The sequence below is a fragment of the Leptospira mtsangambouensis genome (assembly GCF_004770475.1).
In the GTDB taxonomy this organism is placed as follows: Bacteria; Spirochaetota; Leptospiria; order Leptospirales; family Leptospiraceae; genus Leptospira_A; species Leptospira_A mtsangambouensis.
Genome location: NZ_RQHK01000002.1, coordinates 580,686 through 696,028, shown reverse-complemented (window position 1 = coordinate 696,028; position 115,343 = coordinate 580,686). Strand labels below are relative to the sequence as shown.

The 115,343-nt window shown below is 38.8% G+C and carries 108 protein-coding genes and 4 tRNA genes (2 of these 112 cut by a window edge); 63 read left to right on the top strand and 49 right to left on the bottom strand.

The genetic code is table 11. The annotated features are described in order from the left end of the window. The 3 genes in view from infB to rimP are tightly spaced (at most 15 nt apart) and all read right to left on the bottom strand, a layout consistent with a single transcriptional unit that may run on beyond the window. Nucleotides 1-1,290, bottom strand: partial view of a translation initiation factor IF-2 gene (gene infB, locus EHR01_RS03095; RefSeq protein ID WP_135693132.1) — the 5' portion only. 1,455 nt of this gene lie to the left of the window's left edge; the window shows 1,290 of its 2,745 coding nt (coding positions 1-1,290); its start codon is at nucleotides 1,288-1,290; its stop codon lies off the left edge, out of view. A 15-nt stretch (nucleotides 1,291-1,305) separates the two neighbouring features. Then, nucleotides 1,306-2,703 carry a transcription termination factor NusA gene (nusA, locus tag EHR01_RS03090; RefSeq protein ID WP_135693131.1) on the bottom strand — a complete coding sequence of 466 codons (1,398 nt, stop codon included), beginning with the start codon at nucleotides 2,701-2,703 and terminating at the stop codon, nucleotides 1,306-1,308. A 4-nt stretch (nucleotides 2,704-2,707) separates the two neighbouring features. After that, the gene (gene rimP / locus EHR01_RS03085; protein WP_135693130.1) at nucleotides 2,708-3,196 is read right to left on the bottom strand and encodes a ribosome maturation factor RimP; all 489 of its coding nucleotides are present in this window, start codon (nucleotides 3,194-3,196) and stop codon (nucleotides 2,708-2,710) included. A gap of 132 nt (nucleotides 3,197-3,328) precedes the next feature. On the opposite strand from rimP, the gene EHR01_RS03080 reads away from it, so the two are divergent. From EHR01_RS03080 to EHR01_RS03070, 3 genes are read left to right on the top strand one after another with little or no spacing between them, the layout of a single operon-like run. After that, nucleotides 3,329-4,435, top strand: a complete 1,107-nt coding sequence (locus EHR01_RS03080; RefSeq protein WP_135693129.1) for an LIC_12708 family protein — start codon at nucleotides 3,329-3,331, stop codon at nucleotides 4,433-4,435. Next, nucleotides 4,436-5,926, top strand: a complete 1,491-nt coding sequence (locus EHR01_RS03075; protein ID WP_135693128.1) for an NAD(P)H-hydrate epimerase — start codon at nucleotides 4,436-4,438, stop codon at nucleotides 5,924-5,926. Continuing rightward, on the top strand, nucleotides 5,927-6,538 hold the full coding sequence (locus tag EHR01_RS03070; protein ID WP_135693127.1) for a hypothetical protein: 612 nt from the start codon (nucleotides 5,927-5,929) through the stop codon (nucleotides 6,536-6,538). A 97-nt stretch (nucleotides 6,539-6,635) separates the two neighbouring features. On the opposite strand, the gene EHR01_RS03065 is transcribed toward EHR01_RS03070, so the two are convergent. From EHR01_RS03065 to EHR01_RS03045, 5 genes are all read right to left on the bottom strand, one after another. Then, complete coding sequence (locus EHR01_RS03065) at nucleotides 6,636-7,055, bottom strand: DUF1398 domain-containing protein (RefSeq protein WP_135693126.1); 420 nt, start codon at nucleotides 7,053-7,055, stop codon at nucleotides 6,636-6,638. A 10-nt stretch (nucleotides 7,056-7,065) separates the two neighbouring features. Beyond that, nucleotides 7,066-7,536 (bottom strand): MarR family winged helix-turn-helix transcriptional regulator, encoded by a 471-nt coding sequence (locus EHR01_RS03060; protein WP_135693125.1) that lies wholly within the window; start codon nucleotides 7,534-7,536, stop codon nucleotides 7,066-7,068. Between the two features lie 305 nt (nucleotides 7,537-7,841). Beyond that, on the bottom strand, nucleotides 7,842-8,582 hold the full coding sequence (locus tag EHR01_RS03055; protein WP_135693124.1) for a UDP-galactose-lipid carrier transferase: 741 nt from the start codon (nucleotides 8,580-8,582) through the stop codon (nucleotides 7,842-7,844). Beyond that, the gene (locus EHR01_RS03050) at nucleotides 8,579-9,340 is read right to left on the bottom strand and encodes a polyphosphate kinase 2 family protein (RefSeq protein WP_135693123.1); all 762 of its coding nucleotides are present in this window, start codon (nucleotides 9,338-9,340) and stop codon (nucleotides 8,579-8,581) included. Before EHR01_RS03050 ends, EHR01_RS03055 begins: the two co-directional genes overlap by 4 nt. Before the next feature lie 49 nt (nucleotides 9,341-9,389). After that, a complete protein-coding gene (locus tag EHR01_RS03045) occupies nucleotides 9,390-9,746 on the bottom strand; it encodes an HIT family protein (protein ID WP_135693122.1) in 357 nt (118 codons plus the stop codon). Between the two features lie 32 nt (nucleotides 9,747-9,778). Between EHR01_RS03045 and EHR01_RS03040 the strand changes: the two genes are divergently transcribed. Further along, on the top strand, nucleotides 9,779-10,621 hold the full coding sequence (locus EHR01_RS03040; RefSeq protein ID WP_135693121.1) for a hypothetical protein: 843 nt from the start codon (nucleotides 9,779-9,781) through the stop codon (nucleotides 10,619-10,621). Between the two features lie 19 nt (nucleotides 10,622-10,640). Then, nucleotides 10,641-10,715: transfer RNA gene (locus EHR01_RS03035), tRNA-Arg, on the top strand. 398 nt (nucleotides 10,716-11,113) lie between these two features. On the opposite strand, the gene EHR01_RS03030 is transcribed toward EHR01_RS03035, so the two are convergent. Then, nucleotides 11,114-11,701, bottom strand: a complete 588-nt coding sequence (locus tag EHR01_RS03030) for an LIC13411 family adhesin (RefSeq protein WP_135693120.1) — start codon at nucleotides 11,699-11,701, stop codon at nucleotides 11,114-11,116. Between the two features lie 1,036 nt (nucleotides 11,702-12,737). Further along, nucleotides 12,738-13,910, bottom strand: coding sequence for a Kelch repeat-containing protein (locus tag EHR01_RS03025; RefSeq protein WP_135693119.1), 1,173 nt, complete (start codon nucleotides 13,908-13,910; stop codon nucleotides 12,738-12,740). A 327-nt stretch (nucleotides 13,911-14,237) separates the two neighbouring features. On the opposite strand from EHR01_RS03025, the gene EHR01_RS03020 reads away from it, so the two are divergent. Next, the gene (locus EHR01_RS03020) at nucleotides 14,238-15,227 is read left to right on the top strand and encodes a PAS domain S-box protein (RefSeq protein ID WP_135693118.1); all 990 of its coding nucleotides are present in this window, start codon (nucleotides 14,238-14,240) and stop codon (nucleotides 15,225-15,227) included. A gap of 100 nt (nucleotides 15,228-15,327) precedes the next feature. Continuing rightward, a complete protein-coding gene (locus EHR01_RS03015; RefSeq protein WP_135693117.1) occupies nucleotides 15,328-16,143 on the top strand; it encodes a PhzF family phenazine biosynthesis protein in 816 nt (271 codons plus the stop codon). 96 nt (nucleotides 16,144-16,239) lie between these two features. On the opposite strand, the gene EHR01_RS03010 is transcribed toward EHR01_RS03015, so the two are convergent. From EHR01_RS03010 to EHR01_RS03000, 3 genes are all read right to left on the bottom strand, one after another. Beyond that, nucleotides 16,240-18,042, bottom strand: coding sequence for a methyl-accepting chemotaxis protein (locus EHR01_RS03010; RefSeq protein ID WP_135693116.1), 1,803 nt, complete (start codon nucleotides 18,040-18,042; stop codon nucleotides 16,240-16,242). A 75-nt stretch (nucleotides 18,043-18,117) separates the two neighbouring features. Beyond that, nucleotides 18,118-20,286, bottom strand: coding sequence for a CHASE2 domain-containing protein (locus EHR01_RS03005; RefSeq protein WP_135693115.1), 2,169 nt, complete (start codon nucleotides 20,284-20,286; stop codon nucleotides 18,118-18,120). After that, complete coding sequence (locus EHR01_RS03000; RefSeq protein ID WP_135693114.1) at nucleotides 20,283-21,509, bottom strand: M48 family metalloprotease; 1,227 nt, start codon at nucleotides 21,507-21,509, stop codon at nucleotides 20,283-20,285. The genes EHR01_RS03005 and EHR01_RS03000 overlap by 4 nt, the downstream gene beginning before the upstream one ends. A gap of 100 nt (nucleotides 21,510-21,609) precedes the next feature. On the opposite strand from EHR01_RS03000, the gene EHR01_RS02995 reads away from it, so the two are divergent. From EHR01_RS02995 to EHR01_RS02985, 3 genes are read left to right on the top strand one after another with little or no spacing between them, the layout of a single operon-like run. Next, nucleotides 21,610-23,148, top strand: coding sequence for a hypothetical protein (locus EHR01_RS02995; RefSeq protein ID WP_135693113.1), 1,539 nt, complete (start codon nucleotides 21,610-21,612; stop codon nucleotides 23,146-23,148). Nucleotides 23,149-23,167: 19 nt separating this feature from the next. After that, on the top strand, nucleotides 23,168-24,634 hold the full coding sequence (locus EHR01_RS02990) for an OmpP1/FadL family transporter (protein ID WP_135693112.1): 1,467 nt from the start codon (nucleotides 23,168-23,170) through the stop codon (nucleotides 24,632-24,634). A 47-nt stretch (nucleotides 24,635-24,681) separates the two neighbouring features. Continuing rightward, the gene (locus tag EHR01_RS02985; RefSeq protein WP_135693111.1) at nucleotides 24,682-27,291 is read left to right on the top strand and encodes a PAS domain-containing sensor histidine kinase; all 2,610 of its coding nucleotides are present in this window, start codon (nucleotides 24,682-24,684) and stop codon (nucleotides 27,289-27,291) included. Between the two features lies 1 nt (nucleotide 27,292). Here the strand turns inward: EHR01_RS02985 and EHR01_RS02980 are convergent, their stop codons facing one another. The 3 genes from EHR01_RS02980 to EHR01_RS02970 are packed head-to-tail and all read right to left on the bottom strand — an operon-like array spanning nucleotide 27,293 to nucleotide 31,331. Then, the gene (locus EHR01_RS02980) at nucleotides 27,293-28,180 is read right to left on the bottom strand and encodes a patatin-like phospholipase family protein (protein ID WP_135693110.1); all 888 of its coding nucleotides are present in this window, start codon (nucleotides 28,178-28,180) and stop codon (nucleotides 27,293-27,295) included. Between the two features lies 1 nt (nucleotide 28,181). After that, a complete protein-coding gene (locus EHR01_RS02975; protein WP_135693109.1) occupies nucleotides 28,182-29,432 on the bottom strand; it encodes a C40 family peptidase in 1,251 nt (416 codons plus the stop codon). A 15-nt stretch (nucleotides 29,433-29,447) separates the two neighbouring features. Continuing rightward, nucleotides 29,448-31,331 carry a patatin-like phospholipase family protein gene (locus tag EHR01_RS02970; RefSeq protein ID WP_341866992.1) on the bottom strand — a complete coding sequence of 628 codons (1,884 nt, stop codon included), beginning with the start codon at nucleotides 31,329-31,331 and terminating at the stop codon, nucleotides 29,448-29,450. 166 nt (nucleotides 31,332-31,497) lie between these two features. Here EHR01_RS02970 and ruvA point away from each other — a divergent pair, with 166 nt between their 5' ends. Further along, nucleotides 31,498-32,097, top strand: a complete 600-nt coding sequence (gene ruvA / locus EHR01_RS02965; protein WP_135693108.1) for a Holliday junction branch migration protein RuvA — start codon at nucleotides 31,498-31,500, stop codon at nucleotides 32,095-32,097. 1 nt (nucleotide 32,098) lies between these two features. On the opposite strand, the gene EHR01_RS02960 is transcribed toward ruvA, so the two are convergent. Next, entirely contained in the window at nucleotides 32,099-32,731 is a 633-nt protein-coding gene (locus tag EHR01_RS02960) for a hypothetical protein (RefSeq protein WP_135693107.1), read from the bottom strand. After that, nucleotides 32,731-34,275, bottom strand: a complete 1,545-nt coding sequence (locus tag EHR01_RS02955) for a restriction endonuclease (RefSeq protein WP_135693106.1) — start codon at nucleotides 34,273-34,275, stop codon at nucleotides 32,731-32,733. Before EHR01_RS02955 ends, EHR01_RS02960 begins: the two co-directional genes overlap by 1 nt. Here EHR01_RS02955 and EHR01_RS02950 point away from each other — a divergent pair. From EHR01_RS02950 to EHR01_RS02930, 5 genes are read left to right on the top strand one after another with little or no spacing between them, the layout of a single operon-like run. Next, nucleotides 34,269-34,877 carry an ABC transporter permease gene (locus EHR01_RS02950; RefSeq protein ID WP_135693105.1) on the top strand — a complete coding sequence of 203 codons (609 nt, stop codon included), beginning with the start codon at nucleotides 34,269-34,271 and terminating at the stop codon, nucleotides 34,875-34,877. The genes EHR01_RS02955 and EHR01_RS02950 overlap by 7 nt on opposite strands. Next, the gene (locus EHR01_RS02945; protein WP_004789028.1) at nucleotides 34,877-35,548 is read left to right on the top strand and encodes an ABC transporter ATP-binding protein; all 672 of its coding nucleotides are present in this window, start codon (nucleotides 34,877-34,879) and stop codon (nucleotides 35,546-35,548) included. The genes EHR01_RS02950 and EHR01_RS02945 overlap by 1 nt, the downstream gene beginning before the upstream one ends. Before the next feature lie 2 nt (nucleotides 35,549-35,550). After that, nucleotides 35,551-36,447 (top strand): ROK family protein, encoded by an 897-nt coding sequence (locus EHR01_RS02940; protein ID WP_135693883.1) that lies wholly within the window; start codon nucleotides 35,551-35,553, stop codon nucleotides 36,445-36,447. Between the two features lies 1 nt (nucleotide 36,448). Continuing rightward, on the top strand, nucleotides 36,449-36,793 hold the full coding sequence (locus EHR01_RS02935; protein ID WP_135693104.1) for a histidine triad nucleotide-binding protein: 345 nt from the start codon (nucleotides 36,449-36,451) through the stop codon (nucleotides 36,791-36,793). Between the two features lie 10 nt (nucleotides 36,794-36,803). Then, a complete protein-coding gene (locus EHR01_RS02930) occupies nucleotides 36,804-37,757 on the top strand; it encodes a lysylphosphatidylglycerol synthase transmembrane domain-containing protein (RefSeq protein WP_135693103.1) in 954 nt (317 codons plus the stop codon). Nucleotides 37,758-37,825: 68 nt separating this feature from the next. Here EHR01_RS02930 and EHR01_RS02925 read toward each other — a convergent pair whose 3' ends face one another. Further along, nucleotides 37,826-38,287, bottom strand: coding sequence for a VOC family protein (locus tag EHR01_RS02925; protein ID WP_004788496.1), 462 nt, complete (start codon nucleotides 38,285-38,287; stop codon nucleotides 37,826-37,828). A gap of 172 nt (nucleotides 38,288-38,459) precedes the next feature. Next, the gene (locus EHR01_RS02920) at nucleotides 38,460-38,945 is read right to left on the bottom strand and encodes a YbjN domain-containing protein (RefSeq protein ID WP_135693102.1); all 486 of its coding nucleotides are present in this window, start codon (nucleotides 38,943-38,945) and stop codon (nucleotides 38,460-38,462) included. A 208-nt stretch (nucleotides 38,946-39,153) separates the two neighbouring features. On the opposite strand from EHR01_RS02920, the gene EHR01_RS02915 reads away from it, so the two are divergent. Genes EHR01_RS02915 through EHR01_RS02900 form a run of 4 tightly spaced genes read left to right on the top strand, consistent with a single transcriptional unit; the run spans nucleotide 39,154 to nucleotide 42,838 of the window. Further along, nucleotides 39,154-40,647, top strand: a complete 1,494-nt coding sequence (locus tag EHR01_RS02915; RefSeq protein WP_167482919.1) for a S41 family peptidase — start codon at nucleotides 39,154-39,156, stop codon at nucleotides 40,645-40,647. Between the two features lie 4 nt (nucleotides 40,648-40,651). Next, on the top strand, nucleotides 40,652-41,389 hold the full coding sequence (locus EHR01_RS02910) for an ankyrin repeat domain-containing protein (RefSeq protein ID WP_135693100.1): 738 nt from the start codon (nucleotides 40,652-40,654) through the stop codon (nucleotides 41,387-41,389). Continuing rightward, nucleotides 41,386-42,510, top strand: coding sequence for an ankyrin repeat domain-containing protein (locus EHR01_RS02905; RefSeq protein WP_135693099.1), 1,125 nt, complete (start codon nucleotides 41,386-41,388; stop codon nucleotides 42,508-42,510). The genes EHR01_RS02910 and EHR01_RS02905 overlap by 4 nt, the downstream gene beginning before the upstream one ends. A gap of 7 nt (nucleotides 42,511-42,517) precedes the next feature. Then, nucleotides 42,518-42,838, top strand: coding sequence for a YkvA family protein (locus EHR01_RS02900; protein ID WP_135693098.1), 321 nt, complete (start codon nucleotides 42,518-42,520; stop codon nucleotides 42,836-42,838). A 21-nt stretch (nucleotides 42,839-42,859) separates the two neighbouring features. Here the strand turns inward: EHR01_RS02900 and EHR01_RS02895 are convergent, their stop codons facing one another. The 4 genes from EHR01_RS02895 to EHR01_RS02880 all read right to left on the bottom strand — a co-directional run bounded on the left by EHR01_RS02895 (nucleotide 42,860) and on the right by EHR01_RS02880 (nucleotide 51,180). Then, a complete protein-coding gene (locus EHR01_RS02895) occupies nucleotides 42,860-46,021 on the bottom strand; it encodes an efflux RND transporter permease subunit (protein WP_135693097.1) in 3,162 nt (1,053 codons plus the stop codon). Between the two features lie 233 nt (nucleotides 46,022-46,254). Continuing rightward, nucleotides 46,255-48,972 carry a PAS domain S-box protein gene (locus tag EHR01_RS02890; protein WP_135693096.1) on the bottom strand — a complete coding sequence of 906 codons (2,718 nt, stop codon included), beginning with the start codon at nucleotides 48,970-48,972 and terminating at the stop codon, nucleotides 46,255-46,257. Between the two features lie 21 nt (nucleotides 48,973-48,993). Then, nucleotides 48,994-49,563 (bottom strand): Tll0287-like domain-containing protein, encoded by a 570-nt coding sequence (locus EHR01_RS02885; RefSeq protein WP_135693095.1) that lies wholly within the window; start codon nucleotides 49,561-49,563, stop codon nucleotides 48,994-48,996. 27 nt (nucleotides 49,564-49,590) lie between these two features. Next, nucleotides 49,591-51,180, bottom strand: coding sequence for a sensor histidine kinase (locus tag EHR01_RS02880; RefSeq protein ID WP_135693882.1), 1,590 nt, complete (start codon nucleotides 51,178-51,180; stop codon nucleotides 49,591-49,593). 109 nt (nucleotides 51,181-51,289) lie between these two features. On the opposite strand from EHR01_RS02880, the gene argC reads away from it, so the two are divergent. Further along, complete coding sequence (gene argC / locus EHR01_RS02875) at nucleotides 51,290-52,312, top strand: N-acetyl-gamma-glutamyl-phosphate reductase (RefSeq protein ID WP_135693094.1); 1,023 nt, start codon at nucleotides 51,290-51,292, stop codon at nucleotides 52,310-52,312. Next, complete coding sequence (locus EHR01_RS02870) at nucleotides 52,299-52,895, top strand: nucleoside phosphorylase-I family protein (RefSeq protein WP_135693093.1); 597 nt, start codon at nucleotides 52,299-52,301, stop codon at nucleotides 52,893-52,895. The genes argC and EHR01_RS02870 overlap by 14 nt, the downstream gene beginning before the upstream one ends. Here EHR01_RS02870 and EHR01_RS02865 read toward each other — a convergent pair. Then, nucleotides 52,881-53,492 (bottom strand): glutathione S-transferase family protein, encoded by a 612-nt coding sequence (locus EHR01_RS02865; protein WP_135693092.1) that lies wholly within the window; start codon nucleotides 53,490-53,492, stop codon nucleotides 52,881-52,883. The two genes, EHR01_RS02870 and EHR01_RS02865, sit on opposite strands and share 15 nt — an antisense overlap. A 53-nt stretch (nucleotides 53,493-53,545) precedes the next feature. Then, a complete protein-coding gene (locus tag EHR01_RS02860) occupies nucleotides 53,546-54,706 on the bottom strand; it encodes a deoxyguanosinetriphosphate triphosphohydrolase (RefSeq protein ID WP_135693091.1) in 1,161 nt (386 codons plus the stop codon). Nucleotides 54,707-54,755: 49 nt separating this feature from the next. Here EHR01_RS02860 and EHR01_RS02855 point away from each other — a divergent pair, with 49 nt between their 5' ends. The 6 genes from EHR01_RS02855 (at nucleotide 54,756) to EHR01_RS02830 (ending at nucleotide 59,979) form a co-directional block, all read left to right on the top strand. Then, a complete protein-coding gene (locus EHR01_RS02855; RefSeq protein WP_135693090.1) occupies nucleotides 54,756-55,376 on the top strand; it encodes a DedA family protein in 621 nt (206 codons plus the stop codon). Continuing rightward, on the top strand, nucleotides 55,377-55,859 hold the full coding sequence (locus tag EHR01_RS02850) for an LIC11661 family lipoprotein (RefSeq protein ID WP_135693089.1): 483 nt from the start codon (nucleotides 55,377-55,379) through the stop codon (nucleotides 55,857-55,859). 169 nt (nucleotides 55,860-56,028) lie between these two features. Beyond that, nucleotides 56,029-56,931 (top strand): TRAP transporter TatT component family protein, encoded by a 903-nt coding sequence (locus EHR01_RS02845; protein WP_135693088.1) that lies wholly within the window; start codon nucleotides 56,029-56,031, stop codon nucleotides 56,929-56,931. Between the two features lie 22 nt (nucleotides 56,932-56,953). Further along, nucleotides 56,954-57,961 (top strand): TRAP transporter substrate-binding protein DctP, encoded by a 1,008-nt coding sequence (gene dctP / locus EHR01_RS02840; protein ID WP_135693087.1) that lies wholly within the window; start codon nucleotides 56,954-56,956, stop codon nucleotides 57,959-57,961. Nucleotides 57,962-57,982: 21 nt separating this feature from the next. Next, the gene (locus EHR01_RS02835; protein WP_135693086.1) at nucleotides 57,983-58,678 is read left to right on the top strand and encodes a TRAP transporter small permease; all 696 of its coding nucleotides are present in this window, start codon (nucleotides 57,983-57,985) and stop codon (nucleotides 58,676-58,678) included. After that, a complete protein-coding gene (locus EHR01_RS02830; RefSeq protein WP_135693085.1) occupies nucleotides 58,678-59,979 on the top strand; it encodes a TRAP transporter large permease in 1,302 nt (433 codons plus the stop codon). The genes EHR01_RS02835 and EHR01_RS02830 overlap by 1 nt, the downstream gene beginning before the upstream one ends. Nucleotides 59,980-60,045: 66 nt before the next feature. Here the strand turns inward: EHR01_RS02830 and EHR01_RS02825 are convergent, their stop codons facing one another. Genes EHR01_RS02825 through fliS form a run of 3 tightly spaced genes read right to left on the bottom strand, consistent with a single transcriptional unit; the run spans nucleotide 60,046 to nucleotide 61,423 of the window. After that, entirely contained in the window at nucleotides 60,046-60,573 is a 528-nt protein-coding gene (locus EHR01_RS02825; RefSeq protein ID WP_135693084.1) for a J domain-containing protein, read from the bottom strand. Further along, nucleotides 60,552-60,965 (bottom strand): flagellar protein FlgN, encoded by a 414-nt coding sequence (locus EHR01_RS02820; protein ID WP_135693083.1) that lies wholly within the window; start codon nucleotides 60,963-60,965, stop codon nucleotides 60,552-60,554. Before EHR01_RS02820 ends, EHR01_RS02825 begins: the two co-directional genes overlap by 22 nt. An 11-nt stretch (nucleotides 60,966-60,976) precedes the next feature. Continuing rightward, on the bottom strand, nucleotides 60,977-61,423 hold the full coding sequence (gene fliS / locus EHR01_RS02815; RefSeq protein WP_135693082.1) for a flagellar export chaperone FliS: 447 nt from the start codon (nucleotides 61,421-61,423) through the stop codon (nucleotides 60,977-60,979). 77 nt (nucleotides 61,424-61,500) lie between these two features. On the opposite strand from fliS, the gene purN reads away from it, so the two are divergent. Genes purN through fsa form a run of 5 tightly spaced genes read left to right on the top strand, consistent with a single transcriptional unit; the run spans nucleotide 61,501 to nucleotide 65,783 of the window. Next, the gene (gene purN, locus EHR01_RS02810; RefSeq protein ID WP_135693081.1) at nucleotides 61,501-62,115 is read left to right on the top strand and encodes a phosphoribosylglycinamide formyltransferase; all 615 of its coding nucleotides are present in this window, start codon (nucleotides 61,501-61,503) and stop codon (nucleotides 62,113-62,115) included. Next, nucleotides 62,112-63,653 carry a bifunctional phosphoribosylaminoimidazolecarboxamide formyltransferase/IMP cyclohydrolase gene (gene purH / locus EHR01_RS02805; RefSeq protein ID WP_135693080.1) on the top strand — a complete coding sequence of 514 codons (1,542 nt, stop codon included), beginning with the start codon at nucleotides 62,112-62,114 and terminating at the stop codon, nucleotides 63,651-63,653. The genes purN and purH overlap by 4 nt, the downstream gene beginning before the upstream one ends. Next, on the top strand, nucleotides 63,653-64,372 hold the full coding sequence (locus tag EHR01_RS02800; RefSeq protein WP_135693079.1) for a hypothetical protein: 720 nt from the start codon (nucleotides 63,653-63,655) through the stop codon (nucleotides 64,370-64,372). Before purH ends, EHR01_RS02800 begins: the two co-directional genes overlap by 1 nt. Before the next feature lie 43 nt (nucleotides 64,373-64,415). Then, nucleotides 64,416-65,087, top strand: coding sequence for a hypothetical protein (locus EHR01_RS02795; protein WP_208721727.1), 672 nt, complete (start codon nucleotides 64,416-64,418; stop codon nucleotides 65,085-65,087). Between the two features lie 51 nt (nucleotides 65,088-65,138). Beyond that, complete coding sequence (fsa, locus tag EHR01_RS02790; RefSeq protein ID WP_100742700.1) at nucleotides 65,139-65,783, top strand: fructose-6-phosphate aldolase; 645 nt, start codon at nucleotides 65,139-65,141, stop codon at nucleotides 65,781-65,783. 4 nt (nucleotides 65,784-65,787) lie between these two features. Here the strand turns inward: fsa and EHR01_RS02785 are convergent, their stop codons facing one another. Genes EHR01_RS02785 through EHR01_RS02775 form a run of 3 tightly spaced genes read right to left on the bottom strand, consistent with a single transcriptional unit; the run spans nucleotide 65,788 to nucleotide 68,127 of the window. Then, a complete protein-coding gene (locus EHR01_RS02785) occupies nucleotides 65,788-66,261 on the bottom strand; it encodes an HPP family protein (RefSeq protein ID WP_425269970.1) in 474 nt (157 codons plus the stop codon). A 40-nt stretch (nucleotides 66,262-66,301) separates the two neighbouring features. After that, entirely contained in the window at nucleotides 66,302-67,327 is a 1,026-nt protein-coding gene (locus EHR01_RS02780) for a DUF1574 domain-containing protein (protein ID WP_135693076.1), read from the bottom strand. Nucleotides 67,328-67,383: 56 nt separating this feature from the next. Then, on the bottom strand, nucleotides 67,384-68,127 hold the full coding sequence (locus EHR01_RS02775) for a pseudouridine synthase (protein WP_135693075.1): 744 nt from the start codon (nucleotides 68,125-68,127) through the stop codon (nucleotides 67,384-67,386). A gap of 49 nt (nucleotides 68,128-68,176) precedes the next feature. On the opposite strand from EHR01_RS02775, the gene lipA reads away from it, so the two are divergent. Together lipA and EHR01_RS02765 are read left to right on the top strand one after the other, a co-directional pair. Next, nucleotides 68,177-69,082, top strand: coding sequence for a lipoyl synthase (gene lipA, locus EHR01_RS02770; RefSeq protein ID WP_208721726.1), 906 nt, complete (start codon nucleotides 68,177-68,179; stop codon nucleotides 69,080-69,082). A gap of 19 nt (nucleotides 69,083-69,101) precedes the next feature. Continuing rightward, the gene (locus EHR01_RS02765) at nucleotides 69,102-69,398 is read left to right on the top strand and encodes a hypothetical protein (protein ID WP_135693073.1); all 297 of its coding nucleotides are present in this window, start codon (nucleotides 69,102-69,104) and stop codon (nucleotides 69,396-69,398) included. 90 nt (nucleotides 69,399-69,488) lie between these two features. Here the strand turns inward: EHR01_RS02765 and EHR01_RS02760 are convergent, their stop codons facing one another. Next, complete coding sequence (locus tag EHR01_RS02760; protein WP_135693072.1) at nucleotides 69,489-70,670, bottom strand: lipoprotein LipL45; 1,182 nt, start codon at nucleotides 70,668-70,670, stop codon at nucleotides 69,489-69,491. A 257-nt stretch (nucleotides 70,671-70,927) separates the two neighbouring features. On the opposite strand from EHR01_RS02760, the gene EHR01_RS02755 reads away from it, so the two are divergent. Both EHR01_RS02755 and EHR01_RS02750 read left to right on the top strand, forming a co-directional pair. Next, entirely contained in the window at nucleotides 70,928-72,250 is a 1,323-nt protein-coding gene (locus EHR01_RS02755) for a radical SAM protein (RefSeq protein WP_135693071.1), read from the top strand. A gap of 36 nt (nucleotides 72,251-72,286) precedes the next feature. Beyond that, entirely contained in the window at nucleotides 72,287-74,362 is a 2,076-nt protein-coding gene (locus tag EHR01_RS02750) for a PP2C family protein-serine/threonine phosphatase (RefSeq protein WP_135693070.1), read from the top strand. A gap of 20 nt (nucleotides 74,363-74,382) precedes the next feature. On the opposite strand, the gene EHR01_RS02745 is transcribed toward EHR01_RS02750, so the two are convergent. Genes EHR01_RS02745 through EHR01_RS02740 form a run of 3 tightly spaced genes read right to left on the bottom strand, consistent with a single transcriptional unit; the run spans nucleotide 74,383 to nucleotide 76,262 of the window. Further along, nucleotides 74,383-74,808 carry a hypothetical protein gene (locus EHR01_RS02745; protein ID WP_135693069.1) on the bottom strand — a complete coding sequence of 142 codons (426 nt, stop codon included), beginning with the start codon at nucleotides 74,806-74,808 and terminating at the stop codon, nucleotides 74,383-74,385. 49 nt (nucleotides 74,809-74,857) lie between these two features. Continuing rightward, complete coding sequence (locus EHR01_RS19185) at nucleotides 74,858-75,013, bottom strand: hypothetical protein (RefSeq protein ID WP_020777551.1); 156 nt, start codon at nucleotides 75,011-75,013, stop codon at nucleotides 74,858-74,860. 55 nt (nucleotides 75,014-75,068) lie between these two features. Beyond that, complete coding sequence (locus EHR01_RS02740; protein ID WP_135693068.1) at nucleotides 75,069-76,262, bottom strand: aminotransferase-like domain-containing protein; 1,194 nt, start codon at nucleotides 76,260-76,262, stop codon at nucleotides 75,069-75,071. A 70-nt stretch (nucleotides 76,263-76,332) separates the two neighbouring features. On the opposite strand from EHR01_RS02740, the gene EHR01_RS02735 reads away from it, so the two are divergent. Together EHR01_RS02735 and EHR01_RS02730 are read left to right on the top strand one after the other, a co-directional pair. Next, nucleotides 76,333-77,739, top strand: a complete 1,407-nt coding sequence (locus tag EHR01_RS02735) for an aminotransferase-like domain-containing protein (RefSeq protein WP_135693067.1) — start codon at nucleotides 76,333-76,335, stop codon at nucleotides 77,737-77,739. 51 nt (nucleotides 77,740-77,790) lie between these two features. After that, nucleotides 77,791-78,048: a hypothetical protein gene (locus EHR01_RS02730; protein WP_004788896.1), complete on the top strand. Its 258-nt coding sequence runs from the start codon at nucleotides 77,791-77,793 to the stop codon at nucleotides 78,046-78,048. A 7-nt stretch (nucleotides 78,049-78,055) separates the two neighbouring features. On the opposite strand, the gene EHR01_RS02725 is transcribed toward EHR01_RS02730, so the two are convergent. Continuing rightward, nucleotides 78,056-78,128, bottom strand: a tRNA-Phe gene (locus tag EHR01_RS02725). 70 nt (nucleotides 78,129-78,198) lie between these two features. Between EHR01_RS02725 and EHR01_RS02720 the strand changes: the two genes are divergently transcribed. The 6 genes from EHR01_RS02720 to EHR01_RS02695 all read left to right on the top strand — a co-directional run bounded on the left by EHR01_RS02720 (nucleotide 78,199) and on the right by EHR01_RS02695 (nucleotide 83,336). Beyond that, nucleotides 78,199-79,137 (top strand): alpha/beta fold hydrolase, encoded by a 939-nt coding sequence (locus EHR01_RS02720; RefSeq protein WP_135693066.1) that lies wholly within the window; start codon nucleotides 78,199-78,201, stop codon nucleotides 79,135-79,137. 82 nt (nucleotides 79,138-79,219) lie between these two features. After that, on the top strand, nucleotides 79,220-79,840 hold the full coding sequence (gene coaE, locus EHR01_RS02715; RefSeq protein ID WP_135693065.1) for a dephospho-CoA kinase: 621 nt from the start codon (nucleotides 79,220-79,222) through the stop codon (nucleotides 79,838-79,840). Then, nucleotides 79,837-80,619: an SPOR domain-containing protein gene (locus EHR01_RS02710; protein WP_135693064.1), complete on the top strand. Its 783-nt coding sequence runs from the start codon at nucleotides 79,837-79,839 to the stop codon at nucleotides 80,617-80,619. Before coaE ends, EHR01_RS02710 begins: the two co-directional genes overlap by 4 nt. Before the next feature lie 133 nt (nucleotides 80,620-80,752). Continuing rightward, nucleotides 80,753-81,163: a DUF2452 domain-containing protein gene (locus EHR01_RS02705; RefSeq protein ID WP_135693063.1), complete on the top strand. Its 411-nt coding sequence runs from the start codon at nucleotides 80,753-80,755 to the stop codon at nucleotides 81,161-81,163. Between the two features lie 9 nt (nucleotides 81,164-81,172). Beyond that, entirely contained in the window at nucleotides 81,173-81,883 is a 711-nt protein-coding gene (locus EHR01_RS02700; RefSeq protein ID WP_135693062.1) for a VanW family protein, read from the top strand. Next, nucleotides 81,840-83,336, top strand: a complete 1,497-nt coding sequence (locus tag EHR01_RS02695; RefSeq protein ID WP_135693061.1) for a hypothetical protein — start codon at nucleotides 81,840-81,842, stop codon at nucleotides 83,334-83,336. Before EHR01_RS02700 ends, EHR01_RS02695 begins: the two co-directional genes overlap by 44 nt. Here EHR01_RS02695 and EHR01_RS02690 read toward each other — a convergent pair. Together EHR01_RS02690 and EHR01_RS02685 are read right to left on the bottom strand one after the other, a co-directional pair. Next, nucleotides 83,308-84,066 (bottom strand): SH3 domain-containing protein, encoded by a 759-nt coding sequence (locus EHR01_RS02690; RefSeq protein WP_135693060.1) that lies wholly within the window; start codon nucleotides 84,064-84,066, stop codon nucleotides 83,308-83,310. The two genes, EHR01_RS02695 and EHR01_RS02690, sit on opposite strands and share 29 nt — an antisense overlap. A 107-nt stretch (nucleotides 84,067-84,173) precedes the next feature. Beyond that, on the bottom strand, nucleotides 84,174-84,575 hold the full coding sequence (locus EHR01_RS02685) for a YidB family protein (RefSeq protein ID WP_135693059.1): 402 nt from the start codon (nucleotides 84,573-84,575) through the stop codon (nucleotides 84,174-84,176). Between the two features lie 163 nt (nucleotides 84,576-84,738). Between EHR01_RS02685 and EHR01_RS02680 the strand changes: the two genes are divergently transcribed. Then, complete coding sequence (locus EHR01_RS02680; protein WP_135693058.1) at nucleotides 84,739-86,628, top strand: FG-GAP-like repeat-containing protein; 1,890 nt, start codon at nucleotides 84,739-84,741, stop codon at nucleotides 86,626-86,628. A 339-nt stretch (nucleotides 86,629-86,967) separates the two neighbouring features. On the opposite strand, the gene EHR01_RS02675 is transcribed toward EHR01_RS02680, so the two are convergent. Then, nucleotides 86,968-87,192 (bottom strand): hypothetical protein, encoded by a 225-nt coding sequence (locus EHR01_RS02675; RefSeq protein WP_135693057.1) that lies wholly within the window; start codon nucleotides 87,190-87,192, stop codon nucleotides 86,968-86,970. A gap of 200 nt (nucleotides 87,193-87,392) precedes the next feature. Here EHR01_RS02675 and EHR01_RS02670 point away from each other — a divergent pair, with 200 nt between their 5' ends. Continuing rightward, a complete protein-coding gene (locus EHR01_RS02670; protein WP_244309955.1) occupies nucleotides 87,393-87,827 on the top strand; it encodes a hypothetical protein in 435 nt (144 codons plus the stop codon). Further along, nucleotides 87,827-88,774, top strand: coding sequence for a hypothetical protein (locus EHR01_RS02665; RefSeq protein WP_135693056.1), 948 nt, complete (start codon nucleotides 87,827-87,829; stop codon nucleotides 88,772-88,774). The genes EHR01_RS02670 and EHR01_RS02665 overlap by 1 nt, the downstream gene beginning before the upstream one ends. 569 nt (nucleotides 88,775-89,343) lie before the next feature. Here the strand turns inward: EHR01_RS02665 and EHR01_RS02660 are convergent. After that, nucleotides 89,344-89,425: transfer RNA gene (locus EHR01_RS02660), tRNA-Leu, on the bottom strand. Between the two features lie 118 nt (nucleotides 89,426-89,543). On the opposite strand from EHR01_RS02660, the gene EHR01_RS02655 reads away from it, so the two are divergent. The 3 genes from EHR01_RS02655 to EHR01_RS02645 all read left to right on the top strand — a co-directional run bounded on the left by EHR01_RS02655 (nucleotide 89,544) and on the right by EHR01_RS02645 (nucleotide 91,650). Then, nucleotides 89,544-89,966: a cyclic nucleotide-binding domain-containing protein gene (locus tag EHR01_RS02655; protein WP_135693880.1), complete on the top strand. Its 423-nt coding sequence runs from the start codon at nucleotides 89,544-89,546 to the stop codon at nucleotides 89,964-89,966. Next, a complete protein-coding gene (locus tag EHR01_RS02650; protein ID WP_135693055.1) occupies nucleotides 89,963-90,466 on the top strand; it encodes a Crp/Fnr family transcriptional regulator in 504 nt (167 codons plus the stop codon). The genes EHR01_RS02655 and EHR01_RS02650 overlap by 4 nt, the downstream gene beginning before the upstream one ends. A gap of 89 nt (nucleotides 90,467-90,555) precedes the next feature. Next, nucleotides 90,556-91,650 carry a PilZ domain-containing protein gene (locus tag EHR01_RS02645; protein ID WP_135693054.1) on the top strand — a complete coding sequence of 365 codons (1,095 nt, stop codon included), beginning with the start codon at nucleotides 90,556-90,558 and terminating at the stop codon, nucleotides 91,648-91,650. Here the strand turns inward: EHR01_RS02645 and EHR01_RS02640 are convergent. Both EHR01_RS02640 and EHR01_RS02635 read right to left on the bottom strand, forming a co-directional pair. Beyond that, nucleotides 91,633-92,337, bottom strand: a complete 705-nt coding sequence (locus tag EHR01_RS02640) for an IspD/TarI family cytidylyltransferase (RefSeq protein WP_135693053.1) — start codon at nucleotides 92,335-92,337, stop codon at nucleotides 91,633-91,635. The two genes, EHR01_RS02645 and EHR01_RS02640, sit on opposite strands and share 18 nt — an antisense overlap. Then, nucleotides 92,334-93,602 (bottom strand): diaminopimelate decarboxylase, encoded by a 1,269-nt coding sequence (locus EHR01_RS02635; protein ID WP_135693052.1) that lies wholly within the window; start codon nucleotides 93,600-93,602, stop codon nucleotides 92,334-92,336. The genes EHR01_RS02640 and EHR01_RS02635 overlap by 4 nt, the downstream gene beginning before the upstream one ends. A 57-nt stretch (nucleotides 93,603-93,659) precedes the next feature. Here EHR01_RS02635 and EHR01_RS02630 point away from each other — a divergent pair, with 57 nt between their 5' ends. From EHR01_RS02630 to EHR01_RS02610, 5 genes are read left to right on the top strand one after another with little or no spacing between them, the layout of a single operon-like run. Then, on the top strand, nucleotides 93,660-94,730 hold the full coding sequence (locus EHR01_RS02630) for a zinc dependent phospholipase C family protein (RefSeq protein ID WP_135693051.1): 1,071 nt from the start codon (nucleotides 93,660-93,662) through the stop codon (nucleotides 94,728-94,730). A gap of 26 nt (nucleotides 94,731-94,756) precedes the next feature. Next, nucleotides 94,757-97,309, top strand: coding sequence for a penicillin-binding protein 1A (locus tag EHR01_RS02625; RefSeq protein WP_135693050.1), 2,553 nt, complete (start codon nucleotides 94,757-94,759; stop codon nucleotides 97,307-97,309). A 59-nt stretch (nucleotides 97,310-97,368) separates the two neighbouring features. After that, the gene (locus EHR01_RS02620; RefSeq protein WP_002974102.1) at nucleotides 97,369-97,773 is read left to right on the top strand and encodes a bactofilin family protein; all 405 of its coding nucleotides are present in this window, start codon (nucleotides 97,369-97,371) and stop codon (nucleotides 97,771-97,773) included. A gap of 17 nt (nucleotides 97,774-97,790) precedes the next feature. Next, the gene (locus EHR01_RS02615; RefSeq protein ID WP_167482918.1) at nucleotides 97,791-98,915 is read left to right on the top strand and encodes a M23 family metallopeptidase; all 1,125 of its coding nucleotides are present in this window, start codon (nucleotides 97,791-97,793) and stop codon (nucleotides 98,913-98,915) included. A gap of 15 nt (nucleotides 98,916-98,930) precedes the next feature. Then, the gene (locus tag EHR01_RS02610; RefSeq protein ID WP_135693048.1) at nucleotides 98,931-100,040 is read left to right on the top strand and encodes an alpha/beta hydrolase; all 1,110 of its coding nucleotides are present in this window, start codon (nucleotides 98,931-98,933) and stop codon (nucleotides 100,038-100,040) included. A gap of 1 nt (nucleotide 100,041) precedes the next feature. On the opposite strand, the gene EHR01_RS02605 is transcribed toward EHR01_RS02610, so the two are convergent. Continuing rightward, on the bottom strand, nucleotides 100,042-101,796 hold the full coding sequence (locus EHR01_RS02605) for a transglutaminase-like domain-containing protein (protein ID WP_135693047.1): 1,755 nt from the start codon (nucleotides 101,794-101,796) through the stop codon (nucleotides 100,042-100,044). A 49-nt stretch (nucleotides 101,797-101,845) separates the two neighbouring features. On the opposite strand from EHR01_RS02605, the gene EHR01_RS02600 reads away from it, so the two are divergent. Then, on the top strand, nucleotides 101,846-102,619 hold the full coding sequence (locus EHR01_RS02600) for a helix-turn-helix transcriptional regulator (protein WP_135693046.1): 774 nt from the start codon (nucleotides 101,846-101,848) through the stop codon (nucleotides 102,617-102,619). A gap of 79 nt (nucleotides 102,620-102,698) precedes the next feature. Here EHR01_RS02600 and EHR01_RS02595 read toward each other — a convergent pair whose 3' ends face one another. From EHR01_RS02595 to EHR01_RS02585, 3 genes are all read right to left on the bottom strand, one after another. Beyond that, a complete protein-coding gene (locus tag EHR01_RS02595; protein WP_135693045.1) occupies nucleotides 102,699-103,238 on the bottom strand; it encodes an Mpo1 family 2-hydroxy fatty acid dioxygenase in 540 nt (179 codons plus the stop codon). An 80-nt stretch (nucleotides 103,239-103,318) separates the two neighbouring features. Continuing rightward, entirely contained in the window at nucleotides 103,319-105,043 is a 1,725-nt protein-coding gene (locus tag EHR01_RS02590) for a 4-alpha-glucanotransferase (RefSeq protein WP_135693044.1), read from the bottom strand. Nucleotides 105,044-105,047: 4 nt separating this feature from the next. Next, nucleotides 105,048-106,112, bottom strand: a complete 1,065-nt coding sequence (locus tag EHR01_RS02585) for a class I fructose-bisphosphate aldolase (protein WP_135693043.1) — start codon at nucleotides 106,110-106,112, stop codon at nucleotides 105,048-105,050. A 128-nt stretch (nucleotides 106,113-106,240) separates the two neighbouring features. Here EHR01_RS02585 and EHR01_RS02580 point away from each other — a divergent pair, with 128 nt between their 5' ends. The 3 genes from EHR01_RS02580 to EHR01_RS02570 all read left to right on the top strand — a co-directional run bounded on the left by EHR01_RS02580 (nucleotide 106,241) and on the right by EHR01_RS02570 (nucleotide 108,559). Then, nucleotides 106,241-107,104, top strand: a complete 864-nt coding sequence (locus EHR01_RS02580; RefSeq protein ID WP_135693042.1) for a sensor histidine kinase — start codon at nucleotides 106,241-106,243, stop codon at nucleotides 107,102-107,104. After that, nucleotides 107,101-107,784: a response regulator transcription factor gene (locus tag EHR01_RS02575; protein ID WP_135693041.1), complete on the top strand. Its 684-nt coding sequence runs from the start codon at nucleotides 107,101-107,103 to the stop codon at nucleotides 107,782-107,784. The genes EHR01_RS02580 and EHR01_RS02575 overlap by 4 nt, the downstream gene beginning before the upstream one ends. 61 nt (nucleotides 107,785-107,845) lie before the next feature. Next, nucleotides 107,846-108,559: a hypothetical protein gene (locus tag EHR01_RS02570; RefSeq protein WP_244309994.1), complete on the top strand. Its 714-nt coding sequence runs from the start codon at nucleotides 107,846-107,848 to the stop codon at nucleotides 108,557-108,559. On the opposite strand, the gene EHR01_RS02565 is transcribed toward EHR01_RS02570, so the two are convergent. Next, entirely contained in the window at nucleotides 108,556-110,295 is a 1,740-nt protein-coding gene (locus EHR01_RS02565; RefSeq protein WP_135693039.1) for a PP2C family protein-serine/threonine phosphatase, read from the bottom strand. The genes EHR01_RS02570 and EHR01_RS02565 overlap by 4 nt on opposite strands. A 361-nt stretch (nucleotides 110,296-110,656) precedes the next feature. On the opposite strand from EHR01_RS02565, the gene glnA reads away from it, so the two are divergent. The 3 genes from glnA to EHR01_RS02550 all read left to right on the top strand — a co-directional run bounded on the left by glnA (nucleotide 110,657) and on the right by EHR01_RS02550 (nucleotide 112,617). Beyond that, nucleotides 110,657-112,117, top strand: a complete 1,461-nt coding sequence (glnA, locus tag EHR01_RS02560) for a type I glutamate--ammonia ligase (RefSeq protein ID WP_100742635.1) — start codon at nucleotides 110,657-110,659, stop codon at nucleotides 112,115-112,117. Nucleotides 112,118-112,230: 113 nt separating this feature from the next. Further along, nucleotides 112,231-112,307: transfer RNA gene (locus EHR01_RS02555), tRNA-Met, on the top strand. A 19-nt stretch (nucleotides 112,308-112,326) separates the two neighbouring features. Beyond that, the gene (locus EHR01_RS02550; RefSeq protein ID WP_135693038.1) at nucleotides 112,327-112,617 is read left to right on the top strand and encodes a Cys-rich protein; all 291 of its coding nucleotides are present in this window, start codon (nucleotides 112,327-112,329) and stop codon (nucleotides 112,615-112,617) included. Nucleotides 112,618-112,703: 86 nt separating this feature from the next. On the opposite strand, the gene EHR01_RS02545 is transcribed toward EHR01_RS02550, so the two are convergent. Beyond that, nucleotides 112,704-115,343, bottom strand: partial view of a chromosome segregation SMC family protein gene (locus tag EHR01_RS02545; protein WP_135693037.1) — the 3' portion only. 144 nt of this gene lie beyond the right edge of the window; the window shows 2,640 of its 2,784 coding nt (coding positions 145-2,784); its start codon lies beyond the right edge, outside the window; its stop codon occupies nucleotides 112,704-112,706.

Genomic DNA, 115,343 nt, shown 5'->3' with positions numbered 1-115,343 from the left:
AAGAAGTTTTGTTTTACCATGGTCAACGTGACCCATGATAGTCACCACTGGAGGACGTGTGATGTAGTCTTCCGGAGCATCCTTCTCTTCTTCGATGACAGTTTCATCATAAAGGGAAACAATTTTCACCTTACAACCATAATCATCTGCGAGGATGGATGCCGTTTCGGCATCGATCACATTGTTGATGGTCACCATCATCCCCATTTTCATGAGTTTACTGATGACTTCACCTGGTTTTAAATTCAGTTTTTTGGCAATTTCACCCACTTGGATGTTTTCCAAAATGGAGATTTCTTTAGGAACTGCTGCTAAAGCGGCAGCCTGTGCCTTTTGTTTGCGGAAAGATTGTTTGAAAAACTTAGTGTTTTCGTTTTCTTCTCTACCGCCCTTTTCTTTATCGAATACTTTCTTTTTAGCGCCACTGGCACCGCCAGCGCCAGCACCTGGAATTCCGCCCGGTGCACCGAACGGAGTATCGCCAGGAGGTCTACCCGCACCAGGTCCACCTTGGCCAATTGGTCTTGCTCCACGATTTCCTTGGTAACCACCACCTGGTCCACCTTGTCCGGGGCCACGATTCCCTTGGTAACCACCACCCTGTCCAGGGCCACGATTCCCTTGGTAACCACCGCCACCTTGTCCAGGTCCGCGATTCCCTTGGTAACCGCCACCTTGTCCAGGCCCACGATTCCCTTGGTAACCACCGCCACCTTGTCCAGGTCCACGATTCCCTTGGTAACCGCCACCACCTTGTCCAGGTCCGCGATTTCCTTGGTAACCACCGCCACCGCCGCCTTGTCCATCTTGCCTTTGCGGGCGAGGAGTAGTCGGTCTTGAAACAATAGGGTTTCGATCTTCTTTTCTAAAATAACCTTGGTTTCCTCCTCCCTGGCCTTGGCCACCACCGGAACGGTAGTTAGGAGAAGAAGTATCACCAGAAAGGATGGACTCGGGTTTACGATCCATCGGAGGTCTTTCTCGTTCTGGTTGTGGTTCCGGTTTTCTTTCTGGCCGGGACACAATGGGTGATGCTTGGGAAGGAGCTTGTGGACCGGATCCGAGTCCCTGTCTTTTGGCTTCCTCACGAATGAGTTCATTCAAATCCTTTTTTTTGTCCGAAGCGGATGCAGAAGGTTTTACTTCAGGTGCTGCGCTTTGAGGACTCGCACTGGATTCTTTTTTCTCATCTGCAGGTGCCGCTTTTTTCTTGATGACAAGTTTCTTCTTGGTTTTGTCACCACTGGCTCCCTGCTGGAGGGTTTCTTTTATCGATTTTTGCTCTTCCATAGTATGCCTTAAAACTTAACCCTCTTCTACCCATTCGATAGATTCACGGAGCAGACGTAAAATTTGTTCTGCTGTCGTTTTCCCGATTCCGGAAATTTTCGAAAGTTCCTCTTGGCTGAACTCGAGAAGGGTTTCCACGTTTTTGATCCCGCCGGCTTCGAGAAGGCCAACGATCCTTGGAGTGAGACCAGGAACTTCGGAAAGCGGAGTGTATCCGGAATCCTCTTCTTCCTCGTCTGCACCTTCGTTATATTGGTCTTCCGATTCTTCCATTGCTTCTTGTTGGGCATTGAAGAGTCGATCCAGTTTTTCACGAGCTTCCGGCGAAGCCAGTTCCTGATTGTATTGGGATACAGTTTTGATGTCGATTTTGAAACCGGAAAGTTGAGATACCAATTTTACATTGGACCCATTGATTCCGATGGCAAGAGAAAGAGATTCATCGGGTACGATGACAAGAGCATCTCCTCTTTTTCTATCCACATGCACTTCTACTGGTTTTGCAGGAGAAATGGCATTGGCGATAAATACACTTGGTTCATCTGAGTGAAGGACAATGTCGATCCTTTCGTTTCCAAGTTCACGAACGATGGCTTGGATCCGAACACCCTTCATCCCTACGCAGGCTCCCACAGGATCTACGTCAGACTTACTAGTGGTGACAACCACCTTCGTTCTGTAAGACGGAATGCGGGCAACATCTCGGATTTCCACGATGCCATCATACACTTCTGGAATTTCCATTTCGAAGAGTTTTTTCACAAAGTCACCCGAAGCACGAGAGAGTGTGATGACAGGCATTGGTTCGCGAGGTCTTAGTTCCACACGAGAAATGATAGCTTTCAGACGATCTCCTTGGCGGTATTTTTCGCCAGGGTTTTGGTCCTTTTTCAGCATGATCCCTTCTACCTTACCAAGGTCGATGGACATGATGTCTTTTTTCCAACGTTGGAAATACCCGTGAGTGAGTTCCCCTTCTTTGGATTTATACTCTTGGTAGAGTAAATCCTTTTCCATATCGCGGAGGCGTTGGAAAACCATTTGTTTGGCTTGGCTTGAGAGAACTCGTGACAAGTCTTGTGGTTTTTCAAACACTCGTAGTTGGGTTCCCACTTTGGCAGCAGGATCCAATTTAGTTGCCTCTTCTAAAGAGATCTCTAGAGGGTTTGTTGTTTTCTCTTCTACCACGTCCCGTAAGACGGAGATGATGATTTCGTTTTTGTTGTCCGACCCAAAGTCTACTTGGCAACGGTCGTCAGTTTCAGCTTCTAAACCGACTTTTTTGCGATAGGCGGCGAGAAGGGAGTCGCGGATGACACCGAGTACGAGTTCTCTATCAAGAGATTTATCCTGACAGAATTGTTGGATGGCTTCGAATAGCCCAGTTTCTTTCGTTGCTTGTTTTGTCGCCATAGTCTTAAATTTCTAAATACAAATTTCCCTTTCGTATTTCTGCGATGGGCATCAATACCGATTTTTGGTTCTTTTTGTGTCGAGTTTTACGATCGTAAAGCGTAAGCTCAACAGAATCCCCCGAAACCGGTCCCAAACGATACAATCGTTTGTCCCATTTCCCTGCTTCCAGCGGTACTTCTAGTTTTACTAAAAGTCCTTGGAAACGACTTAAATCCTCCGGCAGACGCAAAACACGTTCTGCTCCCGCGGAGGAGACTTGGAGAGTGAAATCAAATTCCTCTCCCCATAAATCCAGCTCCTCTTTGAGTCTCCTAGACACAGTCTCACAGTCTTCTAAACTAGCGGAGCCAGTTTTGTCTGTGAGATGATCCAGTTCTATCTCAATGAGGGCGTGGTTTTTCCGATTCTGTACTTGGAGCGAAAAAAGCGCTAGAGGTGGAGCGAGAACACGTAAAATAAGTTCTCTGATGTTTTCCTCGGTATATACCAAACCATTTCCAAAAGATTCCCAAAGGAATCTGTATAAGAGACCCAGCTCATGCTAAAATTTAACATGTCTACTGTCAAGCTAGGAAAAGCGAGTTGTCCTGTAAATAAAAAATTAGGGAATGGATGTTGCACCATGCGAACCCTTTATCTCTTCCTCACCCTCTCTTTTTTCGTTTCCTGCCTTCGTTTCCGAGTGGAAAACTTAAAAGAAGAAATCCTATTCCGCATCCCATTGGGACAAACAAATGAGAGTTTCGAAGGTGTTGTGGTGAACCAAGTACTCACCAACGTTCCTCTAACCATCCCCAACTCCTCCAATATTAGCGCAATGGCAGATAATAAACAAGCCGTAATCAAACTTTTTGATAGAAATGGAAGGCTTGATGCCACTCTTGGAAACCCTGATTTCAAACCCAATTCAGGAATCCCTCATTATCCGTTCCGATTTGGTGGGATTGGGATTGTGGCAATGAACGAAGATGGGGACCTGATTGTACAAAATCGAATTTCTTCCAAAGGAATGGAACTCCCCCCAGGTGGAGAAAATTTGTATAAAACATACAGTGGAGCTTTTTCCACCCAAGGAACAACAGTACTTCCTTCCTTTCTTGTCCAAATTTCGCAAAAAGGTGTCGTGAAATTTATGTTAGGGGCATCGGGCAAAAATACAGAACCCTTCCGTTACATTGAATTCATTCTCCCCGGCGAAGGCGAAAAGTTATTCGTTTACCACCGTATAGCAGAAGAAATGCGACTTTCTTATTTTGAAGAAGGAGAACTCAAAGGGAACTTAAAAGAATCAGGTCTTGATGTGTTTGCGAGTAACGATGCCAAAGAATATGACATCACCCTCGATAAACTCCTCCCTCACCCAGAAGGAGAGTATGTTCTCGGATCTTTTAGTTATTATTCCAAAAAAGACAAACGGTTTAAGTTCCGAAGGATATTTCGGTTTGTATTTGATTCGAAAAGTTCTGAATTTTTAAAAGAAATCCAAGACCCATCTGAGATTTTATTTTCCATTCGTAATAACGGTGAGTTTTATATTTGGGAAACAGAAGATGGTGGAAATGCCGCAAGACTCCAAGTCCATGACAAAGAAGGAAACCATATCAATAACAAACGAATTCCCTTTTCTAGTCCACGTGGGCAATGGCGAGAAACCTATACAGATGCTTTTGATAATATTTATTCGGTTCGGATTCGTGCAGGGGCTTTAGAAGTCTATCGTTGGATCTAAATGAAACACCAACCATTATTCACAAATAAAGAATCCAAAAGTTTAGATTCACTCACAACAAAAGAATTAGGGTTTAAGGAAGAGACCCTAATGGGAATGGCTGCCCTTTCGGTTTTCCATGCCAATGAAGATTTATGGAAAACAGCAGAATCCATTTGGATTCTTTGTGGAACTGGAGGAAATGGTGGAGATGGGTATGCCCTTGCCCATATCCTTTACCAAGAAGGTTTTCCCGTTCGCTGTTTTTCCAAAGCACCAAACAAATCAGAGGCGGGAAAGTTCTATGAGGCATTGGTTTCCAAAACACTTGGTGCCACGAGTACCTTAGAAGATTTTTACAACGAATGGGAAGAGGCAAAAGAAGATTCCGTCCTTCTTGTGGATGCCCTTCTGGGAACAGGATTTCAAGGGAAACTTTCCGAAGAACTAGTGGAACTCATTGAAACCATCAATGACTCCGAGGTATTTTTTTACAGGTTGTCGCTTGATACAGCGAGTGGATGGGATCCAAACTCTCTTGGAAAACCAGGGGAAACGAATGTATTTGTTTATGCGGATTCCATTGAAGAACTTGGGACAAGGAAATGGGAGAACGTAGGGTTTATTTATGAAAAAGATTCTATCATTCCTAGATATTACGAATCCATTGGGTTTCCCATCAAAACCCACCTAAACAAAGTTACTTTTTCGAATCGTTATTATTTAGAACCGAACCCAGAATCGGCAGTCCAAGCCCTAAAAAGAAAAAACAAGGACCATAAATACAGTGCTGGTTCTGCCATTTTTTATGGTGGAGAAACCGGAATGGAAGGTGCCATTTTACTTTCTGAAAATGCCTTTTCAAGACTCGGTGGAGGGATTAGTAAAATATTTTCCCCTTCTCCACAAATCAGCTCCTTTGTTTTAAAAGACGATCTTTCCAAAATGACAAAATCTTCTTCCTTTCCTGATATCACAAGTGATCCCTTTTTTATCAAAACAAAAACTCTGGTTGTAGGACCCGGGCTCACAAAGTTTCCGAAAGATTTGGAAGGATGGACTCTGCCTGATGATAAAAAACTGATTTTGGATGCTGGAGCCATTCCTAGTTTTGGAACCAAACTTCCCCAAGGGAATCAAATCCTACTCACTCCTCATGTAGGAGAACTGAATCGAATGACTGGCAAAACCCATAATTCTGTCCAAGCCGCTTACGATACGTTAATCGATTTTTGCCCACAAAACAATGTATATGTGTTACTCAAATCCTTTGTAAGCCTTCTTGTTTGCCCCGATGGTTCCTCTTATATTTGGGAGTCACCCAATCCCAAACTTGCCACGATGGGAACGGGAGATTTATTATCAGGAATTTTGGCAAGGTATCTCAGTTTGGATTTTGACATTCCCGACTCCGTGCACTTGGCACTTTCCTTTTTGGACCATTCCAAACAGTTGGAAGAACCTTATCCTTCTGCCCACCAAATTCTAAAGTCTCTTGTGGAGTTAGTGTAAATGGGAAAAGGATACCATTCTCGTTCACCGGAAGAATTTAGAGAATACCTAAAACAAATTGGTGATAAAAACAAAAAAACAAGATGGAGACAGATTGTCCTTCTCATTGATTTGGTTTTGGTTGTTTTGATTTTTTACATAGGGTTTCGAGCTTTAAATCCAGGAAGTTTCCAAAACAGAACTCAGTCCGACAAACAGGTTGTAGACGGCTACCCAACGTATTTAAGTCTTTCCCGTGAAGAGGATGAAAAGTTCCAAGGTTATTTTTTATTCATCGAAAATAATACAAAAAACCAAATCCAATTTCCAAACCCCAAGTGGAAATCAGAATTTCGAATCAAAACAAAACAAGGGGTTTTGTGTTTCCAAGAAGAAATCTTTTGGGAAAATCGAACCATTCCCCCCAATGCCAATGGTTTTTTATACCATTCTGTTTCCAAAGAAAAATGGAAGTCCCTTGTATCTGATTGCCGCAAAGAAATTTTTGATGAAGAAGCTTCCATATTTCGTTCTAAGTTTCGCTCTTTGGATTTAGGTTTTTATTCACAAGTGCTAATCCATTCTGAGGACAGAACCTATACGTTTCAAATCAAACAAAAGCCTTATCGGTGAAAATGAAATATATGAATCTCAAGTTGTTCTTAAGGAACTAGAAACGACAACTCCCCGCCGACAATTATTGTTCTAAGCTCCATATCTTTTTATATCATTATCTCTCGACTGTCACCGCAGGATATTCTTCAAGATAACTTTCACCGTTGACACCATAATAAACTACCTTACGACTTGCGAAATCAACATCGTATCCAATCACACCTGCCTCCCAAGCTGATTTTAGAAATTCAGGGAAACTACTTCGACCTTCCTGGTCAGTGCGAAGTGCAGTGATCAGAGCGTCCCGATCAAATTTCGCAATCTCAAAAACGCCACTGACAAGAGGAGTTCCTTGTTGGACCACAGAACCTTCTTTCATTTGGTAGACAGCTTGGCATGCCGGCAATGACCAACGGTTACTTCTTACACCTGCACTGCGAAGTACTTCCGCAAGTACTGGAAAACCGCCGACTTTCGGACGAATGGACATCGCAAATTGTTGCGCTTCTATTAATTTTGATGTTAGGTTGGTCATTGAAATCTCCTCATTCGATTGGGTTTAAATTCAGTTTATGTAATTCGGCAAGTTTTAAGAGAGTCTTTCGAAGTTGGTCTTTCTCTGCCACAGATAATAAAGAGAAAAAACTAGAATCGTTTTCATCTGCAATTTCTGAAAGTTTAGGAACTAGTTTTTTGGCCTTTGGGGTGAGATTGATTTCTTGGTAACGCCTGTCTCCACTTGCTTCTTCGCGAATCACAAGGCCTTTGTTTAAAAGTCTGTCGATGAGTTTGGAAACAGCCCCCCGGCTGAGTCCGGTGATTTCTGCGATGGTGCTCGGCGAAGTGGTGGTTTTGTAAGAATACATTTCCCGCAAAATCACCCATTCAGCAACAGTCACATCCAAATTGGCAAGTTTCCGAGCAAAAGTATGAGAAACTGCGTTGGAAACAACCCGTAAATGGTATCCCAAGTGGGATTTTAAGTGGCTTGGTTCTAGATCCAACTTTTTGGGCATAACTGACAATAGTTTCCTAGTAAACTATTGTCAAGGAAATTAAATGAGTAAAACTAAACCTTACTAATCTTTTTTAGATTTTTAAATTGAACCTGTTTTCTGAAGGGAAATCCGATTCACAACAAAAACCTTATTTCACACAAACTGCACAATCTTGAATATTGTATGCAAATTGAGAAATTTATAATTCATCTTGAAAACCATAACTTGATCCGATTGGCTTTTCAAAAAAACTTGATTCAAACAAAATCAGCATCCAATCGAAAGTTCCAAAACAAGCAGAAACTTTAATTCTTTTGATTTCCTCAATCCAACTCTTCCTGCAATCGCCTAACAACTGTATCCAAAACTAACACACGTGCGAAGTATTTATCATTGGCTGGAACCAAAAACCAAGGAGCATTGGGTGCGTCGGTTTTGGCAAACATTTGGTTGGCTGCTTCTTCATAGAGGGACCATTTGTCACGGTTACGCCAATCTTCGTCAGTGAGTTTCCAACGTTTGAGTGGATCGTTTTTTCTAGATTCGAATCGCAGTAATTGTTCTTCCGAATCAATGTGTAACCAAAATTTAATGACGATGGTTCCGAAACTCACCAGCTGTTCCTCGAAGAGTAAAATTTCTTCATAAGCCCGAGACCACTCCGATTCAGTTGCAAACCCTTCCACTCGTTCTACAAGAACTCGACCATAATAGGACCGATCAAAAATTCCAACATGTCCTTTTTTAGGAATTCGATTCCAAAAACGCCAAAGGTAGTGGTGTTGGATCTCTTCTGCATTAGGTGCAGAAATATTATGTACTTCAAATAAACGCGGGTCAATTTCTTGGGTGAGCCTTCGGATCGAACCTCCCTTTCCTGCCGCATCCCAACCTTCGAAAACAAAAAGTATGGGTCTGTCTTTTGCCTTTGAAAGAAAAGTGAGTTCCCTAATTCTATTTTTCAAAACTTTCATCTTCGTTTGGTACTCGTCAGGTGATAGATTTTGTTTCATATCTAACTGTTGTAAGTGTAGGGTACGATTTTGTATTGAATTTGATTTCATGGAATGAGCTCCATACCGTGATTGATAGACTGTAATGCGCTTCTTGAATCAAATTCTAAGATCCTTTCCAAACGTTCTAAGATTGCCTCAAAAACGAGAAGTTTTGTGTCGTCTTTTTTTTCACAGGAAATGATTTGCCAAGGAGAATCAATGGTTCGAGAAGAACTTAAAATAGAATCAAAAATATCGAAGTAACGGTTGTAATGTTCCCCTTGGTCTTTGTCAAACCGAGACAATTCCCATTCCTTTTTTTTCTTTTTAGAATCTTCTAATCGTTTCTTTTGATCTTTTTTAGAAATATGCAAAAAGAATTTGTGAACGATAATTTTATCTTTGGAAAGAATTCTTTCCGTATTCAAAATGGATAACAATCGGTGATCATATTCGGCTAGGTTTATTTTTTTTTCAGAACGCAAATAAGCCAGACGACTGTAGTATGTATTGAGATAAAACAAAAACTCCCCATACCTGGGAACCACTCTCCAAAAATTCCAAAGAAAAGGATATCCTCTATCTTCAGATTGGTCTACATAAGGAGAGTATACTTTAAACTTCCTTGGATCCAAACGAATGGTCAATGATTGTAAAATCGAACCTTTGCCTGTGGAAGCAAAACCTTCGATGAGAAAGATATGAGCGATTTTTTGTTTGGCACTCTCTCTTTGTAAAAGAAAAAAACGTTCCTGTAAATCGGTCAGATCGCTAATCGAGTATTTGGGAACTTGGTTGGTTGGATGTCTTTCTAAAACCACAACCAAGGATTGTAAGTAAGATTTGTAAAAAACCTATTCTTTTTTAATCGTTTTTTTACATGGGCCGAGGAAATCCAGGGCCTGTGGCTTTTGCGATATGATCGATTCCTTTCTCTTGGTTTTCATACCTAGGGATCAAATGTACGTGTAAGTGAGGAACTTTTTCCGCAATGGCCACAATGTACATTTTTTCAGGTTCCTGTTTTTTTAAGATCTCTGTGGCTTTGTAAAGAGCCCTTCCATAGTTTTCAAACTCAGACAAAGACAATCCAAACCAAGATTCCAGATGTCTGCTATGTTCCATATACAAATACCCTTCTAGGTTTTGGTCCGCTTTTCTTAGGATCCAATCTTCATTTTGAAAAAGGATTTGGCTTTCATTTTTATGGGCTTCGCAGATGGGACAGTTCATCATTCTTCCCAAATTGGCCGATAGGTAAAGAGATGAGAATCTATTTTTTTATCTTCCTCGTCTATGCCACAATGGGTGCCTGGTCCATTTCTGCCCAAACGAAGGGAGATTCACAAGAACCATTGACTGAATTGATTTATTCTCTCTCTGAAGTTGTTTTTTCAAACCCATTCCGCAAAGAGGAAACAGAAATTCGCAAAAGAATTTTGGAAGCCAATGCTTCTGAGGTGAGAGAACTTCGCATCCAATTAAAAAACCTACTTCGTTCTGAATCCATGACAAAAACTGATGCCAAAGAAAAAACCAAAAAGTTGGATTCGTTTGTAACCTCCTTAGAAAGTCTCCCCAGTTTAGGAGGTTTTCTTTGGAAAGAAGAAACAGGAACTGTATACCAATGGGGGGATTGGTCGGATTTTTATGAAGATGGATTTACAAAAGACAAACTCAGACTCGAAGGACAGATCCCTTCCTTTGCCTACGATCGTGGCACAGTTTATTTTTTTGTCAAAAACCCTCCCGGCTCTCTTCCCGCAGAATTTGGATTTTTGGGTTGGGAATCCCACTTCTATGCTTTTGGTGACGAAGGTTCCTTACGTTATACCAATGATTTTCACTTGGATCCGTCCGAACGTCTTGGTGATTTTCGAAAAGCCTTTGATTCCATTCGCAAAAAATTCCCAGGCTCACAAATCATTACTGCCAATGACCTAACGATCTTTATCGTTCCTGGTGAACCCAAACCTATTTACTATGTATTTTTATTCCTGCGATTGTTTCTGATTGGCTGGACCCTTCTCCTCTCCATCTATATCATTCGGATGAGCCTTTCTCATCCAAAAAATCATTTGCCCGAACACAGGGTCCCCCTATCCTGACATTACATCCCGTCACCATGCCCTGGTAGTTCAACGGATAGAACATCGGTCTTCGGAACCGACAGTGGGGGTTCGATTCCCTCCTGGGGCACCAGTTCAATCATCACAACAAAATCCATCTAACAGAACAAAGCTGGGGATCGAACAGTTTTGTGATCTAAACATCGAACAGAACGTGAGGGCGAGTCCCGAAGACCAAAACTAGAAATTCTCTCTTTTCCACCGGTTGGCGACCAATTTATCTGTGTTTGTCGGGACCAGGCTACTTCGGGGTCCGCTTTCGCTCCCGTCCTTCGGACCAAGCCCTCCGTATCCTTCTCGCAGTTAGAATGTTTATTACCATTGATTTTTAGAGAAAGTAACCTATTATCAGAGGTGGTCGCATTCTTGTAGCATTGGCCCACCAGTTCCATTCTATTAGTAATCAACTTAACTAGTTAATTGTTATAGTTTTGATGGGGTTCAAATAATTGAGAGTATTTCTTGACGCGATTATTCAATGTCATCATCCACTTGCATATCTATAGTAGTAAACCCAAGCAAAAAGTCGAAAGCTTCAGAAAAATTCATACCAAGTCGAAATTCATAATAGATTCCAAAGGAAACCTCAACAGAAACTGGAGAATCGCACCATTTGGATTGAATTTCACCGGAGGATGATTTCGATGCTCCTAGCGGAAAGATTATATTAGTATTAAACTTTGAAAATGCTTTTTTATTAGATCTAATTTTATCTGCTTTAGGAAGATGAGAATTCGAATTCAATACTATTAATGAATTTCCTTGACTTAAAGCTAAATTTGAATTTTCAAATGTAGCTACATAAATACTTCCTCCTTTTCCTCCAGTTTTGTAATTTCCGACAACTCCACTTCTAATACCAATACCCATTCCATTTTTAGCATACTGCATTCCTCCTCCAAAGCACCAAACCCAAGCAGAGAAACCATATATTTTTTCTTCAACGCCTAAAACAGGAATATCGACTGCATCTCTTGTCCTATTCTGTAGATATCGATCAATTGAATTACAATTATTGAACATGAAAAATAATAGGAGCATGATACCTGGTAGGTTCAAAAATCAACCATGCCTTTTTTGTTTTTACACTGACTTATTTTATAAGAATAGCGACATAGGCAAATCAAAGCTTGGGTCTTTAGGATCTAAAGAAGGTGCTAGTAATAGGCCTTTGATGCAAAAATCATTAAATGAATTCTTCGCATTCTCCTTACACTGCTCTTCGCTATTATTAGTACAACCAGTTATAAATATTGTGAAATACAATAATCTCACCATTTTTGTCAATTTCATTAAATTTCCTTATAACAAATCTATTACCGTAAAAGATAGATCGTTTACAAAAGCTGAAAATAGTTAACTCATCTTTTGAAGTATCCATCATTATTTGCTGCTGATGGAAAAGATTTTGATGATGAAGCAGTGAATGCACATACCTTACCTGCAGCACAAACTTGTTCCGTTGGAATAGTGCTTGCTCGACCTTGAAAATAACTCAGACATATTACCTTTGCTGAATCGTTTTCAACTCTACTACTGTTTTCATTGTCAGGTCTAATTTTCCAATCTCACATCCCTTTAAATGGGCCAGAATTTGTTTCTTATCTAAGCATCGAAGATTCCATTTGAATGCCATTCAAATTTAAAATTATTACGCAGCCAGCTTTTCCAAATTGTTTCTTGCAATCATCACTCATACTATAGGCTGCAACAACTAAATTTAAGTGATAATTTGCAGTATTAATATATTTATTTCTTCCTACAACACGACCATACTAATTGTCAAATTTCCCAAAAAGTTTATTATACATTTTATAGTTATTGACTCCATCCCTAACTTTATAAGAGATAAAACTTCCTCCCTTATCCCCAAAATTCTTACCTTATAAAATGCCCAACAATCCGATTAAACATATGTATCCATTTATTTTATCCACTTGGATCATCAAATTTCATTGGATCCCCTTCCACATACATCATCCGATTCACCCCTTGCTCCTTACCTAAAAACACCATACCATCATTAGTTGCTTGTATTTAACAATGCCCGCCCCATAACAACCTTTCCTTTTTCCAATGGCTTCGAAAAACCCCCCTATAGTTGGCCATTCAAATAAACAAAGGAACCATTTGTCTTTCCTTCACAACTTCGAATCTGCCCCGATTGATTTTCACCACCGCAAGCGATGATGGAATTTCCCAATTGTTCAAAAACAAATAATACCCTTGGAACTTGTAACTGGTAAGATTCTTTGTTAATCACTCCTGAGTTTGAGACCTTATAACAATCCATTGGTTCTATGTAAGAACTGTTTTCAAATCTGCCACCGCCGCAAATGATTACGTTTGCGTTTATTTTTACAGAACCATGCCCTCCGCGAGTTTCACCCATATTTCCGATGACAGTAAAGTTCCCTGTTCCATAATCATAAATTTCCAGAGAATTGGAATAGGAATAAACACCGTTTGCATCAAAGGAATATCCTCCCGTAAACAAAACCCGATTGTTTTCCAATAAATTTGCAGTATGATTGGAACGCCCAATAGACATTGATTGGCCCACGAGTGAAAAGGTATTGGTGGTAGGATCGAAAAGTTCTGCAGATAACAAAGTTGTGTTTAGCCCATCGCCACCCACAATTAATACTTTTCCATTTTGCAACAAGGTTGCTGAATGTCTTCTCCGAGATACATTCATATCACTAATTGATTCAAAAGAATTTGAATTTGAATGAAAAATTTCTGCAGACTTCAATTTTTCAGATTGTTTTCCGAAACCACCTGTTACTAAAACTCTTCCATCATTTAAAACTGTGGCAGTATGGTATGTTCTTGGTACATTCATTGGTGAAGTCATCTGGAAGGAAAGGTTCGATGGATCAAATATTTCTGAATCAGAAAGTATGAACCGACCGTCATAACCACCAACTATCAAAACCTTTCCATTTTGCAAAAGGACAACTTCATGTTGGACTCTCTGATGATTCATAACTCCCAGAAAAGAAACTTGGTTTTCTGTTAATCTGTAAACATTGGATGTTGCATACGATTTTTGACTGTTCCCACCAAATAAGAATGCTTCAGTTTCAGAATACTTTATGGATTGTTGTTGTTTTAATCCAAATGGAGAAAAATAATCAAAAAGAAAAAATACCCCTAATAATTGTTTTTCTGCCTCCCCAACTTCTTCCTTTTCTAGAAACAAAATACATTGGTTTAAAAATACAAAACAAATGAAAAATAAAAAAATCTTTCTAAATGAATTCATATTCTTTATCTAAAATTCTTTGAATCATAAAAAACAACCCTTCGGATCAAAAACAAACTAAAGTAATCTCCAAACACAAACATAATAACATCACATAATTCTCGCTTGGCGATCATTTTTTTTTTAAAAATGAAGGTATATTTTTATCAATTTTAATAAGAAAGAATTTGGATAAGACCAATCCATAGACAAAATCAAAAGCATCTGATTTTCAGAAAACCGAATCATGAACAATTCATTCTAGAATCATATCCATTCCCTTGTAAAAGATTCAACTACCCTTTTTCTGATTTACGTTCCCGACAGAACTGAAACTTTGTAATAAAAATGATTTCCATTCATCCAGTCAATTATGCACAAATGGTATTAGATAATTCCACAGATGCCATTGTACTAATGGGAACCAATTATTCCGTACTAGCCTTCAATCAAAATCTAGGTATGACCATCCAAGCATACTCTGGAAAGATTCTAAAAATTGGTGATGACTATCGGAACTTTGTCACCTCTTCCGACAAAGAAGTATTTTTTGATCTCTTCCAAACAGCAGTTCGTGGTGAAAGTGTTACCATCGAAAGACTCGCCAGTCTCAACCAAATTTCCATTTGGTATGAATACAAAATGACTCCAACTTATGATAAGGACAAAAATCTTTTAGGAGTCTGCCTACGTGCAAAGAATATCGACTCTAAAAAGAAAATGGAAATAGCTCTTTCGGAAAGTGAACAGAAGTTTCGCAATCTAATAGAATCAGCACCAAATGCAATTCTCATTGTCGACTCAAAAGGAAAAATCATTCACTGCAACTTAGAAACAGAAAATACCTTTGGTTATCCAAAAGAAGAACTCATCAACCAATCGGTAGAACTCCTCGTACCCTTTCAGCACAGAGGTGGTCATGATCGTATGATCGAAGGGTATTTCCAATCACCTAGGCCGATGCGAATCGGCAAAGACCAGGTGACGACAGCAGTGAAAAAAGATGGAACCGAAATTTTAGTGGAAGTGAGTTTAAATAGTTTTGTTGTCAACCAAACAAATTACGTTTCAGCAATCATTGTGGACATCACAGAAAAAGTATTGGCTGACCAAAAAATCAAAAAACAAATTTACGAATTAAAAGAAATTGCAAGAATCCAATCACATGAAATCAGAAGCCCTCTTTCGAATATCCTTGGCCTTGTGAATCTTTTGGAATCGGGAATGCAAGAAGAAACAACAAAAGAAATTTATTCACACTTACGAAAGTCTGCAACAGATTTAGATGCTTTCATTTGTGATATTGTCAAAAGAACTGCCATTAGCCTTTCCCAATAGGAAATTTTCCTAATATTCAACGAACAAATCGACAACTGTATACTTTCAAATTGTACAACTGTATCCTTTCCTAATTTTGGCTTTCTGATAGAATCAATTCATGAACCAAAACCTATTGATTGTAGATGCATTTACGAATTCTTTGTTTTCAGGAAATCCAGCAGCAGTGTTAGTCCTCTCTGAGTGGCCCGAAGACAAGTGGATGCAAAACATAGCAAAGGAAAATAATCTTTCAGAAACCTCCTTTCTTGTCAAAGAAGGAAGTGATTATCGAATCCGTTGGTTTACACCTCTTGTCGAAGTTGATCTTTGCGGGCATGCAACTTTAGCAGCAGCTTATGTTTTGAAAAATCATTATGAAGAAAAACGAAATGAATTTCAGTTTTTATCTAAATCGGGACCACTCCCCATAGTGATCAAAGAAAATTTGATTTATCTCAATTTCCCAACCTATCCAAAATTTCATAAAAGCAAAACGATCGATCCCAAAGAAATAAACTCTATCCTCGGTAAAGAACCAGATGAAATTTGGGAGGGAAAGGATACCATCTTTGTGTATCAAACAAAATCAGATATAGAAAGTTTGGTTCCAGATTTTTCAAAACTAACCAAAATACAAACAAACAGAGGTTATATAGCAGTTTGGATCAATGATTCTGGTTTGGAGAAAATAGATTATGAATTTCGATTTTTTGGACCAGGACTTGGAATACCAGAAGACCCTGCTACAGGCTCAGCCCACTGTAGCCTGACTCCCTTTATGGCCGAGAGATTAAAAAAGAACAAATTTAGATCCTTACAGAAATCAAGTAGAGGAGCAAAATTTTTTATCGAACTCCAAGAGGAACGAGTCTCCATTGGTGGGTCTGCTGTTTTGTATCTGCAAGGTAAAATCAAAAGCTCATTTGATCAATAGAATGCGCAAGCGATTGCAGCGGAAATCCTTTTGCAAAGCAAAAGATTGGAGCGTAAAGCGCGGTCGCCGTTAGGCGATGCGCCCCAGTCTAAAAAATTAAATTTGGAAAAAACCAATATCTCGTTTTAGATTGTTTGCTTGGTCCGAAAGGGTGGAACAAAGTTTGTCAATTTCACCAACAAATTGATTCAGATATTCTGTTCCTTCCGATATGGATGCAATGCTATGAGACAACTCAAATGAAGTACGTGCCTGTTCTTCTGTATTTTGTTCTATCTCCAGTGCGGAACGTGTTAAATTTCCAAAACCTTCCTTTACATCTTTTGCAATAAACGTTTGTTTCTTGGTCATTTCAGAAGACACCTTGATAAGTTGCACTGTTGTTTCCACTGCCGTGCCGATTTGCGAAAATGTTTTTTCTGTATTGGACACAGCGGACCTTCCCGACTTAGAAGCTTCGTATGCTTTTTCTACTGCTTCTAAAATTCGTTTTGTATTCTGCAGTGTTTGTTCACCAAGTTTTGAAATTTCGCTGGCCACTACGGCGAAGCCACGCCCAGCTTCACCTGCTCGGGCCGCTTCAATGGATGCATTGAGAGATAAAAGTCCAATTTTATCGGAAATATCACTGATGACTTGGATCACATCGGCTGTATGTTCGACACTGGTTTCAATATCTTCCATAGCGGATAAAGTTGAGTGTAAAGCATTTTGGCCAGAACGAATTTCTTCTTCCATTTTTTTAGTTTCCGCTTCTGTTCGTTCCATAGAAGAATGAACATCAACTAACACAGATTCCATTTCAATTAACGATTGGAGGGAAGCACGAGTGATTTCATTTTGTGTTTTTGCACTTGTAGCCGTGGAGCGAATGCTTGCTGACATTTCTTCGACTCCAGCTGACATCTGTTCTGTTGAGGATGCCTGTTCCATCATTGCCTGAGCCAACCCTTGTGTTTGGGATGCAATCACTTTGGAATCCCTACTCACTCGCTCCGCTTCACTGATGACACCTGCTGTGATCTTTCGAATACTTTCGATAAATGAATTTAGGGACAAACTTCCTAAACCCAGTTCATCAGTAGAAATCATCGCAACAGTATTACGCAGATCTCCTATAGCAAGACCCTCATAACGTTTTACCATTTGGTCTGTGTTAAACTTTAATGCCCGGACAAACAAAGATGTTAAAATATAAATTGCAATACAAATGAACAAAGCAAGTAAACCAATTGTAATACCCGTATTTTGTAATCGAATGATTCCTGTGACTTGGGTACCAAGTAAGTATCCAAGGGTAGTCACACTCATACTAAAAACAGCAAACATTGTAAAAAATACTCTCGGGAAAATACCAATTTGAGGAATTTCTTTTAACGGCAGAGGTAAGTCTTTTAAAACAGGTTGTGATAAAACAGGCGCAAGCCTTAACTCAGTAAGAAAAAAATGAGAAACACCTAATACTGGATAAATGATGACGGGCAAAACTGCATAAGGAATTAGTTCCACGAGAGTTGGAGTAAAAAAAAGAAAAGTGATAAGAGCTGCAAAAGGAATTCCAAGAGACCACTGCACAAGAAAATAACCAGAATTATTTCTCGGAAATTTCAGGAGGCGAATTTTTATTTCTTGTTTTTCTTCGATTGTCTTTTTTAAAAAATTATCCGAAATGGTTTCGGTAATTAAATTACGCAGGCGAAAAAAACGAATGGTCGGAACAATATAGGAAATTGTAAGCGAAATCGAGGCACCCAGGACCACATATACCGCCTTCTCAAAGTTATACTCTCCACCAGAAACAATAAACAAAACAGCAATTGGCACGGCTAAGATTGAAGTTAACAATTCTAAACCCAATGTCAATTTCCAACAAATCGATGTGATTTCCCTTTTCCCCATTTTGTTTTTTCCTTTTCAAATCTAGTTCTATTCTTTGTATTTTTTTATTTATAATATTTAAGTAAAAATAAATATTTATTTTGAAGTTCGAGTATACACACCATTCCAGTCGACAGGTGGCGGGTTTTTAAATAAAGACTGACAACGCTCCATTAGAAGTTGGCTTGGAATATCTTTTTTACCATAAATTTCGGAAACTTGTTCAAAAGAACGAATCGCCATTTCCCAATTCCGATTTAGGTAAAACTGAAAACCCTCTTCGTATTTTTTTTCGGCTTCAAGAACTTGTGACGAAAGATCCGAAAGAAAACAAACTAAACTATAAATTTTTACAGGTGTTTCTTTTCCTTTTACACGAATCCAGTCCAAAAATCGAAAGTGGAATTCTTGATTGCAGAGGGATTCGATACTTTCCGAAACCAAAATGGAAACTCCATAATCTTTTGCAGCTGCTTCTAAACGAGCACTAAGGTTTACTGTATCTCCCATCATCGTATAAGAAGCAAGGCTATTTGTTCCCATAAAACCAACCTTAGCTGGTCCACAGTTCAGTCCGATCCGAAAGCTCATATTTCTGGCTGTTTCTGTATAATCCATTTTTTGTTTCCAAGTGGACCTGAGAATTTCTAATTCAGAAACCATTTCTAGAGCCGTTTTACAAGCAAGCCTTGGGTGTTCTTTGTTTTGAATGGGTGCACCGAATATTCCAACGATTGCATCTCCAATGTATTTATCCAAAGTTCCCGAATTGGATTTTAAGACGTTTGTCATTGCGGAAAGATATTCATTGAGTAATCTTGCTAGGTCACTGGCACTTAACTCTTCACTGATCGAAGAAAAGCCCGCAACATCGGAAAAAAAGGCAGTGATCTCCCACTCCCCTCCTTTTTTTAAAGAATCCATGTTTTCCAATGCTTCACTGACAACACCTGGATCGACTAAATTACGAAGGATGCTGTTAAACTTTCTTTTCTCTTTTCCTTCTGTATAAGTGAGATAAGCAAAACCTAACAAATATGATACGGGAAATCCAATTACAAAAGAAGAAATTGGTAAAACCAAATCCACTCTATACAAAAAGTAAAATAAACCAAAAAAAACTGATATTGCAAAAATTGGATAAATATTTTTCAGCAAATGCCATTGGTTGATAAAAAGAACAAGAACTCCAATCATCAGTACAAACAAAGTGAATCCAATGCCAAAAGCTTCCGGTAGTTCACCTAACATATGTCCTTCGATTAGGTTGGAAGCAAAAACAGCCTGACCGATTACACCAGGAAAAAGTCCGTAAGGAGTGACAACATCATCATGAGTGGAAGCGGCAGAGGTTCCAATTAAAACAATTTTATTTTCGAATACGGAGGGAGGGACAAGGAGTTGGTTAGGATCTTCTACTTCACTTGTATTGAGTTGGTTTAATGATTCTATGATCCCGGCAGCAGAATAACGAGGGATATTTCGGAGTTCTTCCTCAGTATAAAAATAGGCTCTGACCAAACCATCTTTTCCCAATGGAATTTCTCGGATTGTATCAGCTTTTTGGATCGAAAACTTGCCATTTTTCCATTCAGTTTGATACGGTTCAAATGAAACAAATGCTTGTAAGGCGAGCGTTGGGAAAAAATAATTCTTCCACCGAATGAAAGGAGTGAACCGGCGAAGGATTCCATCGTTATCGGGAATTACATTCACAACATGGATCATAGGTGAAGTTTCGCCGACTTGTCCTATTGGAAAAGATGCATTTTCATAACGAGGGAATGGGGAATCATCTGGCAATGGAACATTGAACTTTTGTATCAAAGTTTCTTCACCTAACCTTGGAATGACAATTCCTCCATCACGAAAATTGGCAGCATGCGAAATTTCCCCCAAGTTTAAATTCGCAGCAACCAAAGCTTCATCATAGTCAGACCTTTCTGTAAATAGGATATCGATGATGGTAACTTTTGGTGGAGTGATGAGTTTGGTATAACCAATGAGTGTCGGATAAATATTTCGTTTCCATGGCCACTGCCCTAACTCCGGGTGATCTGCGTATTTGGCGATACTTTGTTCATCAATGTCAATGATGACAATATCTTTGGAAAAACGATGGTGTGATGGAAGCAAATGAAAAAATAAATCAGATAATTTTCTGTCTAAAATTTGCGAAATACCGAGTAACGATAGCAAGGCGATGATGATTGTAGGAACAATGACCATCAAAAATAACGGCAACAGGATTTTTTTTTGTTTCATGGTTTTAGTTTGGACTTAAATTCACTCCAACGATCTTTCGGAATCGGTCCATTTTCAATCCCAATAGTGGATTCATAAAATACTAGTTTTGCAATACGAATCGTGGTATCTGGGTGAGTTTTTTTGAAAGATTCGGTTCCTTCAGACTTGGACAAAGTGTTCAGATAATTGGATAACCCAACTGGTGAGTAACCAGACTGGCTTGTTAAACCAACAGCTGCTTCATCTGCTTCCAATTCCAATTTCATATCTCTGCCGGTTTCGAAGAATTGTTTTTCTAATTCATCCAAAACCTGGCTAGTTGCGGCATTCACAACCTCACCACCGGGCGGAGACAAAAGCCCAGAAAGAATATCCAAAAATACATTCGATTGTTTGAATTCTCCATTGTGAAAGAGTACAATGTGTCCCATTTCATGTGCAATGATTCCAGCAAGTTCAGATTCTGATTGGATTTTTTTTAAACTAGCAGTGGTGATAAAAATAAAACCTCCTGGACAGGCATAGGCATTGATTTGCGAGGATTCAATGACTCCAACTCGAAAACTCAAATCTTTTCGAGAAGAAACAACTGCCAATCTTTGGACCACTCCATTTAAGTATCCTGTTAATTCCGTATCCCGCACTAAAGGATATTTTTTGAGTAATCTTGCCGCAAGAGAACGTCCAAGTTTGACCTCAGCCTTTGTTTCTTTTGCCACTTCTAATTCAGAAGAAAAAAATAGATGCCCGAGCCCATTGGTATTTTCAACTTTTGGATCGATTGGTAAAGACTGCGGTGTAGGAGATTCAAATGGAACTGATTCAAGCCAACGTAAAGATTCAAAATCATAAAGATCCCCTTCTCCCCGCAGTCTCATCTTCTGTGTTTCAGAAAGTCCCCTTGCTGCCGCCGTCTTTGTAAAGTCAGACGCTCTTTGCCTTGCAACTACTGCCTCCGATGAATTGGATGTAATGCCCAATTTGATTTGGTTTCCTGGAGGGAGTGGAGAAACAAATAACTTTGATACCCAACCCAATTGGTCACGGGCCCGCACTTGAACAAAAAGTCCTTGTTCGCTGATAGGAGATAGTACTTCTCCCATAACCAAAGCAGAACCATCTGCACTTAGTTTGGGTTGAGAAAGAAGTTTGGCCTTTGTGCTTTGTACGTATACATTGCCCTTCGCGACAAGCGATTGTGCTAAAAAAAGAAACAAAACGGTTTGAGATAGTGCTCTCATTCAAGAAATTATCAATTTGGTTGAATCCTTTGGAAACTCTTTTTTTACTTGAAGACTTTAGAATTGACATTTCCTTTCCCACTCATGAAATGAACGCGTAATGAATCATCTATTTCTAATATTCTTTCTTCTTTTTTTTACTTTCATTGGTTGTAAAAAAGAAAAAGATGAAAGTAATTCCTTGGAAGCTTTGGTGTCTCGCTTTCTTGTTAGAAACTTACTAAACTCCAATATCAATTCCGAATTACCTTCCAATTTAAGTGTCGCAGTTCCAAGATCCATTCGTAAACCATCGTCAGGCCTTGGAGCTTCCCTACGAAAGGTGCCAAAATCAATTCGTTCCATTTCAGCATCAAAAGGAATTGCCCAAGATACATTTGATTATGGATTTACAGGCCAAGCCTTTCTGACAGAAGGCACGTCGATAGTTTCAGAAATTTTAAGAGATTCCAAAAGAGATTTAGTCCTTATCAGTGGCGCATACTCTATAGCGAAAGCAAGTCCAGGTGTTTGTGTACCTGGAGGTGCCTCGACCATCAGAATCACTCAATCAATGGAAGATGATTTTTTATCTGGAATCGAACGACTCGGACTAAGCGCTGACGAAGCACGAGGAGAACTTGTTAGTTTACAAAATGAAGGAATCCTGCCCTTTATTGGACAAGCAGTTCCTAGCCCTGCCATGGTCTACAGAAACTTGTCGAATAACGAGTATGACATGGAGATTGAATATTCATTTGCCGATTCCATTGGAACTCCCCAACCCTGCCCGGCGAACAATCGATTTCAAAAAAGTATTAAATTTAAATCCAACAAATCAAAAATTTTTAGTTCGATCACTCGGTCTTTGAAAATCTTTGGAATATCACTGAGTGTGGAAGCATCCATCACATATATCACAATGGATGGGAAAAAAGACAAAGCCATCCTCAATATCAAACAAGTGACAAGTGGCTCTGGTAGCACAGATAAATCTACCACAAGATTCACTTTCGAAGAATGTGATACAGATACAAATGCCAACGCAAACAATTGTGTAACCTTAAGTTATAGCAATGTTTATGATACAAATTCCGGCGATAAAATTACAACATCCGTCAAAGGGAAATCAAATGATTATGGCGGTTATGTAACCACCGAATACGTAGACAATGCCAACCAAGAAGAATATTACCTAGAAGAAACCTATGATGCCAACGGAGATACTGCGTATTTTGCCGTTGATTATTACGATATAGTTACACCAGCCAACAATGATTACGAAGAATTAGGTTACTTTGATAATGATCTTTATGGACAATTTTATGAGACTGGGGCCAATGCTTATCAATTCGAATGGGATGCATATGTTGATTTTTCCATTGCATTACCGGGTGGCAATATCGGAGTAGATGCAGGTTTTGTCGAATATGATGCTTACGTAATTATGCCTAATGGAATCAATCCGAATGTTTATCCCGACGAATACATTGGATGGGGAGAGTTCTTCAACAATGTCAATAGTGGCGGCCCAGTGTATTACGTAGATTTCTACGGAACTGCAGACCAAATTCCATCTGCGGATGTTTGGCGCTACTATATTGATGCAAGTGGCAATGAACAATACACTTTAGTGGCAAATACTGTAGTACAAATTTAAATAAAAATAAATATCAAATATGTTAAAAATCAAACTCTTTAGAAATTCTATTCTCCCACTTTGTATTTTGATTCTTTTCCCAAGTTTTGTTTTTGGGTCTGAACCATTCCATAATATCCAAGGATTTTATGGAGAACGGGCAGCGGGACTTGGAGGAGCCTTTACAGCCATCGCCGATGATCCTTCCGGTGCCTATTATAATCCTGCTGGACTTGGATTTACTTATAATGATGGAATTTCCATCTCTGCCAGTAATTTTAAAGATGTAAAAAGAAGTTATATCAATATCGATACACCGGGACAGGTTTACAACCAAACCCACCAAGGTTTTGATCCAAACTTCATAGGTTTATTGAAAAACTTTGATCGATGGAAATTTGCATTTTCCATTGTGAATACCTATAATTACTCTTATAACCGAGTGGACCAAGTGAACTATCCTCTTGTTTCTCCGTCTATCAACTCAACAAGAAACTATACAAAAGAAAAATACAGCCAACTCCTAGTGGGCCCAAGTGCCGCCTACCTACTTTCCGACAAACTCTCGATTGGTGCCACTCTCTATTATATGAATGATACAAAAGAAGTATCAAGAACCCAATTCCAACAGTTTTCAGATTTAAGTTATGTAATGCGATCTTACATAGATAACCGTAGGACTTCAGGAATTATGCCGGTTCTTGGAATCCAATACCAACCCATCCAAAAAGTATCTTTGGGCCTAAGTTACCGAAGAATCTTTGTGATGGGAGGAAATCGACTTTACAACGAAGTGTATGCGGATTCCACAAGAAGGCCAGGTTCTTCTGCAATTGATTTCATTGAAGGAACTGGAGATGGTGCCTCGTCCATCGAAGCCGGAGTTCTCACTCAAAAACCAAAACTCACAACGTCAATCCCCCAAACATCTGAGTTACGATTTGGAATTGCCTTCTTCCCTACTTCTCGTTTTTTGGCCTCTTTTGATATGATTTATTCAACTGGTTACAAATCCAGACGAAACCAAGATGAAATTAGTGCATTTGGAAGACGAGTCACTTATACAATCAACGATACAGAAATTAGAGAATTAACAAGAGCGTCCACCACCAACTTCGCTGCGGGAATGGAATACTATCTAGCAGACACCTTTTCTGTGTTAGCTGGAGTTTATACCAACGAACCAAATACCAAACCAATTTCTTGGACAGAATCAGCGGTTGACCTGTATCTTCAAAATACTTACGGAAACCAAGTGCAAATGAATTCCGGAGATGCAAGTGTCATTTATAAAGTAGCAAGATCCGGAACGAATCCAAGAAACGAGTATTCCAGAAACAAAGGTTTAAGTTTAGGGTTTTCATGGGTGACGTCAAAATCATCAGTATCCGTCACTTATATCAGAGAAGTGGGATATGGAAATTCTCGTATTGATCCTAATTCCCTATCACAATCTTTCGAATACAGTGCTCACTCTGTTTACATTATGGTTAGTTCAAGAAATTAATTTATATTTTACTTGTCCTTATCGATCCACATCCTATCTTTCTGCAGATGGGATTGGAACTGACAGACCAAAGACTGATCAATACCATTTTAGAGCAGTCGGTAAATGCAATTGTCATTTCTGATTTAGAAGGGAACCTTCAATTTGTAAACCAGGCATTTCTTTCTCTCTGGGGATATGACAATATAGACGAAATCCTCGGAAAAAATGCCCTCACATTCACCGATGACAAAGAAAAATCAGAACTCATTTTATCCGAAATCCTCACCAAATCCCAATGGACAGGAGAATTACGAGCCAAAAGAAAAGATGGATCCACTTTTGAAATATCTGTCTCCGCTTATAGCTCCAAAGACAAACAAGGAAAAATTACACATTTACTCGCTAGTTTTTCGGACCAAACCAAAACAAAAGAATTAGAACGTTATGCAAAAGAGAGAGAAATCTATTTTTCGCAAATTTTGGATTCAATTTCTGACTTAGTTTTTTGTAAGGACAAAAATTTTACTGTCACTTACGTAAACAAGGCCTGCGCCGATTTTTATGGGGTCACAAAACAAACCTTAATCGGCATCAAAGATGTTACCTATAACGATGAAAAATTTACAAAGGCATATCACCAAGAAGACAAAAAGGTTTTTGAAACTGGAACCACTAGTTATGTAAGACGAGAACCAAATGTTGGACCAAACGGAACCACAAGAATTTTGGAAACTGTTAAAAACCCTATCCTCGATGCAAAAGGAAACATCAATGAAATTGTTGGTGTATCCAGGGACATTACAGAAACTCAGGTTTTAGAAGATCGTTTGCAATTAGTGACGGAACTTACCTCAGATTATATTTATACAGCGAAAATTGAAAATGGCGAAGTGGTTGCTGAGTGGAGTTCAAAAGAACTAAGGACAACTTCAGGTTATTCCATTGAAGAAATAACCAAGTTAGGTGGTTGGTTCAATCTCATTTTAAAAGAAGACTTAACAAATATTGCAGAACGTATGACAAAGATTTTGAAAGGAGAAACAGGTGTGGTGGAATACCGTCTCCGCACAAAATCAGGAAAAATCAAATGGTTACGCGATTACACTCGTCCTATCAAAGACGAAACGGGAAAAGTCACTTCGATCATTGGTGCAGCAAAAGACATCACTTCAGAAAAAGAAACAGAATTAAAATATTTGGTCAGTAGCCAAAGATATCACGCCGCAATGGAATCTGCTTTAGAAGCCATTTACTTTTTAGAAACATCAAAAAACAAAGAAGGAGAAATAATAGATTTTATCATTTCCGATGTAAATCAAAAAGCAGAAGAACAACTGGGGATGAAAAAAGAGGAATTGATAGGAAAGGGAATTTGCCAACTATTTCCGGTGAACAGAAAGAATGGATTCTTTGAGGAATATTTAAAAGTAGTCAAAACAAAAATTCCGATGGAACAAGAGTTCCAAATTCCAGGAAACTTTGCTGCCCCAGGTTATTACTTTCACCAGGTAATTCCAACTAACGATGGAATTGTGATACAAACGAGAGACATCTCTGATAGAAAGAGAATGGAAGAGTTACTCCTTAGAACAAACCGTCTAGCAAAAGTAGGAAGTTTTGATTATGATTTAACCAATAGGCAAATTACCCTCTCAAAAGTTGCCACCGAAATTTTAGTCCAAACTTCAAACCATTTGTTTTCTGTTGATTTAAGTTTTTTTGGCACCAAAGAATTTATAAAAATATTAAAAGAAAAAGAAATCCACTGCATCAAAACAAAAGAAACTTTCGATTTAGAATGTTTAGTCGAGGCAGGTTCAGAAAATGAATTCTGGATTCGTATCATTGCTACTCCCAAATTCATAGAGGATCATTGTATTGGATTTTATGGAGCCATCCAAAACATCCAGGATCAAAAATTAATCCAAAACTCTCTTTTTGAAAAAGAAAACCTCCTTCTAACCAAAAACAGAGAACTTGAATCTTTAGTCCAGATTACAAAAAAACAAAATGAAAGATTGAAGGAATATACATATATTACATCGCATAACTTACGAGCACCGATTGCCAATCTTATCAGTTTGACAGAACTGCTAAAGGAAAATCCTTCCAACCCAGAATTACTTGGGTTTATCGAATCTTCATCTTATCAATTGGATCAAATCATACGAAATCTCAATGAACTTCTGAATATTGAAAGGGATACCAAAGAACTTCCTAAATCAAAAATTTTGATAAAAGAAAGTATCGATGCACAAATTTTACTCTTAAAGAATGGAGCCAACCGAGAAATCGAATTTACCAACCAAGTTCCAGAGGGAATCCAACTTCTTGGATTCCAAGCTTATTTTGATAGTATTGTGAACAATATCCTCACCAACGCAATTAAATATGCCAACCCAAACCAAGTTTGTAAAATTAGAATTTCTTTTCAGGATACAAAAGAATTTTTAAGAATTGGAATTACTGATAATGGTCCAGGCATTGACACCAAAAGACATGGCCAAAAATTATTCAATATGAACTTTCGATTGCGCCAAGACATAGAAGGAAAAGGAATGGGCCTATTCCTCTCCAAACACCAAATTGAAGCCATGAATGGGTCCATTGAATTAGAAAGTGAACTTGGGAATGGATCCACCTTCTATCTCAATTTTCCAAAAACACAAATTTGAATTAAGCTTTTTTCGTAAAAAAATCTTTTGCATCTTCGTAACCTTGTTTTAACAAAAGTTCCGCCTGATCTTTTTTAAAATTTAAAATGCTTACCAAACCTAACATTTGTTTTGGTGCGATTACTGAAATTTTTGCATTTTTAAATTCGGTTCGTAAACCTAATAAAAAATTTTCAATGGGAGTAAGTCCCTTCATCACTGATTTTCTATATTCTAAACCCTGTTCAACACTTCGGTAAGAGCCAAGAAGATACAATTCAAATAATCTTTCCAAAGCTTCGTCTTTTGTTTTGGGTGCATCCATCACTCGCATGCCACCAACTGGTGAAAGTAAGACCACAACAATTTCGGAAGCTTCATGTGTGAGGGCGGGCAAGATGGGAGTGTTTGCCATCACTCCTCCGTCCCAATAAGGTTCTCCCTCAATGATCTGCCATGGAAAAATCATCGGGATGGCAGAGGAGGCAAGTATATGTTCAATTTGTAAGTTAGGATTTTCAAAAAACTTAAGCTCGGAACTAAGAATATTAACTGCAGAAATAATTACTTTCGTTTTGGATTCATTGAGTTTTGTGAAATCTAAATTTTCATGAATGAATTTTTTTAAGGGATAGGTTTCCACAAGTGGATAGTATTTTTTTCGGAAAAGTCCTTTTAACATATTCCAAATCGAATAACGCATGATATTTTTTTGGTTTAGCCGAAGCCATAATTCAGACAATCGACTAGAATTCATTCCAGAACCAATGGCACATGCATTGATAGCACCAACGGATGTTCCACAAATGATATCGGGTTTCCAGTGAATTTCTTCTAAATACCGCAAAACCCCTGCCTGGTAGGCTCCTCTAGCCCCTCCTCCAGACAATACAAGTGCTCTTTTTCCCATCCTATTTCCCTACCGTAAAAATATCTCGACCTGTCACATACCTCTCCTTCCACCATTTTTCATTTAAGGATTGGATCACCACACCTCTGCTAGTCGATGCATGAATAAAATTATCATTGTCCAAAACCATTCCTACATGTGTAATTTTACTTGTATTTGGTGATGCGGAGAAAAATACTAAATTTCCAATTTGTTGTCCATCCCTTGAAACAGACTTTCCAATCTGCGCTTGGTCTCTGGCAGACCTTGGGATCATCCTCTCATTCATTCCAATTTTTGGATCGGTAAGAATCGACTTGGTCAAACCAGAACAGTCAACACCTCGTTTTGAATACCCACCGTAAAGATAGGGTGTTCCAATCCACTGGCGACCCACTGGATCCACTAACTTACGTTTATCCTTATCACCGCTTCCTACTTGTGGCAAAGTGACTGTTTGTTCTTCTAAAAAAATAAGATTGGGATCAAGTTTAGGACGTTCTTTTGTGACCCATTCTCCTTGTTCATTCCATATAATTTCAGTTCGTCTTTCTGAAGTTTGAAAGTTTTCTTTTTCCATTTGTTTGGAACTCAATTGAATGGTATCTGTTTTGATGGTCTCCCAGTGTGTTTCCTCAATCTTTCCTAATGAAAGTGAATGCCAGTCTTTAAAAAACTTTGATTTTTTCTCTTCACTTAAATTTTCAAATTGTTTCGGAAGAACTGGTTCCAAACGTTTGAGTGTGAGAAAAGAATTGGATTCTTTTTTTTGTGATAATACAACCAATCTTCCTGCAACAAGAACGGAGGCACCACTCCATTCTTTAGATTTAGCAAGTCTTAAGATTTCGAAAACTGTTTCTTCCGAAACTTTGGAAAGGGCCATCTCTTTGAAAAACTTACCCAAGTAAGGAATGTCTTTTTTGTTTGGTTTGGCTGTGATAAAGTAAGGAATCAATTCTTCTGTTTCTTCCCAATTCAAACCATAATCTTTTAAAATGACAAACCTTTCGACCTCCTCTGCAAATTCCGAAGCGGGCATTGACTCAAATGCTGCCCAAACTCGTAAGGATTTTACAATTTCTTTGATGGAAGGTTCGTTGGCACGATCTCCTAAACGTTTGCGTATTTCATTACGAATCAGAAGGGATTCTTGTTTATTATAAACGGATTCCACCAAGGAATCCAAGTTTTGTGCCCAAAGAGAAGGTCTTTGTCCAAAAGTAAAAAAACAAAGAAGAAAAACCAAAGGAAAGTAACGATGCAAAGACATACTTTCTATGATAACCTAAAGAATTGATTGTAAAGTAGGATTTAAAAATTTCTCCCGACTCCTAATGATTTTATCAACAGAAGATACATATCCCAGTTCAATGAGACGTTCATAAGCAAACCAATCCAAAAGTCCAAAGTTATTCGTTGGAATTTGCAAAAACAAATCTGATATCTTTTCTGTTTGTCGGATCCGATCCCTACTCGAAGCCAAGATAGATCGAATGATAATGTCCCCAATGGGTGGAAACTTGGGTCTTAAAATTTCATTAAAGTTAATTAAGTTAGTCATTTGGGTCAGAGGATTTGTCATCACCCCTGGATTTGTTTTATCAAAATAAGAAGATAATTCCCGGTCTTGGTCAGGATAAATATCACCAAAAACATCTACAGAAATGATCTTTCCCACACCTCGTTCTTTCAGGGCAATTCCTGGAACATTATCAAGCACTCCTCCATCGACATACACAACTCCCTCATCAATAAAAGGAGGGACCACTCCGGGAATGGAGGTGCTTGCTCGAATTGCCTTCCATAAATCTCCTTTGTCAAAGACATGAATTTCTGAATGTGATAAATCAGTTGCAATGGCAAAATAAGGAATCCATAAATCTTCGATTTGGATGGATCCAAAAAATTGCCGAATGGCTTCCGTATATTTTTTACCTGTGGTCAGTGATAAAACAGGAATTGTATATTCATTTAACAAGTCTTTGGAGATCCAAAATGCCTTTGCTTTTTCTTCACTGCCTTTACTCGTTTCGCCCATCGCAATGAGAGCAGAAAAAATAGCTCCAGCGCTAGTTCCTGAAACCATATCGATAGGAGTTTTGTTTTCTTCTAACGCCCGCAAAACACCTAAATGAGCAAATCCTTTGGCACCACCACCTCCCAGGGCTAGGCCAATGGATTTTCCAAGTAAACCCCTTCCCAATCTTTCCCAGGTATCCAAGCGGTCAAAATGCACATGGTAGTGGCGTTGGAACTTTCTTTTTTGTAAATGTTTGATGGTGCCTGGAACCACATCCACTGCGTTCGGTTGGAGAAGGACGAGAATTTGGTTTCTTTCTTTGATTTGTTTTTTATCGAGAAGAGATTCTAACTGAATGCAGTTTGGATCTGCCGTTGCTTCTTTGATGAATAAAATAGAATCAGATTGACGAAGTGCTCTCTCCGACCAAGTAGTGAATTCTTTTTTGTCTTCTAAGAGGTAAAAAACAAAATCATATTCTGCTTCCATTTGAGAAAAAAAACGGATGATCCAAGGTTCTCTGTCTTTTTCATCTAACGACTGCAATTCGCTTGTTCGGTCTAAAAATACCTTTTCATCTACAACACAAAAAGATCCGTACCTTAGGAATACTAGACCAATTTTATGAATGATTTCATCCAAGGAATTTTTTGGAAGAGCTGTTAAAATAGAAAAGGTTCGAGAAAGCGGAACAAATTCCTGATTTTCTTTTTTTGCATTCGCCAAACGTTCGGCGATGATTTTTGTGATTTGCAAAAGACTCTCAGGGTATTTGAGTAAAATGGACAAAGCCACATCTCTTGGAACTCGAAGCAGTTCGGAATCGCGAATTGCTTTCACTGTGGCAGAACGTTTTTCTCCAGTGAACAAACTTAGTTCTCCAATGATATCAAGTCGTTTGAATTCACCAACGTCACGAATGGACCCGTCAGCACCTCGTTTTTCATAACGAAGTTTGCCTGCAGCCAAAATATATAAATCATTCCCTTCAGAGTTTTCTTCGAATAAGATCTCGCCCCCTACTAAATATTCCCGAACTGTTTGGTCCTTCATTTCCCGAAGAACCGTATGCGGTAAATTTTTAAATAAATCTGCCAAAGTGAGATACTGTGCCAGAGTAGGATTTTTTGATAACCGGATTCGTTTCACCTCATTGGTTTTACAAGATGGATACAAAAATTCAACCTCCTTTTCTTTGTAAAACCAGACAAAGGAGAACCTCAATCACACAGATGTCCCTTATACCTAGGATAGAAAACAAAAGAGTTGTCGCCAAAGAGATAGATTCCTAGAATTTGGAAGCGGAACCGATACGATGATTGCAAGTTTACGTGGGAAATTAATTCAATTAGAAATGGATCACCTGGTCCTTGATGTAGCAGGTGTCGGATACGAAATCCATATTCCTTTTCCTTTACATTTAGAATGTAAGGACAAAATGAAAGAAGAGATTTTTTTACATATCTTTCATTCCATCACAGACAGAGGAGAACGTTTGTTTGGATTTTCAACAAGAAAAGACAGGGAACTTTTCCAACTCATCAAATCTTTGCATGGAATTGGAGAACTCACTGCCTTAAAAATTTTATCTTTTTTTCAAGCAGACGATTTGTACAAAATTGCCAAAGAAGATGACAGAAAAACTTTGGAAAAAATTCCAAAAGTAAAAGGTAAAACCTCAGAAAAAATTCTTTTTGAAATCAAACAAAACCTAAAAAAACTAGAAATCTTTTTAAGTGATGAATCTGCAAAAACAGATCCAGAAGACAGAGAAACAGATCTGGCAACACTTGCCCTCATCCAACTTGGATTTGATGAAAAAACAGCCACAAAACAAGTGTCCGATGTCAAAAAAATAAATCCACTCGCAACCGCATCAGAGATAGTAAAACAAGTGATTACTGGAACCAGATAACTCAAAACATTCGGAGGAGATACCAATGTCCCTCCACTTTGATAAAACTTGGATTAATTAAATATCGTTCCAGTTTTGGATTTTCCTCAAACCGAAATTTAACCTCCACCTCTTCACTAGAACTTACAAAAATATCAACTACTACTTGTTTGGCGAAAGAAAATACATCACGAACAGTCAAATTTCCGAAACTTCCTTTTTTTTGATCCAACTTCTCTTGGTCAAAATAATAAACCTGAAAATATCCGTATGGATCGTTTAGGTCATTTTTCACTTCCTCGACAGACCAATACCCTTTGGCATCAACATACAAACCTTTGCTAGGATGAACGAGAGAGATGAGGTGGTGGAATTTCCTTTCACAAAGATCAGAAAGTAAAATTCTTAATTCGGAAAAAATGACAGTTTGGTCAAATTTGGAAATGGAAGTTCCATAAATTTTACCTAAAACTAAAGGTATGGGACAAATGAGTTCTTTCTTTTCTGGATTTGTAGAAGAATTTAGATCTTTGGTTTCTTTTTGCGGATTGGATTTTCCATCACTTGGTTCGCTTCCACTTGTTTGGATTTGGCAATGATGGAAAACAAATAAGAATAAAACAAAAAAAGAAATACGTAGGTTTTGAAATTTCATCACATTGTTTTGTTGAGAAGGTCCTCGAATAGATCCCCACTGTACATCTCGAGGGCACCATTACTCGCTGCGATGATTTTTTTCCCTCCTTCCGTGACATCAAAATTACCAATCACATATCCTTTGGTGGCACCCAACTCTTCCATTTGGTTTGTCATCTCACGTAAAAAAACATCGGAAACTTTTGCATCTTTCCATTTACGTACACGGAAAAGTGCTCTTTTGTTTACATCTTCTTTGGAAGAGGCAAGTAAATTCACACCGTCTGCTTCAGGGTTCGACATTTCTTTTGTGACTCGATACCCCATACTCATGACCATACGAGTGGCTTGGTTTTTAAAATTGGTTCCAGGAAGGCTAATGAACTTTTCAAACTTATCGAGACCGAGCATATCCAACTTGGATGTTAGTTTTTTACCCGCATCATCCACCATCCCTTTGATATTGAATGGTTTGGAAGAACGCATTCCACTTAGTTCAAAGTATCTAGAGTTAGGAAATAAGTTTACAGATAATAAATTGAGTTCCCGCGATAGATCATATTCATGAGTTAATGATTCAACAGTCCCTGTTCCCCGCTCCAACCTAAATTTTAAATTGGCAAGGGCCACAACGTCGGGATCATCCAACCGCTCTGCCTCCGCTTCAATCAAATATTCGGACGCATCATCAAACCTTCCCATATACACAGTAATCATTGCAAAGTGAATGCTTGTTTCGATGATCTCACTCGGCCAAGCATTGAGCCTTGCCATTTCCAAACACAAACGCCCATACTTTAATGCCTCTGGAAAGTTTTGCATGAGGATGGCTTCTGTCATTAAAAACTGGAAGAGAGTAAAACGTACAAATTCATCTTCGATCTGTTCGCTGATGGCCACAGCCGTTTTCACAGCATCTTTATGTTTGTTCTCCCGCGATAAAGATAAGGCATATAAAAATCCAGAAACAGGAGACTTCTCTAATTTGTATGCCTTTTCAAAGTATTCCCTTTCCTTTCCCCCTCCTGTCACACCGGAGATCACACCACGTGCAATGAAGTAAGAGGAGAGATTGATTTTTTCTTCCGGGATCCTTGAGAAAAAATGGTCTGCAATTTTAAATTCTTTTTGTCCGAGGGCCATAAACCCCAACCGAAGGCAGGCAATGGGATTCGAACGGTCTGCCTGAAGGGTATCTAAATAATGAAAAAAAGCCTCTTCAAAAAAATCTTTAGTGTAATAGATTTCTGCGATTCGGTTTGAAACCGTTACGGAATCGATTTCTTTTGTATACCGATTGTTTTTTTTAATGATTTCGAGGTGTTTGGCTTCGTTTAAGGGGTCATTCTCCATGGCATAGATTTTTGCCATTACATAGTGGCCATAGGGGTTTTGGTGGTCTTCTTCCAGCTTTTCCCGAACGAGAGCCCTTGCGTCTAGAAAATTCCCTAGAGTGGCAAGACTTAAAGCCTTGGCATAACTATCCCTTCTTTGCCCTACAATGAAGGTCAAAAGAAACCCGAGCATAATCACAGCTGCTCCCACAAAGATAAAAAATGCCAAATTCGCTTACTTCCTATTTTCCTATTTTAGTTGGTAAAAAAGAGTCTTACGTCAATTCTGTCCTGGAAGTGATACAACTCACCTACATTTCGTTCGCTCTTCGACTTCTCTTCCGGGATCGACTCTACTCGGCAGCCTATGGCCTCGTCGGTGCCCTAGTTTTTACATTCTTTTTACTCACTATTCGGACACACTTCCATTTGTATGGAGGTGTGTCCCTTACTAGTATCGTTTCCTTTGACCAATCTCCGCAGATTCTTTTTTATTCCACGAGTTTTGCACTGATGGCTCTCTTTTTCTTTCATTGCCTTCATGGTCTTGGTGACATTGGAGTGATGATGGCCATTGGAGGAAACCGATTGGGTTGTATTTGGCTCCACTCTTTGTCCTTATTTTTCCTATTTTTACCAAGTTTCCTAATGGCGATCCTGATAAATCTTGCTTATTTAAATCCACCAGCAGACTTCGGGTTCATTAACGAAATCAAATCCGTTTTTTCTTGTTTGGTTCTCTTTATCACATTAGGTCTTCTTGTTTCTGTTCCCACCATCGGGATCAGTTCTTTCATCGATCCTTACAAATCAATTCGGAGACAAAAATAATGTTACTCCGTGTTCACAATTTGACCAAACGATTTGGCAAAGAAGAAGCAGTCAGTTCCGTGAGTTTCGATGTGAACCAAGGTGACTATGTTGCCATCATTGGACCATCCGGTTCAGGCAAAACTACTTTGCTCTCGATGCTCACTGGGATGCTTTCTCCGACAGAAGGTGACATCCTTTATGACCAAATCAAACTTTCGCAAATATCAAAACAAGAACTGGCGGAAATCCGGGCTCGTGACCTAGGACTCGTTTTTCAATTTTCCGAACTTGTCGGAAACCTTACAATCAGGGAAAACATCCTTTTGCCAGCTCTCTTTACACGTAAATTTTCGAATGATGACTATATTCGTAAATGCGATTATTTGATCGAACATTTAAAGTTAGGTGACATACAAAATTCCCTTCCTCGTACTTTGTCGGGAGGACAAATCCAAAAAGCGGCAATTGCTCGGTCACTCATCAACGATCCAGCTATCCTATTTGCCGATGAACCTTCTGGAGATTTGGATCCAGAAAATAGTTATTTGGTCCAACTCCTATTAAATGAATACAACAAACGAAATCATTCCATTATCCTTGTCACACATGATATGAAACTTGCCTTCGATGCCCAAACTGTTTATGAAATGAAACAAGGGAAATTCGACCAAGTCATTAAGGGAGAATGAGTTTGCGAAATGCCATCGGAGTGGATATCGGTGGAGGGAGCATCAAAGTAAGCCTCTTTGAAGAAACGGGAAAAGAACTAAAATCCCTTGTTTCCCCCACACCAGAGCATTTAGACAACCAAAGTTTTTTAGAAATTTTAAAAGATACCATTCGTCCGCTAGTAGCCGATGCAATTGGAATCGGTGTTGGATCTCCTGGCCCCTTAAACAATGAACAAGGGATTATGATATCCAGTGCCAATCTGCAAGGCCTAAAAAACTTACCGATAGGAGAAGAACTCAAAAAAGAATTTTCTCTACCTGTTTGGTATGAAAATGATGCGAACTGCGCTGCTCTTGGTGAGGCCTACTTCGGTGTTTATCAAAATACAGAATCACAACTCATCATTACTCTTGGAACCGGTGTGGGTGGTGGTTTTGTAGACAAAGGAATTCTTTATTCCGGTTATCTAGGCAATGGAATTGAAATTGGCCATACAACATCTGTCATCGGTGGTGCTCTTTGCGGCTGCGGGGTTCATGGATGCGTAGAAAGTTATTTTTCTACTCGTGGTTTTTTAAACCGTTATGCAGAAAAGTCCAACCAAACATTGGAAAATGCAGAATCATTTTTCCGACTGGTTCGGGAAAAAAATCCAATTGCCCAGGAGATTTTACATTTTGGAACCTTGGCACTGGCTCATGCGGTTCGTGGAGCAATTCATTTGCTTAACCCAGAAGCAGTGGTCTTTGTGGGTGGAATCACAAAATCCTATGATTTATTTGGTAAAGTGTTGGAATCCGAAATTAGGTCCAATATCTTTCCCGTGTTAAACGATCGGCTCAAAATTGGTGCCGGGGGAAGTTTATCCGGAGCTTTAGGTGCTGCATCGCTCGTGTTTTCAAAGGAGAAAGTATAATATGGAAAATTGTCTTTTCTGTAAAATTGCAAGTGGAGAAATCCCAAGCAAAAAAGAATATGAATCAGATAACATTTTAGTGTTTCACGATATCACTCCTCAAGCGCCCTTCCATGTACTTATCATTCCGAAAGTTCATATATCTAGTATGAACCAAATTGGAGATTTGAATCCAGATATCATAAAAGAAATTTTTCTAACCATCCCCAAACTGGCCCAACAGAATGGAATTTCAGAAAAGGGATATCGTTTAGTAAACAACTGCGGAGATTTTGGTGGACAAACCGTTCAACATATCCACTTCCACATGTTAGGTGGTCGTCATATGCAATGGCCACCGGGTTAATTAGGGGAATATGAGAAAATTATTATTTGGAATCTTAGTTTCAGGCATTGCGGTCTATTTTCTTTCCAAGAACTTTGACCTTGCTGAATTTGAACGTTTAGAAGGAAAAATCAACTGGTGGATTTTCCCTTTGTTATTTTTATCCAATCTTTGGGCATTTGTTCCCTTTTCGATTCGCTGGTATTATCTTTTAGAAAAAAAGATTAGTTTTGCGAAAGCATTTTCCACCGCCATCATCGGTGTGGGCCTTAATATGGTTCTTCCTGCAAGAGGTGGAGATCTTGTTCGTCTCATTATGAACAAACGAGATACTGAACTTCCACTGACCCATCTTTTCAGTCGTATCTTTTTAGAAAAGGTGATGGATTTGGGTTCTGTCGTGGTAATAGGTGCCGCAGCCCTCTTTTATATGGGACTTGGCCAATCCAAAAACTTAAGCCTTCTTTTAATTTCCGCTCTTGTCATTTTGGGAATGATTGTTGGGCTTATTGTTGTTCGTTACTTTTTAGATCCCTTACGTAGTTTTATCAAAAAACTATTTGGTTTTGTCGGCAAACACGGGCTATACGAAGACAAACTTGACCATCATTTAGTCGAATTTTCATCATTTCTAAAAGGCGATAAATTACTGAAACCAGTCCTTTATTCAATTCCTACTTGGGTATTTGGTTATGCTGTTTCCTATTTACTTGCCGGATTATTAATTGGTATGCCTCTAAGTTTTCCAGAAGCTCTACTCTTTATGTTTTTAGGTGGGATGGGTGTTGCCATTCCCTCGGCTCCATCTGGAATCGGAGTATTTCATGCTGCCATCATATCGGGATTTATTATTTTAGGAAGAGATCCAGGAGAAGGACTTGTGTATGCGACAGTAGTCCACCTAACACAATTTATCATTACAACTAGTCTTGCACTCTTTGCTTATTTGTATTGGAGATGGACTCATAAAAAAATCCAAAACTAAATTGGATTCTATTTTTTCTCTGGCAACCCATTGAAGTTTGCACTTCACAATTGCCAGAGTTATATGAATTAACCTAATGCCTTGATCACATCTTCTGGAGCTTGGACGAGTTCAACAAGTACTCCTTCGCTACAGAGTGGAAATTCTTCATTTCCCTTTGGGTGGATGAAACAAACATTGTATCCAGCTGCCCCTTTACGAATCCCACCAGGAGTGAACCGAACTCCTTGTTTTGTCAAATAATCAACACATTCTTCCAATTTATCAATCCAAAGACCAATATGATTGAGTTTTGGGTCGTGCACTTTTGGACTTTTGTTTGGGTCAATGGGTTGCATCAAATCAATCTCAACTTTGAAAGGACCATTTCCCATGGACAAAATATCCTCATCCACATTTTCTTTTTCACTTTTATAATCAGACACTTTCGTGAGTCCCATCACATCGACCCAAAACTTGGATAATTTTTCTTTTGATTCACCACCAATGGCGACTTGTTGGATACCTAATACTTTGAAAGGGCGGGACATACTTTACCTCAATTGTTTTAATTTATAAAAATTTCGTATTACCTTTCCATATTCTCCCAAAGACCATTCAGTGAAAATTATTTTTCTAGATGGATTAGGTGATTTCTTTTACTTAATAATCTTCCAATTTTCAATGATCTATCGGATTATGAATTATTTTAAATCCACCAATTCATTCCGCAAGAATGAGCAAGGTGGTAAATTGTGAGTTGAGAATCTGAAATTTCTGCAAAAATTCACGAATTGCTTCTTCACTCACTCCACCACTATAATCAAAATCGCTTTCGATAATAAGTCTTCCATCAGTATCTAAGTAACTACGGGAATATCTCATTTTCTGATTCCAACGATTTGCTAAATTAATTTTGTTTGGTTTATCAGAATTGAATGAAGAATAAAATTGCATTGAAGTATCATTAGAAAACATAAGACCAACTTTTGAATCCTGGTAAGCCAAAATCATCAACTTCTCGTCATCAGAAACGATTGTGTAACCTAGACCAAGAACCAGTTTTCGAATTTGAGCTTTATCGATCGTATAATAAAGTACAGATGGTTTTTGAATTAGCTCTGGTTGTTTTGATTTGGCTGGTTCTCCATAAATTCCAAAGAATATAAAAAATAAAACTACTGTCGTAAATTTCAATCTTCTGTTCATTCTGTCTTTCGTCTCCAATGCAAACAACCTAAAACCGAAGAAAAACGTTCCATTGGAACGAAAACAAAACTTCAAATTTCTACAGCAGTTGGCTATTTTGTTATTTTTTAATTTGACCAAACCAAGACACAACCTCTTTCTATTACCTTAATCGATAACCCCTAAAAAAATGATTTTTCTCAATTTCCAAATAACTTTAAAAAAGCGAATGGTCCCTCACTCGATAAAAAAAAGACGAGCGCACTCGTTTCATCTTTTTATTTTAATTTTTGTCCTTCTTTCTTGTAACCAAACACAAAAAAAAACTATACCAAAAATCACTCGAAGTACCCAAAAACAAACTTTAAAAGCCGAGTCTAAATTTCAGTATTTATATGAAGGGAAATTCAATTTATTCCAATTTCTCCTTATCAAAGAACAAGTGAGTGTATCACATATCGAAAAAAAACGAATTGATGCCTCTGCCGGATACGGCTCAGCAGTGATGGCTGCCTACTCTACAATCGGCATTGATTTTTACCCAAGAAAGTATTATGAAAAATACAAAAAGGATCTAACCAACATAACAAATGGACAAATTCTTGGATCAGAAACAGATAAATATGTTTTGATAAAAAACGACAAACAGGAAGAAAAATCAAAAACCAATATCAATAAAAATTTAAGAAAGGAACTCTCCATTTATTTTTCAGAACTCAATCTTGACCACCAAGAGTTTGAAACAATTTTGAATCAAATTTACAATATAAAAAAAGAAACCACAGTTGATGCCGAAGTATTAGAAAAATTCAAAGAAGATTTAATCGCAAAAAGTATCCAAGGTTACTTAGAAGAAACCGACCATTTAACAAGACTCACAAAATCTAAAGAACTATCATTCTTAGAAAAAAAAGATGTCATCAATGCTCTTAAAGAAATTTCCTACAAAATCCACCGTGGTAACAAAAACATCTTAGTATTAAAAATGAAAACCATTCGGTATTTAGATCACAATCTAACAACCGCAACTGCAGCAAAAAAAATCATCTCGCACTCACTCGAGAACAAAAACAGAAAAATAGCTGGCATTGTCCTGGATTTAAGAGATGCGAAGGTAAGTTCACTCAATGTTGTACAAGATTTTTTAAGTTTATTTTCATCAAAACCAAATTTATTTACCATCATCGAAAACCAAAAAGACAAACAAATTGGACCATCTGTAGGTGTAAAAAAAATAGTCAACATCCCAATTGCCGTTCTGGTAAACGAAAAGTCAATTGGTGCTTCTGAATTAATTGCAGGCAGTCTCAGGGAAAATGAAAATGCAATCATCTTTGGAAGTAAAACCTATGGGAAGGGAACGTTCCAATCACTTTATTCATTTGAACCATACAATGGTTATGTATATGAAATAACAATCGGTAAATACATTTTGCCATCCGGTTATGAAATTCAAGGGAAAGGAATTAACCCTGACGTTTTGCTAGAAATCTCAAATCCAAACACATTTAAAGAATATGAAAGTGACCATTGGAACACAGTAAAATTTCAAAAAAATGCAAATGAAAATCAAACAAATCCCAATTCAAATATTACTTCCGTTTTCAAAAAAAACAATGTATCGAATTCCTTTGCAACAGAAGAACAAATTGATTCCAAAGATTTACTCCTAGACCGAACTCTTCATTTTTTTGAAATTTATTTAGATAATATTACAGAGTAATCATATGAAATTTAAAACCTCCTTAAGCATTTTATTTTTTGTTTGTTTTGGCTTCGTTCAATGTAGTTCGAGAAGTTTGCGAATCGCAGCTTCCAATGGTGAAATCAAAACAGTAAAACAATATATTGATGAAAAGACTCCAACAGAAAATGCAAATTTCAGTGGAGAAACCGCCCTTATCCTTGCTGCAAAATTTGGTTATAGCGATATTGTGAAACAACTCCTGGCCGCAAATGCTGAAATTGAGAAAAAAGATGACCAAGGGTATACCGCTTTAGCTTGGGCAGTCAAAAATCGTTACTTAGAAGTGGCTCGCATTCTCCTCGACTCCAATGCGAACGTAAATACAAAATCAAAAACAAATGGCTCCCCCTTACTATCAGCAAGCTTCAATGGTAATCTTGCCATGGTCAACTTACTCATCAAATACAAACCGGACCCGAATATAACCAACAATTTTGGAATTACTCCCTTGATGTGGTCTTCACAAAAAGGATATAAAGAAATTACGAAACAACTTCTTTCACTGGAACCAGATACCAACAAACAAGACGTAAATGGTAAGACAGCTTTAATGTATGCAAGTATTTTTGGTCGGTATGAAATTTTCAAACTTCTATTAGAAAAAAATAGCAACGTATACTTAAAAGACAAACAAGGCCAAACTGCAGAAGATTATGCAACCGAATACGGGCAATCAGAAGTAAAAATACTCTTATTACAATACGGAGAAGGAAAATGAAAGTATTTCTTTTATCGGCCATAACCCTTCTCACATTCTCCTGCACCAATTTAATGATTAAAGGTGCAATCCTTAGAAATGACCAAAGAACATTCCGAAAAAATATAAAAAACGTAGATGTCAACTGGGTAGATCCGAACGGAAAATCATACATCGAAGATGCAATTACGGAAGGAAACTTACAAATGGTTGAACTTCTGATTGAAAATCGTGTTAATATAAATGCCGAAAACAAATTTGGTGAAACTCCACTCCTCATTGCCAGTTGTTTCGGACGTAAAGAAATTGTAATCCGCCTACTCCATTCAGGAGCATCCGCGAATACAAGAAATAGTTCAGGCACTACCCCACTCATCTGTGCTTCTTTCCATGGATTTGCAGAGATAACAAAAATCTTAATTCAATCGGGTGCATCAATAAATGATCAGGATAAAGAAGGAAGAAATGCTTTGATGCATGCCAGCAGCTTTGGAAAGTTAGAAATTACAAAAATCTTAATCGAAGAAAAGGCAAATTTAAATTTATTTGATAAATACACTTGGAATGCCCTTACCATTGCTATTGACAAAAATAATTTCGAAATAGCAAAAGCTTTAATTGAAGCAAAAATTGATCTGGATGCCAGAGATGAAGATGACCTAACTGCTTTGATTGATGCTGCAAAAAAAGATAAAACCAATTTTCTTGAACTTTTAGTTTCCGCAGGTGCAAATATAGAGTCAAAGGATAAAGATGGTTTGACTGCTTTGTTATATGCCTCAAAGAAAAATCAAACCAAAGCAATCGAAATGTTGCTAAAAGCAAAAGCAAATCCAGAAACCAAAGATCGATATGGAAGAAATTCGATGAACATTGCAGCGAAAGAAGGCCATGTGGAAGCGGTCAAAATGTTATTGCAGTTCCATGTAAGTCCAAACGAAAAAGATCATTTTGGAATCACACCTCTTATGCATTCGGTGATTCGGAACCATACAGAAATGGCTACCCTTTTAATCGAATCCAATGCAAACCTTTTTTCAAGAAATCACTATGGTTTTTCTGCTTTGGATTATGCAATTTTAAGTGGTAACAAAAAAATCATAGATCTTCTAAAAGAAAAAATGGGAAAATCAGTCGAATAAAGCCGCTATGAAAGAAAACGAAAGAATCGAATTTATCAAAACCAATTTCTGGAAAAAAATAAAAGAAACAGGAAAAAAAATACCTTTTGTGAAAGATGTCATCGCTATGTATTATTGTTTATTGGATGAGAACACTTCACTAACAGCCAAAGCTTCCATCGCATTTGCTTTGTTATATTTTATTTCTCCAATTGATGCGATTCCAGATATAATTTTGGCCTTAGGATATACAGATGATGCCGGCGTGATCGCAAGCACTCTTCTTCTGATCAAATCCCAACTAAAACCAGAACATTATGCAAAGGCAAATGAATCTTTATCAGACTAAATGCCTTTGTTTCATAACTAACTAACGTTTTCCCAAAAGCCGAGCAAATGATATCTTTGAAAAGATATGTTTAAAATCTTCTTTGATTCGGTATAAAACAGGAACAAATACCAATGTCACTCCTGTGGCAAAAAACAATCCCCATCCAAACGCAAGTGAAAGTGGCTGCACAAAAGGATCCAAAGTAGGAATCCCGTAAGCACTTGGCACAAGCCCAATCACAGTACTGATTGTTGTTAAAAAGATTGGCCGCAAACGGATGGCACCACCGTTGATAATAGCGTCCTCGATCGACATACCTTGCAAACGGAGTTCCTCAATAAAGGTAATGAGAATTAGAGTATTTGCAACAATTGATCCACTGAGAGCCACAATTGCTAAAGTACTCATAAAACTTAATGGCATTCCATGTGTCATTAGTGCAAAAAGTACACCGACAATTCCGAAAGGAATGGACCCAATGATGACAGTTGTTGTTCCAATGGAATTAAAATATACAATAAAGATTCCAAAGATTACAGCAACGGCAAGTAACATTGAAATACCTAAATCTCGAAAAGACTTTCCGGCATCTTCCTGTTCTCCACCAAAGATAACTGAGTAACTATCTTTTGTATATTTATCAACATTTACTAAATTCTTAAGTTGTCTGTTCACAAACAAAGAAGTTGTTTTATCCGTATCAACCGATGCTTCCAATCGCACCACTCTTTGTAAGTCTTGCCTGTTGATCATGGAGTAATCACGATCCTTTTCAAAATAGGCAACTTGGTTCAAAGGAATCAGTCTTCGGTTCCTATTTTCAACCTTCACCAAATTCAAACTTGAAACTGATTGCCTTTCTGCTTCAGGAAAACGAACAAGGATATTGATTTTATCTTCTCCTTTGCTAATCGTAGAAGCAACTTCACCGTTAAATGCAGTACGAACGGATCTTGCGATGTCCCTAGCACTGACATCAGTTCGTCCAGCAATTTCATCTTTCACAAAAAAACGATATTCTTCCTTTCCTAATTCTAAATCGATTCGAATGTCAGAAACACCATCCATTTGTTTCAATTCTTTAATATATAAATCTGCAATCTCTTGAATGACAGCAAAGTCAGCACCACGGATTTCCAAACTCACAGGTTTTCCAACAGGAGGCCCTTTGATCTTTGCATTTACATCATAAATCATTTCTTTTGGAAAATTCCCTGAAACCTTATTTTCCTGAATAAATTCACGAATCTTTTTAACAAGGACCCTCGCATCTTCCCATTCCTTTCTATCTGCTGCAGTCACAAGTTTCATTGTTAGGTGCGATCTATGAACTTCCTGCCCAGGTTTTGGATCAGTAATTGGATTTTCATGAATTCCAATTCGACTTCGTAAATGTACAAAATCTTTTCCAGCCATTTTCGTAACAACAGGTTCTATCTTTTCAATGGTTTCCAAATTCTTTTGAAGAGTTGTTCCGATTGGCATCCAAATTTTAATTTCAATGTCCTCTTCACTTCCAGAAGGAAACATCACAAAAGGTAAAAATCTTCCAGCAAGAAACAATGTGAAGAAAAAGATAAAGGTAAATATGGACAAAACAAAAACCCTATGTTTTAATGCAAAAGTCATCGTTCGTTTGTATCCAGAAATCACATACCCAAAGATACCTTCTTTTTCTTCTATGGATTCATCCTTTTTAATTTGGCCTTTAAAGTTTTTTGGCAAAAATTGATTCAACCAGTTCGGTAAAAATACAAGAGCAAAAAGAAGTGAACTTGCCAGTGTAACAAGTACCACCGCAGGAATTCCCAAAATGAATTTTCCAATGACCCCACTCATAAAGAGTAATGGAAAAAATGCAGCTGAAATCACAAGAAAGGATACTAGAAGTGGAACCAATACATCTTTAAAGGTTTGTAAGATGGCATCCCTTCTATCCAATCCTTCTTGCATCAATCGATACGTATTTTCCGCCACAACGATGGAGTTATCCACCATCATACCAAGAACCATTACCATTCCAAATATGGTGATGGTATTGATCGTAAATCCAAATTGTTTTAAAAAGATAAAGGCAATAAGAAAGATAAAGATAATTGCCACACTAATCATAATACTTAAGCGCATACCCAAGATAAAGATAAGTGACAACAATACAAGGACAAGGCCTGTCTCAAAATTTAAAATCAAATCACCAAGTTGGCGACGAACGTCCTTACTTTTATCATCATAGATTTTTGTTTCAATTTCCGGAAAGTCACCTTCCATGGAAGAAACAACTGTTTTTACAGTTTCAGCAGTGGTAATGATATCTGCTTGGTCAGTTTTCCAAACACGAAGGATGATACTGTTTTTACCGTTTAACTTTTCGTAAGTTTTTTCTTCTTCAAATCCATCAAAAACTTTTGCCACATCTTTTAAAACAGTAGCAAATCCAAATTCGTTTCCTAACATCGGAACAGAAAGCATATCCTTTGCTTCTTCAAAATCCCCACGAGTTCGAAGTAGGTATTCGGTTCCATTCACTTTCAACCGACCAGATGGGATATTTATATTTCGTGAGCCCAAAGCATTTAGAACGGTATTTAACCCAACTTCTTTTGCATTGAGAGCTTTGGGATTTACTTCCACAAGAAACTCACGATTTCTATATCCAATTTTTTCAATCTCGGCAATTTCTTTAATTTGAAAAAAACGATCTTCAAAGGCTTTTGCAGTATCACGTAACTTACGGTAGTCGGAAGTAGAATCTTTAGTTTCTTCTTTTACTGAAAGTGCTAAACTGATAACTTCCTGTTTTTCCGTTGTGATTTCTCGTACCTTGGGTTTTTGTGCGTTATCCGGCAATCGAACGGAATCAACGGCATCCTTGACATCATCTAAAACTTTTTTAGTATTCTTTGTCCCCTCTACGATGAAGATCATGATCACACTTACGTTTTCCAAGTTATAACTTCGAATTTTATCTATCTTGGCTACTGCTCGTAATTTTTTTTCAATCGGAATGGCAACTAAACGTTCAATTTCTTCCGGGGTGGCACCAGGGAGAGGAGCCTCGACAACGATTTTATCGAGTGCCACATTCGGAAAAGCTTCCCTGTGCATTGAGAGTAAACGTGAAAGTCCAATCAAAACGAAAAGGACTAATATAAACTGAATGATAAGTGTTTTATCGGTAATGAATTTAGCAATGTTTTGCATTCGTTACTTCCCAAAAATTAAAATACTGACAAAAAAGTTGACTAACTGGTCAGTTTTTTATCCGACACGGGAAAAACAACAGATTTTGATTGGGGAAATGGAATTTTGAAACGTTCGTCTTAAACCTAAGGAATTAAATTCCGTCTAACCTTTGCCATTTGGGTGGTGAAAAAAAATACAAAATCCTGAAATATGTTTAAAAATTTATCAGTATTTTTAGGATTTGAATTGGTTTAACGGTGTAACCACTTCATTACAATACGTTTCAAATTTTCCTTTTGGACTGGTTTACTGATATAGTCATTCATCCCAACCTCAAGGCATTTGTCTTTTTCACCTGCAATGATCCCTGCTGTCACAGCAATGATCGGTAAAGTTTTTCCCTTGGGGAGTTTTCTGATTTCTTTTGTTGCATCGTATCCATTCATCACCGGCATTTGGATGTCCATTAGAATGAGTGAAGGTGTTTCTTCTTGAAACACTCGGACTGCTTCTTCCCCATTTTGCGCTTCCAAAATTTTTACTTCGGGGAGGATTCGTTTGATAAAGTTTTTCATCAAACCAAGGTTGACTGGATTGTCTTCCACAACAAGAATCTTGTTAGTCCCTGAAACCGAAGACTGAGTTCCCTGTCCCAGTTTCAACTCTTTCGATTCTATTTCGAGTGCACTTAGCTGTGGATCAAATTGTGGAATTCTGAGAGTGATATCAAAATAAAATTCACTTCCTTGGTTGAGTTTGCTTTTTAATTTTAGGTCCGACTGCATAAGAGTTAACAATTGTTTGCAGATTGCGAGCCCAAGCCCTGTTCCACCAAACTTTCGTGTTGTAGAAAAATCTTCCTGAGTAAAGGAATCAAAAATTTTTTCTTGGCTATCTTCAGCAATTCCTATCCCAGTATCTTTTACTGAAATTCTTAGTTTCACCAAATCGGAGTTCGATTCTTCCACTATTTTAACATTACATTCAACAAAACCGGTTTCGGTAAACTTAATCGCATTGCCAAGTAAGTTCAAAATCACTTGTCGCAAACGATTGGAATCAAACATCAATACTTGGGGAATTTTATCATCTATATGAAACTGAATGTCTAAACCTTTCATCATGGCTTGGATATTTACAATTTTGATTGCTTCCAAGACCATTTTCTTTAAGTTATTTGGTTCTTCCGCCAGTTGTAACTTCCCCGCTTCTGCTTTTGAAAAATCCAAAATATCATTTACAATATTAAGCAAAGCATTTGCGGACTGTTTAACTATTTGGGCATATTCATTATAAGATGAATTTTCCAAAGTTTCCGCAAGTAAATCAGAATAACCAATAATCCCATTGAGAGGGGTTCTAATTTCATGACTCATGTTTGCCAAAAATTCGGATTTGGCACTATAAGCTTTTTCAGCAAACTCTTTAGCGGCCTTTAACTCTAGTTTGGTTTCGTAAGCTTCTGTGATATCTCGAGTGAACATCAAAATCCCACCGATGCCACCACCTAATTGTTTCCAGGGCCGAATCTCCCATTGGATCACCTGGTCTTTTCCCCAACCTGGTGGCCTCCAAACATCTTCATCGCGTTTTAAAATTTCACCACGTAGACCACGTGAATGGATGTCTTTCCATTCCTGGCCAATATTTGGAAAAATTTCATAATGGCTTTTTCCAATAATTTCTTCCTTGGTCAGTGGGATTTTATAATCCTCTATCCACCTTTGGCTAAGAGCCACATAACGCATTTCTTGGTCTAACATGGCAACGGCAGCAGGTGCATGTTCCACAAAAGACCATAAAATTGCAGTTTGGGCCGCAAGAGCCATTTCCCATTTTTTTCTTTCATTAATGTCTTGGATGATTCCGTAAATTTTGATGATTTTCCCATTCTCGTATTCAGCACGTCCAATGGTTCGAATCCAAGTATGGTTCCCTTTGGCGGTCACCATCTCTAGTTCTAAATCATATTCTTTTCCTTCTGCTAAAAGAGAAGAGACGGCTTCCGAAATTTTTCGATTACTTTCTTCGGACTGGAAAAATTGAATTCCACCTTCTACACTAGGATTGTAATCATCTGGTACTTCATGAATTTTTTTAGTAACGTTAGTCCAACTCGCTTTGTTGGTTCTTAAATCCAAATCCCAGCCACCAATTTTTGCAAGGCCAGCCACTTGATCGAGTAACCGAGATACATTCTGCAAATCTGTTTCGGCCTGTAAGGACTCAGAGATATCTAAGATTTGAGAAAGATAGTAAACTGGGTTTCCTAAATGATCCCGAATGATGGATTTATTTAAGACGGCCCAAATCAATCGTTTGTCTTTGGTGATATATCGTTTTTTAATTTGAAAACTTTGAATCGATCCGCGATTGAGTTTCTCTAAATAAGAAAGTTCTAATTCTAAATCTTCAGGGTGTGTAATGTCCGAAATTGACTTTGTTTTTAGTTCTTCTGCAGGATAACCTAGCCATTGACAAAAGATTGGATTCACCTCAATGAGTTCACCATGGGGATTTTCAATTTTCATTCCAATGCTTGAGTTTTGAAAGGAAGAGGAAAACAAATCTCGTGATAATTCAGCTGATTGTAAAATATATGGATTCGGATTATTTGCCCCTTCTAAGGTTGTATCCAATACAAGAAGGATGTATTTTTTCCCTGATTCAATAAATTCCTTGGGATAAATTCGGAAAGGAAAACCAGCACTATTATTAGGATCAAAACAAATACGACCAAGGACCGATTCCTTTTTCCCAAAGACAGTGTCCAAACGAAATCCTGAATGAGTCAGAATGCATTCGGCAGGAAACGACTGGCCTTCCAACATTCCCATTGACTTGGAAGCCACAGGACTTGGATAAACAATTCCCGTAACACTGTCCCATACCAAAAATCCATGCAAACCAAATTCTAAAACAAGCTCACATAACTCTTGCTTATTGGCAATAAAGGTAATTGGGTTCATTTTTTCTTTTATTGAATTCGTTTACTTAGGAAATTTCACAGAAAAAAGTCCTCTCAAATCTCCCAGTCGATATCCTTTTGCAAGATCACCGGGGTATTCTTTTTCCAAAACGGCTAAGGTCTCTTTTTTGATGTCTTGGATTGGTTCCCCATGGCATTGAATGCAGAGGCCTCCGACAGGAATGGGGATGTACACAGTCACAAAAGCATCCGACGTGACGGTTTTCTTTGGAAATACACCTTCCGTTGTTTTTAATTTTTCTATTTCTAAAAATATATCTTTTTCTTCTGATTTGAATGCATTGGAAGGATTTCTAGGTTTGTTTGTGATCCTTCGTAACTCAACTCCATGTTTTTTGCCTAATTGGTTTGTAAATCCGATGGCATTCATTTTACAAAACGGGATAGCTTGTTTTGTCCCTCCTTCCGCAATCGCAGTTGTGAGTTTTTGGACCAAGTTGGTTTTGGCTTCATTCGTAATGGCAATGGCTATGTTTTCATAATCGATTGTCTTCGTTTGACAACTAAAACCAAAAACGAAAGTTCCCACCAAAGTGGCAATCTGAAGATTTAAAGATTTTATTGTAATCATATAGACCAGAATTCTAATCTATGTGTTTCATTCTGCAACTGGTAAAATCACAGAGAAAGTTGTTTTCCCAGGTAGAGATTCAAATTGGATCCTTCCGTTTTGATTTTTAATGATTTCTTTGGAAACATAAAGTCCAAGTCCAATCCCCTCTCCCTGGTCTTTTGTTGTAAAGAATGGTTGGAAAATTTGGTTTTGGAGAGAATCCGGAATTCCCGGACCATTGTCGGTAATGGCAACTTCTACTTCCGAATCTGCTATCAAACTGACTCTTACTTTGACTTCTCCCGATTGGGAACTTGTTGTTTGGATGGCATTGAATAACAAATGGGACCATACGAGTTTCATAGCGGGTTCACTCACAAATATCTTTATCTGATCATCAATCTCTGTTACCAAACGACGACTCGTTTCCCAATATTGATGGTATAAAAATAAGATGTCTCGAATTCCTTCTCCCACAGGAACTTTGGTTTTATCTTTTTCTAAAAATGGCAAAGAAAATTGACGAAAGGTAGAAATTACTTTTTCAGTTCTACTGATGGCATTCGATACCAACAAATTCGCTTTTTCCATGGTTTTAAATTTAAGCCATAAATATACGAAGTCCCATTCTTTAATGTCTTCTTTTTTTAGTCCTTCAAAACTTCTATAGTCAACTCCGATGTCGATGCACCGATCTGCTAAAAAAATGAGATCTGCTTTTGGTAAAAAAGAAAATAAATTCATGATCAAATCATAATCTTCTCTTTTTTCAGTTCTTGTTCGGTATTTCCAAAACAATTGTTTTTCTTTTTCACGCCAAAGTGGTTCCTTCCTTGTCAAAAAAGACAATTCCTCTTCAAACAAAAAATCGCTCATCGATTTAATCCCTGCAAGAGGATTGTTGATTTCATGTGCCACATTGGAAGCAAGAGTCCCAAGTGTTACCAAACGATCATTTTTTAATAACAAAGTTTCTCTTTTGTTTAATTCATCAACCAACGATTTATTATTATTTTCTAATATATCTAATAAAAAAGTTACAAGACGAATGATACAGATGGTAATACTCAAAAGTAAAATTACTTTTAATATTTCTAGTGGCAAAACAATTCGATTCGGTGTTTGAGGAACTAGCCGATATCCTGTAAAAAATTCTGCGCCATTTTGAGTTGCTAAAATGATTCCACCGATATAACCAAGAGTTACAATCAGTCCCATCATGGCAGAAAATTTTCGATGTAGAAAAAACCCAATGTAGAGTTGGTATAAAAAGAAAATGGAGAAAAAAATTGCGTTTTGGATGGGAGTGGCAACCAGTTCTTTCGGATGACTCAAAATGGTTAAATAAAACCCAGAAAGAATGATTAGAAAATCTAAGATCAAAAAACTAATGACTGATAGGTTTCCTAATTCAGAAACCAGTTTGTTGCGTATTTTATACTTAGCAAAAAAAGAAGAAGATAAAAAGTAAAACCCAACAAAACAAGCAACCCAAAAAGGAGGTTTTCCCAAATTCAAAAAAGCCGCTATCACTCCAATCCAGCCAATCACCGTCCGAATGGAAATCAGGATCAAAAGTCCCTTGGACTTCATCTGATTCGAAAATTGCAAAAGGAGAGCGGCCGATGTCAGCATAACTAGGGACAAATCAATAGATCCTATGTTTTGATAAAATCAAGCCAATTCTAAAAAGAGCCATTTGACAGCACGTACCAATCCTCAAATCTTGACCTTGGTTCCCTCTATGAAACAAACAAAGATTGCAATCATTGGTGCCGGTGGTCTTACCGGAAAAGAACTCACTAAACTTTTGGCCCACCATCCAGGTTTTGAGTTGGTGCATGTCACATCAAACCAAGTAAATGGAAAACACATCCGCGAAGTTTTCCCTGACTTAAGCCATTTGCCTAATTTAGAATTTCATAAACATGAGGCACCTGTTCCTAAAGATGCGGGAATAGTGCTTGCCACTCCCAACGAAGTTTCTTTAGAAAAGGCTCCTGAGTTTTTGGCAGAAGGAAGAAAGGTTATCGACCTTTCGGGAACCTTCCGTCTCCACAACCAAAGTAAATTCGAAAAAGCTTACCAATTTCCTCATACAAAATTCGCGTTGATGGACCATGTGGTCTTTGGTTTGCCGGAACTCTTCAGAGAGAAACTAAAAAACGCAAACTTTGTTTCGAATCCTGGCTGTTATGCGACTTCTGCCATTCTACCGATTGCCCTTCTTGGGAATCTCAGAAAGGAAATCCAAGGCCCAGTGATTGTAGATGCAAAATCGGGAGTCAGCGGTGCCGGTGGTAGAACAGAAGAAATCAAATTTGCTTATACCAATGTGTATGAAAATTTCCGAGCTTATAAAATTTTAACCCACCAACATGAACCAGAAATGGAAGAGTATGGTTTTGTCGGATCGGATGAAAAAGAAATTCATTTTACTCCCCACCTACTTCCTATTTACCGAGGAATTCTTTCTAGCATTTACATTACCTTTCCAAAAGGAATCAGCGTAGAGCAGGTCAAAGAAAAATTCCAAGCAGCAACAGAGAAAGAACCTTTTATCAGGTTCTACCAAACTCCAGAAGAAGTCGAAATCAGAAAGGTGCAAAATACAAACTTTTTAGATTTAGGATTTCGTATCAAAGGAAACACTCTCGTCATTGTCTCCGCACTCGACAACTTAGTCAAAGGGGCAGCAGGCCAAGCCTTACAAAATTTAAACTTGATGTATGGTTATCCTGAAACAGAGGGACTTGTTACCGTTTAACCCTAAACAAACACTTGTTACGGGAGCTTTTATTGGAGAAATAGATCTCTTAAAAGCTTCTGGACAGTTCCCTCATTTAGATGTGATGGGAATTGGAAATTTAGAAGCGGCAGTCCAACTTTCAGACTATCTTTCTAAAAACAGTAACATCCATCATATAGTTTTTTTTGGGTCCTGCGGGGCTTACGAATGGAGTGGAATCACAATCGGATCCTTCATTTCACCAAACAGAGTGTATTCGAAAGAAATTTCTCATACCCTAAAAATTTCCAAACAAATTCCGGAATCTCCCGAGTTTTACGAGATAACACCTGACAAATCCTTACAAACCGCAGCATGCAATGCTCCCACAACCATCACTCTAATCGATTTAAAACATCCACCAGAAGAATCTTGGAAAAATCTAGAAATTGAAAATCTAGAATTGTTTGGAATTACTAAAGTTGCCAATAAATTTTCCGTAACTGTAACAGCCTATTTAGCTGTGACCAATCTTGTGGGGCAAAACGGATCCAATGATTGGGCCAAAAACTGGAAACAACTCTCCCACTCTTTACAAAATAAAATTCTATTCGTTTCCTAAAACTTCCTTTATAGTTTCATTTGCTAACACTCGTTTGATCCAATTTTCCACAGGGATTGGAAGTTTTGTTTCCATCATATCTATATTTTTGATAAAAGGAGCATAAAGAATCTCTAAAAACCCAAATTGGTTTTCGTGAAGATACTCGTTTGTTTCCAAAATCCCTTCTAAAATATCTAGATGCCTTCCGATTCGTTTGGAAGAATCTTTCATCCGATTTGTATCCCATTTTTCCTGTGGAACAAATTTTTTTGAAAAATAAATGACACTTCCTGGAAAACAGAACTCTGACTCACAACGATTGATGGCTTGGTTGAGAAGTGCTCTGGACCGCAATTCTTCCGAAAAAAAAGGATTCGCAAATGAATGTTTCTCTTCCAGATAACGAATGATAGCTGATGATTCTGCGAGTAAAAAATCTTCATCTTTCAATACGGGAACTTTCCCATAAGGATTAATCTGCAAAAATGGCCTTTTCCTATTTTCTAATTTGTCTAAAGCAATCGTTATGGTTTCATAGGGAAGATTTCTATATCGCAAATAGATATGTACACGCATACTATAAGTCGAACGGGGATGTGCATATAATTGATACATTCAAATTTCTCCAAAAATTATAAATTGAGAATACATACGATGATTCCAATCCACTAGTAAGGAAACCAGAGAATCCCTTCTCGTTTTAACTTTTCAATGGCATACCGATCCGTCATCCCAGCAATGTAGTCACAAATGACTCGTGCTCTTCCTTCTTCTTCTTCTCGGTTTCGATATGATTCAGGGATGGACTCAGGATGAGATTCAAAATGTTTAAATAACAAAAATATTGTTTCCTTTCCCCTTTCGCTCATTCGGGATACTTCTGGGTGGCGGTAAAGTTTGCGAAACAAAAATGCTTTGAGTTCTTTAAATTCGTTTTGGAACTCCGGCGAAAATTGAACCAATTTTTTTTGCGTTTGGAAGGCGATGGAAACATCCTCCCTTGAAGAAATCGAAAACTTTTGTAATTGTTCTTCAATGTGATCGATCAAATCCGATACCATTAAGTTGAGTAAAACCCTTCCAGCCGATCTTGAAAAAGAATCAATATCAAAAGAGCTGATTTTAGGAAGTGCTTCTTCCATTCGTTTCCAAATATCCAGTTCCTTTACATCGGCAAGTTCCAAAAGTCCACTTTCTAATCCATCTTCTAAATCATGTGCACTGTATGTAATTTCATCGGAACTATCCACTACCATCGCTTCCAGAGAAGGCCCTAAGTCTCGCCGAACATCGAGTAGTTCAGAGGATTCGTAATCACCTCCGTGTTTCATAATCCCAAGCAAAGTTTCACCACAAAGGTTAAGACCAGGAAATTCAGGATACCGACGTTCTAATTTTTGAACCACACGTAACGACTGTTTGTTGTGCTCAAATCCACCTTGCCCTCGCATAAGTTCTGAAAGTGCTTCTTGGCCCGCATGACCAAAAGGAGAATGCCCTAAATCATGTGCTAAGGCAATGGTTTCACTCAAATCTTCATTCAAACCAAGAACTTTTGAAATGGTTTTAGAAATCCCAGCCACTTCTAATGTATGAGTGAGTCGATTTCGAAAATGATCCCCTTCCGAGTAGACAAAGACTTGGGTTTTGTACTCCAATCGTTTGAATGCATGTGAATGAATGATACGATCTCTATCTCTTTGAAAGGGAAGTCTGTATGGATGTTCCGGTTCGAAGTGCTCTCTTTCTCCCGGATTTTTACTCCGAACAGCATAAGGGGCGAGGATTTTTTCTTCTTCTTCTAGGAGCCAGTTTCTCCCTTTCTTCATAAATCTCTTTCCTTTTTCAACGAAACCATAAAATCAGTATAAATCCCTCATGGACTTTCTACAAACTCTAGTTTCCATTTTTATGCAATACGGTTATTTTGCCGTTTTTGGAATTCTGATCCTTTGTGGATTTGGACTTCCGGTTCCAGAAGACATTTCCCTGACTGCTGGTGGTGTCATCTCCGGTTTGGGTTATGCCAATGTACATATCATGTTCTTTGTAGGGATGGCTGGAGTCCTTCTGGGCGATGCCTTTGTTTTTTGGCTCGGTAGTTATTACGGAGAGAAGGCCCTCACCCTTCCCGTATTGAGAACCGTCCTTCACCCCGAAAGATTTGACAAAGTCCGCGAACAATTCAAAAAATATGGACGTTGGGTTGTTTTTTTTGGGCGTTTTATGCCTGGACTTCGAATGCCCATTTTTTTCACTGCTGGCACTTCTAAACAAATTAGTTTCATTCGTTTTTTCCTAACCGATGGGTTTGCTGCCTTGATTTCGGTTCCTATTTGGGTCTATTTGGGGTATTTCGGGGCCCATAATTTTGATGAATTGATGGTCTGGGTTCGCAATGGACAAACTATCATTTTGGTTCTTGTCGGTATAAGCATTGCCGGACTGGCCTTCTATTGGTGGCGGAGGAAACACCGCGAATCCAGAGGCGAAAACTAGATGAACACTGCTCTCTTTTTATTCCGTTTTTCGATCCTTATTTTCTTTGGTTTCATTGTGTCTGCTTGCACAAATTACTCCACAACGGCCTCAGTACAAGCCCCTCCAACCTTAATTTCCATCACAAACAATGGAAATTCTAATTTTACCATCAAGGTAAGGGCCCAAAACCCGGAGTTTATCTTCCAAGGTTACCGGATTTACTCCGGTGCCACGGAAAACTTGGCCCAAAATCCAACAGACCTCAATATGGGGGATTCCTGCATTTTAGCCCAGGCAGCCATTGTCCAACCCCTCGAATATACTTTCGAAATTGATCCTTCCACAAATCCCAATACCACAGGTGTTTCCTGTCGCATTTTTTCCACCCTCACTCCCGGAACCTACATTGCAATGCGGACCCTGGGTCTTTCTGTGAATTTACAGAATAGCACCAGTTCGTATAAGGTTTCCATGTCTTCCAATGCTCTTATTGTCCCTTAAAATAAAACTTTCTTGCATTTAAGTCAAATGCGTGTATTTTTTTCCGGAATCATGGGAATTCTTTGGGCTTTTTTAGAATATTTCTAAAAATTTGCCCCAAACTAGGAACTTGAGGATACAAATAAAAAGGGATCTTTGGTCCCAAAAAATCTTTGGAGGATGATACAAAATGTACCAAACAAAACATTGGTCAAAAATCGCAATCGCAACTCTTGTTCTCGTTTCTGTTGTTGCTTGCGGAAAATCAAGACAAACCAAAATCTCTGACTCAAATGTAGAGCGAGCGACAACCCCAGCAAAACTTCCAGCTGACCTCGAAAAACTTTGGAAGAACCGTCAAAACGAACAAGACCTAAGACTAGCCCTTGTTGGTTTAGAAAAATTTGCCGCTGAGAACCCACAATACTCTGACGTAAAAGTGTTACTCTGCCGTGGAAACTATCTATTAAGTGACGGACACCTTTGGTTAAAACTTACAGGTGATTCGGATGTAGACGAAAAAGTGAAAGAAGAGTCCATCCAATATTATGATGCTGCCGTGACTTGGTGTGAAGCAGCCCTTGCATTGAATCCAAAATTTAGAGACAAGGTAGTCAAAGAAAAACTGGCAATTGAAAAATCCTTGGATGTTCTTGGCCCACAAGACATCGATGCTCTCTACTGGAGATATGCATCCCTTGCAAAATGGTCTCGAATGGTAGGTTTTACCACATTACTAGCAAACCGTTCCAACTTTTCTGCAATGGTAAATCGAGTGAAAGAAATCGAAAAATCCATGGGAAAAGAATATTTCTACTCAGCAACTCTTAGATATGATGCAGCAAGTAATGCTCTATCTCCTACAGGAGATAAAAAACTCGCAGCCAAACTTTTTGAAGAAGCAATTGCAAAACACCCGAACTACTTCGCGGTCCGAGTTTTGTATGCTGAAAGTAGCCTTAAAGGAAATGAAGACAAATTCAAAAAACAATTGGATTTTGTTCTGAAAGGCAAAGCAGCTTCCCTTCCAGAAATTGAAGCGGATCAAATTGTAGAACAACGTAAAGCAAAGAAATTACTCGACGAACTATAATCAAGTTTACTAGGAGAACTAGATGTTTTTAAGACAATTAAAGTATTTAGTTTGTGTAAGTATCACCCTCACCATCAGTGGGGGTTTATTTGCCCAAACAACCGTTAAATTAGCAACCGTTGCACCGGAAGGATCTCCGTGGGCAAACGAACTTGCTAAAATCAAAAAGAAAATTGAGTCGGAATCACAAGGCCAAATTAAATTTAAAATTTACCCTGGTGGACAAATGGGTGGAGAAAATGAAATCCTCCAACAAGTGATTCGCGGGAAACTGCAAGGTGCTGGTCTTACAGCAGGGGCTCTTGCAAACACTGTCAAAGAATTAAACGTATTAGAAATCCCATACCTTTTTAACTCTTATGCACAGGCGGACTGTGTTCTTGACGACCACTTACAAGAAGACTTTCGTAAACTTTTTGAAGCAAAAGGTCTCATCTTTGTGACTTGGGCTGAAAATGGATATCGATCTATTGGAACAAAATCCGCTCCTGTCAAATCTCCTGATGACTTAAAAGGAATCAAAATCCGAATCCAAGAATCTCCAGTTCATATTGCGTATTGGAAACAATTGGGTGTGAGTGGAATTCCGATTGCCATCCCAGAAGTTCTTCCTTCCCTACAAACAGGTGTGGTAGAAGGATTTGACAACACTCCTCTTTTTACTTTGGCAGCAGAATGGCAAACAGCGATTAAATACTTCACTTTAACACGCCATATCTACCAACCAGCAGCCATCCTTTATTCCAAAAAGTTTTGGGACACTCTCAACGATGACCAAAAGAAAACTCTTATGGGAGAAGGAAACAAACTTGCTCCAGGGGCAAGACAAGCAGTTCGTTCCATTGAGAAGAACATGATTGCCACTTTGAAAAAAGCGGATGTCCAAGTTTATGAACCTTCTAACGCTGATTTGGCGGGATTTAAAGCAGCAGCAAATGCCGTTTCTGGCCAAGTAGTAGGTAAAATTGGAGGTCAGTCCAAAATGATCTTCGACAAAATCCAAAAAGCAAAAGCAGCTTGCGGCGGATAAGTTAAGGAAGGATATAGATACATGAAATTCGTCGAACGAATTCTAAATACTTTGAGTTTCGGCGAGAAATGGGCGGGAGGAATTTGTTTCCTTCTGCTCACTCTTCTCATGATTGCTGACGTTTCCAAACGAGAGGTAATCGATAAAGTTTTCAATTGGGTAATGGATGTCACAGAAGCCTATCCCAATACCAGTGTTGCCGGTTTTGTCGGCGACTGGAGTGTTTACATTGCAGAATCCATTCATGGTGGGACTGCAGGATTTTTAGAGTGGTTAGGCCTTGGTGGAATCATTTGGGCACAAAAACTTTCCCTCTATTTTATGTTATGGGGTGGTCTTTTCGGATCTGCACTCGCCAGTGCCAAGGGTTCACACCTACGTCCAGAAATTGCAGATAAAGTATTACCAAAGGCGATTCTACATTACGTAAAAATCATCGAACAGTGGGTGATTGCCTTATTCTTTTTATTCCTAGCTTACTTATCAGTCATTTATGTTCTAGAAAGTATCAGCTTAGATGAAGTAAATCCTGTAACAGAAATTCATCTATGGAAAGTCCAAATGATATTTCCCTACATATTTCTCTCTATGGGTTTTAGACATCTCTGTTATGGAATTTTTCCGGCACTCATTCCTTCTGATATCAATGAAGCCACTGAGGCTTTGGAACTTGCGGAAAAAGAACTTTCCGAATCGAATTCACGGGGGAATCACTAATGGGTTCTTGGGGAATACTCCTACTCTTACTCGCTTTAATTTTACTCAGACAACCACTCATTGTACTGATGGGTGCCATCACGGTTTATTGTTATTACTTTTTACCAGATCCACCTCTTGAATCTTTACAAGAACTCAATAGTATCATTGGAGATTTGTTCTTTGCAGGTGATAAAGAAATTCTTCTAGCAATTCCTCTTTTCATCATCGCAGGAAATTTGATGACCCATGGAAGTATTGCAAGAAGGCTCATTCGGATTGCCCAAGCGATGACTGCACCCATTCCGGCAGGACTTGCGATTGCAGGTGTATTTTCATGTGGGATCTTTGCAGCCATTTCTGGATCTTCACCGGTGACACTCATTGCCATTGGTGGACTCATGTATCCTTCTCTTACAAAAGCCGGATACCCTACTCAGTTTTCAATGGGTCTACTTGCTTCTGGAGGAACACTTGGGATCATCATTCCGCCAAGTATTCCTATGATCGTATATGCAATTATGGTGGGAGTTTCTGTAACTGATCTTTTCATTGCAGGGATTGGTCCTGGAATTTTACTCATGACACTCCTCATGATCTACTCCGTGTTACGTGCGGGAAATGTGGGTCGAGGAAAATGGGACTGGGCAGAAATTCGTACTGCTTGGAAAGAAGGTGTTCTTGCCCTTCTTATGCCTGTGGTCATTCTCGGAGGAATTTATTCTGGATTCTTCACGGCAACAGAATCAGCAGCCATCGCAGTGTTTTATGCAATCCTTGTGGAAGTGTTCATTCATAAAGAACTGAGTTTCCCTAAAATTCCAAAAATTATGGCAGAAAGTGCTGAGATGTTAGGGATTCTATTCCTCATCCTAATCCTTGCAGTCAGTTTGAACAAGTTCATGATCGAAAACGAAATTCCACAAAATCTCGTTGCAACAATGTCTGAACTCATTTCAAGCCCTGTGACTTTCCTCATCGGAGTAAACGTTTTGTTACTCATCGTGGGAATGTTTATGGATATCATGAGTGCAATCCTGGTTCTTGCACCGCTACTGGCACCAATGGCCGTCAACTACGGAATCAATCCAGTTCACTTCGGAATCATTATGATTGTGAACTTGGAAATTGGTTACCTGACACCACCGGTGGGTGTGAACCTATTTGTAGCTTCGGGAATCTTCAAACAACCGTTAGGGAAAGTCATCCAATCAGTAGCACCCATTGTGGGACTATTTCTGATTGGTTTGATCCTCATCAGTTGGATTCCAGACATTTCTTTAGGATTATTGGGTGGAGAGGCAGCAGCACCTTCACCGTAATTTCTAAACTATCTTTAAAAAGATAGTTAAAAGGGAAAGCCGGGGTTCTACTCCGGCTTTTTTATTTTAACTCCACCAAACACGAAGTCGATCTAAGGAATCTTTGGCATCATTTGCCCAAAGGCTAGATGGATGTTTTTTTAAAATCTCTGCATAAACAGAAAGGACTGGTTCTAAGTCTTTACGCAACTGCACAAGTTCCTTATTCAAACTTTCTGAAAGTTCAATGGGATGGAGGTTTCGTTTTTCATAATAACGTAAAATGGCCTCTGTTTCTTTTTCTTTGGCCAATTTATATTCATGAAAGACGGGATCTTTGGAAGGTTTTGTTATTGGAGGAACTTCCGAATCTCCACGAACCTCACCACTCACCAAGAGTGAAAAATCATCTTCTGGATGGATGAGGAGATGGTCCTTTAAGGATTCGTAATGTTTGTTTAACTCCAAAAACATCACATCACTGGTAAACTCACCAGAATCTGGATGGTATTTTTTGGCGAGTTTATGGTAGGATTCTTTGAGTTCTGATTCGGTAAACCCATCACTAAGGCCTAAAAAATGAAGGGAATCATTTAACAGTAATTTTTTGTCCATGAGAGGCCGGAGGACTGGATCAAATGCGATTTCAATCGCCGTTTGATACTGAATTCCCAATATTCTTTTTTACTCTCATTCATTTCAAAAACAAGCAATTCTTGCACTTTTTGTTGGAGGTTTCTTGCTTCATCCAACTTTGCAAAGACAGTTTCTGAAATGGCAATTTCTTCTTCCGTATAAACTTCCATCTCTTGCCTTTCCCAAAGTTCCCGGTCCACTGCCTCTAACTTTCTAACAATGATTTCATTTTTAAATTCAATCTTCACTGCGGAATCGGCATCACGATAGGAAAGTAGTTCCTCTTCTCTTTTTAAATTAGAAATAAGAGAATCGAGTGCCTGAATTTTTTTTTCAAGAAGTTGTTTTGTGGAATGTTTGGAAGAAATCATAAAGTTTTTCATTAACCAGTGATGGAGATTCCCGTAGGACGGTTGCCAGGAGCTGTGTTTGGATTTGGAGCGTCTTTTTTTTCTAACTCTTCCCAAGAGATTTTTAACTCAATTAGGATTTTGATACACTCTTCAATGATCACCTTATCCTTACGCATATTGGCTTCTAACAATCTTTTCTTCAAATAAACATATAATGACAGAAGATTATTTGCGACTTCTTTCCCCTCTTCCATATTGAGAGAGAGCAAAAGTTCCGTAATGATGTCTTGGGTTTTGATGATATTGTTGTTCACAACATCATACTTTCGGGGAGTCATATTGTCTTTGGCCACACCAAGGAATCGGATGGCTCCGTCAAAAAGCATCACGATTAGTTTGATTTGGCTAACGGTAGATATCTCATTGGCTTTGTATTCATTGTAAGCAGAGGCACCGGTTTTTCTCGCAAGCGACATTTTTTTCTCCTGAGTATTCCCATCGACCAAAAAGGATACTTGCTTAATGACCCAAGTGAATATTCTTAGAATATCACATGGGAAAAATAAAACGTGTAGTTTTTTTGGCCTCGGGAAGAGGGTCCAATTTTACCGCTTCTGTCGAGTACATTCGTAAAAAAAAGCTAAAGCTTGACCTGGTGGCCCTTGTGACAGACAATCCGGAAGCAAAGGCTCTAGGGATTGCCAAATCCTTTGGAATCCCTACAAAAGTCATTCCCTACACCAGCTATCCCCAAAAGGTCGACTACCATAAAGATCTGCTGGGGGAAGTGGAAACCTACTCTCCAGATCTAATTGTGGCCTGCGGTTATATGCGAATTCTGAAACCAGAATTTGTGCGCCGGTTCCAAAGCCAAATCATCAATGTACATCCAAGTCTCCTACCCGCTTTCCCAGGCCTCGATTCCCAAAAACAAGCCCTGGACTACGGGGTCAAGGTTGCAGGTTGTACGGTTCACTTTGTGGAAGAAGGTGTGGATACGGGTCCCATCATTTTGCAAAAAGCGATTGCCATTGCCCCCGAATGGAATGAAAAAGAACTATCCCTTGCAATCCTTGCGGAAGAACATAAAATCCTTCCGCTCGCTATACAACTGTTTTGTGAAGATAAATTAAAAATCAAAGAACGAAAGGTAGAAATCCTAAAATGATCGAAATCAAACGAGCACTCGTATCCGTATCCGACAAAGCCGGAATTACAGAAATCTGTTCCTTCCTCGCCAAAAACGGAGTGGAAATTCTTTCCACAGGCGGAACTTATGATGCCCTCTCCAAAGCGGGAATTCCTGTGAAAAAGGTAGATGAGTTTACTGGTTTTCCAGAGATCCTCCACGGCCGAGTGAAAACCCTCCATCCCAAAATCCATGGTGGCCTTCTTGGTGACACAACAAACCCAGACCATGTCAAACAAATGGAAGCGAATGGAATTGTTCCCATCACACTCGTGATTGTGAACCTTTATCCTTTTGTCAAAACAGTCATGAAACCAGATGTAACCCTTGAAGATGCAATCGAAAACATCGATATTGGTGGACCATCTATGCTTCGTTCGGCGGCAAAAAATCATAAAAACGTTGTGGTTCTTACTGACCCAAAAGATTACGAGTCTTTCCAAGCAGAGTTTACGGCAAACAAAGGAAAAGTATCTCGGGAAACCGCCTTTCAATATGCAGCCAAAGTTTTCTCAGAAACTGCATCTTATGATTCTGCGATCTCCACTTTCTTTAATAAAAAGTTAGATATCAAATACCCTGATAAAATCACTTTTGCTTTTAACAAAAAACAAAAACTCAGATACGGCGAAAATCCACACCAAGATGCCGCGTTTTATGAACCGCTATTTATCAAATCACAGTTTGAAGCCTTACAAGGAAAAGAACTCTCCTTCAATAATATGTTGGATTTTGACGCTGCTTTTCATGTAGCAAGCCTTCTTCCCAAAAATGCAGTTTCGATCGTAAAACATTTAAACCCATGTGGGATCGCTTTTGGGGAAAACGTCCTTGAGTCCTTTGAACTAGCGAGAAAAACAGATCCAATTTCTGCTTTCGGTGGAATCATTGGAATTCATGGTCGCGTGGAAAAAGATGCCGCAGAAGAAATCACAAAAAACTTTGTAGAAGGTGTGATTGCTGAAAGTTTTTCTGAAGAAGCACTCGAAATTTTCGGGAAAAAACCTAACATTCGTTTGATCCCTATTGCAAAATTTGATGAAGCCTTGGATGAACTTGATTTACGTTCTCTCCACCACGGACTTCTCATCCAAAATCGTGATTATGATCTCATCACAAAAGACAAACTAAAAGTGGTCTCGAAAAAACAACCAACCGCAGATGATTTAGAAGGTTTGATGTTTGCTTGGAACTGTGTGAAGTTCATCAAATCCAATGCCATTGTTTACACTGACCAAAACTCAACGCTTGGAATTGGTGCAGGACAAATGTCTCGTGTGGACTCGGTGGAGCTTGGTGCCATGAAGGCCCAAAAAGTAGGACTCTCGGTTGTTGGTTCTTATGTGGGAAGTGATGCATTTTTTCCCTTCCGTGATGGAATTGATTCCATTGCCAAAGTGGGTGCAAAAGCCATCATCCAACCAGGTGGATCCATCCGTGATGAAGAAGTCATCCAAGCTGCTGACGAACACGGACTCATTATGGTCTTCACTGGAATGAGGCATTTCCGTCACTAATGGAATTTTTTCTTTTCCTCCTATTTCTCGCCTTCTTTTGTTTGGTGACTGCGGTAATTGTTTATTACGTAAAGATTCTATTCTTTTCTAAAAAAACCAATTACCGCAGAGAAGAACTAACTGAGATTCGTGGGGATGTGTTCCGCATCTGCCTGGATGTTTTGGAATCAGGGGGAAATTTAATCTATGGGTCTGGGGCATTTTTCGGAAGTGCCCTTTTTGTTTGGCTTTGGTCTCTTCTGGGTTCCGTCCTTGGTGAAAAGGGGCCTGGGCCATTTGAACATATCTTTCATATGCCCATTTTCTTTTTGGCACTTTTCTTTTCCTTTCCCTTCTTAAAGGAGGCTTACCGTGGAGAGCGTACTTTGGCACTCGCCAAACCCACCCTTTCTGGTCTGGCATTAGGAAATTTGGCTGCGGGTGCCGTACACTATGGTCTCGACCGCGACCTTTTCTTTTTGTTTTACTTACTCCTTGTTTTTTTACAAATTCCAGTCCTTATTTTTCTTTGGAACAGGGAACCTATCTTCGGTATGAGTTTTGAGGAAAGTAGCTCTTCCTATTCTTATGAGTCAGACGATGACTGGGGTGCACCTTCAAATTCTACTACCAATCCGGAAGAAAAAAATGTTTGGGAAGAAGAAGAGGAAGGACCATTTACCAATGAGGCAGACGATTTTGGTTTGGGAGATGACCCCTTCCAGGATGATTTTAAGTAAGAAACAGGTTCTCTTTTTTGAAATTTTGACCGATAGGAATCCTATGAAGAAATATCTGATTTTCCTTCTTTTCCTCCTCCCTAGCCTTCTCTCTGCCCAAACAGAAATTCCGAATAGTTTGGATGGATTTGCGGAAGCTTCTTGGGGGATGACCTTTGAATCTATTCGCGAAAAGTTTTTGTCCATGGCAACCAATCCGGAATCGAAGGAAAAGATCGAACTCTTAAATGAAAAAAAAGAGGAAAGCCTTCTCATCAAACGAAATGGAATCTTCTATCTCTATCGTTTTTATAAAACTCCTGAATTATTAAAAGAAGTTCGTCCCAAACGCGAAGGAGCGCCTGAATCCGATCCTTCCATTGATGGGCAAACTGAATTTCGCGAAAATGGAATCCTCTTCTCTGTTGGTGTGACTTTCAATTTAGTTCCCTCTGAAAAAATCAAAGAGAAGATGGAAAAAAAATATGGAAAACCAAGGAAGGAAGCCATCGGGGATGATAAGGTTTCTGGAGCTGCCATTTGGGAACTGGTCGAAAGACGTGAGAACCCTCCTCGTGGCGGATTTGCCGTAGTATGGAGAGAAGGTTATAAAAAAGCTCCATATACACGTAGGATTGATTATTTTTCTGCCAATCTCAAAGAGGTGATCGCTAAGGATTATGTCGATTTCTTCAGCGTTCAAGAAACAAAAACCTTGCGGGATTTAATCCCGTAGTTACCCTGTCTCGTGAGGCTTGGTTCTACCAGGCCATCCAGACGAGGCAAAATGAATTTATTTTTAGACACAGCCAACATAGACGAAATCAAAAAAGTCCATGAACTTGGTCTCCTAGATGGGATCACCACAAACCCATCCATCATCGCAAAATCCGGCCGTAAGTTCACGGAAGTCATCAAAGAAATTTGTAGTTTTGTAAAAGGACCAGTGAGTGCAGAAGTTCTCGCCACTGACGCTCCTACAATGATCAAAGAAGGTTTAGAACTTTCTAAAATTGCAGAAAACGTTGTCGTAAAAGTTCCCTTAATTCCAGAAGGAATCAAAGCAGTAAAAGCGTTCTCTGACCAAGGAATCCAAACCAATGTAACCTTATGTTTCACTGCCAACCAAGCTTTACTTGCAGCCAAAGCTGGAGCAAGTTTCATCTCCCCTTTTGTGGGTCGTTTGGATGATATTGGATATGATGGATTGGAACTCATCTCTGAAATCCGAGACATTTATGACAACTATGGAATCGAAACACAAATCCTTGCAGCATCGGTTCGCCATCCCATCCATTTCAAAGAAGTAGCACTTCGTGGAGCAGATTGTGTAACCCTACCGTATTCTGTATTTGAAATGCTTTTCAAACACCCACTCACTGATAGTGGTCTTGCGAAGTTTGTTGAAGATTCAAAAAAATTAAACTGGTAAAAACTTAAAACCACACCACCGGATACTTTCGGTGGTGGACCAAATTATTCACTACGAGTGCATTCACGAGTAGGATCATCACCCCAATCAAAACGGGAAACAATATAAAATCCACACCCACTCCTCCAAGAACTCCAATCATTGCAGTTGCACCACCTGGCGGGTGTAAGGTGTGCGTTAAATACATCACAAAAATCGAAAGTCCGACAGAAACTCCAATGGTAAAAAAGTTGGTACCGAGAGTTGCCACAAGGATCACAGCAATGGTAGCCGAGATCAAATGCCCACCAATCAAATTTCGGGGTTGGGAAAGAGGTGCATCCGGTACAGCGAAAAGTAACACCGCCGTAGCTCCAAACGAACCAATCAGAAGAGAATGTCCTGATAAGTTTGTAATCGCAAGGATGGACCAGATGGAAACAGTACTACTAATCAAACTCCAAATCGCAAACCGAAGGGACCGTTTGGGACGGTCCACTCGAAGGGGGGCTTTGATTTTATAAGGAATGTTCTTAAATCTACTTTTCAGCGTAACTTACCCAAATATCTTTCATTTGGTCGATAAAACAAAAAGCGGATTGGTGAGAGGCATCGTTAAATAAATCACAAGTGCCTTCCTTGTTCCAATTGAGTGTGTGGGCACCGTAAGATGTGGTAAGCAATTCAATCGGTTCCCACCAAACTTCTTTTATATGAAACTTTTCATAATATTTATAATAGTCGCTATAAACCTTTGGCCAAAGAACCAAAGTTTTAATTTTATTTTTACGAGTGAGGTCTAAAAAAGCTTCTACATAAGGTTTTTGGGATTCTCCCAAAGTATAGGTGCTCATATACAAACTTCCAATACGAACTGTGTCTTTTTTGATTTTTTCAATCGGATTGGACTGAACTCCATACATTAGATACTCACCTTTACTGAAGTTGATGAGTTGGAACTCTTGGTTGTATCGAGGATTGTATTCTTTTAATTTTCCCTGTTTGAGGCGAGAACTGAATAAAGATAAATTCAACTCCATACTTCGGATCACAAAAAGTTTATCCAAAAAATATGTCCATTTTTCTTTGAGAGGGATGTCTTTCCATACGATATCCAAACATTCTTTGTTACAACCCATGCGAAGGAATGGGGAAAGGATAAAACCTTTATTATCATCAAAAGCTTCTGGACTGAGAGAAAGAATGACAAACTCAGGAGTGACACCCTTTTCCAATAATTCTTTTAATTGGATATAGGAATTCATCGGAATTCCTTGTGGGCTACTGAAATTATAGAGAGTCCAAGTTTTCTTATAAGGATCTGGAATTCCTAATTCAGAAAAAGGATAGGACCGAGAGTCACCAAAAACAAGTGCGAGGTTTTTTTCTTGTGCCTCCTTGTCTGCGAGTAACCGATCGACCAGAACCTTTCTTTGGTAATAAAAAACCGAATTCCCGGCCTGAAGGAAATCATGATGGAAGACAGGCAAAAGAAAAATTTTATCTACAAGAAAGATAAAAAGAAACAGAACCACAGGATAAAATAAAAACGGTTTTGATTTCAAAAAAACAAATCCCCTAACCTCACAATTTTAAGAGCGGATTGGATTCTTCAACTAAATTAAGCAGTTGGTTTTCCAAGAACCTGTTCTTCGGTCACAACTTTATATTTCCCTTCATCCAGAACAAAATCGCGTAAATCCAATTTTCCGATCCGAATCCGATAGAGATCGAGAACTACCATTTCCTTTGCCTTGCACATTCTGCGAATTTGGCGTTTTTTCCCTTCTTTTAGGATGATACTTAGGTAACTCGTGAAACCGGGGGCTGTTTTTTCGGGGACTACATTTGCTGGTTTTACTGACAGAGCCCGAAGAGTATCACCACCTTCTCTTACACCTAACATAAACTCATCGGCAATGGCCTTCCACGCCACTGGTTGTTTTAAACTGATGATATACTCTTTATCTATTTTGTTTCTTGGGTGTGTGACTTTTTGAATAAAATCTCCATCAATGGATAAAAGCAAAAGTCCGCGAGAATCCAAATCCAAACGACCGGCATAATTGTATTTTTGGAAACCTTCCGGAAGAAGGGAAAAAATAGTATTTTCGTGGAATTTGTCTTCGTGGGAAGTTAAGTAACCAGCAGGTTTATTGAAAGCAATGATTTTGGGTCGTTTGGTCGACTCCTCTTCCATTTGCACTGCTTTGCCATCAAAACTCACCGAATCCTCTAAAGAAACCTGAAACGAAAGGTCTGTGATGGTACTTCCATTGACTTTGATTCTTCCGGAGAGAACCAACTCTTCTACTTTCCTACGGGAACCGAGACCTAATTTGGCTAGAAATGCGTTGATCCTCATGATTTTCCATTTTACAAAGTGGCCTCATTTCAAAAAGTCTAAAGAAGGTATGAATCCGCTAAAAAAGAAACCTCGCTCTAAAAATATCAGCCCCCGGGTGGACCTTCCTTCCTGGATGAAAGTGAGAGTGAGTTTTCCCACGGAAGGGGATGCCCTATCCAAAGTGCGAGAAGAGGTCGAATCCAAAAAACTACATACAGTTTGCGAATCCGCCAGTTGCCCGAACCTTAACCACTGCTGGAACCGCAGGACTGCGACCTATATGTTGTCAGGGGATATTTGTACAAGGCGATGCCAATACTGTGATGTTGCCTTTGGAAAACCAAATCCCCTCGATTTAGAAGAACCGGAACGAGTGGCAAGATCCGTAGCAGAACTGGAATTACGACATGTGGTGCTTACTGCCGTCAACCGTGACGATCTCAAAGATGGGGGAGCAGGCCACTTTGCAGAAACCATAACCAAAATCAAAACCTATCGTCCGACTTGTTCGATCGAAGTGCTGATCCCCGATTTTAAAGCCAAAGAGGAATCCTTACAAATTCTCTATGCGACAAAACCCAATATCATCAATCACAACATTGAAACTGTGGAGCGACTTTTCCCCACTATCACACCACAGAAAAACTACAAACGTTCACTTGAGGTTTTAGCTCACATTGCAAAACACGGTTTCCTTACAAAAAGTGGACTCATTTTAGGACTTGGGGAAAGGGAAGAAGACGTAAAACAATGTTTGGAAGATCTTTTCCAACATGGAGTTCGCATGCTTACCATTGGCCAATACCTTCAACCCGGCCCCACCCACTACCCTGTGCAAGAATTTATAAAACCCGAAGCTTTTGAATTTTGGAAGGAATTTGCTTACCGAACTGGATTCAAAACAGTAGCCTCTGGCCCACTCGTTCGGTCTTCCTACCATGCAGAGGAATATTTTTCAGACGAAGCAAACTGATTGGTCCGAAACATAAAGTATGGACCAGGAACAATTAGAGGCGTTTAGGGAGGAACTTGCCAAAACTTTCTTTTTCTCCATATTAAAAGACCTAAGCGAAATCGGAGAGACCTTAACTGACTTTGAAGTAAAAGTCCTCATCCAAAAAGCCTTATCTCATTTGCCTGATTTACAAGTAGAATGGGGAGAAATGGATCGATTTGGAAATAGCACCTTACTTGTGAAATACGAATCCAACTTACTATTAATTGAAGCAAGTCCACTCATCAGTGCCATCCGTATTCTTTGGAACGAATACAAATCCAAAGAAAATTGATCAGCGTTTAAATAACAAAAAAACAATAGTACATAAAAAAAGCCTGAAGATTTTTCTCCAGGCTTCTTTTCTACGTAAGGGTTGGTTTATTTAGAATTTAGATTTTTGTTGAAGGTCGTAAATGACTTCTTCTACATTATCCATATCAATTCTCTTAACACCATTTTCAGTGTGAACAATCAACTGTCCGTTTTCTTGGTTGATGATCGCTCCAATCACTGTTTTTCCGTCTACTAGAACGATTTTTTCAATTCTTTCGTAGTAGTTTACGATGTCTTTTTTAGACTTAAATTCTTTAGGTTGGTTAGCCAAAGAATCTTCGAATTTTTTCTTCTCTTCTTCTTGGCGTTTTGCAACTTCACCTTCGATTGCATGTCTCTTAGCATCAATTTCTTGTTTTTTCAACTCATCTAACTTTTCAGTTTGAGCTGTTTCGCTAAGTTTTGCAATTTCTTCTGCAGTTTTTTTATCAACTGTTACGATGGTTTTGATTTCTTGCTCTTCGTTCTTAGTGAGTTTTGCATTTTCAACAACCAACTTCTCTTTTTCAGAAGTTTTGAAAGCTTTGTTCAAGTCCAAAGTTTGGATGTCAGCAGCCTTTGCAAGATCAGCAGATTTTGCAGATTGAGTGGATGCTTGGTCTTTCTCTAGGATGACTTCTGCTTTTGCAAGAGACTCTTGGAGTTTTTTCAAGTCAGCATTTCCAGAGATTTCTTCTGTAGAAAGTTTTTCTAGAGCAGGAACACGTGGAGCAAATGCAACCGCACCTTCAACTACTTTTACTTTCGCAGGTTTTCCCTCTGCAGCTTCTACGATAAAAGACGTTCCTCGCACACCCGCAATCGCAGTTGGTGTTACGACAGTAAAGTTGTCTTCTTTCTTAGCTTTGTTGACTTTCGCAAATACCTTTCCTGAAACCAGAGCAATTTGAGTGTCTGTAGTTCCAGAATTGTCTTGGGAGAGTTTCGCAAAGTCAATCGCGGACTTAGGAGAGATACGAATGCTCGATCCATCCGCAAATTGGATGTCTACTTTTCCATTGTCGCCTGTGACTACGTTATCCCCGGATTTCAGAAGGGCACCAAGCTGTGCTTTTTCTTCTGTTTGGTCTGCGTGTTGGATTTTTGAATCTCCGACCGCAAATACGACTACCGCAGATAAATCTGCTGGTTTTTTTGGTGCTTCAGACACTTCTGCATCTGGTTTCTTACAAACTGTAAGACCAGTGAAAAGAAGTGCTAAGCCCATTATGGTTAGTTTCGATGCTTTCATATCGTCCTGTCCCTTAGTGAAATTCAACTTTCGTTACTCTAATCAACAAACTGAGGGTTTAGAAATTCCCAGCTTTTTTGTATTTTTTTCTAGAATGAAAAAAATTTCATTAGTTCGGAAAAAAAATAATTTAGTGACCGGATTTGTAAACGAATATTCAGCATTTTTCCCTGAATCGGGGCATTTTCAAGGGAAAAGAAGGGGTTTTCCTTTGAAAATCGCTTTGTCTAAGATACAGGAAGAAAAAAACTCCCATTATGGCTGAAACCTCTACACTGAACCAAAGACCCGCCTCCTCCATCAAACTCCTGGAAGAAATGGAAAGGTTGTACAAAGACCTACCAATGGAAGCCATTGTCAAACAAGACATCCTAAGACAGGGCATTCACTTTTTACCCGAATCCTTTCAAGTGAAAGATCCTTATAAATCCAAAGACTATTTTATCTTTTCCTTCGACCATATCCCGCTTGCTGACTTAAAAGACGGAGCCGATACCAAAGCACCAGAAGAGATCAAAATTTCAGGTGGTCATTTCGGCCTTTTAAAAACAGTGATCTCCACAAGAAACAACCCGAACTCTCCTTATAAAATGAAATCAAAGGAAGGAATTCCTACTTTGTATTTAGAAGAAACGGAAATTGGGAGTGCTGAGTATCCTCCTATCCCTTCTTGGTACAGACACAAAACCAAATCGGGAAAATTACCGGGAGAGGTAGCACCTGTGATTGAATGGGGTTACCTTTTGTATCTCACCGTATTTCGAAACTGCCAATACTTTGGAAAAGATGAAGAATGTGCTTATTGTGATATCAACCACAACTACCGCCAACAAAAAGGGGCAGGTCGACCTTACACAGGTGTGAAGGATGTGGAAGATATTTTAGAAGTCCTTTCTTGGGTGGATGCGGAAGACCAAATTGCTAAGGTGTATACCATTACGGGTGGATCCGTCCTTACCAACCTCAAGAAAAAATCAGAAGTTGATTTTTACCTCCAGTATCCAGAGGCAATCGAAGCAAGATTCCCAAAACGTTGGATGGGAAAACTGGTGGCACAAGCCTTTGAAAAAGAAGACTGCCAAAAGTTTAAAGATGCAGGGATCCAAATTTATCACCCGAACTATGAAGTTTGGGACAAAGCTCTCTTTGAAAAAATCTGTCCTGGAAAGTCTAGTTGGATTGGTTATGAAAATTGGATTCGAAGGGTTGTGGATTCTGCAGAAGTCTTTGGTCCCGAAAATGTAATTCCTAACTTTGTGGGTGGAGTGGAACTTTCCGAACCATGGGGATTTAAAACGGTCGCCGAAGCCATCACTTCCACAAAACAAGGTTTAGACTTTTTTATGTCGAAAGGAATTGTTCCGAGATTCACTGCATGGTGTCCAGAACCATATACAACTCTTGGCCAACAAGCAGGCCCACCGCTTGTGTATTTTTGTGAATTGTTACGGGCTTGGAAAGAAACCTTTGAATACTATGGCCTCCCCACTCCTCCAGGATACGGGGAACCTGGTCCAGGAAAGGCTGTATTTTCTGTTTCTGCTTTTATGGATGTGATAGGATATTCTGGACGAAATTAGTTCTATCCTGTACAAAGAAAAAACTAAAATCCGTTTATGCGAAAACTAATTCTACTAACGGGAGTTTTTTCTCTCCTGGTTTTGCAGCTAGCCTGTCTGAATCCGGAACAGGAAGAACCACACCGGTTCCGCCAAGGGGTTCTCGATTTAAGGGAACTTACTTTCAAAGAAGATACCATTGTAGACTTACAAGGGGAATGGGAATTGTATTATGGTGATTTCCATTATCCCCCCTTTCATGGAGAAAAACCACTCACAGGATATCTGGCCATCCCTAGTTCTTGGCAAGACGAGGAATTTGGTGGGGAAGAGTTACCAAGGACAGGGCACGTCACCTTACGCGCGTTCATTTATATTAGTAAACAAACCGTAGGACAAGAATTAAGAATTTATATCCCCGATGTTGCTTCCTCCTATCGTTTTTTTGCCAATGGGATTTTGATTGGCGGACAGGGAAAACCGGGGATCAACCAATTTGATGATACGCCAAGAATCAAATCCAAGTATTATACCCTTATCCCTGACAATGAAGTCATCGAACTTGTGTTTCATATCGCCAACTATGATAACAACTTCGGAGGGTTTTGGGCCATTCCGAGCCTTGGAAATAAAAATGCTTTGGACCGAGAGAAGATGCTCGCCAATGCACGTGAACTTTTTTTGCTCGGAGCACTTGTTCTCATTGGTCTTTATCATTTTGGATTGTACTTTTACAAAAGAAAAGAAACTTCTATATTTTACTTTGCTGTCTTTTGTTTTTTACTGGGGATTCGGCTCGCCTTTACAGGTGAAAGGTATGTTTTAGAACTCTTTCCTAGCCTTCATTGGCCCACTGCATTTCGAATCGAGTTTGCCTCTTTTTATTTTGCTGTTCCCACCTTCCTACTTTTTATCTATTCCCTATTTCCAAAAGAATCCAATCCAAAATATGTACGTTCTGTACTCATTGCCAGTATTGCTTTTTCTTTTACGTTATTTTTACCGATATCTGTGTTTACGATTTTATTGTATGGATTCCAAGTGTTGGCATTTTTTACAATCGGCTATGTCATCCATATCAACTTTAAGGCAGTATTTAACAAAAGGCCCAATTCCAAATTATTCTTTTTAGGACTTCTTATTTTAGCATTTTCTGTTGCCTTTGATATTTTGCGCCACAGTGTAAACAACCGAGGGATTGGTCTGACACCTTATGCCCTACTCTGTTTTATTTTTATCCAATCTCTGATTCTTTCGAGTCGGATTGCCAATGCTTTTATCCGTGCAGAGGAACTTGCTGAAAGTTTAAAGATTAGCAATGAATCCTTACTAGCAGTCACAGAAAATTTGGAACAAATTGTTTCGGAAAGAACGTTTCAATTAAACTCTTCTTTGAATCGAATCAAAAAAGACCTCCTTCTTGCCAAAAAAATCCAACAAAAGATCCTTCCAGAAGATGGAATCAAATTTGAACATTTGAAGATCCATCTTTATTTCCAACCACAAGGAGAAGTGGGTGGAGATTTTTATGATATCTTTGAATTGGATAATGGAACCGTTCGTTTTTTTGTCGCCGATGCGACAGGGCACGGAATTCAAGCGGCATTGTATACGATGGCCATTAAATCCGAATATGAAGCCATCAAACGTTTCATCACCAAAACAGATGATTTAATGAACCATCTCAATCAAAAGATTCAAAATAAGTTCTCTGGTCTTAAAATTGTTTTTTCTGGATTTTTATTAGATATAGATACGAAAACAAAAACCGTCTACTATTCGTCAGCTGGTCACCCCAACCAAATCTTTCAGTCCTCGGGGGAACAAATCATTTTAGATCGAACAGGAAATATCATTGGTCTCAAAAAAGACCAACCCTATACACAAAAACAATTCCAAATGGCAATGGGAGATAGGATTTTACTTTTTACCGACGGGATGTTGGAACAAAAAAATGAAACTAGAGAAGAGTTTGGAATGGAACGAATCCAAAAGATTCTTGTGGATTACTCACAGAAAGAATCGGAAAGAGTGCTTGCCGAACTTGTCATCCAACTTTTCCTCTTCCAAGGGAGAGAAGAACAAGAGGATGACCAAACGATGGTTCTTATCGAATGGGAAAAAACTTCATAAAACCTTTTCCCAAACTTTCTTTATTTTTTTAAGAATAAATTATCCACACCGTTTTTTTCAAATTCCGTATCATACTTTTCTGCTTCTTTGGCGACCTTGTTTTCATAATCTTCCGGGCTCAGTGCTTCCAAATCTTTTGCAGATACTTTTTGTTCCAAATCTCTTTGGGCAAGTTCTGTAGAAAGATCTGTCCAGAATATATCATCGTTATAAGGTTCGATATAAGACTCAAATACTTCCTGAAAATATTCTTCTGAGATGGTATAAAGTCCGTTTTCTGAAACGATGGGACTTTCTTTTTCTGCAGAAAGTTTTTTTAAGATGGATTGGATGAATTCGTCCACAGATGGATCTGTTTCTTCATGGGGGGAATTACTCACCCATTCGAATACAGCAAGTGCATTCAAAAGGTGTTTTGTTTCTTGGGGATTTAGTTCTAAATTCATGATTACCTACTTTGTTTCCATAGAAGCGAGAATCCTTAGTCTAGGCAAATCAAAGAATGACCGTGGACCTGTTTTCCTTATAGTTTTGATAGATCTGGTCGACCAGTAGGCGAAAGGTAGGATCTTCTTTCAGGACCTCTAGTTTTTCTTCCAAACTCAAAACAGAAAATTTAGGATACAAAGCTTTTGTGACAGCAGGCTTCATACTTAATAAGTAAACAAACGAATAGTAGTGTCAAGAAAAAAATACTAAACACATGTCACGTATTTATGTCTCGATACACTTTAGTGATTCGTTTGACTCCAAGTTCCAAGTCTTCTTTTTCCAAAAAACTAAAGTTCATTCGAAAATACGAGGATGAACGGCTTGCAGGAGAAAACTCAGATCCAGGTACCATCGCCACACCGCTTGTAAGACAACGTTCCATAAGTTCTTTGGAAGAAACTTTCGGATATTCTACCCAAAGGAACATTCCTCCTTCGGGAATACTAAACCGAGCTTCTGGAAGATTTTCTTTCAAAAGAGAAACCAAAGTTTCTTTTTTATCGGAATAAAATTTTTGAATGGAATGCAGATGACCTTTCCAATCCAAAACATTCATAAGTTTAGAAACAACCACTTGTGAAAATTGGTTGGAATTCAAATCGTTTCCTTGTTTGATCGCAGTAAAAAGAGATCGGTATAGCTCTGGCACTACCGTCCAACCCAACCGAAACCCAGGAGATAAAATTTTAGAAAAACTTCCAAGAACAAATGTTAGGTCACTTCGTTTCCGAAAAGAACTGACAGAAGGATAAACGATTCCATTAAAATCCAAATACCGATATGCTTCATCTTCGATGAGAATGATTTCTTTTTCATCTAGGATTTTTGCAATTTGTTTTCTTTTTTCCAAAGACCAAGTATAGGTAGAAGGATTCTGGTAGGATGGATTAACATAAAAAACATGAATTTTGTTTTGTGATACAATTTCTTCCAACCAATATAAATTGGGTCCATCGGGTTCGATGGGAACACTAAAAAAATTTGGATTGTATGGAGAAAATGCCTGCAATGCTCCCAAATACACAGGGTCTTCCAATAAAACATTGGTATCTGGATCCATAAACATTTTTCCTAAAATATCAAGCCCTTGTTGGGATCCGTGAGTGATGGTGATGGATTCGGGCGTTGACCAATAAACGTCAGTTAGTTTATTTGAAATTACTGTTCGAAGTGGGAGATACCCAGAGGAATCACCATATTGAAACGCAGTCGAAATATTTTCTTTTACCACAGACTCCATCACTGTGTTTAAAACATCTTTCGGAAGTAAGTTAGGGTTAGGAAGTCCTCCTGCAAAAGAAAGAATATCCGAATTTTCAACAGTCAGTTTTAAAATTTCACGAATGACCGAAGTGCGAACAAAAGAAGTTCGTTTAGCAGAAAAAATACTTGGCATTTCCGTTTTCATAGTATTAGAATATCAAAAGTAGAGGCAACTGTCCATATACAGTTAACTCAAACTATTAGTATACAGTTTCATGACAAAATACAAACAATTAGCCACCAATCTTAAAACTGAAATTAAGTCGGGGTATTACTCCGAAGGAGAAAGGATTCCTTCCCTTAGAGAAATCCAAAGTTTAAAGTCCTGTAGCCTCACCACTGCAAAGGAGGCCTATCGAATTCTAGAAGAAGAAGGTTATATCTTTGTGGTTCCCCAGTCAGGATACTTTGTACATCCCAATATTCGCACTGTCATCTCTGGACCACAAAATGAATTTTATCCAGCCGTGGAAGCGGATGATCGGATCCAACAAATTATGAACACAGTGATGGATCCCAAACTGATCTCTTTTGGTGCTGCCATTCCTTCTGATTTTTATCTTCCACTCGGTGCCCTTACCTCTTCTTTTAAAAAAGCACTTAGATACAAAGAAATTTTTACCTATGGTGACTTACAAGGAAACCCTGGTTTACGAGAATGGATTAGCAAACGCACTTCCATTCACGGGTATAGAACAAACACAGAACAAATCCAAATCACGAGTGGATGTACAGAAGCCATTACCTTTTCCTTACTGAGTACAACAGAACCGGGTGATACAGTGATTGTTCCTTCTCCCATTTACGTTGGATTATTTCAAATTTTAGAAGTGCTCAAGCTAAAAGTTGTAGAAATTCCCTATAGAAAAGAAGAAGGGATCTCTTGTGATGAATATGAAAAATTAATCAAACGACACAAACCAAAAGTATTTTTATTTTCAGCTAACTTCAATAATCCGAACGGAATTCTTTTAAGTGATTTAACAAAACAAAACCTTGCAAAAATTTCTTATTTGTATGGGATTCATTTAGTAGAAGATGATATTTATGGAGATTTATATTTTTCAGGCACAAGACCCAAACCTTTAGTGAGTTATTTTCCCACAGAACCCAAAGGTCCCAAATCTTATCTTTGTTCTTCGTTTTCTAAAACCATTGCTCCTGGACTTCGGATGGGTTGGGTGGCATCCAAAACGGGAATTCGTGAATTGAGTAAACAAACAAGAGCTTATAAAATTTCAGAAAACAACCCGACCCAAATGGCAGTCCTACAATTTTTAAAATTACAAACTTATGAAAGGCATCTCAAATTTTTACGTTCGGAATACCAAAAACTCACTGATGAGTATATAAAACTTTTATCCTTCCATAGTGCCGAAACACTTGAAATCCAAAAACCTGATGGAGGATTTGTATTATGGATCAAATCACCGTTAGATGGTGACAAATTACTAAGTGAATCTAAAAAAATAGGAATGGCCATTGCTCCAGGATCTCTTTTTGGGCTTTCCAAACATTGGGACAAACATTTTCGAATCAATGTATCCGTAGGTCTTTCACCGAAGATTCGAGAAAAACTAATACAATTCTCCAAGTTATTCTTAAAAAAACGAAAACAATGACTTTTTTAGTTTTTGGTTGCCAGAAGAGGAATCGAAAACAAGGTCTATACTATGTCAGAAAACACACGCAAGTATTTGGAAACTTCTCAAATCATTCCTTCCAAAGGGATGTCTTACACAATGTATGAAATTGAAGGCCAAGATACAATTTTAAGAATGCTCACCTTTATCCCAGACAATGATGAGATTCATATTTATCCCAAACCACCGGTAAAAAAACTCTATAAGCCGGAACTCTGCAAAAAAGTAGAGGAAAACGAATTTTTGGGACTTTGGACGATGGGAGAAGAAAGAAAGGTTGGAAATTAGGCAACCGTGGCCCCGGACAGAATCGAACTGCCGACACGAGGATTTTCAGTCCTCTGCTCTACCGACTGAGCTACAGGGCCTTCGGTTACGACCAAGGTATTTTTTCTGATCCCTCTGTCAACGATCCTTTATATTTTTTGTGAGGACACTATGAAAGTTCATTGGAAACCATTTACCACCTTAATCCTTTTTTTATTCCTGCAAATACATTGTGCTGCCACCCTTCACAAAACAGGAATTAGTTTAGAGCGTTACAGATCCGAACTGGAAACCAAATCCGTTTTGGTAGAAGGATTACAATGGAAGTATACAGAAAAAACGGGAACAACAGAAACCATTCTCGCTGTACATGGATTTGGCGGAGACAAGGACCATTGGACCAGATTTTCTAGACACCTCCCAAAAGAATTTTCTGTCATTGCGCCCGACCTTCCTGGTTTTGGGGAATCAGACAAACCAGAAGGCCTAAACTATACCCAAGAAGCACAGGCGGACAGGCTCTACCAATTTACAGAAATACTAGGATTAAAAGAACTTCATATCGCTGGAAATTCAATGGGTGGCGGGATTGCAGGAATTTTTGCAGCCAAATACCCAAAAAAAGTAAAATCACTAATCCTCTTCGACAATGCCGGAATCAAAAGTCCGACTCCAAGCGAAATGCAAACTATCGAGTTGTCTGGAAAACCAAGCCCACTACTTGTCACAAGTCCCGAAGACTTTGACAGGCTTCTTGCTTTTACCTTTGTCAAGCCACCTTATCTTCCGGGTTTTTTAAAAACATACTTTGCTAACAAATCTTTTGCGAACAGGGAATGGAATGCCTCCATCCTAAAACAAATTAGAAAGGAAGGGTATTTTTTAGAAAAAAAACTAATCGAAATACAATCACCCACTCTTGCCATCTGGGGTAAGGAAGACAAAGTCATTCATTATACGGTGATGGATGTTTTAAAACAAAAACTAAAACCCCGTTTTGAATCTGTCCTTTTAGAAAATATGGGACATGCTCCTATGATTGAAGATCCGAAATTGTCCGCCAAACTGGTACAAGACTGGATTTTAAACCTGAATCAACAGGCAAAATAACTTACCAAATACTTTAGTATTTTTTTCTAAATTAGGATAAAAAAATACTTGTACTTTCACGGGTTTTTTATGTTATAAACCCGTGACTCCAAAACATAACAATAAAACTCTCATTGGAATTACCGGATCCATTGGATCGGGAAAGTCCACTGTCCTTGCTATGTTTGGTGAGTTAGGGGTAGAAACGATAAGTTCTGATGCCATCGCACGTTCTTTTACAGAACCAACTAGTCCCGTGATCGGAGAACTCGTTCAAATTTTTGGTGATGTTATCTTAGATACAAACGGGGCACCCATCCGTTCCAAAATTGCGGAACTTGCTTTCTCCGATAAAACAAAACTACAAGCTCTGAATGATCTCCTCCACCCTTTGGTTCGCAAAAGTTTCTTAGAATTTTTAAATTCTAGAAAGGAAGGAAGTATTGTTGCCTGGGAAGTTCCCCTTCTATTCGAAACCGATGCTCATACTATCTGTGATTTTACAGTGACTGTGGCAGTAAGCCCAGAAGTGGCATGGGAAAGAGTCCAAAGCCGCGGCGGTATGGACTATGAAGATTTCCAAAAAAGAAACCTCTCTCAAATGGATTTAGAGAAAAAAAAGTCTCTCTCTGATTTTGTCGTAACTAACGATAATCAAAGGGAGAAGTTAAAAGAACAAATTGTCATCATCGATTCAGAAATCAAAAAAAGGATAAAAAAATGAAAGAAAGAGTATTTTACGTAATCAACCTAGATAAACAAAGAATTGGTGTTTTATCCCTCTTTCTTTTTGCACTTTTCTTTTCTATTTTTTTCCTTGGGGTTTCTGTTGGACGAGGAAAACAAGAGGAAGTCCAATCTGTACAAAAAAAGATAGAAGAAGCACAGGCAAAGTCGGAAGTAACAGAGACGAACATCCCTGCACCAGCGGCAACAAACGGAACCGATGCGAATCTTGGAACCAATGCGGCATCTTCTCTTGTCCAAGGAACCAAATCCAGAGAACAAACAATCGCTTCACAAGAAATTCCTATGGCTGATGTTGGAAACCATCCCTACTTTGTAGAAACTTCTACCGCTAAAGATGAAGAAGAAGAGAAAAAACAACAAATTGTTGATTTGACAAAACGTAGAGAAAAACAAGTGGTTAGTGCAAAAGAAGAAAGATTCAAAAACTTGGCTCCCACTTCTAAGCCATCCAAATCACAAAAACTTTCTTCGCAAGTTTCAAAGGCCGATAAAACAGATGGGAAACAGTTTACCATCCAACTGGCTGCTTTTACTAGCAGACAATCTGCTGAAACTTTTTTATCACAACTAAAAGCAGATAACCATGGTAAGTTGCCAGCTAAGTCTTTTATTGTTGTAAAAAATGGATTCTTTGTGGTACAAATGGGAAAATCCAAGGACAAAGGATCTCTTTCCAAAGTTCTCTCTAAAACTTCTATGCCAAAAGATATCAAATCCAAGGCGATGGTTGTGAGTTACCAACCGTTATCATAAAAATAGAGATCGTCAAAAACCTTGGCCTTCGGCTTTCCTAAAAATCTTAGGAGAGCCTTTTTCTACCCTACTGCATACCTCCCAAGAGAAATGAATTGCCAATTCATAAGTTCACGATTGTCTAATCCTTAGAATGGAAACAGAGGAAACTCCCCATCATAGTCTTACCTATGGAACCAGTAGGCTTGCACCTAAAATCAGTCTTGTCGACCGGGCCAAAGAAATTGAATTGGCGGAAGAATCTGTCCAACTCCATTTGCATGGAAAATTGGAAGTCATTGCTGGACAAATCCGTCGCCTAAAAGAAGAAGCCGAGCTCATTTTAAAACGTGCGGAAAAAGACATTGAACTTCACAAAGCACGTTGCCAGTTTGAAAAAAAACCAGGGCAAACCATTCATTTATATGAAAAAGAAAATGGTTCTTACTTTTCTCTTCTTTCTCCCAAAGATTGGGGAAACCATCCTCCACATTCCTACAAAGGTTCTTATATTATGAATCCAGATAGAAGTTTTACAGAAGTATTTTTAGATTCCCAAGAATAACACCTAACTTTGATTCCACTCATAAAACTAAAAATCAAAGTGATCCTCAGGTGGTTTGGGATTTTTTTGCAAGGAGGTCCTTTTCAATTTGGATTAAAACCATATAACAATAGTATCGCCATTTGGTCCGAAGAATCGAAACTCACACTTCCTATACTTTCTTCTCCGCTCAAAGAAGGAAAACTCCATAACCTTCAAATCGCCGTTACACGAATGAACAACCGTGTTCTGTACCCAGGGAAAATTTTTTCTTTTTGGTATGAAATGGGAGAACCAACTATCAAAAAAGGATTCAAAGAAGGAAGGGTGATCCGAGGAGGACAAGTCGGTTCAGAAATTGCAGGTGGCCTTTGTCAATTGTCAGGAATTATTTATTATTTATCCTTAGAGCTTGGTTTAGAAATTTTAGAACGTTTCCCCCACTCCCGCGATTTATACAATGAAGAAACAAGGTTTACACCTCTGGGAACGGATGCATCCGTTGTATACCCAACAAAAGATTTACGTATCAAAAATACTTTGCCTTTTCCTCTGCATTTTTCTTGGAATCTAAACGAATCTGAACTTACGTTTCAAATCCAGTCGCCATTACCCATCAAACGTAAAAAATTATATTTTAAACAAACAGAAAAAAATGGATTTTCGAATGTCCAAGTTTTTGTAGATTCAGAAACAAATGGCAAACCCATTCTTTGTTCCTCCGATGATTACAAAATATAAAAAACCAGGTTTTGTTTTATTTATTTTTCTTTTGATTGTATCGTTACAACTGGCAGTGCAATTGAGTTCTCCATTTGCTTACGGGGCCGATGGATATTATTATGCAGCCCAAGTCAATTCCTATGTAACCAAAGGAAGGTTCTTTAGCCCCGATTCCTCTCCCATTCTATATGGACTGGTTTTATTTTCAAAACTGGGAACAAACATCGTCATCACAAACAAAGTTTTTGTTTCTTTACTCGTTGGGTTTTTGTTTTTAGTAGGGTACAGATTGGCCATCTTACTCACGCAATATTTTTTCCTATCCATCCTTTTTGGACTAATCCTTGTCTCTTCTTCCTTTATCCCTCATTTTAGTTTTAACTTTATTAAAAACCTAGGTGGGATTGTTTTTTTTATCTTATTTTTAACAGAACTTTGGATTTTAGAAAAACAAGAGAACAAAGCCAAACGAATCAACTATTTTCGAATGGCCCTGTGTTTTGTTTTGGTTTTCCTTAGCCATAAAATCACAGCAGGAATTTCCTTTTTCCTTTTGTTACCTTTCGTATGGAAACAAGTTCCCCTTTCCAAACGCAATCGTATCTTCATCCTTTTGGGACTACCTCTTAGTTTGGTTGGAGTTAGTCTATTATTCCCCAATGTATTGCACTGGAATGACTTAAAAACAGTTTTACTAGAAGATTTAGATTTCCAATTCCTTTCTCCGTTTTATAAGTACTCGCAGATTTTTCCCGAATTTCTATGGGAACAAATTCTTTTCTTTTTCTCACCTTTGCTATATTGGATCACTAGACCAAATCTAGACAAAGAATCAAAAGCATTTTACGATAAGGTTGTTGTTTTATTTTTTCTCCTTTCACTGCCTATCTTTAGTTATACTGCATTTAGTTTTCCATTTCGTTTATTTCTTTTGGTTTTTATTCCAGCAAACCTTCTCCTACTACCAGCTCTTTCAAAAATCAAATCGAAATCTGCCATTGGAATTTTGTGTTTATTCTTATTTTTTTATCAATGGTTCACAATGAACCGAGAAAAAGATTTTAACAACCAAGACTATAAACTCTATTCGATTCTCCTTCCCTTATTACAAATTCCAAAAGAATCACTTATCATCGTTCACCAAGGTTTTGATTATTTTATTTGTTACAATAAGGCGGGAGATGCGTTTCATTTTTTACCAGAAGAAAAACACAAAAATAGAACTATTTATAGAATCGCGTATGGAGTATCCGCATCTGAATACAAAAAATACCTTCCACAAGAAACCAAAATTCAATATTTACCTGGATTTTATTCTGTTTTGGAAGAAGACCGCTGGCAGGAGTTTTTAAAACAACTTCCTGCCGAATCTAAAAAAAGAATTTTGAATTGGAAAAACCCGCATACACATCGAACGAATACGATGTTACGGAATGAATCTTTTAAGGAGAAGAATAAGAAGATTTTGTAAATGCATATTCGCTTTTACAAATTTCCTCTTTTTCCTTTTTCTCATACATTAACAAAAGATTGTCACCACAAACCGCAAAGTAAATATTTTCTTTTCCAACCACTGGGTATGTGCTTAAAGAAACCAAATGAATATCTGAATCAGAATATTCAAAATAAGCATTATTGTAGGCAGTTCTTTCTTCTTCCGTTTGCGGAAATTGGATAAAAACCGAAGGACGAATCAACCTAGATTTTGTATCGAAAACTAAGTGGTCTGCATATACATCAAACACACCTTCTAACTTTTCGTTGATACCGGAATACGAATTGAATTTTCTATAAACGAAACTCTCACCATCAAATTCTATTGTATCTGTACATTCCATTCTTTCTGGCAATTTACAAAAAACAAAATTTCCCTGAACCGCCGCAATCATGGCATCGCGAGATTCTACTTTGGTGTGTGAAAGATAGCCACCGAAGACCCAACCAGTGATTTCCTTGGATTGAACCTTATACCAGTAAGCCGTAAGTCCATCAATGTCCATATCATTTTCGGATCGTTCCAAAACCCTTACTTCATCACCTAGTTTTAGTTTTCCAACTTTATCTCCATCTAATTTAGGTGTTTTTCTCGCATTGAGGACAGTGGCAGAAATAAAAGCATTTTTACCCACTTCAATAGTTGGAGACTTTTTACATTGAAACAAAAAAAGGCAGGTAAAAAAAATTAGAAACAAATTCTTCATGAAGGAAAGATTGGCTTTGGTGAGAAATTTTGGCAAGAAAAAATGTAGTTTCTTTTAGAAAGAATACCACCTAATTTTTCGTAGGCGGTATATTTCTTATACCAAAATTATTTGGTAAATAAGGATGCCAAAGAAGATAGTTGAGAAGTTATATCCCCACTTGGCTCTTTTCCATCAGGAGAAAGTTTATCAATTACCATTGGCAATAAATTTCCAATGAGGCCTGCTGTTGCATCTGAATCTAAACCCACTTTTTTCGCAAGTTCCTGTACAGACTCACTCCCTAAAACCTTCATCACTTCGGCTGAGCCTATGTTTACATTTTCCCCAGTTCCGACCCAGGATGTTGCGGCTTCTGCAAATCCTTTGTCTTTGAACTTTTGGACAATACCAGAAACTCCACCATTCTCTTCTATGATCTTTTGGATTCCAGATACAACTTGAGGATTGTTTTGTACTAGCTCCACTGCCTGAGCTGCGACGGCTTTCAAACTTTCAAAAAAACTCATAGAGAGGATTTTGTTGGAAGAAAAAAAAAAGAAAAGATATTTTTAAAAAAACCAGAAGGAGAAGTGTCTGCGTTCTCTTTATTTTTCTTTTAGAATTCCAATAATTTATTGCATTCCCTTTCCCTAAACCGAAACATCAATCCAATGTTAGTTGTATTGTGTCATGAAACTTAGAACAGCCAATCAATTTCTGAACTTGCGACTATTGACACTCGGAATCTCTTTTTTTCTGCTTAATTGTTGGGCAAATCCCCTCACTCATCCACCAATTGAATGTTTGATGAAACTTTCCAATTTCCTCTGTCCTGATAAAGATCCTTTCAGGCGTTGGTCACCTGCACAGTATTTACTCCTCCTTCCTGAATCCTCTGTCACAATCTCTAACTTAACCAACCTTTCGATTGTTGAAACTGGATTTGTTGTTGGAACAGCACCTCTTGGTATCAACTTTGTAAATGTTGGAATTGATAATGCACCACCGACCCAAGTGCCTGTAATGAATGGAACTTGGAGATATGGCCTACCAGCAAAAGCCATTACGGGAACTTTTTGGACTTATGGTAGCCTTCATACTATCTATGCACACATTCCTTATGAAAGATCCAATACGATCCAAGTCCGGATGGGAACCAACCATGATACTGATGGAGATGGTTATCCCGATTTGATTGTGTCGGCAAGTCCAGGCGCAGGATCACAAGGATATGGATATGTTTATCGAACTAATTCGTTAACGAAGCAACTAACGACAACACCTATGACTACTCTAACGGATGGACAAACTATAAATACATATTTCGGAAGTCGCATTGGATCTGGTGATTATAATGGAGATGGATATGCAGATATCTTAATTAGTGCACAAGCTTATAATGGTGCCGCAGGAAGGGTCTATGAATTTTTAAGTAAAGGAACGTCTGGCATCCCCTCACAAAATTTAAACACAGGAGGAGTCGCTGATGCAATCCTGGATGCTAATGGTGGAGACGGAAGGCTTGGAACTAATATAGCCAGTGCTGATGTCAACCATGATGGTTATGATGATGCCATCCTTGCTTCGCCTTGGGATGATAATTTATTTATTTTCCATAGCAAAGGCCCAAACGGATTATTAACGCAAAACATCACTATGGCAGATTATTCTTATCTAACAATCGAAGGTATTATCGACAATTTCGGTAATTATGCAACCGTTGGTGATGTGAATGGAGATGGGTTCCAAGACTTAATTGTCGGAGAACACCAGTATTCTTCCTTAACAGGAAGAATTTATGTATTTGTATCCAACCAAGGAACCTTGCCGAACCAACCACAACAATTTCTATACCCACCTTCAGATCCAGCACCTGGCTGTGCGGCAGGGGGTGGGTGTCGGTTTGGAACCATATTTCTTTTGGATTATTTTAATTCCGACAATTGTATCGATCTTGCTGTGGGAGCGCCCACCTTCAATTCCAACCAAGGAATTGTATTTGTATATCACTCTACTTGTGATCCCATCAGTCCGTATCCAAATCCACCAGTGGCAACACTACTCGGACCACCTACAACCAGCTGTAATGTCAATAATTGTTCTTTTGGAGGAAACCTAGCTTCCGGCGATACCAATGGTGATGGATTGCCTGATTTAGTGATTGGAGCCACTGGCGCTAGTGCCGGAATTGGTGACGTTTATTTAGTGTTAAATGATCCAAACACCGGATTTCGCAATATGAATCTAAGTGCTGGAGGAGCGGCTGATAGTTTATTTTCAGGATCAATCGCGAATCGTAATTTTTCTTTAGGACTTCAGTTCCAAGATACCAATGCGGATGGACTCCAAGACATCGTCATCTCAGAACCATTGACCACCAATCAAGTGTATACTTTTCACAGCATTCGTGGGACTGTTCCCGCAAGCCAAAACTTAAATGGCGGTGGAGTAACAAGCCAAACGCTGAGCCCACCCGCGGGAACTTCTTTGGGGAATACAATTGCAGAGTTGAGAAGAAAAGCAGAGGGTTATCTATGGGCTTTGGTTGCGAAAACAAAAGAATATTTTGGGTTTATATAGTTAAAAGTAGATTGAATCGTGTCCTCCTTGCAGCCTCGCCATAGTTTGGTGGACGAAAAAAACCATCTGAACAAGCGACTGCGCTTTACGCTGCAATCGCTGACGGAGGCCTCCAACCAAACAATCTCTAATTCTTGGAATGTAAACCCATCCGGTTCCCCTCAGAATCAATAACCAAAGAATAGTATCTCATTTCTGGATCACCCATATCCATTCATTCGATAATACCACGAAGGAAAACCTTATCAAAAGCAACCACTCTGGATAAACCAGAAACTGAGATCTCTTCTATTGGTATTGTATTCTCTATTTCTTAAAGGATTTCCTCTAAAAAAACCATTACATCATCCCACAAGACAAAACAACTCCATCCCACTGGACTTTACATGCAGCCGATTCATTATTATTTAAGATTTTACAAGCCTGAAATAATTTCATAGCTTCCGAACAAGACCTTGATCCTACACCTGAATCCTCAGGTGACTTACATCCAATTGCAGCCACAAAGTTTAACAGCACAAATACGATTCCAAACAAATAAAACTTTGGACCTTGAAAGTGCATACGTTTGATTATTTTCAAAATCAGCATTTAATCATAATATAAAAAAATGCTAAGACACTGTCAATGATTCCGACAAAAGAAAAACATCGTTAAACCACAAACAACGGAGCAGTCCGTTAGGTGAAAAAAAAGAGTCATCTACCTAAAAAATAAATCATCGACTGAAATTAAAAAAAACCAATCAATAGCAAAAAAGAAGAATGAACCAACCAAAACCCAACCAAACCACAATGTTTTTGTTAGTTTGTCTTTTTGCATGCAGACTTCCGATTGACAACCCAAACACAAGCCTTACCATCTCCAAAAAAGAAACGGAAAACAAAATCGCAGCATACACAGCAATCAAAACCTTAAGTTGTCAGTTCGAAGGATACCAATCTTATTTCTTTTCAGAACTAGGAAATGACGAAGATCCAAGACCAGACTACAATAACAAAAGCATATACTATGAAAAAAGAGCTGTCAGTGCTTGTTTACGAAGTATTCTTGCAATCCCCTGCCCTGCATTCCCCAAAAACACTACGCAGGCGGTCTCAGAAATGATCATACATATTGCCACCAATCGGAAATTAAACTGCACGTTCAAAGTGGCATTATTTTTCGAATTCGAAAAACCGTTTTATGGAAACTTTTAATGTTAAAATACTACAGCCAAAATATTTTATTCTATTTCTTTTCTCTTCTTTGGATCGCAAACGATTCCATTTTCAAAGTTTTATTTCCCGGCTGGATCACTGGAAAAATTTCTGACGTGATTGGACTTACTTTTACACCACTCATCTTGACTGGAATTTTCTCTCTATTGACAAAAAAAATAAATCCAACAATTCTCTTTTGGTTTTCTGTCCTTCTTACAAATCTTATTTTCATTTGGATCAACCTTGCCCAAGAATCGAACAATCAATTCTATTCGTTGATTGGTTCAAACGAATCCTTAAATTTAGCAGACAAATCCGATTTGTTTTTGTTACCCATTGTGATTCTTAGCCTTTATATTTTCAATCGATCACGCATCTTTTTTCAAAACTCAACCTTAAAGAAATTTTGTATTTTAGTATTGCCATGCCTTGCCCTACTCAACACTTCCTTTCCACATGGAAGATCAAACCTTCAGGATATCTTTGTTCTACTTGGCTCTGCTCATAACAAAATCATCCAACTAGAACCGAAGGAAACAGAAATCACCACAAATGAATTTGTCTTCAAATTCAGATTTATTGGAAAAAACAATGAAAGTAGTCCCGTCTCAGTTGAAATTCCAAATGAAAATGAAATTGGAATTGAGCCCTGTCCGAACCCATCAAATCCGACAAAAGAAAATGGGAATGGTATATCCACATATGATGAAAGTAATAAAGGTAAATTTCAAAACTATAGCATTGACTTTTCTAAGGATAAAAATTTTGAAACCATCGAAAAAACTTCTGATTGCACCGATTCAGAATGTACAATCGATTTACAATCTCTAAGTCCCGGATTGTATTTTTGGAATGTCCGCACAAGATACTTATATCGTTCTGGTTGCCAGCTGTATTTAGAAAACTTCTTAGTCTACCAAGAGATCCATTCTTTTCGGAAATAAAGATTTCGTATAAAAAGCGAAAGGATTAAAATTTATTACCAATCCATTGACGCCTCGCTATCGTTTGGTGGACAAAAAATAAAAAGATTATGCGACCGCGCTTTACGCTTCAATCTTTTGCGAATGCAAAAGGATTTCCGCTGCAATCGCTGGCGTGGGGTCTTATCTTCTTAAAGAAAGCCTATCATATGATTCATCTGGTGTAGGGAAAAATAATACCAAACTAGATACTGCACAGGATTCGTTTGCTCAGGAGAGTTTCTTTGGGAATAGTTAAATCTTTATTATATCAATGAGTTAGATAAATGTAACTTCACTTATAAATCGAAAGAATTGGAACTAAAGTATTGTATAGGATCTGCTTTAGGACTTGTCTCTTACGCTGCTAACACCTCGTGTGTTTGCCACGCTTTGAGGGACGGCTCCCTTCGTCTGTATGCCAATCGGGCATGCTCTCTGAAATGATTGCTCACCTTTGGTCGCATTCATTTCAGCCTCAGGGAACTGTTCAAGTCCCTCGGGATTGTATTGATTTGAATCTTATGATTGATTTTTAGGAAAGGTTGTTATGCGGGCGGAGGGACTTGAACCCCCACGCCTCTCGGCGCCAGAACCTAAATCTGGTGCGTCTGCCAATTTCGCCACGCCCGCATTGTGGTTGTATAAGCAGGTTTTTGTACTAGGGAAATCTGTCTAGTGAGATTTTGCGATTCACTTGCCTTTGTTTTGAATTTTTATTCTCATGTCAGAAACCAATAGGACAACTCCCATGAACATTCTGGAATTTATGCAAAATATCTCTACGCAAGTCTATTTGCGGGGAGATGTGATCTTTCGCGAAGGAGATCCCCATGATGGAAGTATGTATTGTGTCATGAGTGGAATGTTTGCCGTCACCAAACGACTGCCAGATGGAAGCCAAGAAATTATCAAAGGGATTGGGCCTGGAGAATTTTTTGGAGAACTTTCGCTTCTCACAAGAAGGCCAAGAGCCATGACCATCAGTGTGGTATCAACCAACGCAAGGGTAGGAATTTTACGAGATGACCAATTCGAAAAATTAGCCCGCATCAATACACATTTTTTATTCCAGCTCACAAAAAGTACAGTAGAGAAACTCCATAGAGCGGAAGCAAGACTCACAGAGCTCGACAAATTATTAGAAGAAATCAAAAAGGATGAAGAAAAATGAACGTAGACCACTTACGAAAGTACATTACGGAAGTGCGGATCGATCACTTCTCCGAAGGGACCAAGGTTTTTTCTGAAGGGGAAGACTGCAATGGAAAGATGTTTTTTGTTTTTGCCGGCAAACTCCAAGTTTTCAAACGAAAAGCAAGTGGGGAAAACCAATATATTCGTGATATCAATCCAGGTGAATTCTTTGGAGAAATGGCCTTGGTCTTTCCATCTCCCAGGGCTGCCACTGTAATCGCTTCCGCAGAAGATACCAAAGTCGGAACCATCACAAAAGATATCTTTTTAGCCATGGGAAAAGAAAGCCCTGGATTTCTTTCAGTCATTTTGCATAGCATCATCAGTCGCCTAACATCTGTAGAAGATTTGATTTCCGAAAGACAAGAAGAATTGCATATTCTGATTAATGGAATGCCTTCCCTACAGATGGAAAAGTCTACCACAGAATCTGTCATTACCAATGAGGACAAATCACAAGATCTGGACAGTCCTTAAGAAAAAGAACTAGGGGAGACACGAAACCTCCCTAGCTTTCTTTTTAAAAATAAGTTGACTAAATCCCTAAAATCGAATTTGATTTGCGGGTGACTTTGCGGTTCTTCAACTACCCCATCCCAGTTCTATTGGTGACTCTCGGCTTTTTTGCAGTCCCATTCCTTAATTTCTTCGCCATCGCAACCTTATATGATTTGGATCTAGAACATTTTAGTATGATCCTTTCGAGAATCCAACCTTGGCAGTATGTTTTGTCCGCCTTCAGTGCCATCATTGCTTATGGCCTCATCGCAAAAAAGAAATTTGGATACTATCTGTTCTTATGTTTTAGTTTCCTGATCCTCACTTATAATGTTTGGATGGTTCTTTCTGTCACACTTGGCAAAAAGATTTTTTTAGCAGGAATTCGCATCCACACATCGGACGTGATCTGGAATATGGTGATCACAACGGGATTACTCGGAATTGTATTTTATTTTTTGCGTAGAGAAATCGCGGCTCCGTACTTAAGTGGAAAACGCCGAGGGTGGAGGATCAAATATAGAGAAACACACCCTATTCCTTTTCACTGGACCAATTCTGATGGAGAACGAGAAGGTGACGGACAAACCATCAATATTTCTCGAAACGGAATCCTCATTCCCATTCCCAAACATCATTTTTTAAAAGTGGGAGATCCTATCAATCTGCTCTTAAAATTAGAAAAAGAAAATAGAGAACCTGTTTCCATTTCAGTACAAGCAAAAATTGTTCGCATCGACAAGGAAAATGATGGTTCAGAAATTGCGGGTGTTCAACTTTATTTTCCAATCAACCAAAGAGACGAAAAACAAATCTACGAAGCCTTTCTTGCGCGGGTCTTTGCTCCGAGGTATCCTGTTTCCAATCCTGTCAATTTTTCAAGTAAAGACAATCGAATCTGCCAAGGCACCCTTCTCAATGTTTCATTGGAAGGACTGTACATAGGCACTAGTTCGGTTTTAGAACAAGATCAAATTTGTAATGTCAAAATCCAAACAAGATCAGGTGAAATTTCTGTCGGTGGTGTGGTTCGTTGGTCCAACCCACAAGGCAAATATGGAAAACCAAGTGGATTCGGGATTCAAATTGATACCATCGAAAATAAAAACCTATTTCGCATTTGGATTTGGAAACAACGTTTTAAATTATTCCACAGTCGGTAAATCTTCCCAATACAAAGAATCGGCAAGCTCTGTATCTCCAGGGCTTGTCACTTTGATGTTGTGAAAATCAGTTTCGACAATCCCTACCTTACGGCTGCCCATCCAAGTACAAAGATCTGTCGGATGTTTTTTGAGATCAGGATCCAATCCTTCTGCCAATAGTTCTTGGAGCATAAACCCAGCAACGGACTGAGGAGTTTTTACGGAATATACTTCTTCCCTTTTTAAAGGTTCATCAGTATAGTTCCGATGGATTCGAACTCGGACCAAACTCTCTGTTGACTTGGCCACAATACTGGCTCCACCAAAAATTTTTGTTTGTTCCACTAATTGATACAGTTCGTTTTGTTTGAAATTGGGTCTTGCCACGTCATGGATGAAAAAAATATCCTTTGTATCATAGGATATGGATTGGAGTCCGCATAACGTAGACAGATGGCGACTTTCCCCACCAGGGACAATCCGATCATTCCCTTCCAATAAATCATCCAACTCTTTTTCTGTTTCTAGAATCCAATCGGGGTGAGAAACGACAGTGATGGATTTGATAAGTCCAAACTTTCGGAATCGTTTGACTGAATGCCTAAGGAGAGACTCTCCTCTTACTTTTAAAAACTGTTTGGGAACTTCCGTTCCCATCCGTGTTCCTGTCCCACCCGCAAGTAGGACAACATACAAATTGTTCATTCCACCACACGAATTTCGTTTCGAAAGATTTCCAAAACTGGCTCTTTTTTTCGAATCAGTTTTGCCTCTCCGTTTGTGCGAAGTAAAACCTCTGCCGTTTCAGGAAAACTATTGTAGTTCTTTGTCGACATTCCCGCACAGTAAGCACCAACAGCTTCCATCACAACATGGTCACCTACTTCGGCTTCTCCCATAAGTCTTGTCACGGGTTCTCCCCCTTCTTTTTGGGTAAAAACATCACCGGATTCACAACAATGACCCACAACTACATATTCCTGATTTGACTTAGGATCTCCCCCATCTTTTTTCACTGTGATAAGAGGGTGCCTTGCTCCATATAACGAAGGTCTGGTGTTTGAATCCATACCTGCATCGAGTTTCATAAAACGAAAACCTTTTGGACCTGTGTCCACTAAGTCATCCACGGTTGTAAGAAGAGCCCCACAAAGTGCCACTAGGTAAGTTCCCGGTTCGATTTCTAATATGAGTTTTCTTCCATGTTTAGCAGCAAATTCTTCAAATTGTGGTTTTACTGGGGCACCAATCTTTTGTAAGTCGGTGGATTTTTCATCTTCCATCCTCCCCACTTTGTAACCACCACCAAGGCTCACCACCGTGACCGTTGGGAAAGCCTCAGCATATTCCAAAGTATACTTGGCCACCGCCTTCCAAACTTCCGGGTCACTACCCGAACCAATATGAGTGTGGACTTTTTCCACTATGATTTTGTATTTTTCTACGATGGCTTTGACTTCTGGGAGTTTTTCATGCCAAATTCCAAAAGAAGAAGTGACTCCTCCTACATCGGTTTTTTTGGTATGGCCCGACCCAAGACCAGGATTGAAACGAATGGAAACTGATTTTCCAGGGAAAGTCTTTCCAAAGGCTTCGAGTTGGCGAAGGGAACAAGCATTGAACTTTACCCCTTTTCCAATGAGTTCTGCAAAAGCTTTGGGAAACTCTTGGGAGGTAAGCATGATGGATTCTGGTTTGAATCCAAAGTGGAGGGCTCGCACTACTTCATGTTCTGAGGAAGCATCAATTAGGATGCCTTTCTTTTTCATGATCTGAAGGATATTGGAATTGGGATTTGCCTTCATGGCATAACGGACTTGTAAGCCGAAAGCATTCGGGAATGCCAAGGCCTCGTCACATTTTTGTTCAATTTCTTTCTCGGAATAGACAAAGAGTGGCGTGCCGAATTCATTTGCTAAAGACCGTACTTGGTCTTCTTTCAAAAACTTTAGTTTTTCGATTGATGTCATAGGATTTAAGATAAACCTTTCAATAGGTTCCATTCCATAAAGTCAAAAAAGTAGAAAATGGCAGGAAAGATTACACATATTGAAGCACTCTCCCAAGTGAAAAAACATTTGGAACATGGAAACGCAACCCAACGTAGAATGGCTGCATTACTTTCGCGTCCCGATGTTGCCTCTTATGCCAACCTTGGTGCCGTGGCTCCCGATATCTTTTACTTCTATCATGTGTTACAACCCAAAAGAACAAAGAAGGCCGCTTTCTTCGGAGACCTTGCCCACCACCACCGAGTTGCCGAACTAGTATTAAGTTTTCTCGACCAAGTCCACGATACGGAAATGGGACTCTATAGAGATCGTTTTCTTGCGTTCACATTAGGGTATATCTGCCACTGCGTAGTCGACATCCAAACCCATCCTTATATTTTTTACATCTCCGGGGATTACTATAACAACGATAAGAAGATCTCTTACCAGGCACAAGTCAACCACATGAAAGTTGAGTTTGGTTTAGATACCCTTCTCATCAATCATCGTTGGGGAATGAGTGCAAGGGAATACGATTTCCCCCAATACATCGATATCCGCCACCGAACGGTAGGAATTAAAAACAAAATGGATCCTGTGCTTTGGAATTTTTGGTTACAATCCATCAAAGAAACCTTTCCCTTGGAGTTTGCTTCCTCCTATTTGGGTTCCGAAAAAAAAATCATTCCCGGTGATATCTTAAACGAATCCTATTTGGGATTTTACCGGTTTACCTCTACCTTAGATTCGAGAAGTACACTCATGCGCGGGCTTGTCAGTGTAGTGGATACGCTGACCTTTCATAAATACAATGCCAGTGTTCTCATGTTGCCAGCTCTAGAAAATATCAATCCCAAGATTATGAATGATGAAAAACGGGAATGGTTTTATCCAGCGGACCCGAAACGTAAGTTCAACGACTCTTTTATTGAACTTTTGAACCAAGCAAGCCAGGCTTGCAAAGAAATTTTAACGAGAGCCTACGAATATAGTTTTTCTCCGGAAAGCAGATCGAAAATTCTGGAATCTCTCGGTGGTTACAATTTGGATACCGGTCTCCGTTACCACGGAATCGACCATATGAAGGAATTTTCTCCACTCGTTTGATTTGGATTTAAAGTTAAGGGAAATGTATGAAACAAGAACCCGTTGGGCTCTTTGAAAAGTATTTTATCATTTGGTTTCGAATTGTTACAGAAAGGATTTGGACCGGAGACAAAAGATTAAGAAACACCGCCATAGCAATTTTTGCCTTTGGAGCCTTGAATGTTTTTTTACTCACAGGTTCCATTAAAGATTTTTTTAAACTAAAAGAAGCTGCTGTTTATGATATCCCTTCCACCTTATATGGATTAAATGACAAAGGGGAATACGAACCCATTGCCGAATATTATAAATTCTCAAGAATTCCTGTTCGATTAGAACAATTAAAACCAGAAGAGAATGCGCTTTCTGCAGACAATCGCCACAAGGTCATCCAATGTTTTTTATCAACTGAGGATAACTCTTTTTATTCACACAATGGAATTGATTTAAAAGGGATTGCTCGCGCTTTTGTTGTGAACATTATGGCGGGCCGAGTCAAAGAAGGTGCCTCCACCATCACCCAACAGGTGGCACGCCTTAAATTTTTATCGATAGAACGTTCCATCGCGAGAAAAGCTCGTGAAGCTTGGCTTGCCATTTTACTCGAACTGGTGTATCCGAAAGATAAAATTTTGGAAGTATACTTAAACGAAATTCCACTGGGACACGGAACCATTGGAGTCGGTGCAGCCTCTCGGTTTTACTTTCGAAAAGAAGTCCAAGATGTAACTTGGGGGGAAGCTGCCATTCTTGCCAGTCTTACCACAAGACCCACCCAGTTTAGTCCCATCGTCAATCCTGTATCCAGTTTAAACAAAGTGCGAGTTGTATTTCGTAAGTTAGTCGAAAATGGAAGGATGTCTGTTGCTGACGCAGAAAAAGAATATGCCGCACTCGACGAATATTATACCAATTTAAATCGTTCTCCGAATGATTCTGCTTTTTCTGACAGGTTAAACCGTTTTCCATATGTAACAGAATACATTCGCAAAAATTTAATCCGATCCATTGGTTCTGGCCGTTTGTACAATGGGGGACTTAAAATTTATTCCACCATCCAAATCCGCCACCAAGAAGAAGCAGAAAAAGCCCTTCTCCCTGCCCTGCAAAGACAAACTTTGGAATCCAACCAAAGAGCGTTTCGAAATATCGATGCCTTTGATGATTTGTATGGAAGTGGGTATTCTCTCATTGCTGATTTGTATGACCTTCCTGATTTTAAATTCCATATCTCCCGAACAGAACGTACGTTTTCTTCCGCTTACCAAGAAGACTTACGCGATGAATTTTATGCCTTAAACTTGTTAACTGGAGACGATTTTCTAGGTGATTTGATTGATAAAAACTACACTTCACAAACCACAAAAGACCATCTCCTTCCAGTAGAAGGATCACTCATTGCGATTCGTCCAGAAACAGGATATATTACTGCGTTAGTTGGTGGATCAGGATTTCGTTCTGACAACCAACAGATCCGTCCTTTCCAAGCCTTCCGCCAACCAGGTTCTGCATTCAAACCCATTCTTTATGCAGCAGCGATGGATTATTCTGGCAAAAACCCTGATCCAGAAAAAAATGTAACACCTGCTACTCTATTTGCAGATTCCCCGCTTCAATATTTGATGGAGGACGGCGATGAATGGGCCCCAGAGAACTACAGTAGCGAATACTCTGGTTTTATTTTACTCAGAAAAGCATTAGAACAATCCAAAAACTCTGTGGCGGTTCGAGTTTTAGAACAAGTGGGACTTTCCCACCTAATGGATAGTTTGCGAGGACTTTTACAATTACCTGGTCGCGACATCCCTTATAACTTCAGCGTTTCTCTTGGTTCCTTTGAACTCACTCCATATGAACTCACACGAGCCTATGCAGCCCTTGCCTCCGGTGGCAAAACAGTCAATCCTATCTCTGTTTTGTATGTTGAAGACAATTCAGGAAAAATCATCAAAGATTTTCGCAAAGACTTCGAAGATGAGGATCGCAAACAAATCATCTCGAAGGAAGCTGCCTTTCTCATCACTTCCATGATGCGAGACGTTGTGGAAGAAGGAACGGGTCGTGGGGTTTTGTCTTATGGACTAAACCGTAAAGCTTATGGAAAAACAGGGACTACCAATAACTTTCGAGATGCATGGTTTGTCGGTTACACCCCAGAACTTGTGACTTCTGTCTGGTTTGGGTATGATGTGGGAACCATTTCCCTCGGACGAGGGATGACTGGTGGGAAACTCGCCGCACCTGTTTGGGGTCGGTTTATGGCAAGAGCCCTTGATCGGGAACCCGCTGTCGACTTTCCTTGGCTTAGCGAGGTAAAAGTCACGAAAAAGACAGTTTGCCGGATGTCGGGAAAACTGCCTGGATCCCAATGCCATGACCTATTTGAAGAGTATTTCATCCCACAAACGGCTCCCAAGGACGTTTGTAATGACCACGGCTCATCTTGGAATGTAGTGGAATCAAGGCCGAACCTCCCTTCGACCCCAACCGCACAAACAGAAAAGAAAAAGTCGGAAAAAATAGAGAAACAACCTAGTTCATCCAAAGCGCCGAAACGAAAAAAATCAGTCTTTAGCGGGGATGAGGAAATCGACTACTAAAAAGGCTTGTCAAGAAGACCGAAAATTTTGATTCTCACAGAAGGGGAAAAGGAGCAGGAATGGCAATAGGTAAGGATTCCATCAATAGCGTTATCGGACCAGGGTCGATATTTGAAGGTAAGTTTTATATCGCAGGTTCACTTAGAATCGATGGAAAATTCGAAGGTGATATCAAAACAGAAGATGCACTTGTCATCGGAGAAACCGGTAAAGTTAAAACGAATATCAGCGCAAGAGAAGTCATTGTATCTGGTACCCTAATCGGAAACATCAAAGCCGAAAACGAAGTAAAACTCGAAGGTACAGGACGTATGTTAGGTGATATCACTGCTCCATACTTAGAACTTCAAAAAGGTGTAGTTGCAAAAGGAAATATTACAATCACCGGCGGCCAGAAAAAAGACGTTCGTAAGATTGTGGAAGAATCCTTTGGCGGTATCAAATCTTTAGACACTAAGGATTAACCAATCCCTATTAGCACATGCTACTTCGATCTCCAGAAAAGTCTACGATCGGTAAGCATGTGTTACGCTGGGGAAACATTAACGTCATCCAAGTTTCTCCTGGTAAGTATTTTTACAACCTCCAGTCACAATCCAGTGTTCTTCATGGAACGATCGATCTAAACCGGAAACGGTATCGAATCCTCCCACTACTCGCTTCTTCCTTTATCTTAGCATTCTTTTTATCAATCATTGTAGACAAACAAACTTATGAAGAAAGTTTAATGGAAAAAGAATTCCTTAGTATGTCCACTGAGGTAGAAGAGAACGATATCAAAGACAAAGAGGCAAAACTTGCCGATGCCAAATACTTACAAGAAACAGAAGATAAAAAAATGGCCATCCTTCGTTCGGCCGATTTGGATGCTCTGGCAGATAACAAAAACAAAAAACTAAAAGTTACTCAATACAAAGTCAAAAAGAACGAAACCCTTTCTGATATTGCACGTAGATTTAAAGTGTCAGCAGAATCCATTGCGGGAAGTTCGGGAATTAACCCAGAAGTATCAATCCTCCCTGGCCAAATCCTAAACATACCCAACAAACAAGGATTAGTTTATAAGTTAAAAAAAGGCGATACTCTTGCCAAAGTGGCCGACTACTACAAAGTTAAAATTGATGATATTTATTCTGAAAACCAATTAGATGATTATGATTTATTTAAATCAGGACAAAAGGTATTCCTTCCAGGAGCAGTGATTCCAGAAACAGGACCTGTTTGGAGAATTCCCGTTGTTTCCAAAGTCATTACTTCAGGTTGGGGAACTCGTTCCTACCCTCAATACAAATTCCATATGGCCCTCGACTTACGAGCTAATTATGAATCTGTGTATGCGGCAAGGAAAGGAAAGGTTACCTATTCTGGTTGGATGGGTGGGTATGGAAATGCGATCATCCTCACACATGATGATAATTACCAAACCTTATATGCTCATAACTCGAAACTCTTCGTAAAAGAAGGTGACTATGTGAGTGCTGGGAAAGTCATCTCTCGCTCCGGTTGCACAGGATATTGTTTTGGCCCCCACCTCCATTTCGAAGTCATCAAAGATGGAAAAAACGTAAACCCAACAAAAATCATCAAAGGATTTTCCTATAAATAAACTGGATTAAAGATCATGAATATAACCAAACAAAACAAAAAACATTCAACTTTCCTAATATTCCTTTCTTTCTTATTTTTAATAAACTTCCTTCTTTCCTGTTCCCCGAAAATCGGAGAACAAATCAACAAACGAATTGTTGATCCTTTTGATGAAACCAAAATTCTCAATGTTCATTTTGTCACCACACGTCGGGAAATGACAGTCAAAGACAATTGTGATGCCGCTAGTTTCGGATTCATCACCGATATCAACCCCCATTACGGAATTTGTTTGGTCAACATCCCATCCAAACATATCATTGGAGATATTTCTTTCGATAACGCCCAAGACAAAAACCAGTTCTTTCAGTTCAAAGGCCGTATCAATACCGATGATAAAGAATTTTTAAACAAAATCAAATCCTCGGCTTCTGAAGAAGTTTTGGTATTTGTGCACGGTTTCAATGTCAATTTTGATGAAGCAGTACTTCGCGCCGGACAAATTAAATACGATCTAAAGTTTCCAGGAGAAGTGGTTGTTTATTCTTGGCCCGCAGGAGCGGACGCAGGAATCCTCGGACAAGTGATGGTAAAATCAACTTACGATTTAAACTTTACAGAAGCCAAAATCAACAGGGAACCCTTTGCTAAGTTCTTAACCGATATCACAAGCCTTGGAAAAAAAATTCATTTAGTCGTTCATAGTATGGGCCACCAAGTGGTATTACCTTCCGTGGCATCGATCGCCAAACAAGGTAAAAGTAAATTTTTATCAGAACTCATTTTGAATGCTCCTGATTTTGACAAAAATGAATTTGAATCCATCCTTTCTGATTTAACCAAATCATCAGAAAGAATTACCCTTTATTGTTCTCCAGGGGACAATGCCCTTGTTGCTTCCCAAAAAGTAAATGGTGCCCCTCGTGCGGGAATGTGTTTTAAGTATTCAGGTGTGGATGTGATCAATGTCAATGAAGTGGATGATCCTGTTTTGGGTGTGGGCGGACTTGGTCATGGATATTATTCCTCAAGACCCATTCTCACCGACATCTATCAAGTGTTAATGGGTGTATCAGTAGAACGAAGACTTTTTATCCGAAAATCAGGTCCCAAAAATGGGGAGAACTTTGTCCTTAGAAAATAATTTAAGGAACAATCAGATCTTCCCCAGAGTTTAAGGCACGGTTTGTTTTTGGAATTATAACTTTCTCATCCATATTTTCTGTGTCTTTTTCGGTTTCTATCTTTGCCACAACTAGTTTGAATTTTATCTTTTTTGCAAGACCCAATTGGTCCTTTGACAATTGTACAAGCCTATCCCCACCAACAATTTTGGGATGATTTGTGCCTGGTAGTCCCGCAAAGACAACATGCCTAGCATGGGTGATTCCCGGTTTGGATTTAGGTGGTGCTAGTGGCTCCATAGGTATCCATCCAAGGCCTTCCACCCAAACCTCAACAAATTTATGATTGAATGTAATTTCCTTAGAGGACTCCGTAGGAAGATAGTTCCAAACTAACCTCGAAGGAATTCCCATACCGCGTAACAATGCCATGGTGACATAGGAATGTTCTGTGCAACCTCCATTATTTTTTTCTATCACTTTCGGTGCAGATTCAAAACTTCCTGACTGATAAGGGATGGAGGATACGTATTCTTGGGTTTTAGTTAAAATTTGTTTTAAGTTGGTCTCATTTTGAATAATTGATTTTCTTTTTTCCAAAACAACATCTGAATCCATCTTTAAAAACCAATCATCCATCAAAAAACTTTCCAACCCTTCTCCATTTTGAGTTTTGCCCAATGTTAATTTTGGATCCAAATTCCAATGGATTTTATAACGAGTGAGCAAAGCACTATAAACTTTTATCTCTTTTCTATCACCTGCTTTGAGTGGAGGGAGGGTAAGAACCAAGGACCTATTCCCATAATCATCGATTTCAGGGATGGATGCTACATCAAACTCTTCTTCGGATAATCTTTGTGAACTTATGTTTTGTTTTGGAAGGAGAATTTGGTATTTTGTTTCAGGAAGATCAGAGAGAGCCGTTAAAGAAAACTGGTATTCAATTTTGTTTTGGATGGGAGAAAATCGGTAAGCTCTAGAGCCATCTGCTACTTCGACAGGAGAATCCAAAGGCAAAATGGAATTTTCAAACACCATCCATTCACCATAAATCTTTGTGATTGGATCAAAGATGAGAAGATGATTTTCTGATAAAGTTACCAATTTAAAAAGAGCCCTATGATTGACTGGAAATTTCCATTCCTTAGAATTTGTAGGATCTTTTGGAGAAAAAACTTGAATGGTATTTCCCCAATAAGAAGAGATGAGTAGAATTTCTTTTTCACTTCGTTTGGACATTCTTTGCACAGAAGAAAAAGGAAGAGGAATTTTTGATTCCAACTCACCAGAATCCAATCCATACACTTCCAATTGGTCTGCCACCAATCTATAAATTTTGTTTTCTAAACAAACAATATCAACCCAAGACTTTCCATTGTTTGACCAAGGAAGTTTTCTCTTCACAACAAATGTTTTTGCATCTAAATCCCAGAGAGTCTTTGTGGTTTGGACTAAAATTCTCCCCGAACACTCTGCCCAACCTGTCACCTTCCCACCATCCCAATCTATTTTTTTAGATTCCCTTGAATCTAAATTCCAAACAAGGAGGGAGTACTGTTTGGTAACATCCTTTGTTTGGAGTAACAACCTACCCTCTGTATATAAAATGGATTCAAATAATTCAACGGATTCGGATTCGGGGAATGTTGGTTTTGTTTTCCAATTGTATTTCGAATGAAGTTCCGTCCAAAAAATAGGAACTTCCCTTTCAGGACTTGCGAATAAAGAAAAAAGGAAAGATAAGAAAACTAAAATCAAAAAAGTTTTTTTCATTCGATATTCCTTGCCTTTTTCAGAATGGTTCTTAGAATTTTTCTAGTATATGGATTCAAAAAGAAAAGGAAGTCTTTTTTACTTTGGAGAACGAATTCTCTTAGGAACTTCAGGCATCATCACAGAACCACATTCCCATTATGCAGTGTCTATTTTGGTTTCACTTGGTTCCACCTTTGGTTTGCATACAAAATCCAATGAAGTCATCAAATCCCAAGGGATCATCATTCCTCCCAATTATTATCATAAATTGGAAGCAGAAAATACAGAAATGCTCATCATCCAACTAGATCCCAAATCAGATGAATACAAAAGAATTTTCATGGAAGATCATCCCAAAACAATTGATGAGGCAACAAGGGCCAAAATTCAAACGATCGCAGAATCATTATTTAGTGACGATCTCACCTGTGACTCAGCGCGGACTGTGTATAACCAAATCCTTTCTTTACTTGGCTCAGAAACCATTTCCAAAAAATACGACAAACGCATTGAGATGGCAATCCAAAGGATCAAAGAAAAAATGCCAAATCCGGTTACCTTAGCCGAACTTTCGGAAATATCAGGAATTTCCACAGATAGGTTTATGCATTTATTTAAAGAAAATATGGGAATTCCACTCAGGCAGTATCTTTTGTGGCAACGACTCCATATTGCCGCAAAACTATTGCAAGGTGGTGAAAATCTTACCACTGCATCTCATGCGGCAGGATTCAGTGACCAGGCTCATTTATCCAGAACCTTCAAAAAGATGTTTGGAGTGAAACCTTCGTTATTTTTAGGAAGTCAGTCGTTAAGTAAGGTATGTTTTTGTGAAGATTAGAATAGGATCGCAAAAAAGAGTTTTAGAGAAACAAGTTCACTTTCATCTTTTTTGCAGATCCTGTTTTATATTTTAAAACCTAAGCAGGTTTATGCGAAAAGTCTTTCCAAACACCTTTTTGTTTTAGTTCTGCGTCGACTGCATTTTTTAAATCCATTCGGTATCCAAGTTCAAAAAACACGTCCGCTACAACGAACAGAGGAGCCGATACCAAAGCTTGGAACAAGTTATCAAAAAGGGCAGGCCTACTCTTTTCGAACACAAAGTGTCCGTAAAACTGAGCTCCCCAACCGATCACTTGTCCAAGGCCAAAAATTGTCCACGCTGTATTTGCCGGAAGTTGTAAAGTAATCCATTCGGAAGTGACATACAGTCCTCCAAAAATCAAAGTAGCAACAAAAGCAAACAAAACATCCAAAGTATAGTAGTAACCAAGCACAGCCAATGTAAACACTAGGGATGCCGACACGTGAAAACCATTGTATTCAAAAAGAGAAAAACGGCTTAACACGACAAACAAGGTGAAGGTGATTGTGGGAACACCAAGCACATGGATCCATACGTTGCGTTTTTCCTGATGGTAAGCAGAATAAAACGCCATTTCTTTTGCAAATCTCAAAGGAGACCTCCGGTGTAAAATCTTATCTTACCAGAATCGGACCCATCCGACTTGAACGAATCTGTCATGATTCTAAAAAATTAAGAATTTCTGCCGGAATCGAGAAGGAGTTTTCGGAGGGAGAAGTTACGTTTGAAATCAGAGGCAAATTCCTCAATGAGAATGGGAAACCGGTACGTCCAGTTGGAGTGGTCAGGAGTTCCCGGAAGGTTGATGCGATGGGTTTCCGGATTTTCTACAACACTAGGGACCCCCACTGCCAAATCCTGAAACAACTGGATGGAAAAAATACTACTTGTCTGGAATACAAATTCGAGAAGGCCGAGGAGTGCCGCGTCCCCTGTTTCCGGTCTTGGTTTTCCTAAACGATCGAAGAAAAATTGGAGTTTGGATTCCATATCTCCTTCTTTTTTCCACCACTCCATCACCAAACTAGTGTCATGTGTTGATAAAACAGAAATGGCATTTTCTCTATACAATTCTTCCGGGATAAACTCACCCGTTGTAAAGGACCTTGTCCAACGAACCACATCGATTCCAATCATTTGCCTTTCAAATAAAGAATCCCTAATGAAGGAAGGAACAGAACCCAAATCTTCTGCGCAAGGGATCATCGAAGAAAAGGATTCAAAAATTTCTAAAATCTTTTCTCCCGCCTCCCTCCAATGTTTTTCCTCTTCTGCAATATGAAGTTCCGACAACGGGTATAATTTTGCCTTAATCTCTTCTTCCAATTCCTGGTATCCGGGTTCTTTCCAAAAATCCCAATAAAAAATATAATGACCTGGAATGAATTCATGAATCAGGCCTAGATTTTCAAAATGTTTAGGATCTAATCCTTCTTTTAAAAATTCTTCGGTCGCTATTCCAAATTGAGGATGGAACCAACCATGAAGGGCCGTTTGATCTGCCTCCGGGATGGCCCAAATGCGATACATTCCAATCACATGGTCAATTCGGTAGAGATGAAAAAAATGTTCTAAATAGGACAAACGATCCTTCCACCAAGAATAGTTTGTTTTCTCCAATGTTTCCCAATTGAGAACTGGGAATCCCCAAGTTTGTCCAGTTTTCGAAAAATCATCTGGAGGAGCACCAGCTTGTAAATTCATAATAAAAAATTCAGGATGTTCCCACACATCACAAGAATTTCGGGAAGTTAGGATTGGCATATCACCCTTTAAATACACACCCACATCTTCATAATGGGTTTTTACTTCAGATAACTGATCATAGGCGATCTTTTGTAAATAAACCCAGAAGAGAGCCTCTTCTCTTTTCTCTGAGAATATATATTCTTTGGAATGGTTTGGATCTTGGAATTTTTTAGGCCATTCCCACCAACCTTTGCCTTCAAATTCCTCATACAATAATCGAAAAGCTGCATAGGAATAACACCAGGGATGTTTTTCTAAAAAGTAAGTAGCCTCATTCATGGCTTCTTTTTGATTTTCTGAATATAACTTACGAATGATTTCTAATTTTAAATTACGAATGCGAATGGGATGATTCTTTAAAAATTGGATCTCACGTTTGCGGGATTTTGTATGAATGCCTAGTTTGTATAAGGAGATATAAAGAGGATCAACAGCAAAAGCTGAGATGGCACTGTAAGGAGAGTATCCGAATCCAGTATCATTTAATGGTAATAATTGTATGATGCTAAAACCCACATCTTTTGCCCAATCGCAAAGTGGGTATAAACTATAAATGTCTCCACATTCAAAAGAATGTTCAGAAACAATTGAGGGCAGAGATACAAGTACCCCTGCCCTTCTTTTTTTTACATTTCGAAAAAATTCCAAGTCTTTAAGCGACTGTAATTTCTTTCGATAGATATACGTCTTGGATGGCGTTGAGTAATGCAACCCCTTCCTTCATTGGTTTTTGGAACGCTTTTCTTCCAGAGATAAGTCCCATTCCACCAGCACGTTTGTTGATGACTGCAGTTTTCAGTGCGTCTTGTAAATCGTTTTCACCTGATGCACCACCAGAGTTGATAAGTCCAGCTCTTCCCATGTAACAATTTGCTACTTGGTAACGAGTGAGGTCAATTGGGTGGTCAGAAGTAAGGTCAGAATAGATTCGTTTGTCTGTTTTACCATAAGAAGATTCTTGGTTTAAAACATTGTATCCACCATTGTTTTCAGGTAACTTTTGTTTGATGATATCTGCTTGGATGGTCACACCTAAGTGGTTAGCCTGTCCTGTTAGGTCAGCAGAAACATGGTAGTCTTTGTCTTTTTTGAACGCATTGTTTCTTACATAACACCAAAGGATGGTTGCCATTCCGAGTTCGTGAGCCATTTGAAAGATTTTAGAAATTTCAACGATTTCACGACCTGAATCAGCGGAACCAAAATAAATGGTAGCACCAATCGCAACACAACCTTGGTCATAAGCTTGTTTTACTGTTGCAAATAGGATTTGTTCACTTTTGTTTGGGTAAGTCAAAAGTTCATTGTGATTGATTTTCAAAATGAAAGGAATTTTGTGAGCATACTTTCTTGCAACGGATCCAAGAACTCCGAGAGTTGTTGCCACACCATTACAACCACCTTCGATAGCCAATTTGATGATGTTTTCACCGTCAAAGTAAATCGGGTTTTTTGCAAATGAGGCACCAGCAGAGTGTTCAATTCCTTGGTCAACCGGAAGGATGGAAACATAACCCGTTCCACCGAGACGGCCACTTCCGAGAAGGGTTTGGATGCTACGAAGCACAGGTACAGACCTGTCTGTGGGAGCAAAAATTCTATCAACCCAGTCAGAGCCAGGTACGTGGATTAGTTCTTTAGCGATTTTTGGGGATTTGAATCCAAGTAAGGATTCCGCGTCGTTTCCAAGATGTTTCGAGATTTCGTCGAAGTTCAAAGTTGTTCTCCTAAAAAATAAATTCTCGGGTTCTTCCAATGTGACAACATCTTTTTTTGCTCGTCGCCCATCCCCTTGGCCCTAACTTGAATCGAGAGGCAAATTTGAGAGGATCAGCACAATTTCGAATGTTTTTTTCCCTGGCCTGGCTATCTCTCACACTTTCTTTGGGAGTGTGGTGGTGGATTTTGGGATTTCGCCAAGCAAAGACCATTTCGGAAATTTCTATCAGCGACGCAAGGCAAGTTGAGCTAAACCGAGTCAATCGGATGTTGCAATTAGAAGGATCCTTTTTTCTTTCTATGCTCACTCTTGGTGGAGTGACTCTGGCGATTCTTTCCTATAGAGATCATAAACGTTCTAAACTCATTTCTGATTTTTTTTCTACCGTCACACACGAAATGAAAACTCCCATTGCCAGCTTACAGTTGCAAATCGAAGTTCTTTTAGAAAATACAAAAGAACCAGAACTAAAGAAAAAATTAGAAAAAATTTGGAAAGAAAACCAACGGATTGAATCCCAAATGGGAAATGCATTTTATCTCGCAAGCCTAATGCAGGGAGAATCCTTGTATATGGAACCCCTCACCATTTCGGATTTATGTGAATCCTATTCCCATCATGAACCAGATTTAACTTGGAATGTTTTGATTCCCCAAAAAACAAAAGTGTATATTGATAAAAAAGCTTTTTTTGCAATGTTAAAAAACCTTAGTGAAAATGCAAAACGCCATGGAAAAGCAAAAACGATCATACTCACCGTCTTTAAAGATCATAAAGATATTTCTTTTCTTTTAGAAGATGATGGTGCTGGTTTTAGTGGGAATAAAAAAAATCTGACATTACCATTTCTACGTCATTCCAAAACCAGTGGGAGTGGGATTGGTTTGTATATAGTAAAAAAACTAATCGAAAAAATGAAAGGTTCTCTTGAGTTTCCGAACAGTTCGTCCGGATTCCAAGTAAAACTGAACTTAAAAGAGGTTTCATGAAACCAAGAATTTTGCTTGTGGAAGATGACGAGGGTCTCGGTGAAACCTTAAAAGAAAGATTGGAACAAGACAGGTACCGGGTGCAGTGGGCAAAAACTGTTTCCGAAGCGGAAACGTTATTTTCTCCAAACCAATTTGATTTGGTGGTTCTTGATTTACGACTTCCAGATGGAAATGGATTCCAATTGGCAGAAGTTTTTTTATCCAAAGAAAAAGACCTCCCCTTCTTATTTTTAACTGCACAAGCCGGTGCCCAAGAAAGACTTCGTGGGTTCGAATTGGGTGCAGCCGAGTTCATCCCAAAACCTTTCCATTTAAAAGAATTCCTCATCCGATTGGAAAGAGTGGTGGCCCAGACTCGCCCTCATTTTGGACAAAAATGGAAAATGGACCAAACGGAAATCCACTTGGATTCCTTTCTTGTGAAAAGGGAAGATGGGTCTTCCGTTTTACTTTCCAAAAGGGACTGTGCTCTTTTGGCCCTCCTCCTCTCCGATGTGCGAAAGGTCTTTAGTCGTTCCGAAATTTTAGACAATATCGTAGGTGAGGAAAGTTTTCCCACTGAAAGGACCATCGACAATGCCATCGTGAGGCTTCGGGATGCTCTGGGGGAAGAATCCATCCGCAATGTACGGGGTGTCGGCTACCAATGGGTGGCAGAAGTCTCCCCTCTAAAATAAGAATCCCATTAGGGAATCTGCCCGTTTTACCGATACTTTTAGGGTGAAACAAGGATTTGTCATTTCGATCGCACTCATTCTATCCTTGTTTTCCCATTCCCTTGGTGCCTGGGAAACCGATATCGATTACAACTACGAATACGAAAAAAATGGACCTTATACAAAATTTTCAGATTGGGTTCCTTACAAACTCCATAAATGGGAACCAAAGTATTTGGAAGATTTTTATGAGTTGTACAATCTCAAACAACATTATAACGATAATGAAATCAGAAAAAATATCTATTGGTTAAAAATTGCTTTAGGGAAACGATTCCGCCACCCAAAACATTCTTTGTGTGAAACCAAAACAGAAAAAGAATATTATAAATATAGAAACTTGATGTTTATGCACATCAACATTCAAATCATGCGTTCCTACATGAGACTTGCTTCCAAATTTGACAAGAGACACGTTTATTTTTATAATTTAGATTTTGCACATGAACTCAAAGAAAGTTTTGGAGTTGCAGAAAGTTTCTACAAAGAAGCCATTCCTTACTGGGAAAAAGCCAAAGAATATGCAGACAAAGCCAATGAAGTGCCTGTTGATTTGGATTTAGGAACCATCGAAACCGAACGATATGAAATTGTGACTGGGAAATTGGACTTTGGACATATCATTGAAAACCATTTAGATAGACTCGATGGGAAAAAGAAAATTGTTTCGGAATATCTGGCTAAGTATCCAGAAGCAGATGCCAAAGCACTTGATCTCGCCGATAGAGAAAATTAAAATTCCATAAACAAAACAGCGATGTCATCATGAATGATTCTTTCTTTGTCTATGAGACAATTGGCGATCATTTTTTTGAGTAAGGTATCAGTTGTATCAGAAACAGAAATCATCTCAGAGAGTTCTTGTAAAAAAACATCAAGACCAATATATCCACCCGCCTCTTCTTCTAATTCATAAATTCCATCAGAATACAAAAGCAAACGATCCCCAGGCTCAAATGTTTTAGAAATAGTTTTTCCTTTCCAATGGTCTAGTAATAGGATGGGATACATTTCATCTTTTACAAGTTTCATCACACGTTCATTTTCTTTCCAAAACACAACCGGCGGATGACCTGCAAAACTAAACTCTACCCTTCTTTCCTTAGGAAAAAGACGAAGGACACAAGCAGAGATATGGTGTTTGAATACAATGGTTTTTAGCTCCAAATGCATAGCCGATAAAATGGCAGAAGGACTGGATTCTAATTTGGAATGTTTTTTAAACGATACAGCAGCAATCCCAGAAACAAGAGCCGAAGAAATCCCATGACCAGAAATATCACCGAAGAAAATATCGATACAATCTTCGCTAAGTCTTTCGTATAAAATCAGGTCACCGCCAATTTCATCGTATGGCAAAAACCGGGATTGAATTTTTATATTTTGAATTTCACCAAAATCTTTGGCAACCCATGCCTCTTGGGTTAACTTAGCCAGTGCCAAATCCTCTTTGACATCAGAATAAAACCTTTGTAAGATTTTTTCTTTTTTCATCAGTTTGATTTCATTTTTAGCACGAACTAACCCTTGCGAAATAAAACCAGCGATCAAACCCAACAATTGTTTTGTTTCTTCTGACCAATTTCCAACTTGTTCGTAAGTGGTAATTCCTAAAATCCCAATCACACTCCCCTCATCTCGTAAACCGACAACAAGGATAGAACGCACTTCTGCTCGTTTAAAAAGATCCAAATGCCAAGGTTCATCCACCATCAACTGAGTATCTGCAATATGAATCACCCCATCGGAAGCGAGAATCCCCAATCGTTCCGGATTCATTTTGGCAATGGGAAGTTTTGTACCTACGGAAAACAAAGAGGGGATACCTTCGAGTACCCATTCATGTGTGACTGATAAAAATTGTTTATCCGATGAAATTTCAGCCGCAAACACTCGGTCCGCACGAGAGTATTTACCCAATTCTTCCAAGGCAAACTGAATGGCATCGGAGACAAATTCTGCTTTGGTATGAACAAAGGTTTTGGATACCTCTGTGACAATTTGAGAAAATCGTAACAGTCCGGAAAGTTTGACTTCGGACTCACGAATGGAAGAAATTTCGATTTGTTGGCCCCAGATCCGAAGCAGGTGTCCATCCTCCACCTGTCCATGGGAGTTCATCAAAAATACCCTTTGGTTGCCATCCGACAATTCAACAATGTATTCGTAATTTTCTAATTGGTATGTGCTTTCAATGAATTTGCGAAGTAAAAAAACACTCTTCAGAGTGACGAGATCCTTTAGATACTTTCCCACAACCTCATGGACAGAATGGTATCCATAAAACTTGGCCATGGCCAAATTACTTTCACGGATCACACTGTGGTTCCAAACGTATTCCATCTGTTCTTCCAAGGAAAGAGAAATGGGCATAGGAATGTCCAATTCATAACACCAGATAGCATCTTTCGAAAGGTGGATGAAGCTCTCTAAATGTTGGTAACGACCATAATCGGGTTTTCGAGAACTCATCTAGATTCTAACCTTTATGAATCTTCGGTCACTGCCACAAAAAAAACATAACTTGTTCGGAATCTGAAAATTTTCTGAATTCTCTTCGAAAATTACCCGATTCCGTTGACCAAAATCCCCCGTTTGGAGATAGTATTTCGAAATGGCGGAAGCTTAAATTAGGCAAATTTGCTATATATTTAAGCAAAAGGTTTCCACTATATGCAATTCGTTTAGTTACTAGGCGTGATTTTTAACTCACATTGCTTAGAAACTCCACGAAACCCTTATATTTAGGTCGAAATGCCTTGGTATAAATCTTGCATCTTTATGGACATCAGATTACAACAATCAGACCGACCTCTGAAAGAAGGAGAATCAAATGCAGTTCGCAACCCCAAAATTTACTTCCGGAAAGGAAGTGGTTGAGTATGCCAAAAAAAATGGAGTCATTTTCTACGACTTCCGCTTCACGGATATCAAAGGAATGTGGCACCACGTTTCGTATTATGTGAATTCAGTTGATGAAGAAACATTCAAAGGAATTCCTTTTGATGGATCTTCCATTGCTCGTTGGCAGCCAATCAATGCTTCTGACATGCAACTACACCCAGAAATTTCTACGGCTTTTTTGGATCCGTTCACTGCTGACAAAACACTCGTTATGTTTTGCGATGTATGGGATATTTACAAAAAACAATACTATGAAAAATGTCCACGTTCCATTGCGAAAAAAGCATTAGAGTTCATGAACAAATCCGGAATTGCAGATACAGCTTATTTCGGTCCAGAAAATGAATTCTTCGTTTTTGACAGTTTACGAGTTCGTGATGAAATCAACTGCCAATACTATGAATTAGATTCTAACGAAGGGATCTGGAACACTCACTCTGAAATTCCAGGAACAAACAACACAGGAAAAATCAACTTCAACTCCGGACACCGTCCTGGAACAAAAGGTGGATACTTCCCAGTGGCTCCTATTGACTCCCAAGTAGACCTCCGTGCTGAATTTGTAAAAACACTAGAAGCAATCGGAATGGAAACTTTTGTGGTTCACCACGAAGTTGCGCAAGCACAAGGAGAAATTGGTGTTAAGTTTGGAACTTTGATTGAAGCTGCTGACAACGTTCAAAAGCTAAAATACATCGTGAAGATGGTGGCTCATAAACACGGAAAAACTGCTACTTTTATGCCAAAACCACTTTTTGGTGATAACGGTAACGGTATGCACGTTCATATCTCTCTTTGGAAAGGTGGAAAAAACCTTTTTGCTGGAGACAAATACCAAGGCCTTTCTGACTTCGCATTCAACTATGTTGGTGGAGTTTTAAAATATGCAAGAGCTTGTGCTGCGTTCACTAACGCATCTACTAACTCTTACAAACGACTCATTCCAGGATTCGAAGCTCCATCTATCTTAGCTTACTCTGCTCAGAACCGTTCTGCTTCTTGCCGTATTCCTTTTGTTAGCGGCGAAAAAGCAAAACGTGTGGAATTCCGATTCCCTGATTCAACAGCTAACCCATATTTGGCGTTCGCTTCACTTCTAATGGCTGGTATGGCTGGTGTTGCTGAAAAAATCGATCCAGGTCCTGCTCGTGAAGAAGATCTTTTTGAACTTTCATTGGATGAAATCCGTGAAAAAGGAATCCGCCAAATGCCTCACACCCTTCGTGAAGCTATGGAAGAGATGCTTGCTCAAAGAGAAATTTTCAAACAAGGTGATGTGTTTACAGAAAACTTTCTACAAACATACCAACACTACAAGTTTGAAACAGAAATTTGGCCATGGGAAGGTCGCCCTCACCCATACGAATTCCTCACTACTTACTCTTGTTAAGAGAAAAAGCCCCGGCAACCGTCGGGGCTTTTTTTTGTTTACCAATCTGATTCTCTCCAAAAAATGACAAAAGAACTAAAGATTTAGTTCAACCAAACGATCTAAGGTGATAGGGCGAGGTAGCTCAGATGGTTAGAGCACAGGATTCATAACCCTGAGGTCACGGGTTCGACTCCCGTCTTCGCTACCAAAGATCGAGAGGAAAAGGTATGAAAAAAACAAATCGTTTGTTTTCAATTCTGGCTCTGGTATTATTTACCGGAACCCTCCAAGCAGCTGACTTTCCTAAGTGTAAAGAAGCATGTGATAAATTTTACAATTGTTCGATTCAAGTGAATCCCAATGCCACTGAAGAACAAAAATCAACACTCAAACGTGGTTGTGAGTTCAACTGCAACCGTCCCAAATACTACAATAAAATTGCAGGCTGCCTCACTGGTGGTGATACTTGCAAAGCTTTCTCAACTTGCATTATGAAAGAAATGCAAGCCAATAAATAACAAAAGCAATTTAGGTTAAAATAAAAAAGGTAAGGATGTTTTCACATTCCTTACCTTTTTTTCGTACAAATCTCAAAGGAACCGACTTAGTTGTCAGTTCCCGTTTTATGAGTGATTTGTTTGGAGAGAGATTTTGCTTCATCTAAACGAAGGGAAAGGATCTTCGAGATTCCTGGTTCTTCGTTTGTGACCCCAAAGATAGCATTGGCACGTGAGATTGTGGACTGGGCATGGGAAACCACAATAAACTGCGTTTTGTCTTTGAACCTGTCAAGAATTTGACAGAACCTTAGTTTATTGGCCTCATCCAGAGCCGCATCAATCTCATCTAGGAAACAGAATGGACTTGGTTTGACCATGTAGATGGCGAATAGAAGTGCAATCGCTGTGAGAGATTTTTCACCACCAGATAACAATCGCAAGTTTTGAACATGTTTTCCTGGAGGTTCTGCCATAATCTCAACCCCAGAATTGAGAGAATCCTCTTTTTCTGTAAGTTCGAGAGTCGCCCTTCCCCCATTGAAAAGTGTAGAAAAGGTTTCTTGGAAGTTTTGTTTGATTTTTTCAAACGTTTCTTGGAAAAGTTTTTCCGACTCTTCATTGATTCGTTTTAAAACTTCTTCGATGTCTTTTTTCGAACTTTCAATATCGACCTTTTGTTTGAGATTGTGTTCGTAAATTTCTTTGATGTTACGATACTCTTCAATCGCAAGTGGATTGATGGAACCAAGAAGTTGGATCTCCGACTTTGCAGATCGCAATCTTCTTTCTTCCGCTTTTTGGTCCAGTTCCAGACTCCCTCGTTCTGTTTCTAATTCAGAATCGGTAAGGGAATAATCATTGTACAATTCTTCCACAAGGGAATCAATTTGTACTTTCAGTGCAGAACTGGTTCTTTCTTTTTCTGAAAGTAAAGGAAGAAGGTTTTGGAATACTTCTTGGTTTTTTGTGATATTGGATTTGATTCCAGAAATTTCCTCAACGAGCGACTGTAAGGTTTCTTTTTCGGATTCCAAAATTCGACTCATCGAGAGGAACTCTTGGTAAGACTCTTCGATTTCTTTTTCCAGAACTTCGACTTCTTTCTCCAAACTATCTTTCTTTTCACGAATGACAGACTCTTGCTCCTTAGCCCCTAAAATTCGTTTTTCAATTTCACCAATCCTTTCATCAAGGACTGCAATTTCTTTTTGTTGGTTTTCTAAACGAGAATTAGATTCGAGAAGTTTTTTCTCAAGTTCCACAATTTGGGTTCTTGTTTCTTCCCAATGGCTTCTGTGCAAAATAATATTACTTTGGTGATCCCGAATTCCTCGTGTTAGGTTTTCGTTTTCTAAAATTAAATCTTCAATTTCTTGGTCGATGGATTCTTTTTTGGAAAGGATTCCGTCTTTATCAAAAAGTAAGTTTCTAAAATCATCCTCTCTTTTTAAAAAGGAAGTTAGTTTTTCGGAATAAAGATCGAGTTTGATTTCACGTAAGTCAGAAATCCCATCCTTCAAATTCGATGATCCCAACTGATTTAAAGCAGATTCTAATTTGTTTCGGTACAATTCTAAATCAGAAAGAAGATCGGCTTTGTCTGCACTACGGATTTCTTCCCCTTCTCTTGATTCTCTTTTTTTATTCTCTAACTCTTGGATGAGTTCGAAAATAACAGTTTTTTGTTTGTCTCGAAGAGTGATATGGCGTTTTTCATTTTCCTGAATCCTACCTTCTTTTTCTTCAATGGACTTTTCTTCTTCTTTGATGGATAGTTCTAAGGAAACTCGTTTCGATTCCAATCCTTGGATCTCATCTTGTAAAGTGGATTGGATTTCCCTTTGGCGTTCGTTCTCAAGTTCGATTGCGCGTTTTTCTACCTCGAGTTTGATTGTGGCTTGGTTTTCTGTTTCCAAAGCCGAAAGGATTTCTCCAATCCGAAGTTCATATTCCAAGATAAAGGTTTTGTTTTTGGCGATTTTTTCTTTTTGGATTTGGCTTTTAGAAAGATGATCAAATAACTTTTTATCGATCTCTGCAATTTCCTTTTCTTTAGCCTCTTTGGTGGTTTCTTTTTCAGAAATCAAATTGGTTTCGTTTTGGATGAGAGATAGAATCGATTTGTTTTTTTCTCGGATCTCAAGTAGTTCTTCATCCGATTTTTTCATTCGACGTTTGAAATCTCTGAGTTTTAGAAACCTTAGGTTTTTGTCTGACTCATCCAAATCGGATTTAAGTTTGAAATACTGTTCGGCTTTTTCCGATTGTTTTTCTTTGACTTCTAAGTCTTTGACCATAGAGTTCATAATGTCTTGGATGCGCAGAAGGTTTTGGTTGGTATCATCCAACTTCTTTGTGGCTTCTTTCCGATCCAGTTTGAACCGAGAAACACCTGCTGCTTCTTCAAAGATGGCTCTTCTTTCTTCTGGTTTGGAATTGAGGATTTGGTCCACTCGACCTTGTTCTAAAATACTATAACTAGATTTACCAATTCCTGTATCGAGAAGGGTTTTTTCGATATCCTTTCTTGTGGTTCTGATATCATTTAGGTAATATTCGTTTTCCCCATCAGGGTACAAACGACGAGTGATTTTTACTGATGGAAAATCAATGTTGAAAAAATGGTCATCGTTATCAAAGAGAATGGAAACTTCGGAAAATCCAGCAGCTCGCCTACTCTCTGTTCCGTGGAAGATGACATCGTCCATCTTTTCACCGCGGAGTCCCTTGGCACTTTTTTCACC

What these genes read in the sequence shown, in the direction of transcription:
- nusA (WP_135693131.1), bottom strand. Translation starts at nt 2,703, where the DNA reads ATGGCGACAAAACAAGCAACGAAAGAAACTGGGCTATTCGAAGCCATC.
- EHR01_RS03080 (WP_135693129.1), top strand. Translation starts at nt 3,329, where the DNA reads ATGCGAACCCTTTATCTCTTCCTCACCCTCTCTTTTTTCGTTTCCTGC.
- EHR01_RS03075 (WP_135693128.1), top strand. Translation starts at nt 4,436, where the DNA reads ATGAAACACCAACCATTATTCACAAATAAAGAATCCAAAAGTTTAGAT.
- EHR01_RS03070 (WP_135693127.1), top strand. Translation starts at nt 5,927, where the DNA reads ATGGGAAAAGGATACCATTCTCGTTCACCGGAAGAATTTAGAGAATAC.
- EHR01_RS03065 (WP_135693126.1), bottom strand. Translation starts at nt 7,055, where the DNA reads ATGACCAACCTAACATCAAAATTAATAGAAGCGCAACAATTTGCGATG.
- EHR01_RS03060 (WP_135693125.1), bottom strand. Translation starts at nt 7,536, where the DNA reads ATGCCCAAAAAGTTGGATCTAGAACCAAGCCACTTAAAATCCCACTTG.
- EHR01_RS03055 (WP_135693124.1), bottom strand. Translation starts at nt 8,582, where the DNA reads ATGAAATCAAATTCAATACAAAATCGTACCCTACACTTACAACAGTTA.
- EHR01_RS03045 (WP_135693122.1), bottom strand. Translation starts at nt 9,746, where the DNA reads ATGAACTGTCCCATCTGCGAAGCCCATAAAAATGAAAGCCAAATCCTT.
- EHR01_RS03040 (WP_135693121.1), top strand. Translation starts at nt 9,779, where the DNA reads ATGAGAATCTATTTTTTTATCTTCCTCGTCTATGCCACAATGGGTGCC.
- EHR01_RS03025 (WP_135693119.1), bottom strand. Translation starts at nt 13,910, where the DNA reads ATGAATTCATTTAGAAAGATTTTTTTATTTTTCATTTGTTTTGTATTT.
- EHR01_RS03020 (WP_135693118.1), top strand. Translation starts at nt 14,238, where the DNA reads ATGATTTCCATTCATCCAGTCAATTATGCACAAATGGTATTAGATAAT.
- EHR01_RS03015 (WP_135693117.1), top strand. Translation starts at nt 15,328, where the DNA reads ATGAACCAAAACCTATTGATTGTAGATGCATTTACGAATTCTTTGTTT.
- EHR01_RS03010 (WP_135693116.1), bottom strand. Translation starts at nt 18,042, where the DNA reads ATGGGGAAAAGGGAAATCACATCGATTTGTTGGAAATTGACATTGGGT.
- EHR01_RS03005 (WP_135693115.1), bottom strand. Translation starts at nt 20,286, where the DNA reads ATGAAACAAAAAAAAATCCTGTTGCCGTTATTTTTGATGGTCATTGTT.
- EHR01_RS03000 (WP_135693114.1), bottom strand. Translation starts at nt 21,509, where the DNA reads ATGAGAGCACTATCTCAAACCGTTTTGTTTCTTTTTTTAGCACAATCG.
- EHR01_RS02995 (WP_135693113.1), top strand. Translation starts at nt 21,610, where the DNA reads ATGAATCATCTATTTCTAATATTCTTTCTTCTTTTTTTTACTTTCATT.
- EHR01_RS02990 (WP_135693112.1), top strand. Translation starts at nt 23,168, where the DNA reads ATGTTAAAAATCAAACTCTTTAGAAATTCTATTCTCCCACTTTGTATT.
- EHR01_RS02985 (WP_135693111.1), top strand. Translation starts at nt 24,682, where the DNA reads ATGGGATTGGAACTGACAGACCAAAGACTGATCAATACCATTTTAGAG.
- EHR01_RS02980 (WP_135693110.1), bottom strand. Translation starts at nt 28,180, where the DNA reads ATGGGAAAAAGAGCACTTGTATTGTCTGGAGGAGGGGCTAGAGGAGCC.
- EHR01_RS02975 (WP_135693109.1), bottom strand. Translation starts at nt 29,432, where the DNA reads ATGTCTTTGCATCGTTACTTTCCTTTGGTTTTTCTTCTTTGTTTTTTT.
- ruvA (WP_135693108.1), top strand. Translation starts at nt 31,498, where the DNA reads ATGATTGCAAGTTTACGTGGGAAATTAATTCAATTAGAAATGGATCAC.
- EHR01_RS02960 (WP_135693107.1), bottom strand. Translation starts at nt 32,731, where the DNA reads ATGAAATTTCAAAACCTACGTATTTCTTTTTTTGTTTTATTCTTATTT.
- EHR01_RS02950 (WP_135693105.1), top strand. Translation starts at nt 34,269, where the DNA reads ATGCCAAATTCGCTTACTTCCTATTTTCCTATTTTAGTTGGTAAAAAA.
- EHR01_RS02945 (WP_004789028.1), top strand. Translation starts at nt 34,877, where the DNA reads ATGTTACTCCGTGTTCACAATTTGACCAAACGATTTGGCAAAGAAGAA.
- EHR01_RS02935 (WP_135693104.1), top strand. Translation starts at nt 36,449, where the DNA reads ATGGAAAATTGTCTTTTCTGTAAAATTGCAAGTGGAGAAATCCCAAGC.
- EHR01_RS02930 (WP_135693103.1), top strand. Translation starts at nt 36,804, where the DNA reads ATGAGAAAATTATTATTTGGAATCTTAGTTTCAGGCATTGCGGTCTAT.
- EHR01_RS02925 (WP_004788496.1), bottom strand. Translation starts at nt 38,287, where the DNA reads ATGTCCCGCCCTTTCAAAGTATTAGGTATCCAACAAGTCGCCATTGGT.
- EHR01_RS02920 (WP_135693102.1), bottom strand. Translation starts at nt 38,945, where the DNA reads ATGAACAGAAGATTGAAATTTACGACAGTAGTTTTATTTTTTATATTC.
- EHR01_RS02915 (WP_167482919.1), top strand. Translation starts at nt 39,154, where the DNA reads ATGGTCCCTCACTCGATAAAAAAAAGACGAGCGCACTCGTTTCATCTT.
- EHR01_RS02910 (WP_135693100.1), top strand. Translation starts at nt 40,652, where the DNA reads ATGAAATTTAAAACCTCCTTAAGCATTTTATTTTTTGTTTGTTTTGGC.
- EHR01_RS02905 (WP_135693099.1), top strand. Translation starts at nt 41,386, where the DNA reads ATGAAAGTATTTCTTTTATCGGCCATAACCCTTCTCACATTCTCCTGC.
- EHR01_RS02900 (WP_135693098.1), top strand. Translation starts at nt 42,518, where the DNA reads ATGAAAGAAAACGAAAGAATCGAATTTATCAAAACCAATTTCTGGAAA.
- EHR01_RS02895 (WP_135693097.1), bottom strand. Translation starts at nt 46,021, where the DNA reads ATGCAAAACATTGCTAAATTCATTACCGATAAAACACTTATCATTCAG.
- EHR01_RS02890 (WP_135693096.1), bottom strand. Translation starts at nt 48,972, where the DNA reads ATGAACCCAATTACCTTTATTGCCAATAAGCAAGAGTTATGTGAGCTT.
- EHR01_RS02885 (WP_135693095.1), bottom strand. Translation starts at nt 49,563, where the DNA reads ATGATTACAATAAAATCTTTAAATCTTCAGATTGCCACTTTGGTGGGA.
- EHR01_RS02880 (WP_135693882.1), bottom strand. Translation starts at nt 51,180, where the DNA reads ATGCTGACATCGGCCGCTCTCCTTTTGCAATTTTCGAATCAGATGAAG.
- argC (WP_135693094.1), top strand. Translation starts at nt 51,290, where the DNA reads ATGAAACAAACAAAGATTGCAATCATTGGTGCCGGTGGTCTTACCGGA.
- EHR01_RS02865 (WP_135693092.1), bottom strand. Translation starts at nt 53,492, where the DNA reads ATGTATCAATTATATGCACATCCCCGTTCGACTTATAGTATGCGTGTA.
- EHR01_RS02860 (WP_135693091.1), bottom strand. Translation starts at nt 54,706, where the DNA reads ATGAAGAAAGGGAGAAACTGGCTCCTAGAAGAAGAAGAAAAAATCCTC.
- EHR01_RS02855 (WP_135693090.1), top strand. Translation starts at nt 54,756, where the DNA reads ATGGACTTTCTACAAACTCTAGTTTCCATTTTTATGCAATACGGTTAT.
- EHR01_RS02850 (WP_135693089.1), top strand. Translation starts at nt 55,377, where the DNA reads ATGAACACTGCTCTCTTTTTATTCCGTTTTTCGATCCTTATTTTCTTT.
- EHR01_RS02845 (WP_135693088.1), top strand. Translation starts at nt 56,029, where the DNA reads ATGTACCAAACAAAACATTGGTCAAAAATCGCAATCGCAACTCTTGTT.
- dctP (WP_135693087.1), top strand. Translation starts at nt 56,954, where the DNA reads ATGTTTTTAAGACAATTAAAGTATTTAGTTTGTGTAAGTATCACCCTC.
- EHR01_RS02835 (WP_135693086.1), top strand. Translation starts at nt 57,983, where the DNA reads ATGAAATTCGTCGAACGAATTCTAAATACTTTGAGTTTCGGCGAGAAA.
- EHR01_RS02830 (WP_135693085.1), top strand. Translation starts at nt 58,678, where the DNA reads ATGGGTTCTTGGGGAATACTCCTACTCTTACTCGCTTTAATTTTACTC.
- EHR01_RS02825 (WP_135693084.1), bottom strand. Translation starts at nt 60,573, where the DNA reads ATGGACAAAAAATTACTGTTAAATGATTCCCTTCATTTTTTAGGCCTT.
- EHR01_RS02820 (WP_135693083.1), bottom strand. Translation starts at nt 60,965, where the DNA reads ATGATTTCTTCCAAACATTCCACAAAACAACTTCTTGAAAAAAAAATT.
- fliS (WP_135693082.1), bottom strand. Translation starts at nt 61,423, where the DNA reads ATGTCGCTTGCGAGAAAAACCGGTGCCTCTGCTTACAATGAATACAAA.
- purN (WP_135693081.1), top strand. Translation starts at nt 61,501, where the DNA reads ATGGGAAAAATAAAACGTGTAGTTTTTTTGGCCTCGGGAAGAGGGTCC.
- purH (WP_135693080.1), top strand. Translation starts at nt 62,112, where the DNA reads ATGATCGAAATCAAACGAGCACTCGTATCCGTATCCGACAAAGCCGGA.
- EHR01_RS02800 (WP_135693079.1), top strand. Translation starts at nt 63,653, where the DNA reads ATGGAATTTTTTCTTTTCCTCCTATTTCTCGCCTTCTTTTGTTTGGTG.
- EHR01_RS02795 (WP_208721727.1), top strand. Translation starts at nt 64,416, where the DNA reads ATGAAGAAATATCTGATTTTCCTTCTTTTCCTCCTCCCTAGCCTTCTC.
- fsa (WP_100742700.1), top strand. Translation starts at nt 65,139, where the DNA reads ATGAATTTATTTTTAGACACAGCCAACATAGACGAAATCAAAAAAGTC.
- EHR01_RS02775 (WP_135693075.1), bottom strand. Translation starts at nt 68,127, where the DNA reads ATGAGGATCAACGCATTTCTAGCCAAATTAGGTCTCGGTTCCCGTAGG.
- lipA (WP_208721726.1), top strand. Translation starts at nt 68,177, where the DNA reads ATGAATCCGCTAAAAAAGAAACCTCGCTCTAAAAATATCAGCCCCCGG.
- EHR01_RS02765 (WP_135693073.1), top strand. Translation starts at nt 69,102, where the DNA reads ATGGACCAGGAACAATTAGAGGCGTTTAGGGAGGAACTTGCCAAAACT.
- EHR01_RS02760 (WP_135693072.1), bottom strand. Translation starts at nt 70,670, where the DNA reads ATGAAAGCATCGAAACTAACCATAATGGGCTTAGCACTTCTTTTCACT.
- EHR01_RS02755 (WP_135693071.1), top strand. Translation starts at nt 70,928, where the DNA reads ATGGCTGAAACCTCTACACTGAACCAAAGACCCGCCTCCTCCATCAAA.
- EHR01_RS02750 (WP_135693070.1), top strand. Translation starts at nt 72,287, where the DNA reads ATGCGAAAACTAATTCTACTAACGGGAGTTTTTTCTCTCCTGGTTTTG.
- EHR01_RS02745 (WP_135693069.1), bottom strand. Translation starts at nt 74,808, where the DNA reads ATGAATTTAGAACTAAATCCCCAAGAAACAAAACACCTTTTGAATGCA.
- EHR01_RS19185 (WP_020777551.1), bottom strand. Translation starts at nt 75,013, where the DNA reads ATGAAGCCTGCTGTCACAAAAGCTTTGTATCCTAAATTTTCTGTTTTG.
- EHR01_RS02740 (WP_135693068.1), bottom strand. Translation starts at nt 76,262, where the DNA reads ATGAAAACGGAAATGCCAAGTATTTTTTCTGCTAAACGAACTTCTTTT.
- EHR01_RS02735 (WP_135693067.1), top strand. Translation starts at nt 76,333, where the DNA reads ATGACAAAATACAAACAATTAGCCACCAATCTTAAAACTGAAATTAAG.
- EHR01_RS02730 (WP_004788896.1), top strand. Translation starts at nt 77,791, where the DNA reads ATGTCAGAAAACACACGCAAGTATTTGGAAACTTCTCAAATCATTCCT.
- EHR01_RS02720 (WP_135693066.1), top strand. Translation starts at nt 78,199, where the DNA reads ATGAAAGTTCATTGGAAACCATTTACCACCTTAATCCTTTTTTTATTC.
- EHR01_RS02710 (WP_135693064.1), top strand. Translation starts at nt 79,837, where the DNA reads ATGAAAGAAAGAGTATTTTACGTAATCAACCTAGATAAACAAAGAATT.
- EHR01_RS02705 (WP_135693063.1), top strand. Translation starts at nt 80,753, where the DNA reads ATGGAAACAGAGGAAACTCCCCATCATAGTCTTACCTATGGAACCAGT.
- EHR01_RS02695 (WP_135693061.1), top strand. Translation starts at nt 81,840, where the DNA reads ATGGCAAACCCATTCTTTGTTCCTCCGATGATTACAAAATATAAAAAA.
- EHR01_RS02690 (WP_135693060.1), bottom strand. Translation starts at nt 84,066, where the DNA reads ATGAAGAATTTGTTTCTAATTTTTTTTACCTGCCTTTTTTTGTTTCAA.
- EHR01_RS02685 (WP_135693059.1), bottom strand. Translation starts at nt 84,575, where the DNA reads ATGAGTTTTTTTGAAAGTTTGAAAGCCGTCGCAGCTCAGGCAGTGGAG.
- EHR01_RS02680 (WP_135693058.1), top strand. Translation starts at nt 84,739, where the DNA reads ATGAAACTTAGAACAGCCAATCAATTTCTGAACTTGCGACTATTGACA.
- EHR01_RS02675 (WP_135693057.1), bottom strand. Translation starts at nt 87,192, where the DNA reads ATGCACTTTCAAGGTCCAAAGTTTTATTTGTTTGGAATCGTATTTGTG.
- EHR01_RS02670 (WP_244309955.1), top strand. Translation starts at nt 87,393, where the DNA reads ATGAACCAACCAAAACCCAACCAAACCACAATGTTTTTGTTAGTTTGT.
- EHR01_RS02665 (WP_135693056.1), top strand. Translation starts at nt 87,827, where the DNA reads ATGTTAAAATACTACAGCCAAAATATTTTATTCTATTTCTTTTCTCTT.
- EHR01_RS02655 (WP_135693880.1), top strand. Translation starts at nt 89,544, where the DNA reads ATGAACATTCTGGAATTTATGCAAAATATCTCTACGCAAGTCTATTTG.
- EHR01_RS02650 (WP_135693055.1), top strand. Translation starts at nt 89,963, where the DNA reads ATGAACGTAGACCACTTACGAAAGTACATTACGGAAGTGCGGATCGAT.
- EHR01_RS02640 (WP_135693053.1), bottom strand. Translation starts at nt 92,337, where the DNA reads ATGAACAATTTGTATGTTGTCCTACTTGCGGGTGGGACAGGAACACGG.
- EHR01_RS02635 (WP_135693052.1), bottom strand. Translation starts at nt 93,602, where the DNA reads ATGACATCAATCGAAAAACTAAAGTTTTTGAAAGAAGACCAAGTACGG.
- EHR01_RS02630 (WP_135693051.1), top strand. Translation starts at nt 93,660, where the DNA reads ATGGCAGGAAAGATTACACATATTGAAGCACTCTCCCAAGTGAAAAAA.
- EHR01_RS02625 (WP_135693050.1), top strand. Translation starts at nt 94,757, where the DNA reads ATGAAACAAGAACCCGTTGGGCTCTTTGAAAAGTATTTTATCATTTGG.
- EHR01_RS02620 (WP_002974102.1), top strand. Translation starts at nt 97,369, where the DNA reads ATGGCAATAGGTAAGGATTCCATCAATAGCGTTATCGGACCAGGGTCG.
- EHR01_RS02615 (WP_167482918.1), top strand. Translation starts at nt 97,791, where the DNA reads ATGCTACTTCGATCTCCAGAAAAGTCTACGATCGGTAAGCATGTGTTA.
- EHR01_RS02610 (WP_135693048.1), top strand. Translation starts at nt 98,931, where the DNA reads ATGAATATAACCAAACAAAACAAAAAACATTCAACTTTCCTAATATTC.
- EHR01_RS02605 (WP_135693047.1), bottom strand. Translation starts at nt 101,796, where the DNA reads ATGAAAAAAACTTTTTTGATTTTAGTTTTCTTATCTTTCCTTTTTTCT.
- EHR01_RS02600 (WP_135693046.1), top strand. Translation starts at nt 101,846, where the DNA reads ATGGATTCAAAAAGAAAAGGAAGTCTTTTTTACTTTGGAGAACGAATT.
- EHR01_RS02580 (WP_135693042.1), top strand. Translation starts at nt 106,241, where the DNA reads ATGTTTTTTTCCCTGGCCTGGCTATCTCTCACACTTTCTTTGGGAGTG.
- EHR01_RS02575 (WP_135693041.1), top strand. Translation starts at nt 107,101, where the DNA reads ATGAAACCAAGAATTTTGCTTGTGGAAGATGACGAGGGTCTCGGTGAA.
- EHR01_RS02565 (WP_135693039.1), bottom strand. Translation starts at nt 110,295, where the DNA reads ATGAGTTCTCGAAAACCCGATTATGGTCGTTACCAACATTTAGAGAGC.
- glnA (WP_100742635.1), top strand. Translation starts at nt 110,657, where the DNA reads ATGCAGTTCGCAACCCCAAAATTTACTTCCGGAAAGGAAGTGGTTGAG.
- EHR01_RS02550 (WP_135693038.1), top strand. Translation starts at nt 112,327, where the DNA reads ATGAAAAAAACAAATCGTTTGTTTTCAATTCTGGCTCTGGTATTATTT.